Origin of the sequence: Hydrogenophaga sp. RWCD_12 (assembly GCF_046604225.1) — a bacterium.
Lineage (GTDB): Bacteria > Pseudomonadota > Gammaproteobacteria > Burkholderiales > Burkholderiaceae_C > Hydrogenophaga.
Map to the genome: position 1 here is coordinate 772,569 of NZ_JBKIXC010000002.1, position 111,057 is coordinate 883,625.

The window sequence follows — 111,057 nt, forward strand, 5'->3', positions numbered from 1 at the left end:
CGTTGGTGCGCGAGATCTCCACGCTCGGCGGCGACGTGTCGCAGATGGTCAGCCCGGTGGTGGCAGAACGCCTGAAGCCGCGGCCGCTGCAGGCATGAGGGTGACAACATGGCACTGACGATCACTGCCGAGTGCATCAACTGCGACGTCTGCGAGCCCGAGTGCCCGAATCAGGCGATCTCGATGGGCGAGGACTACTACCAGATCGACCCGAACCGGTGCACCGAATGCGTAGGGCACTTCGACGAGCCGCAGTGCGTGCAGGTGTGCCCGGTCGAGTGCATCCCGGTCGATCCTGCCCACGTCGAGAACCACGAGACGCTCTGGCAGAAGTACCAGCGCCTGCAGGCGGCCGGTCAGTCGCTGGCTTCGCCAGGCCCGTCGGTGGTCCTGCCGCCTTCGGCAGGCTGAGCGGGCGAGTCCGGTTTCGCAGGCCGGGGAGGCTTCGGACGTGGTGGCTTGCTGGTATGGATCAGGGCGGTCGCCTTGTCCATCTCGCCGGCAATCAGGTGCGGCAGCGCCTTGAGTGAACGGTCCAGAGCCTGAGCGATCGCGATGCGGTCGTCGGGGGAGGGCTTTTTGAGCACCCAGTTCGCCACTTCGTTTTTGTTGCCCGGATGGCCGATGCCGATGCGCAGCCGCCAGTATTCGGGGTTGCCCAGCTGAGCGTGGATGTCGCGCAGTCCGTTGTGGCCCGCGTGGCCGCCACCCTTCTTGAGCTTGGCTTCACCGGGTGGCAGGTCGAGCTCGTCGTGCACCACCAGCACTTCTTCGGGCGCGATCTTGAAGAAGCGCGCCAGCGAGGCGACCGATTTGCCCGAGAGGTTCATGTAGGTCTGCGGTTCGACCAGCCAGACACTTTGGCCACCCACATTGGCCCGTGCCACCAGCCCGAAGTGGCCGCGCTCCATCTGCAGCGGAGTCTTGAGCAGACGCGCAGCCTCGTCCACAAACCAGAAGCCGGCGTTGTGGCGGGTCTGTTCGTATTCAGGGCCGGGATTGCCCAGGCCGGCGATGAGTTTGATCATGGCGACGGATTATCGGGGGGCAGAAAACACAAAGGCCCGCACGGGGCGGGCCTTTGGGAGAAGAGCCAAGAATTACTTCTTGCCCTTGCCCTTCTTCTTGTCGTCCACAGCGGCGGCGACGGGAGCGGCCACCACTTCTTCCACCGGTTCGACGATGGTGGCGATGGTGATGTCCTTGCGACCATGGGTCACGATCTTCACGCCGGCGGGCAGCTGGATGTCGCCGGTGTGGAGGGTGGCGCCCTTTTCGACAGCGCTGAGGTTCACTTCAATGAACTCCGGCAGCTGCATGGCCAGGCACTCGATCTCGATCTCGGTCACGATGTGATTGACCAGGCACTTGTCGTTCTTGACGGCCGGCGAGTTTTCTTCGCCCACGAAGTGCAGAGGCACCTTCTTGTGCAGGCGGGTCTTTTCGTCGACGCGCTGGAAGTCCACGTGCAGGACTTGCGGCTTGTAGGGGTGGTACTGCACATCGCGCAGCAGGACCTTCTGGACCTTGCCAGCGAGTTCCATGTCGAGGATGGAAGCGTGGAAGGCTTCCTTCTTCAGGGCGTGCCACAGCGCGTTGTGATCGACTTCGATCGTCTCGGGCGTGGTGTCACCACCGAAAACAATACCGGGCGCGCGACCGGTGATGCGCAGACGGCGGCTCGCACCCGTACCCTGCTTGGCGCGCTCAAAAGCGACAAATTGCATGACTGACTCCAGTTGAGGGGTTCCGCGACCAGAACGCCTCGGGTTGAAAAAGGCCGCACCACATGGCGCAGCCCACTTTTTGCTGCCTCAGAACAGGTTGTCCTGATCGGCAAACAAACTCATGACCGACTCGCCCGAAGCAATGCGCGCGATGGTTTCAGCCATCAGCGGAGCCACGGAGAGCTGGCGGATCTTGGCGCAGGCCTGGGCGGCTTGCGACAGGGGAATGGTGTTGGTCACGACGACTTCGTCCAGGGCCGAGCCCTTGGCGATGCGGTCGATGGCCGGACCGGAGAAGATGGCGTGCGTGCAGTAGGCGTAGACGTGCTTGGCACCGCGCTCCTTGAGCACCTCGGCGGCCTTCACCAGCGTACCTGCGGTGTCGATCATGTCGTCCATGATCACGCAGTTGCGGCCGTCGATGTCGCCGATCACGTGCATCACTTCCGACACGTTGGCCTTCGGACGGCGCTTGTCGATGATGGCCATGTCGCAGTTGAGCTGCTTGGCCAGCGCACGGGCGCGCACCACGCCGCCCACGTCGGGCGACACGACCAGCAGGTCGGGGTAGTTCTTGGTGCGCAGGTCGCCCAGCAGCACCGGAGACGCGTAGATGTTGTCGACGGGAATGTCGAAGAAGCCCTGGATCTGGTCGGCGTGCAGGTCCATGGTCAGCACGCGGTTCACGCCCACGGTCTGCAGCATGTTGGCCACCACCTTGGCCGAGATCGGCACGCGGCTGGAACGCGGACGGCGGTCTTGGCGTGCATAACCGAAATAGGGGATCACGGCCGAAATGCGCGCGGCGGATGCCCGCTTGAGCGCGTCGACCATGATGATGAGTTCCATCAGGTTCTCATTGGTCGGTGCGCAGGTGGACTGGACCACGAAGACGTCGCGTGCACGCACGTTCTGGGTGATCTCGACCGTCACCTCGCCATCGGAGAAGCGGCCGACATTGGCAGCCCCGAGCTGGGTGTTGAGGTGTTGAGCGATCTCGGCGGCGAGAACCGGATTGGCGTTGCCGGTGAAGATCATGAAATCAGGGGGCTGAACTTGCATGGTGTTCCCAGCGGCTTCAACGGCCAGTGCACTGGCCGACAGCGACGGAGCCGCTGTGTGAGGTGGTTCAATAAAACGGGTGGCAGGGGAGGAAGGACTCGAACCCTCGCATGCTGGAATCAAAATCCAGTGCCTTTACCAACTTGGCGACTCCCCTACTCAGGACACCTGTGCAGTTTGCCTTTCGGCCCACCACTCAGACAACCCAAAAATGTCGCAGGTCACACATCCGCTGCCCGGACTGTGGGTCACCGATTCTAATCGGAACACCAGCCCAGCAATGGATGTGCATCCATGTTGCTGCATTCACGAACCGTCCAGCACAGAGGAGCGCCGAGAAGGTCCGTTGCCTGCTGCAGTTGCGCAAACACTGCGGTCCCCGAACCGGTCATCCGTCCACGCAGGCCGCGGGAGGAAAGCCATTCCAGGCATCGCACCACGTCGGGACACAGCACCTGTGCCACCGGTTGCAGATCGTTGTGACCGAAATCCAGGATTTCCTGGAGATCGCAGGCAATGCGAACACTGCCTTTGCATTGATCTGCTGTGGTGTTTGCAGCAAAGCCTTGGAGTATAGCAGTTTTTGTGGCGCGTTGCAGTTGTGGCGCGCTGAAAATGGCCTGTGTGGAGGCGCCCGTGTCGGGTTTCACGACCACGAATCGCGCCGGAGCGAGCGAAATTGGCGTCAGCCGTTCGCCGACGCCTTCGACCCAGGCGTTGTGGCCGCCGATGAAGAAAGGTACGTCGGCCCCCAACTTCAGTCCGATGGCTGCGAGTTCGTGGCGCTTGAGGCCCAGGTTCCACAGTCGGTTGAGCGCTAGCAGGCAGCTCGCCGCGTCGGAAGAGCCGCCGCCCATGCCGGCCTCAGCGGGAATGCTCTTTTTCAGCCGGATATGGGCGCCGAGGGTGCAGCCGGTGGCTTGCTGAAGTGCACGGGCGGCGCGCACGCACAGGTCGACTTCGGGCAGTGTCAGTCCGGCTGTCGCGTCTTCCCGGCTGATATGGCCACCGTCGCGCCGCTCGAAATCCAGGGTGTCGCACCAGTCGATCAGCATGAAGACCGACTGCAGCAGGTGGTAGCCGTCGTCGCGCCGACCTACGATGTGCAGAAACAGATTGAGCTTGGCGGGCGCCGGGACGTTGAGCAGCACCTTGGAGGAAATGTCGGGAGGGTTCATGGCTCGAAGACCAGGCGCAACTCGGCAGTAGGCAGGGGCTGCAGCCGTCGGGCGATGATGCGTCCTTCGGCTTGGCGGCTCAGGTCGGCTTCCCAGCCACTGGCGGGCGCCTGCCGGCCCTGCAGCCAGTCGAACAGGGCTGCCACAGGCACCGCACCACCGGCCAGTTCGGCCGACAGGGCGTCGAGCGTGGGGCGCTGCGTGACGCGGTCACCCTGCTGCAACTCGGCGCCCCGGGCGGACCAATGCAGATTGGCCAGCCGCTGCCCCAGTGGCGAGTGGATCTGGAGCTCTCCCTCGCTGGCCGAGCCCTGCAGTTCGAACCCGGCCGACCAGCTTTCTACCGGTTCGCTATGGATGGTGAGGGCGAAGCGGCCGGTCCACGAAGGTTTGGAGCCACCTGAAATCGACCGGGTAGGCGCAGCACAGGCCGTCAGGATCGCGGCGACGCAGGTAAGCCCGGCGGCGCGCAAGCAGACGCGCCGCGTCCGCGGCAGGCTCATGGTTTGACGCGCAGGCGCTGCAGCGTGCCTTGCAAGGTCTCGTTGTCGGCGGCCAGCAGCAGGCCTTCGCGCCAGATTTTCAGCGCTTGCTCACGCTCGCCGCTGGCCCAGAGCACCTCGCCGAGGTGGGCCGCAATTTCGGCATCAGGTCGCTTCTCGAATGCGTCCTTGAGTACTTCGCGGGCTTTCTGCATCTCGCCCTGCTTGAACAGCACCCAGCCCAGGCTGTCGCGGATATAGGCATCGTCCGGCGCCATGGCCACGGCCTTCTCGATCAGCTTGCGGGCTTCGGGCAGCCGCAGGCCACGGTCGGCCAGTGAATAGCCCAGCGCGTTGTAGGCGTGGTGGTGGTCGGGCTTGATCTCGATCACCTGGCGGAACAGCCGTTCCATGTCGTCGACGCGGTTGATCTTCTCGGCCATCATCGCCTGGTCGTAAATCAGGTCGCTGTCCTTGGGGAAACGCGCGACCGCTTCGCCATAGACGTCATAGGCTTTCTGCCATTCCTTGAATTCGCGAAGCAGCTGGGCTTCGGCGACGAATTTCAGCCGGGCATCTTCGGGACGGCGCTCCGGGTGGTTGCGCAGCAGGGCCCTGGCCTTGGCCATCTGTCCCTGGTGGGCCAGCAACGACGCGCGGCGCATCTGCGCGGCCATGATGTCTTCGGCGTTCTCGATGCGGTCGAGCCAGGCGTTGGCGGCGGCGTAGTCCTTCTGCTGCTCGGCGATCTGCGCCATCAGCAAATAGCCCTGGGTCAGGCCGCGCGCGGAGCGTTCGTCGCCCGCCTGGCGGGCCAGCGACATGTAGGTCTGGACCGATTGCGTGGCGGCGGGCAGCCGCTTGTCCTGCACCTGCAGCGTGGCCAGCAACAACCAGGGCTCAGGTGTATCCGGCTGAATGCGGGTCAGGTTCTCCAGAAGCGACCGGGACTCGGCCTGGCGTTGCAGGTCGAACAACAGGCGGGCATAGGCCAGGGCCACCGGATTGGTGCTGCCAGGTGCCGGTGGGCTCGCCTTGAGCTGGCTCTTGACGATCGATTCGGCAGCGGTCTGTCCTTCTTCCACCAGCTCGATCGCCAGCAGGGCGGGAAACGGCGAAGCAGGCTCGGCCGCGTGACCGTTGCGCGCCGAGGTCAGGGCCTGGACATTCTGATCGGCGGCCATTTCCATCAGACCGATCGTGGTCCATGCGGCGGCGGCATGCTGGGCTTGCTTGAGGGTGGGAGCGAGCGCCTCTCGCACCACCTGAAGGGCCGCAGCCTTGTCGGGTGCGCGGGCGTAGATCTGCGGAATGGCGTTGATGGCCTCGTTGCGAGCGGGCAAGGGCGCCTGCTCGACCAGGCGGCGCAACACGGGCGCGGTTTCACTGATGCGGTTGAGCGCCAGCAGGATCTGCAGTTCATAGCGGTCGGCGTCTGGCGAAACGGCAATCGCCTGCGACCAGGCCCTTGCAGCCGTCAGGGCTGCGTCGCCCGAACGTGCCTGAAGGGCAATTTCGACCGCGCGGCGGAACAGCGCGGGGTCGTTCTGCTTGCGGGCGGCGTCAAGGATCAGGGAATAGCCGGTGCCTGGTTCGCCGCTGGAAACGTTCAGCTCGCCGAGCAGCAACTGGTAGAACAAAGGCGCACTCAGGTTCGAGTTCTCGACCGGCGGCTCGGTCGCCGGCTTTTCCTGGGCCCGGCCGGGCGCCAGGGACATCAGGAGCCCCAGCCCCAGCAGGCCGGACAGCAGCTTGCGCACGGGCAGACGCAGTGCTTGATGGGGGCCATGGGCGTGCATTGTGTTCATCGGGTCATGATAATGGAACGGTCTGTGCCAACGAGGTTGGGAGTCGTTCTTCCGCCCGGGCGTTCCCGAGAAAGTCAGGAAAATCCATCGATGCCCGAATTGCCCGAGGTTGAAGTCACCCGCCGCAGCTTTGCTGACCGCATTGCCGGTGCGCGGATCGAGGCGGCCACCCTGGGCAAGCCACTGCGCTGGCCGCTGGGGTGCGCACCAGAAGAACTGGTCGGCCGTGAGGTCTTGTCGGTAGATCGGCGTGGCAAGTACCTGTTGTTGAATCTGGACCAGGGCTTGTTGCTCCTGCACTTGGGCATGTCTGGCAGTCTGCAGTTCGCGCCGGCGCTGCCGTCGCCCGGCGTACACGACCATTTCGACTTGCGCACCAGCCGGGGTGTGCTTCGTTTGCACGATCCACGCCGCTTTGGCGCGGTGGTCCATGCTCATTCGCTTGAAGACTCGCGTGCCCACAAGCTGCTGTCGAGGCTTGGTGTCGAGCCGCTGGAGGCCGGCTTTGATCCAGTGGCTTTTCACCGAGGGCTGCGGCAGCGGCGCGCCAGCATCAAGCAGGTCCTGCTGTCCGGCGATCTGGTGGTGGGGGTGGGCAACATCTATGCTTCAGAGGCGCTGTTCCTGGCCGGTATCCGGCCAACCGTTCGCGCTGACCGGCTGAGCGCGGCGCGGGCTGCGCGGTTGCATGGTGCGGTGATCACCGTGCTTCAGAGGGCGCTGGCGATGGGCGGCAGCACGCTGCGCGACTTCTCGGCGGCCGATGGGCAGAGCGGGTATTTCCAGATGGATGCCATGGTGTACGGGCGGGAAGGGCAGCCCTGCCGGAGCTGCGGTGCCCCGATCCGCCTGTTGCGCCAGGGACAACGATCGACCTATTTCTGCGCCCACTGCCAGAAGGCCTGAGCCCGCGGGGTGGGCGATGCTATATTGACCGGATTCACTCATTTGCGGACCATGAGCTTCAACCAGGAACTCGACGACCACGGCGCCTGGCGCAGACAGTTTGCGCTGCGGCTCAAGCTGATGTCCGAATGGCTGCGTGACCATGAGCTGCTCGAAGCCGGAGTGCGCGAGCGGCTGGACCAGTTGCAGTCACAGGTCCGCAACGACAAGATCATGGTGGCCTTCGTGGCCGAGTTCTCGCGCGGCAAGTCCGAGCTGATCAACGCCATGTTCTTCGCCGGTTACGGCCGCCGGATCATGCCGGCCAGCGCTGGCCGCACGACGATGTGTCCGACCGAGCTGGCCTACGAAGCCGACATCCCGCCCTGCCTTCGCCTGCTGCCGATCGAGACGCGCCTGCAGTCGAAGTCGCTGCTGGACTGGCGCAATGCGCCGGACAAGTGGGAACGTGTCGATCTCGATGTGAACGATCCCCAGCAACTGGCCCGTGCCATCCAGAAGGTGGCAGAGGTGCGGCGCGTGAGCCGTTCCGAGGCGGCCTCGCTGGGTTTCTGGAACGAGGAGTTGCCAGACGACAACCCGTTGGTGGGTCCGGACGGCCTGATCGAAGTGCCGAAGTGGCGCCACGCGCTGATCAACATGGCGCACCCGCTGCTCAAGCAGGGGCTGGTGATCCTGGACACGCCTGGTCTCAATGCGATCGGCGCCGAGCCGGAACTGACCGTGAGCCTGCTGCCGCAGGCGCATGCTGTCGTATTCATCCTCGCGGCCGATACCGGCGTGACCAAGTCGGACCTGGCGATCTGGCGCCAGCACATTGCCGGGCTGCCCGAAGGTCAGGCCAGCCGCCTGGTGGTGCTCAACAAGATCGACACCATGTGGGATGCGCTGAGCACGCCCGAGCAGGTGCAGCTGCAGATCGCCTCGCAGCGCACCGACTCGGCCGATGTGCTGGGCCTGTCGCCGCTGCAGGTGATCCCGGTGTCGGCACAGAAGGGGCTGCTGGCCAAGGTCGGCCGGGACGAAAAGCTGCTGGCGGCCAGCAACCTGATGGAGCTGGAAGTGGCGCTGGGCGTCGACCTGCTTGGCCAGCGCCGCAGGATCCTGGCAGGTGCCGTCGCTGGCGCCGTGCAGGCGCTGCGCCAGGAAACCGGCCAGCTGGTGCACACCCGTGCGCGTGATCTGGTGGAGCAGATCCAGGAACTCGAAGGTCTGCGCGGCAAGAACACCAGCGTGATCAAGCAGATGCGCCTGCGCATCGAACAGGAACAGGCGGAGTTCGACGCCAGCGGCGCCAAGATCCAGGCCGTGCGGTCGGTGCATCTGCGCTTGCTCAAGGACTTGTTCACCCTGTTGGGGCATTCGCAGCTCAAGACCCGCGTCACCGAACTGGCGCGCACCCTCAAGCAGCCTGGCATCAAGCTTGGTGTTCGGCGGGCCTACGGCACAACCTTTGACCAACTGCGGGCCGACCTGCTGCGCGCGGACCAACTGGCTGGCGAGATCCAGTCGATGCTCGAAGGCAGCTTCAAGAGCCTGAACGCCGAGTACAGCTTCTCGCTGCAACCTCCCACGCCACCCCAGTTGCAGCAGTACCTCAAGGATCTCGACCTGATCGAGAAAAGCCATCTGCAGTATCTGAGCCTGGGCAATGCACTGCGGCTGGCCCAGCCCGAGTTTGGTGAACGCCTGGCTCGCGCGCTGATGAGCCGGCTGCGTGTGGTCAACGACACGGCGGTGAATGCCATTGAGCTGTGGAACAAGTCGGCGGCGGCACAGCTGGACGCGCAGCTGCGCGAGCGCCGTCGCAACTTCAGCCGCCGTATCGAGGCCGTGTCGCGCATCCAGCAGGCCGCCAGCGGCCTGGACGAGCGCATCCGCGAGCTGCAATCGCAGCAGACCGAACTGCACCTGATGGAAGCCAAGCTCGCCGAGCTGACCGAGCAGCTGCTGGCGCCGGTCGAAGAGGACGCCGCCGAAGCCGTTGCGGCATGAATCCGGCGGCGCGGGATTTGCGGCGCTTCGCGCCGGCCCTGATCCGCTGGCAGCTTGAAAGCGGTCGCCACGGCCTGCCCTGGCAAGGAACCCGCGATCCTTACCGTGTCTGGCTGTCCGAGATCATGTTGCAGCAGACCCAGGTCGCGGCGGTGATCGGCTACTACGACCGCTTCCTGCAGCGATTTCCCGATGTGCGTTCCCTGGCCGCCGCGTCTGCTGACGAAGTGATGGCGTTGTGGAGTGGCCTGGGCTACTACAGCCGGGCGCGCAACCTGTACCGCTGTGCGCAGCAAGTGGGGGATGCGCACGGCGGGGAATTTCCCGCCCGGGCCGCCGAACTGGAACAGTTGCCAGGGATCGGCGCTTCGACCGCGGCGGCGATCGCCGCGTTTTGCCACGGGGAGCGGATCTCGATCGCCGACGGCAATGTGCGCCGGGTCCTCAGCCGTTTGCTGGCTTTTGACGGCGACCTGTCGGCGTCCGGTCCGCAGCGCGAGATGTGGGACCTCGCGCAATCGCTGTTGCCCACATCGCCTTCGCCCGAAGACATGGTGGCGTACACGCAGGGACTGATGGACCTGGGGTCGGGTGTCTGCACGCGGACCCGACCGGCCTGCGAGAAGTGCCCGGTGAGCGACCTGTGCGCCGCGAAGCTGCAGGGCACGACAGAGCGGTACCCGGTCAAGACCCGCAAGGTCGCGCGCCGCCACGAAAGCTGGTGGCTCCTGGTGCTGCGTCGCCGCCTTGCCGGTGGTTCCGGACAGGTCTGGCTGGAGCGTCGGCCGGCCAAGGGCATCTGGGCCGGGTTGTTCTGTGTGCCGGTGCTGGCCGATGAGGCTGCTGCCTTCGTTGCGGCCGGGGTGCAGCCGGCGGCTGCGCAGGCACTGCCGGCCGTCGCGCATGCGCTGACGCACCGTGAACTGCGGTTACATCCTTTGCTGGTGGATGTGCCCCCCGGCAAGGCCTGGCAGGCCTCTGCGGAGGGGCAGTGGGTCGCGTTCGACCGTCTGGCTGACTTTGGCCTGCCGACGCCGGTTCGCGCGCTGCTGGAACACCTGCCCGACTGAGGCAGGGGCCCGTCAGTGGGCGGGTGGGGTCGGTGCTGCGCGCGCCGCGACCGGCCAACTGTCGAGTTCGCGGTGCCGCAGTCGAGTGGCCCACTCAACCGAAAACGCCTTGGCCAGCTGTTCGACCAGATAGACCGAACGGTGTTGCCCGCCGGTGCAGCCGATGGCGACCGTCACATAGCTGCGGTGGTCCTGCAGCATCTGGGGTAGCCAGTGCCGCAGAAAACTGGCGATCTGCTGCTCCATCTGCGCCACTTCCGGCTGGATGGCCAGGAAATCGGCGACCGGAGCGTCTCGTCCGGTGAGCGGCCGCAGCAGCGGCTCGTAGTGGGGGTTGGGCAGCATGCGCACGTCGAACACAAAGTCGGCGTCCATCGGAATCCCGCGCTTGAACGCGAACGACTCGAAGACCAGGGTCAGCGGCGCCTGCTGCACGCCGAGCACGTCCTTGATCTGGCTGCGCAACTGCGCGGCCCGGATCAGGCTGGTGTCGAGCACCAGGGCCTGGTCCCGCAGTTCGGACAACAGGTCGCGTTCGTACTCGATGGCGTCGGTCAGGGCGCGGTGTTCGTCGTCGGACGACTTGAGCGACAGCGGGTGCCGGCGCCGGGTTTCGGAGAAGCGCCGGACCAGGGTGTCGGTAGTGGCGTCCAGAAACACTGTGGTCAGGTGGATGGTCATGCCCGGCTGGTGCCGGATTGCATCCAGCCGCGCGGGCAAGCCGGGCAGCGAGGCAGCGCTGCGCACATCCATGGCGATGGCGACCTTGCTGGCACGGTGGCTCTGCTCCAGTGCGATGAACGAAGCCAGCAGCTCGGGTGGCAGGTTGTCGACGCAGTAGTAGCCCAGGTCTTCGAGGGCGGTGAGAGCGATCGACTTGCCCGAGCCGGACATGCCGGTGATCAGCACCAGCTCAAGGGTGTCCTGCGTGTGAGATGTGCCTGTGGTGGTATTCATGCGGCGAGCAATTCGCGGGCGTGTGCGAGCGAGACTTCGGAGCGGTCGTTGCCGCCGAGCATGCGGGCCAGTTCGGCGACACGCGTTTCGTCGGTGATGGGCGTCACGGTGCTGTGGGTGGTCGCGCCGGTCAGGCGTTTGCTGACCAGCAGGTGATGGTCGCCGCAGGCCGCGACCTGGGGCAGGTGGGTCACGGCCAGCACCTGGCGGTCGCGGCCGAGTTGGCGCAGCAACTGGCCCACGGTGTGTGCCACGGCGCCGCCGATGCCCGAGTCGACCTCGTCGAAGATCAGGGTCGGTGCCTGGCCCAGCTGGCTGGTGACGACCGAGATCGCCAGCGCGATGCGCGAGAGTTCACCGCCCGAAGCCACCTTGCCAACCGGCCGTGCGGCGACACCGGCATGTCCGGCAACGAGGAATTCGACCTGCTCCCAGCCGTGGGCCTGCGGTTCGTCCAGTTTCTGTAGCGCAACCTCGAAGCGGCCACCTTGCATACCCAGCGTCTGCATCGCGGCGGTGACGGCTTTCGAGAGCTTGGGAGCAGCCTGTTGTCGCTGCTTGCCCAGACGGGCCAGTTCGGCGTCGAAGGTCTTCCAGGCACTGCGTTCGGCGGCCTTGAGCGCAGCGAGGTCCATGGCCTGGCCGACGCCTTCGAGTTCTTTCTTCCAGCCCTCCAGCAGCTCGGCCAGTTGTTCCGGCGGACGGCGGTAGCGGCGGGCGAGCGAAAGCCATTGCGAAAGTCGCTGGTCCAGCGCGTCCAGTCCGCTGGGGTCGAGATCGGTGTCGCGTTCGTAGTGGTGCAGGCTGCGCACCGAGTCCTCGACCTGAGCGAGCGCCGCCTGGAGGGCCTCGATGGGGCCGTTGAACATGGGCTCAAGGTGCGCCTGGTTCTGCAGCAGGCCCAGCGCGCGGTGGATCAGGGCGGCCGCGCTGCCTTCGTCGTCGTCCAGCGCAGCCGCTGCACTGCGAGCGGCGTCCTGCAGAGCCTGGGCATTGGCCAGGCGGCTGTGCTGGGCGTTGAGTTCTTCCCATTCACCATCGCGCGGCTGCAGCTTGTCCAGCTCGCCGATCTGCCACGACAGCCGGTCGCTTTCCTGTTGCAGGGTGTTCTGGCGTTCGGTCGCGTTCTCCAGCGCCTTGCGGGCCTGGCGCCACGCGGCCCACAGCGTCGCAGCGGTCGAGGTGTTGACGCCGGCGTAGGCGTCGAGCAGGCCGCGCACCGCGTCGGCCCGGGTCAGACTCTGCCAGGCGTGCTGCCCGTGGATGTCGACCAGATGATCTGCGAGAGTCTTGAGCTGGGCCATGGTGGCAGCACTGCCGTTGATCCAGCCGCGGCTGCGCCCCTCGGTGTCGACGGTGCGGCGCAGCAGCAGGGCATCGTCGGCCTGGAAGCCCTGCTCGTCGAGCCAGGACTTGAGTGTGGCCGGCATGTCGAACTCGGCGGCCACTTCGCAGCGCGAAGCGCCTTCGCGCACCACGCCGCTGTCGCTGCGGGCGCCCAGCGCCAGCTGCAGCGCGTCGATGAGGATGGATTTGCCGGCGCCGGTTTCGCCTGTGAGCACGTTGAAGCCCTGGTCCAGTTCGAGGTCCAGTGCAGGCACGATGACGAAATCACGCAGGACGATGCGTCGCAGGCTCATGGGCGAGTCGGAACAAACGGAGTTGAGTGCCCCGTATTCTGACTGCTCTTACGCGCCTTCGTTCCAGTGCAGCTTCTTGCGCAGGGTGTCGAAGTAGCTCCAGCCCAACGGATGGAGCAGGCGCAGCGTGTGTTCCGAGCGCCGGACCACGATGCGGTCGCCGTGCAGCAGACTGGTGAGCGACTGCATGTCGAAGTTGGCGCTGGCGTCCTTGCCCGAGACGATCTCGACCGCGACCTCGCAATGCGCAGGCAGCACGATGGGCCGGTTGGACAGGGTGTGCGGCGCGATCGGCACCATGATCCAGCCGCCGACCGCCGGGTGCAGCAGCGGGCCGCCGGCGGAGAGCGAATAGGCGGTGGAGCCGGTGGACGAGGCGATGATCAGGCCGTCTGCTCGCTGGTTGGCCACGAAATGGCCGTCGACCTCGACCCGCAGCTCGATCATGCTGGCCACGCCGCCGCGATTGACCACCACATCGTTGAGGGCCGTGGCTTCGAACACGCAGCGCCCGTCGCGCCAGACGCTGGCGGCCATGAGGGCTCGCGGGTCTTCCTCATATTCACCACGCAGGATGGCGCGCAGGTTCTCGCGGTAGGTTTCGAGCGGAATGTCGGTGATGAAGCCCAGGCGTCCCTGGTTGATGCCGACCAGTGGCACGCCGTAGCGCGCCAGCTGCCGGCCGATGCCCAGCATGGTGCCGTCGCCGCCGAGCACCAGCGCCAGATCGATGGTCTTGCCCATCGCGGGCACGTCCAGCGCCGGGTACTGCAGCAGGCCGGTGTTGAGTGCTGTTTCCTGCTCAAGAGAGACCTCGCAGCCCTCGTCGTGCAGGAACTCGGCCAGTTCCTCCACCACCTTGCGCGAACCCGGAGCCTGGTACTTGCCGACCACGGCGACATGCGCGAATCGCTGGCGTTTTCCCGGAGCGGGAGCGGCTAGGCGGCTGGAATCTGGCTGGGTCATGCACAAATTACAACATAGGGTGCAATGAGGTCCGGCCCCTCACAAACCCTTGCTCTGTGCGGGACCGCGCGAGGGTGTGTGGTCCGTAAAATGAAGCCATGCTGGACGATCGCTCCAAACTCCTTCTCAAGACCCTGGTCGAACGCTACATCGCCGACGGCCAGCCGGTGGGTTCGCGCACGCTGGCCAAGGCCGCCGGCATGGAACTGTCGCCCGCGACCATCCGCAACGTCATGAGCGACCTGGAGGAACTGGGTCTGATCGCCAGTCCCCACACGTCCGCCGGCCGTATTCCCACGGCCCGTGGCTACCGGCTGTTTGTCGACACCATGCTCACCGTGCGGCGAGACGGGCTCGCTGGTGCCGGGAGCATGGGGTCTACCGGCATCGAGGCCGGTGACCAGCCCCAGCGCGTGATCAGCCATGCCGCGCAGATGTTGTCGAGCCTGTCGCAGTACGTGGGCGTGGTGATGGCGCCACGGCGGGCTTCGGTGTTTCGCCACATCGAGTTCCTGAGCCTGTCGGACCGGCGCGTGCTGGTCATCCTGGTCTCGCCCGATGGCGATGTCCAGAACCGGATCATCCATACCCAGGTCAGCTTCAGCCAGTCACAGCTGCTGGAAGCCTCGAATTTCCTCAATGCCCACTATGCCGGCCTGACGATGGAAGAAGTTCGCGGCCGGTTGCGCAATGAGGTCGAGGCCTTGCGCGGCGAAATCGCCTCGCTGATGCAGGCGGCCGTCGACATCGGCGCAGAAGCGGAAACACAGCAGGAAGAGGTCGTGGTGTCGGGCGAGCGCAACCTGCTGTCGGTCAGCGAGTTCTCCAGTGACATGGGGCACCTGCGCCAGCTGTTCGACCTGTTCGAGCAGAAGACGCAGCTGATCCGCCTGATGGACGTTTCTTCGCAGGCCGATGGTGTGCGCATCTACATCGGCGGGGAGAGTCATGTGGTGCCGTTCCAGGACCTTTCGGTGGTCACCGCGCCGTACGAGGTGGATGGTCAGGTGGTGGGCACGCTGGGTGTCATCGGACCGCAGCGCATGCCCTACGACCGCATGATCCAGATCGTCGATGTAACGGCCAAGCTGGTGAGCAACGCGCTGAGCCACAAGTAGGACGGTGCCAACGCTGCGCGGTGATGCCGCCGCCTACAATCTGGGCCTAGTCGGGCCGTTAGCTCAGTTGGTCAGAGCAGAGGACTCATAATCCTTTGGTCGTTGGTTCAAGCCCAACACGGCCTACCAAAAAAACCGTGCTACAATGCGTGGCTTACGCGGCTGTAGCTCAGCTGGATAGAGTACTTGGCTACGAACCAAGGGGTCGTGGGTTCGATTCCTGCCAGCCGCACCAAATGAAAAGCCCGCAGCCACAAGCTGCGGGCTTTTTTCTTTTCCGCTCCGAAACGTTCTCGTCGAGCCGTTCTTCCATGAGCAAAGCATTCACCCGCGAAACCGACTCCGACGCAGACGACGACCTGCCCGAACCGGCGGTATTGCCGACCGGAGTGAACTACATCACCCGGTCAGGTTACGACCGGCTGCGCGCCGAGCTGATGGGGCTGATCGACGAAGAGCGGCCACGCATCGTCGAGATCGTGCACTGGGCCGCGAGCAACGGTGACCGCTCAGAAAACGGCGACTATCTCTATGGCAAGAAACGTCTGCGCGAGATTGACCGTCGCATCCGGTTCCTCACACGCCGGCTGGAAATCGCCGAAGTGGTGGACAGTTCGTTGCACCACGGCGGCGACCAGGTGTTCTTCGGTGCGACCGTGACTTATACGGACGACGAGGGCAAGGAAACCACGGTGACCATTCTCGGTATCGACGAGGTCGAAAGCGCGCGCAACGAGATCAGCTGGGTGTCTCCGGTGGCGCGGGCCCTGCTGAAGGCTCGGGTCGGCGATCTGGTGCGCCTCATGGTGCCTGGCGGCAGCCAGGAGCTGGAAGTCTTGTCGGTGAACTACCCGGCGCCGGTGGCCTGAACCGCGCGGCGTCAGGCGGCCCGGAACCGCTGCGCCTTGATCACCGATGGCGTGCGCATGAGGCTGCGCAGCACTTCGGCCAGATGCCCCCGGTCGCGCACCGCGATCGAGAAGCGGATGTCGGTCGCGGTCTGTGCCCGCTCGTCGCCCATGTCGACGTGGGTGATGTCGGCTTCGGCCGCCGCAATGGCCGAGGCCACACGTGCCAGAACACCCTTGCCATCGGCCACGGTCACGACCACGGTGGTTTCGAACGGGCGCACCGGTTCGTCGGCCCACTCGACCTGCAGGAACCGCTCGCCATCGCGCGCAAGCAGGCGCCTGCCGGTCGGGCAGTCGTCGGAGTGAACGATCAGGCCTTCGCCACGGCCGAGGTAGCCGACGATGCGGTCGCCAGGAATCGGTTGGCAGCAGCGCGCGTATTGCACCGACAGGCCTTCGCTACCGTCCAGGCTGACCACGCCCTGCGACACCGACTCGTCCTGCCCGGCGGCATAGCGTTCGGTGCTGATGAGCACCGCGTCGGGTTTGAGCCCGGTTTCGGACAGCAGCACGGCGAGCTTCTTGCCGACCATGCTGGCAATGCGTTTGCCCATGCCGATGTCCGACAGCAGTTCTTCGCGCGACCTGTTGCCGGTGAATCGCAGCAGCTTGTCCCAGGTCGCCTTGTGCTCGCCGTCCGCGGTCGGCAGGCTGGCAATGCCTTCGGAGCGCAGTGCCTGCTCCAGCATGCGCTCGCCAAGCTGGTGTGACTTCTCCTGCGCGAGGGTTTTCAGGTGGTGGCGGATCTTGGAGCGTGCGCGGCCGGTCTTGACGAAGGACAGCCAGGCCGGATTTGGTTCGGCGGTTTCGTTGGTGATGATCTCGACCACGTCGCCGTTGGACAGCTCGGTGCGCAGTGGCCGCTGCTCGCCATTGATGCGGGCAGCCACGGCGCGGTTGCCGACGCCGCTGTGGATGGCGTAGGCGAAGTCCATCACCGTGGCGCCGCGCGGCAGCGCCAGGATCTTGCTCTGCGGCGTGAACACGTAGACCGCGTCCGGGAACAGGTCGATCTTGATGTGGTCCCAGAACTCGCTGGCGTCGTGGGTTTCCTGCTGGATGTCCAGCAGCGACTGCAGCCACTGCGTGCCCAGGCGCTGCGTCATGTCGCTGCCAGGTTCGTTGGCCTTGTAAAGCCAGTGCGCGGCCACGCCGGACTCTGCCACCACGTCCATCGCATGCGTGCGCAGCTGGAACTCGATGTTGGTGCCGAACGGGCCGATCAGGGTCGTGTGCAGCGACTGATATCCATTGACCTTGGGAATGGCCACGTAGTCGCGGAACTTGCCCGGCACCGGCTTGTAGAGCTGGTGCAGCAGGCCCATGCCGGTGTAGCAGTCGGTCAGGTCGGGAACAACGATACGGAAACCGTAGATATCGGTCACCTGTGAGAACGACAGGTGCTTGCTGTCCATCTTTCGGTAGACGGAATACAGCGTCTTCTCGCGGCCCACGATGCGCACCGGCATGCCGTGTCGGGAGAAGGACGTTTCGACTTCGCGCTGCACGCGGGAGATCAGGTCCTTGCGGCGGGTACGGGACTTGTTCAGCGCCTTGGACAGGATTTCGTAGCGCCACGGGTGCAGGAAGCGGAACGACAGGTCCTGCAGCTCGCGGTATGTGAAGTTCAGGCCCAGGCGGTGGGCGATCGGCGCGTAGATCTCCAGCGTCTCGCTGCTGATTCGCTCCCACTTGTTGCGGGGCATGTCGCCCATGGTCCGCATGTTGTGGGTGCGGTCGGCCAGCTTGATCAGGATGACGCGCACATCCTTGGCCATCGCCAGCAGCATCTTGCGGAACGACTCGGCCTGGTTCTGCTCGCGGGTGTCGAAGGCCAGCTTCTCCAGCTTGGTCAGCCCGTCGACCAGGTCCGCGACGGGCGCGCCGAAGCGCTCGACCAGCTCGGTCTTGCTGACGCCGCAGTCTTCCATGGCATCGTGCATCAGCGCTGCCATCAAGGCCTGCGCGTCCAGCTTCCACTCGGCGCACTGCGCGGCGACCGCGATCGGGTGGGTGATGTACGGGTCGCCGTTCTTGCGCAGTTGGCCCAGATGGGCCTCGTCGGCGAAGCGGTAGGCGCGCCGGATGTTCTCGATGTCGGCGGCGCCGAGGTACTCCAGCCGGCCCAGCAGGGCAGCAAAGCTCGCCGCTGCCGCGCCGTGGGCGGCGGGGTGTGCCTGCGGTGCAGGGGGCGAGAGACTGCCGGGCGCGGCGTTGGTGATCATCCCGCTACTGTAGCGTGAGGCGCATTACCTCGCAGGGGGAACGAGGATCGTCGGTCGCGCTTCGGGCAGCTTTTCGGGGTAGTCCAGGCTGTAGTGCAGGCCACGGCTTTCGCGCCGCAGCATGGCCGACATCACGATCAGGTCGGCGACCTGGACCAGGTTGCGCAGTTCCAGCAGGTCGCGGGTGACGTGGAACTGGGCATAGAACTCCTGGATTTCGCCTTGCAGCAGGGCAATGCGGTGTGCCGCGCGCTCCAGGCGCTTGTTGGTGCGCACGATGCCCACGTAGTCCCACATGAAGCGGCGCAGTTCGTCCCAGTTGTGCGAGATCACGACCTGCTCGTCGGCATCCTTGACGCGGCTGGCGTCCCAGAGGGGAATCTCGGGGCGGGCGGCCGACGGTGCGCTGTGGATCGCCTTCACGGCGGCCTGCGCAAACACCATGCACTCGACCAGAGAATTGCTGGCCAGGCGGTTGGCGCCGTGCAGCCCGGTGCAGGTGGTTTCGCCGACGGCGTAGAGACCGTCGATGTCGGTGCGACCGGCCAGATCGGTCACCACGCCACCGCAGGTGTAGTGCGCGGCGGGCACCACCGGGATCGGCTCTTTGGTGATGTCGATGCCCAGCTCGGCGCAGCGCGCCAGGATGTTGGGGAAGTGTTCCTGCAGGAATTCGGGACTCTTGTACGAGATGTCCAGGTGCACGCAGTCCAGCCCATGCTTTTTCATCTCGTAATCGATGGCGCGCGCCACGATGTCGCGCGGTGCCAGTTCGGCGCGCGGGTCGTGATCGGGCATGAAGCGGTGGCCACCCAGGTGCGGAGGCAACTTGAGCTGGCCACCTTCGCCACGCACTGCCTCGGTGATCAGGAAATTCTTGACGTGCGGGTGGTAGAGGCAGGTCGGGTGGAACTGGATGAATTCCATGTTGCCGACCCGGCAGCCTGCGCGCCAGCCAGCGGCAATGCCGTCGCCGGTGGCGGTGTCGGGGTTGGTCGTGTAGAGATACACCTTGCCGGCGCCGCCGGTGGCCAGGATGGTGTGCGGCGCACTGAAGGTTTCGACCTCATCGCGGTCGACATCGAGCACGTAGGCGCCGTGGCAGCGTTGGGCGCCGTCGCCGGCCTTGTGGCCAGGCAGCTTGGCGTCGGTGATCAGGTCCACCAGCATGTGGTTCTCGAAGAACGTGATGCCGGGGGTTTTGCGGGCTAGGTTGCTCAATGTGGTCTGCACGGCGGCGCCGGTAGCGTCGGTGGCGTGCACGATGCGGCGGTGGGTGTGGCCGCCTTCGCGGGTCAAGTGAAGCTCGCCGTTTTCGGTCGAGAAGGGCACGCCCAGTTCCTGCAGCCATGCGATGGCGGCGGGGGCGTTTTCGACCGTGAACTGCGTTGCTTCCAGGTCGCACAGGCCGGCGCCGGCGACCAGGGTGTCGTCCACGTGGGAGGCGTAGCTGTCGCCTTCGGCCAGCACGGCGGCAATGCCGCCCTGCGCCCAGTTGCTGGAACCGTCAGAAATGCCTCGCTTGGTCACCACGGCCACGCGGTGCGTGGGCGCGAGCTTGAGCGCGGCGGTCAGGCCGGCCAGGCCGCTGCCGATGATGAGGACGTCAAAAGAATGGGTGGTCATGATGCGGGGGTGTAGGCCAGGCGCACATAAATGGGTGCGAAGGCTTCGGCCTGGGTCAGTTCGATCAGGGTTTCCTTGGCCAGCTCCAGCATGGCGATGAAGGTGACCACCATCACCTGTGCACCGCGTGAGGGGTCGAACAGGTCGCCGAATTCGACGAACTTGCGGCCCTGCAGCTGGCGCAGCACGATGCTCATGTGCTCGCGCACCGAGAGTTCTTCGCGGCTGATCTTGTGGTGCTGGACCAGCTTCGCGCGCTTCATGATGTCGCGCCAGGCAGACTGCAGGTCCACCGCGCTCACCTCGGGAAAGCGGGGCTGCAGCGCCTGCTCGACGTAAATCTGGGCGCGCAGGAAATCCCGGCCGTATTGCGGCGCATCGGCCAGGCGCTGGGCCGCCAGCTTCATCTGCTCGTATTCGAGCAGGCGACGGACCAGCTCGGCGCGTGGATCTTCGGCTTCTTCGCCTTCGGCCGCCTTCTTCGGCGGCAGCAGCATGCGCGACTTGATCTCGATCAGCATCGCGGCCATGAGCAGGTACTCGGCCGCCAGTTCCAGGTTGCTGGCGCGGATTTCGTCCACGTAGCTCAGGTATTGGCGCGTCACCGCCGCCATCGGGATGTCGAGGATGTTGAAGTTCTGCTTGCGGATCAGGTAGAGCAGCAGGTCCAGCGGGCCTTCAAAGGCTTCGAGGAAAACCTGCAGCGCGTCGGGCGGGATGTAGAGGTCCCGCGGCATGGAGAACAGCGGTTCGCCGTACAGGCGCGCCAGGGCCACCTGGTCGATTACCCCGGGCAAGACGGCATCCAGCCCCTCCGGGGCCGCATCGAGCGTGCCGACCTCGTTGCTCATCGCGGGTTCGGGCGACGCCGGCTCAGTGCGGGTCCGGGTTGGTCTGGTAGACGTAGGGCTGCTGGGGCACGCGGGCAGCTTGTGCCTGGGTTTGCTGGTCGCGATCGACCTTCTGGTCCCACAGCAGGGCGCGGCCTTCGCGCTGACCCTGTTCCAGCTCGGGGCGGCTGGCCTTGAGCTGGTCGATGAATTGCGTCGCGTCGGAGGTGTAGTGGGGGCGGCCGAAGATGTTCATGACGGGATTGCGCGGGGGCGCTGACAGCAGAATCAGTCGATTTTACCGGTCCGGGTGCTCAGGCGTGCTCCGCGCTGGCGTTCTCGCCCCGCAGGCGGGCGCCGAAGCCGGAGCGCTCGATGAGCGAGGCTGGCTGGGGGTTGAGGTGGTTGAGCACCAGCTGGCCACCGCGCTTGGCGACCAGTTTGTGCAACTGCTCCAGGGAATCCAGTCCCGAGGTGTCCAGCGAAATGAGCTGGCTGGCGTCCAGTTCGACCCGGACTCCGGCGTGGGACTTCTCCACGGCAGCCACGATCGGATCGATCTTGGACACAGCGCCGAAAAACAGCGACCCGTAAAGCCGGAACTGCACCACATCCGGGTCCAGCTGCGGCAGCGGGTCGGCGCGGAAGATGTCGCTCTGGCGGCGCACGAACAGCAGGCAGGCCAGCACCAGTCCCAGCTCCACCGCCACCGTCAGGTCGAACACGATGGTGACCAGAAAGGTCGAGAGCATCATCAGCCGGTAGTGGTTGCTGAAGTGCTTCAGCCGACCGAATTCGCGCCATTCCCCCATGTTCCAGGCCACGAACAGCAGCACGCCGGCCAGCACCGCGAGCGGGATGTGCTGGGCCAGCGGCGCCGCAATCAGCACCACGGCGGCCAGCGTCGCCGCGTGCACGATGCCGGCGATGGGCGAGACCGCACCGGAGCGGATGTTGGTCACGGTGCGGGCAATGGTGCCGGTGGCCGGCATGCCTCCAAAGAACGGCACCACGAAGTTCGCCACACCCTGGGCCATCAGTTCCTGATTGGGATCGTGTTTGGGTGTTTCGCTGAGCTGGTCCGCCACGCGGGCACAGAGCAGCGATTCGATGGCGCCCAGCAGCGCGATGGTCAGCGTGGGGGTGACCAGCTGCTTGACGGTCTGCCAGGAAAACTCGGGCAGGGCCAGCGCCGGGAGGCCCTGCGGGATGCCGCCAAATCGCGTGCCGATGGTTTCGACCGGCAGCTTCATGGCCCAGGCCAGCAACGACAGCGTGACCAGAGCGACCACCGGCGCGGGCAGTCGCGACGTGGCCTTGAGCGCACTCATGGTGTCGACATGCTCCAGCTGACGGCGGAATTGCGAGTCCACCGCCCAAAGCCGCGGCCAGACAAACAGGCCGATCACACACAGCGTGCCCAGCCCGAAGGCGTAGGGGTTCAAGCTGCCGATGTGGTGCGCAATGGTGCTGATCTGGCTGAAGAAGTCGCCCGGCATCTTCGCGATGTCCAGTCCCAGCCAGTCACGCACCTGCGACAGCGCAATGAGTACCGCGATGCCGTTGGTGAAACCAATCACCACGCTGACCGGCACATACCGCACGAGGGTACCGAGCCGGAACAGACCCAGCAGGAACAGCAATACACCCGCGCTGGCGGTGGCGATCAGCAGGTTGGCGACGCCGTAGCGCTCGACGATGCCGTAGACGATGACGATGAAGGCGCCGGCCGGGCCGCCAATCTGCACCGAGGTGCCGCCCAGGGCCGAGATCAGGAAGCCGGCAATGATCGCGGTCCACAACCCGGCTTCTGGTTTGAGTCCGCTGGCGATGGCGAAGGCCATCGCCAATGGCAGCGCCACGATGCCCACCGTGGCGCCTGCGCCCACGTCGCGTCCCAGCTTCTCAACGTTGTAGCCACGAAGGTCTTGCAGCAGTCGCGGTCGGAACGGCGCCAGCGGGGGCAGGTTGTTGAGCATCGGCAAATGTTACTGCGTGATACCGACCCGAATGCCGAACAGATCAAGGGTCGATGCGGTTTACACTGGATTTTTCACTGTCCGGTGTTCACCATGCACTCAACGACACTGACGATGCGGGAGTGGTTTCGCAGGAGCCTTTGCCTGGTATTCGCCGCGCTGGCTCTGTCCGCCTGTGACCAGCGCGCCATCAGCGAGCTCGAGGAAGGCGTCTCGACGGAGGCCGATGTGAAGGAAAAATTCGGTCCTCCCGAAGCGGTGTGGGACGGGCCGGACGGCGCACAGATCTACGAGTACAACCGCCAACCGGCGGGCTACCAGAACTACCAGATCACCATCGGCGCGGACGGCAAGATGGCGGCGCTCAAACAGGTGCTCAACCCCCGTACCTTCGCGCAGATCCTGCCGGGCATGCCCATGGAAGATGTGCGCAAGCTGCTGGGCAAGCCGATGAAGATCACCACCTATGACCTGAAAAAGGAAACGCACTACGACTGGCGCTGGCGCGACGGTCCGAACGAGAGCGATTCCAAGGTGTTCACCGTGGTGTTCAACCCGGACCTGCGCGTGCTGTCGACGATGAGCGTGCCCGACCCGGATCTCGACCGGGCACGCTGAGCCTCAGTGGATGCGCATGCCGGGCTTGGCGCCTGGCCAGGGCTGCAGCACGTGGATGCCCGGCTGGGCCGTCTCGTCGGCATGGCTGGCGGCCAGCACCATGCCTTCGCTGACGCCGAACTTCATCTTGCGCGGCGCCAGGTTGGCCACCATCACGGTCAGCTTGCCTTCCAGGTCTTCTGGCTTGTACATGCTCGCGATGCCACTGAACACGTTGCGCGTCTTGCCTTCGCCCACGTCCAGCGTCAGGCGCAGCAGCTTGGTGGAACCTTCCACCGCTTCGCACTTGACGATCTGCGCGATGCGCAGGTCGACCTTGGCGAAGTCGTCGATGGAGATGGTCGGTGCAATGTCTTCACCGCCGGGCACCATCTTCGGCTCTTCAGGCGCTGGCGGGGGCTCGAACAGGGCGTCGAGCTGCTTGATGTCCACGCGCTGCATCAGGTGCTGGTAGGCACCGATGGTGTGGCCGGCGCCCAGCAGGCGGCCAGCGTCGGCAAAGGTCAGGGGTGCGACCCGCAGGAAGGATTCCACGCTCGCGGCCAGTGCGGGTAGCACCGGTTTGAGGTAGAGCGAAATCAGCCGGAAGGCTTCGATGCAGGTGGTGCACACGTCCTGCAGGCGGCCGCCCATGCCGTCCTGCTTGGCCAGTTCCCAGGGCTTGTTCTGGTCCACATAGGCGTTCACGCGGTCGGCCAGCAGCATGATCTCGCGCAAGGCCTTGCCGTATTCGCGTTCTGCGTAGAGCTCGGTCACGGTGGGGGCCAGGCTTTGCAGGTGGTCCAGCAGCGCGTCGCCGTCGGCCGACACAGCCCCCAGCTTGCCGTCAAAGCGCTTGGCGATGAAACCGGCCGCGCGCGAAGCGATGTTGATGTACTTGCCCACCAGATCGCTGTTGACGCGCAGCATGAAGTCGTCGCGGTTGAAGTCCACGTCTTCGTTCTTGCCGGACAGCTTGGCCGCGAGGTAGTAGCGCAGCCATTCGGGGTTCATGCCCAGGTCAAGGTACTTCAGCGGGTTCAGCCCGGTGCCCCGGCTCTTGCTCATCTTCTCGCCGTTGTTGATGGTCAGGAATCCGTGCACGAAGATCTTGTTGGGTACCTTGCGACCGCTGAACTTGAGCATCGCAGGCCAGAACAGGGTGTGGAAGGTGATGATGTCCTTGCCGATGAAGTGGTACTGCTCCGTCGTCGGGTCGGCCATGAAGGCGTCGTAGTCGCGGCCGGTCTTGCCGAAGTAGTTCTTGAGCGAGGCCAGGTAGCCGATGGGGGCGTCCAGCCAGACGTAGAAGTACTTGCCCGGTGCGTCGGGAATCTCGATGCCGAAGTAGGGCGCGTCGCGGCTGATGTCCCAGTCGCCCATCTTGGGCTTGCCGTCTTCGCCGGGCTCGATCCATTCGCTGATCTTGTTGAGCACCTCGGGCTGCACCGCGCCGCTCTGCGTCCACTGGTCCAGGAAGGCCAGGCAGCGCGGGTCGGACAGCTTGAAGAAGAAGTGCTCGGAGTTCTTCAGCACCGGCGTGGCGCCGGACAGGGCGGAGTAGGGGTTCTTCAGTTCGGTGGGCGCGTAGACGGCGCCGCAGACTTCGCAGTTGTCGCCGTACTGGTCCTTGGCGCCGCACTTGGGGCACTCGCCCTTGATGAAGCGGTCGGGCAGGAACATGTTCTTCTCGGGGTCGAAGAACTGCTCGATGGTGCGGGTCTCGATCAGGTTGTTGGCGCGCAGGTCGCGGTAGATCGCCTGGGCCAGTTCGTGGTTTTCCGGGCCGTCGGTGCTGTGCCAGTTGTCAAAACCGATGTGGAAGCCGTCGAGGTAGGGCTTGCGGCCGGCGGCGATGTCGGCCACGAACTGCTGGGGCGTCTTGCCGGCCTTTTCGGCCGCGATCATGATCGGTGCTCCATGGGCATCGTCGGCGCAGACGAAATGCACCTCGTGGCCCTGCATCCGCTGGAACCGCACCCAGATGTCGGCCTGGATGTACTCCATGATGTGGCCGATGTGGAAGTGGCCGTTGGCATACGGCAGGGCGGTGGTGACGAACAGGCGGCGCTGGCTCATGACGGAAGGCTTTCTTTCGGGGGAACCCGCAATTTTAGGCGGGGCATGCCCGCACCGTTAGACTTCGGTCCGATTCTTCATATCCCTCACCCCCGTTCCCCGGAGAGCCCGTTCCATGGCCGTCGATACCCAAGCGCTGCTTGCCGCCCTGCAGGCAGTCACCGATCCCAACACCGGCAAGGACTTCGTGTCCACCAAGGCACTGAAAAACCTGCAGGCCGATGGCGGCGACGTGTCCTTCGACGTGGAGCTGGGCTACCCTGCCAAGAGCCAGATCCCGGCCCTGCGGCGTGCCCTGATCGAGGCCGCCAAGTCGGTCCCCGGTGTGGAGAACGTGTCGGTCAACCTCACGGTCAGGATCATTGCGCACGCAGTGCAGCGTGGCGTGCAGCTGCTGCCCAGCGTGAAGAACATCATTGCCGTGGCCTCGGGCAAGGGCGGTGTGGGCAAGAGCACCACCACCGTCAACCTCGCGCTGGCCCTGGCGGCCGAGGGCGCCAAGGTTGGCATCCTGGACGCCGACATCTACGGTCCCAGCCAGCCCATGATGATGGGCATCGAGGGTCGGCCCGAGAGCACCGACGGCAAGACCATGGAGCCGCTGGAGAACCACGGCGTCCAGGTCATCTCGATCGGCTTCCTGGTCGACAAGGACGAGGCCATGATCTGGCGCGGCCCGATGGCCACCCAGGCGCTGGAGCAGTTGCTGCGCCAGACCAACTGGAAGGACCTCGACTACCTGCTGGTCGACATGCCGCCAGGCACCGGGGACATCCAGCTCACGCTGAGCCAGCGCGTGCCCATCACCGGCGCTGTGATCGTGACCACGCCGCAGGACATCGCCCTGCTGGACGCGCGCAAGGGCATCAAGATGTTCGAGAAGGTGGGCGTGCCCATCCTGGGCATTGTCGAGAACATGGCGGTGTACTGCTGCCCGAACTGCGGTCACACCGAGCACATCTTCGGTTCCGAAGGCGGCAAGAAGATGGCGGCCGAGTTCGGCATGGATTTCCTGGGTGAACTGCCGCTGAACATGAGCATCCGCGTGCAGGCCGACAGCGGCCGTCCGACGGTGGTGGCCGATCCCGACGGGGAGATTGCCGGCATCTACAAGACGGTGGCCCGTCAGGTGGCGATCAAGATCGCCCGGCAGGCCAAGGACTTCTCGAGCAAGTTCCCGACGATCAAGATCTCCAAGGACACCTGATCAGTAGCGCAGCCGTCCCTCGGCGTCGATGATCGCCAGCTCCACGTAGTCGGAGCCGTTGTGAGATTGTGGTGAGTACTTCGCGGTGAAGCGGCCGAAGGCGATTTCGCCGGCGCCTTCCATGGTCCGCACGAAGCTGACCGTGCTCAGGTCACGGCCGGTGCGGCGCAGGCCTTCGACCAGCAACCGCGCATGCACGAAGCCTTCGAACTGCGAAGCCGAGGGCTGGGCGGTGGCCGACTTCGCCGCCAGCAGCTTCTGGTACTCGGCCACCACCGGGATGGTGGTGTTGCGCAGCGACGGCATGATTTGCGCGAGGATGATGCCGCGCGCCTTGTCCTTGAGCTCGCGGTTGACCACGTCCAGGCTGGAGACCGAGTAGCCGTAGAACACCGGCCGAGCCGACGTGGCCAGCACCGCCTTCACATAGTTCGGAAAGGTCAGGCCGGCGGTGCCAACGATGACTGCCTGCGGATTGGCTTGCGCGGTGGCGGCGGCCGCCGCCGCGAAATCGGGCGCTGCGGGATCGACCTTGATCTCCGCCACCAGCGGCATGTTTGCGGCCGCCGATGCCTTCTTGATTTCGCCGAGCAGCGTCTTGCCCAGGCCGTCGTCCTGGTAGAAGAACGCCACCCGCTGGACGCCGAGCTGCTTGAGCTGGGTGACGATCTTCTCGGTCTCGTTGGCGTAGCCTGCCCGCACATGGAACAGGTAGGGGTTGGCGCCTTCGCGCAGCGACGACGCACCTGTCACCGGTCCGAACAGGATGGTCTTGGATTCCTTGAGCAGCGGCATCACGGCGGCCGTCTGGGCGGTGCCGGTGCTGTTGAACAGCATGAAGACCTTCTGTTCCTCGATCAGCTTGCGCGTGTTTTCCACCGCGCGCTTGGGGTCGAAGGCATCGTCGATGGTCGTGAAACTGATCTTGCGACCGTGGATGCCGCCGGCCGCGTTGACGGCGTCGAACAGCAACCGCGCTCCCTCGCCGTACTGGACCGTCTGCGGGCCCAGCGGACCGGTCAGCACCTGCGAGGCGCCGAGCCGGATTTCCGTCGCAGTCACGCCGTCGTCTCCCGCGAACGCGGTCGTGGCCAACAGCCAGACGCACGCGCCGATCCACCGCTTCACCATGCCGTCTCCTTCGTGTTTTGTGTGATGAAGGGAGTTTGGTTATGTTGAAAAACCAAAGCAAGCGGCCCGGCACCGGGTTTTCCCGGGACCGGGCCGCGATGGCCGATGGGCGGTGGTGAAGCGGGAATCAGCGGTTGACGAACAGCCGCTGGTTTTCCAGGTCGCGCAGCTTGAAGCGCTGGATCTTGCCGGTCGCGGTCTTGGGCAGTTCGGCGACGAACTCGATGAAGCGCGGGTACTTGTAGGGCGCGAGCTTCTCTTTCACGAACGCCTGCAGCTCGGCCTCGGTGGCTTGCTGGCCCGCCTTGAGCACGACGAAGGCTTTGGTCTTGGTCAGGCCCTCGCCGTCGTTTTTGCCGATCACCGCCACTTCCAGCACGGCCGGGTGCTGCACCAGCGTGGCCTCGACCTCGAAGGGGCTGACGTAGATGCCGCTGACCTTGAGCATGTCGTCGTTGCGGCCGGCGTAGGTGTAGTAGCCGTCGGGATCGCGCAGGTATTTGTCGCCGCTCTTGGTCCAGTTGCCCTGGAAGGTGTCGCGCGACTTGCCGCGGTTGTTCCAGTACATCAGCGCGGCGCTCGGGCCCTGGATGTAGAGGTCGCCGATCTGGTTGTGGGTGGTGATGACGCTCCCGTCTTCGTCGCGCAGCTGCACTTCGTAGCCGGGCACGGCCTTGCCGGTGGTGCCGTAGCGCACGTCACCGGGCTTGTTGGACAGGAAGATGTGCAGCATCTCGGTCGAGCCGATGCCGTCGATGATTTCGCAGCCGAAGTGCGCGGTCCAGCGCTCGCCGATGTCGCGCGGCAGCGCTTCGCCGGCCGAGGAACACAGGCGCAGCGACACCGCACTCTTCGCTGGCAGGTCGGGCGCCGCCAGCATGCCGCCGTAGCCGGTGGGCGCACCGTAGAACACCGTTGGCTGGTGCTGGGTCATGCGCTGGAAGCAGGCCTGCGGCGTGGGCCGTTCGGCCATCAGCACCACGCTGGCGCCCACCGACAACGGGAACGACAAGGCGTTGCCCAGGCCGTAGGCGAAGAAGAGCTTCGCGGCCGAGAACACGACATCGCTTTCCTGGAGCCGGAGCACATCCTTGCCGTACAGCTCGGCGGTCCAGTAGAGGTTGGCCTGTGTGTGCACCGTGCCCTTGGGGGCGCCGGTGGAACCGGACGAATACAGCCAGAACGCTGGCTCGTCACCGTGCGTGTTGGCGCCGGCGCCCGGTGCGGTGGACGCCACCAGCGTCGCCCAGTCGTGAGCGCCCTCGGGCAGCGGGTCCTTGCTGCGCGAGACGATCAGCTGCTTCACTTCGTGCGCGCCGTCGGCCATTGCGGTCTGCAGTGTGGGCAGCAGCAGGCCCGACACCATTGCCGCCTGCGCACGGCTGTCGGCCAGCATGTAGGCGTAGTCCTTGGCGGTCAGCAAGGTGTTCACGCAGACCGGCACCACGCCCGCGTGCAGCGCACCCAGGAAGCTCACGATCCAGTCGCTGCTGTCGTGCATCAGCAGCAGTACGCGGTCCTCGCGCCGCAGGCCCAGCGCGGTCAGCGCGGCCGAGCAGCGCTGCACCTGGTCGGCCAGCTGGCCGTAGGTGAGCGAGCCGGCGTCGTCGATCAGCGCGGTCTTGCCGGCGCGGCCGGCGTTGACCCCGATCAGGTGGCGCGCGAAGTTGAAGCGCTCGGGCGGGGCGGCGGTTTCCTGGTGGCTCATGGCTTGTCTCCTGTCGTGGGGTCTCTGGCGGACTTCAGTATTTGAGGACGGTGGCGGTCGCGGCCAGTGCGTCGAGCGCCGCGCTGCTGGCCTGTACCGCGGTGCGACGGTGGTAGAAGCCCAGCGCGCGCAGACCGCCCAGCTCTTCCCCGCCGCCCGCGCGGCCGGGGCCGCCGTGCAGGCTCATGGGCATCACATTGCCGTGGCCAGTCTGGCTGGCGGCGACGTCGGGGCTGATGGCGTGCACGCGGCCGTGGCTATCGGCCAGCTCGGCGGCGGCGCGGGCGATGAATGCGGGGTCTTCGCTGTAGACCGAGGCCACCAGGGAGCCTTCGCCGCGGCGGATCAGGTCCCAGGCTTCGTCTTCGTCCTCGAAGGCCATCAGCGTGGCGACCGGGCCGAACACCTCGACCTCGTGCAGCACTTTGGCCTGCCCGGGATCCCGGTGCCCGAGCAGGGTCGGAGCGACGCAGGCAGACACCGCCGGGTCAGCGTCCACCAGGGCGGTCTCACTGCCGTCGTAGAGCACCAGGGCCTCATGGCACAGCGCCTCGATGCCATGCAGCACGGCGCGCTTCTGTTCCTGGCTCACCAGCGCGCCCATCCGCACGCCTTCGTTGTGCGGGTTGCCCACGGTGATCTTGGCCAGCTTGGCGGAAATCGCTTCGGCGGCGGCATCGAACAGCTCCAGCGGCACGAAGATGCGGCGGATCGCGGTGCACTTCTGGCCGCTCTTGACCGTCATCTCGCGCACCACTTCGCTGACCATCAGGTTGAAGGCTTCGCTGCCTTCGGTGGCGGACGGATCGAGCAGGGCGCTGTTGAGGCTGTCGGCCTCGATGTTGCAGCGCACCGAGCCCTGGGCTACGGCCGGGTGGCTGCGGATGATGCGGGCCGTCTCGGCCGAGCCGGTGAAGCTCACCACGTCGAACGGCTTGAGCTGATCCATCAGGTGGGCGGAAGAGCCGCAGATCACCGACAGCGCGCCGGCCGGCAGCACGCCGGCATCCACCACGTCCTGCACCATGCGCTGCGTCAGCCAGGCGGTCGCGGTGGCGGGCTTGATGATCACCGGCACGCCCGAGAGCAGGGCGGGCGCGGCCTTTTCCCACAGGCCCCAGCTCGGGAAGTTGAAGGCGTTGATGAACAGCGCCACACCGCGCGTGGGGTTGAGCACGTGCTGGGTCTGGAACACCGGGTCCTTGCCCATGCGGATGCGTTCGCCGTCCAGCAGGCATTTCGCGTCGCCAAGGGCCTCGCCCTGCTTGGCGTAGTAGCCCAGTGTGAAGATGCCGCCGTCGATGTCGACCGCCGAGTCCTTGGTGACGGTGCCCGAGTTGCGGGTGGCGATCTCGTAGTACGCGTCGCGGTGCGTCTGCAGCACCTTGACGACCGCGCCCAGCATCGCTGCGCGCTGGCCGTAGCTCATGGCGCGCAGCGCAGCGCCACCCTGTTCTCGGGCAAAGGCAAAGCCTTCGGCGAGGTTCAGGCCGGTGTTGTCGACCCGCACCAGCGCCTCGCCGTTCACCGGGTCGCGCAGGGTGGTGCCGTGGCCGGTGCCGGTCTGCCAGCGGCCGGCCAGGTAGTTCGGGAGCAGGGGGGTGTCGTGGGAGGTCATGGCAGGTCCTGGGATGCAGCGGTTTGCGTAAACGCCGTGGTCGGGGCGGCGGAATGACGGTATAAATGCACTATCTTGCGTCCTTGCCAGTATGCAGTAAAGTGCATGTTTTCGGGGGCGCCCAAGCCTAGGGTTTTCCCCCGGCCGCACCCCGAGCAGACGAAAGGCGCGCACCCATGGTCGCCAGCGACACCCTCACCGCCAACCCTCCGGCGCCCACCGACGACGCGGAAGAACGCCACCCCTTCCTGGTGGCGCTGGGCGAGCGCGTGCGCAACCTGCGCTCCCGCAAGGGCATGACGCGCAAGGCGGTCGCCATCGCGGCCGACGTGTCCGAACGGCACCTGGCCAACCTCGAATACGGTACCGGCAATGCCTCCATCCTGGTGCTGCTGCAGGTGGCGCAGGCGCTGCATTGTTCGCTGGCCGAACTGATCGGCGACGTGAGCACCTCCTCACCGGAATGGCTGCTGATCCGCGAGCTGCTGCAGGGCCGCAACGAGGCCGACCTGCGCCGTGCACGGTTGCAGCTGGCCGACCTGCTGGGGGCCAGCGGCGGCGTCGACACGCAGGGCCGACTGGCGCGCGTGGCGCTGATCGGGCTGCGCGGCGCCGGCAAGTCCACGCTGGGCCAGCGCCTGGCCGACGACCTCGGTTATCCCTTCATCGAGCTCTCGCGCGAAATCGAACAGTTCGCTGGCTGCAGCATCAGCGAGATCCACAACCTCTACGGCGCCAACGCCTACCGCCGGTACGAGCGACGGGCGCTTGAAGAGGCGATCCAGATCTATCCCGAGGTGGTGATCGCCACGCCCGGCGGCCTGGTCGCTGATTCGGCCAACTTCAACCTGCTGCTGCAGCACTGCACCACAGTCTGGCTGCAGGCCGACGCCAGCGACCACATGGGCCGGGTGGCGGCGCAGGGCGACATGCGCCCGATGGCCGCCAGCCGCGAGGCCATGGAAGACCTCAAGCGCATCCTGGAAGGACGCGCGGCCTTCTATTCCAAGGCCGATCTGAGCTTCAACACCAGTGCCCAGCCGCTGGAAGAAAGCTTCATCCGTCTGCGGCGCGAGGTGCGGCAGCTGCTCAAGTTGCCGGCCTGAGCACCGGGAACGGTGCATTCGGGGGTAAACCCCTAGAGCATGCATTAAATTGCATTTGACTTCGCCCGAATGCATGCACTATTATTCACATCACGCGATTTCCAGTGCATTCCGCCCCACCGGCCACCGACCGAACCCGAGGAGACATCCATGACTGCCACCGCCACCGCCCCCCGCGTCGACTACCAAACCGATCCTTCGCGCTACCAGCACGTCAAGCTCAGCTTCGACGGCGCCGTCGCCACCCTGTCGCTGGCCATCAACGAAGACGCCGGCATCCGCCCCGGCTACAAGCTCAAGCTCAACAGCTACGACCTGGGCGTGGACATTGAGCTGCACGACGCGCTGCAGCGCATCCGCTTCGAGCACCCCGAGGTCAAGTCGGTGGTGGTCACCAGCCTGCGTGAGCGCGTGTTCTGCTCGGGCGCCAACATCTTCATGCTGGGCCTCTCGACCCACGGCTGGAAGGTCAACTTCTGCAAGTTCACCAACGAGACCCGCAACGGCATCGAAGACTCCTCCCAATACAGCGGCCTGAAGTTCGTCGCCGCGCTCAACGGCGCCTGCGCCGGCGGCGGCTACGAGCTGGCCCTGGCCTGTGACGAAATCGTTCTGGTGGACGACCGCAGCAGCGCCGTGAGCCTGCCGGAAGTGCCGCTGCTGGGTGTGCTGCCCGGCACCGGTGGCCTGACCCGCGTGACCGACAAGCGCCATGTGCGCCACGACCTGGCCGACATCTTCTGCACCAGCGTCGAAGGCGTGCGCGGCCAGAAGGCCGTGGACTGGCGCCTGGTCGATGCGATCGCCAAGCCCGCCGTGTTCCAGCAGGCGGTACGCGAGCGCGCCGACAAGCTGGCCGCCGGCAGCCACCGCGGCGCCGCCAACGCCAAGGCCGTTGCGCTGACGCCGATCAACCGCACGATCGATGCCGATCGCCTGACCTACACCAACGTCACGGTCGAGATCGACCGCACCAAGCGCGTCGCCACCTTCACCGTCAAGGCTCCGCAAGGCGCCCAGCCGACCGACATCGCCAGCATCGAGGCCGCGGCCGCCAACTGGTATCCGCTGCAGATGGTGCGGGAGCTCGACGACGCCATCCTGCACATGCGCACCAACGAGCTGGAGATCGGCTCCTGGCTGCTCAAGACCGAAGGCGACGCCGCCGCCGTGCTGGCCAACGACGCGCTGATGCTGGCCCACAAGGACCACTGGTTCGTCAACGAAACCCTCGGCCACCTGCGCCGCACGCTGGCCCGCCTGGACGTGTCCTCGCGCTCGCTGTTCGCCTTGATCGAGCCAGGTTCTTGCTTCGCTGGCACGCTGGCCGAGCTGGCTTTCTGCGCCGACCGCAGCTACCAGCTGGTGCTGCCCGACGAGCCGGCCCGCCAGCCCACGCTGACGCTGAGCGAGATGAACTTCGGCTTCTTCCCGATGGTCAACAGCCAGACCCGCCTGCAGCGCCGCTTCTACGAAGAAGTGCCCGCAATGGAAGCCGCGCGCGGGGCCATCGGCCAGGCGCTGGATGGCGACGCCGCCGTGAAGCTGGGCCTGGTCACCGTTGCACCCGACGACATCGACTGGGCCGACGAGATCCGCCTGGTGCTGGAAGAGCGCGCCGCCATGTCGCCGGATGCGCTGACCGGCCTGGAAGCCAACCTGCGTTTCGCGCAGAAGGAAAACATGTTCACCCGCATCTTCGGTCGCCTGACCGCCTGGCAGAACTGGATCTTCCAGCGCCCCAACGCCGTCGGCGAAAAGGGTGCGCTCAAGGTTTACGGCAAAGGCGACAAGGCCCAGTTCGATTTCAACCGCGTCTAAGCCCACCGATCCAACCCACCCGCAGGAGACCCGTCATGTCGAGCATTGATTACAGCGAGAAGATCCCCAACAACGTCAACCTCAGCGAAGACCGCACGCTGCAGCGTGCGCTCGAACACTGGCAGCCCAACTACCTGCAATGGTGGCAGGACATGGGTCCGGACGGCTCGCAGAACTTCGACGTCTACCTGCGCACGGCGGTCAGCGTCGACCCGCAGGGCTGGGCCCAGTTCGGCCACGTCAAGATGCCCGACTACCGCTGGGGCATCTTCCTGAACCCGGCCGAGCAGGAACGCAAGATCCACTTCGGTGACCACATGGGCGAAGCCGCCTGGCAGGACGTGCCTGGCGAACACCGCGCCAACCTGCGCCGCATCATCGTCACGCAGGGCGACACCGAGCCGGCGTCCGTCGAGCAGCAGCGCCACCTCGGCCTGACCTGCCCGAGCCAGTACGACCTGCGCAACCTGTTCCAGGTCAACGTGGAAGAAGGCCGCCACCTGTGGGCCATGGTGTACCTGCTGCACAAGTACTTCGGCAAGGACGGCCGTGAAGAAGCCGAAGCCCTGCTGGAGCGCAACAGCGGCAACGCCGACAACCCGCGCATCCTGCAGGCCTTCAACGAGAAGACGCCCGACTGGCTGAGCTTCTTCATGTTCACCTACTTCACCGACCGCGACGGCAAGTTCCAGCTCTGCGCCCTGGCCGAGTCCAGCTTCGACCCGCTGGCCCGCACCACCAAGTTCATGCTGACCGAAGAAGCACACCACATGTTCGTGGGCGAATCCGGCGTGGGCCGCGTGATCCAGCGCACCGTCAACGCGATGAACGAGCTCAAGACCGACGACGTGGGCAAGCTGCGCGCCGCTGGCGTGATCGACCTGCCGACGATCCAGCGCTACATCAACTTCCACTTCTCGGTGACCATCGACCTGTTCGGTGCCGACCAGTCGTCCAACGCCGCCACCTTCTACAGCTCCGGCCTCAAGGGCCGCTACGAAGAAGGCAAGCGCAGCGACGACCACGTGCTCAAGGGCAATACCTACAAGATCCTGTCGGTGGAAGACGGCAAGCTGCTGGAAAAAGAAGTGCCGATGCTCAACGCGCTCAACGAAGTGCTGCGCGACGACTACATCAAGGACTCGGTCGGCGGCGTCGAACGCTGGAACCGCATCATCGAAAAGGCCGGTGTCGACTTCCGCCTGAAGGTGCCGCACAAGGCCTTCCACCGCAACATCGGCAGCCTGGCCGGCGTCAAGGTCAGTCCGGACGGCCGCGTGGTCAGCGACCACGAATGGAACCAGAAGGTCGAGGAATGGCTGCCGTCGGACACCGACCGCGCCTACGTCGGCTCGCTGATGGGCCGCGTCACCGAAGCCGGCAAGTTCGCCAACTGGATCGCGCCGCCGGTCATGGGCATCAACCGCCAGCCGGTCGATTTCGAGTACGTGAGATTCAACTGACCAGCTGCCAGGCCACCTCGGCTTTCACGCTCGCGAGCCCGCGAGCGTGAGCCCGGGTGGCTGGCGCAGTGAGGTCAAGGAGGAGCCGGCCGCAGGCCGGCGGGGGACACGAACGGAGCCAGTCACCCGGGTTCACGCGGTGCAACGCATTCACCACAAGCCACACAATAGAGCGCCACGAGAGAACAGCAACGGAGACCGAAGATGAACGCCCCCGCCGAAGCCATCATCAAGCAGCACGTGATCGACCCCGAGATCTGCATCCGCTGCAACACCTGCGAATCGATCTGCCCGGTGCAGGCCATCACCCACGACTCGCGCAACTACGTCGTCGACGTCAGCAAGTGCAATTGGTGCAACGACTGCATCTCGCCGTGTCCGACCGGTTCGATCGACAACTACCGCCGCGTGCCCAAGGCCCGCACCTACTCGATCGAAGAACAGCTGGGCTGGGACGAACTGCCGGCCGAACTTTCGGGTGCCGAACTCGCCGCACTGGCTGGCGACGCCAGTGATGCGCCGGCCGCACAAACGCAGGCGGTCGAGGCCGCCGCTCCCGCCGCCGACCCCAGCGGCCAGACCGCCTTCAACTCCGCCCAGTACGGCGCCAGCATCCCGCCCTGGAGCGCGGCCCACGCCTACACCAACCTCTACGGTCCCAAGGCCGCCGCGAAGACAGTCACCGCAACCGTGACCGGCAACCTGCGCGTCACGGCGGTCGGCAAGGACTACGACACGCACCACATCGTGCTGGACTTCGGCAACATGCCGTTCCCGGTGCTCGAAGGCCAGAGCATTGGCGTCGTTCCGCCGGGCCTCGACGCCAGCGGCAAGCCGCACCACGCGCGCCAGTACAGCATCGCCAGCCCGCGCAACGGCGAGCGCCCTGGCCACAACAACCTGTCGCTGACCATCAAGCGCGTGCTCGAAGACCACTCGGGCAAGCCGGTGCGCGGCGTCGCCAGCAACTACATGTGCGACCTGCAGGTCGGCGACACGGTGCAGGTGATCGGCCCCTTCGGCGCCAGCTTCCTGATGCCCAACCACCCGAAGTCCAGCATCGTCATGATCTGCACCGGCACCGGCTCGGCGCCCATGCGCGCCATGACCGAGTGGCGCCGCCGCCTGCGCGCCAGCGGCAAGTTCGAGGGCGGCAAGCTGATGCTGTTCTTCGGCGCGCGCACGCAGGAAGAGCTGCCGTACTTCGGCCCGCTGCAGAGCCTGCCCAAGGATTTCATCGACACCAACTTCGCCTTCAGCCGCACCGCCGGACAGCCCAAGAAGTACGTGCAGGACGCGATGCGCGAACGCGCCGCCGACCTGGCTGCGCTGCTGCAGGACCCGAACGCGTGCTTTTACGTCTGCGGTCTCAAGGCGATGGAAGAGGGCGTGGTGCTGGCGCTGAAGGACATCGCCACGGGTGCCGGTCTGAACTGGGACGACGTCGGCGCCGCGCTCAAGCGCGAAGGCCGACTGCACCTCGAAACCTACTGAGTCGCGCCGGCTGTCGCGGCCTCGGCCGCGGCCGTGACCTTGCGCAGCGCCTGCTCCACCACCGGCCGGGCGTCCACGGCGCGCAGCCAGCGCTTGGCCATCAGCTTTTCGCAACTGCGGCGCGTCATCGTGTGGGCGCGACCGCCGTGGCTGGTGAACATGAACAGGCTGGCCTTCTGGCTGCTCCACACCAGCTGGGCGCGCAGCCATTCGCCGCCCGAGTACAGGTCGACCCAGCTGCCCTTGGTCAGGCGGAACAGCATGCTGGATGCTTCGAGGGCGTCTGCCGCGGCTTCGCCGGCTTGCGTGGCGTCCAGCGGCGCGGGGGCCGAATCCGCCGCCTCCGTGGCCATCAACGGCATTGCCTCGCTGAAGCCGGCACTGGCGAGTTCGCGTGCGCCGATCCAGGGCTGGTCGGCCGGCGTCGGTTTCTGCTGCTCGGGCGAGGCGGGGGCCAGCAGGGTTTCCAGTGCCTGCTGGTCTTCCGCTGTCTGCTCCGGTTCGGGTACCGCAGGATGGCCGTCGACCCGGGCCCGTGCGCGCCGCAGCCGCAGCACCGGCTCGTGCAGCTTGAGCAGCGCGTCGAAGAATGCCCGGGTTTCCTCGGGTGACTTGCCCAGGCTCTCCAGCCCCTGCCGCAGGGCCATCAGCATGCCCGGCACGATCTGGAACAGCTGGTTGGGCTGGCGCAGCGTGACCTGGCTGCGGGTGCTCCAGAGCAGCTGGCCGATCACTTTGCGGTAGCCCAGCGGGTCGGGGCCGCCGTCCGGGTGCTGCAGGTCGGCCGCCGCGATCACCAGCGACCACGACCCGTACAGGAAGTCGAGCACGATGCCCGGCGCATTGAAGACGTCGGGGCGCAGGCTGATTTCCCAGGCGATCTGGTCGGCCAGTTCCTGCCGCCGCTCGGCGTGGTTCAGCGCCTGCAGCTGTCGCTGCTGGCGGTCTTCCTCTTCCTCGTCGTCACGGATCCACAGTGCCTTCAGTGTGCCCAGAGCCTCGGCGAACGGACCCGCCTCGGCCGAGCCGCTGGCGTTGAGCGCGCGGACCTGGCTGCGCACCGGGTCGAAAAACGCTTCAAACCCAGGCGAAAACTCGTCGTTGAAGCGGAAGCTGCGCTGTGCGACCGCTTCGATCCAGAGCCGGGCCGGGTGGTCGCTGCGCGCGAAATAGCGCGGTTCCGCCATCGCCAGGCGCAGCAGCGCGGGCTCCAGCGCCACGACCGCCTCGCGCACCGGTGCCAGCAGCAGCGGGTCGCCCGAAACCTGCGCGACCAGCTTGCGCACCACGTCCAGACCGACCGCCTGTGACACCTTGTCGGCCTGGTGCTTGAGCTCCAGAAGGACGCGTGAGCGCTCGTGCGGCGCGGCGTATTCGCCCCATTGTCCGGCGTCCAGCGGCGTCGCGACATCGATCGGGCGCGCAGGCCGGTCCACCGCAGGCAGGTTGCGGTATTGCAGGCGTTGCGCCTCCAGTTCCTGCGCGCCAGGCTGCGGCAGCTTGGCCAGCACGTCGACGTGGTTCAGCTCCTGGCGGACCTGTTCGTAGTACGCGTTGTCCAGCCGGTGGTCGAACACCCCCTGCTGGCCGGCCATGAAGGCCTGCAGCACGTCGTGCTGCAATGGCGTCTGGGGCTTCGCCAGGTCTTTCATGCGCAGCGACATCGGCTGCGGCGGGGCATCGCCGGCGGGCGCGATCGACATGGCAGCGGCGTCGCCACCACTGCCGTCCTCCAGCCAGTCGCGGGTGGACTGGTGGGTGCCGGGTGCGCTGTCCGCTACCAGGCGGATGCGGTAGCCCGCTTCCTGCACCCGCGCCTGCTGCAGCATGCGGGCGATGTCGGCATAGAGCTGGCTGAGTCCGATCGCCAGCGGCGCGGCGATCTTCTGCATCCACAGGCTGCGCAGCTGCGGGTCAGGCTCGCGCTCGTTCATCAGGTCTCGCAGCGCCCGCACGAACACCGAGGGCCGCAGAGGGTTCTTTTCGGCGTGCACCGTATCCAGCCCGATGAGCGAACTCATGCGGGCGTCGACCATCGACAGCGCCTGCTCGACCACCGGCATCAGGGCCTGCAGCAAGCGGGCCGATTCGAGCGATTCATTGACCGAGCTGTCGTCGACCAGTGCCAGCAGCGAGGAGTCGGACATGCGCGCCAGCGCCGAGGTCGGCCCTTCGTGGGCGGCGTGCTGGAAGGCCTGCTGCAGGCGCTGCGGAAACTGCGCCACCAGGTGGCTGCGCTGGCGCTCCAGGTTCCACCAGGCGCGCGCCAGCAGTGCGCGCTGCACCACCTCACGGCCCTGGGTCTCCGCGTCCTGCAGGATGATCACCGCCGCGTCCAGGCTGCGCCCCAGCAGAGCGGGTGCTTCCCGGAGCACCCGCTCGAAGCACTGGTCGAGCAACGACGGGTCGGCAGACATGGATGGGTGGGTGGGAGATCCGGGTGGCGCGCAATTAATCAGGATGAGGGTACACCGACGGCTCGACATTCTGGTGTTCCAGCCGGGTCACTCGATCCGCTGATGCCACCGTCCGTCGCCTTGGCGTACAGTGCGTTCTCCTTATGCAAACCGATGCAAACGTTTCTCCTACAGGCGCCGTCCGTCCGTCCCTGCCGGTGGACGTGGTGATGCGCAGAGAGCCGGTCACCGGCCCGATGGCGCGCTGGCAGTCCTGGCGCTGGGTGCTGGCCGATGTGCTGCCGGCGGGGGAGCCGCTGGAGGCCGACGTTCATCCGCCGCCGCCGGCCGCACCGCAGGAAGTCCAGCCGCTGCCGGGCGCGGTCGCCGTCGAAGGTGCGCGTTACTGGCTTTACGCAGGGCTTCTGGTGACGCTGTATCGCGACGATGCAGAAGGCTACTTCCTCAACCTCAACAGCCCGCAACCCTGCTTCTGGGTGTTCTGGCGGGCCGACGGCGAACAGATGCTCGACGGTGAAGCAGTGGCCGTGCCGCAGATCGTCACACTCAGCTACCACGACGCGGGCCGCTGGCTCGACGCGCAGGAAAAAGTGGACCAGGTGCCTGCTCCGCCCGAGGTGGTCGGCTGGCTGCGCGCCTTTGTCGATGGTCACTACCAGCCCGAAGCCAAGCGCCGTCGGCGGCCCGAAAGTTTCAAACCGCTGACCGACCGCTTCGGCCAGCCGGTGCGCATTTCGACCGAAAAAGTCCAGCGCGGTCCGGGTCCGCAAGGTGGTGGTCATGGCGGCTGACGAGGGCGACAGCTTCTTCTCACGCTGGTCGCGCCGCAAGGTGCAGGTGCGCAGCGGCGCGCCGGTGCCCGAATCTCCGCCTGCGGTGGCAGTGCCTGCCGCCGTCCCTGCGCAGCCTGCCGCCCTCACACCGCCGGTGGACGACGCGCCCGCACCGCCGCCGCCCACGCTGGAGGACACGCAGAGCCTCACGCCGGCGTCCGACTTCAGCCGCTTCGTTGCCCGCGACGTTTCGCCCGAGGTCCGCAATGCCGCGGTCAAGAAGCTGTTCGCCGATCCGCACTTCAACGTGATGGACGGGCTGGACATCTACATCGACGACTACTCCAAGCCCAGCCCGCTGTCGGCCGCCGACATGGCGAAGATGGTCAGCGCCCAGTTCCTGAAGCTGGTGGACGACCCCGAAGAACAGAAAAAATCCGAGGCTACCGCCGCTGCAGCGTTGGACCACGGCAGCGAAGCCGCCACCACAGAATCCGACACCCGCGCACCAGACGCGGCAGAACCCGAAGAGACCCACGATGACCACGCTGATCTGCAACTGCAACCAGACCATGCCCCTGGACGCCAAGGCCCTGGGCCAGGCGCTGGATGAAGACCTGACGCTGCACACCACGCTGTGTCGGCGTGAGGCGCCTGCCTTTCAGAAGGCCAGCCGCAGCCGCGACGAACTGGTTGTGGCCTGCACACAGGAACGCCGCCTCTTCAGCGAACTCGCCGACCAGACCGAAGGCGCCGTGTCCCTGCAGGAGCGCCCGATCCGCTTCGTCAACATCCGCGAGACCGGTGGCTGGGGCCGCGAGGCCGCGCAGGCCACGCCCAAGATGGCGGCCCTGCTCGCGGCGGCCCGCCTGCCCGAGGCCGAGCCGGTGCCGACCGTGACCTACACCAGCGAAGGCCGCCTGCTGATCATCGGCCCGCTGGAGCAGGCCGAAGCCATGGCCGCCCTGGTGAACGACGCGCTGGACGTGACCCTGCTCGCCACCGGCGGCAGCGGCATGCAGGCGCGCCAGTACCCGGTGCTCGCCGGCCAGGTCCAGAGTCTGCGCGGCTGGCTCGGCGCATTCGATGTGGTGGTGAGCAGCAGCAACCCGATCGACCTCGACCTGTGCACCCGCTGCAACGCCTGCGTGGCCGCCTGCCCCGAGGGTGCCATCGGGCTCGACTATCAGGTGGACCTGTCGCTGTGCAAATCCCATCGCGCCTGCGTCAAGGCCTGCGAGGCCGTGGGCGCGATCAACTTCCAGCGCGGTGCGCAGGAGCGCGAAGAGAAGTTCGACCTTGTGCTTGACCTGCGGGCCGCACCCGCTTTCACGCAGCAGGCATTGCCGCAGGGTTATGTGCATCTGCCGCCTTCGGCCGATGCGCTGGCCCGTGTGCGTGCGGTCACTCAGATGCGCGACCTGGTCGGCGAGTTCGAAAAGCCGAAGTTCTTCACCTACAAGCAGAGTCTCTGCGCCCACGGCCGCAACCAGAGCGTGGGTTGCAACGCCTGTGTGGATGTGTGCTCGGCCTCGGCCATCGGCAGCGATCTCAAGAGAAACCAGATCGTCGTCAACCCCAACCTCTGCGTCGGCTGCGGCACCTGCACCACCGTCTGCCCGACCGGCGCGCTCAGCTACGCCTACCCGCGCGCCAGCGAGCAGGGCGTGAAGCTGCGCACCCTGCTGGCCACCTTCAGCAAAGCCGGCGGCAGGGACGCCGCCCTGCTGCTGCACAGCCAGGAGGCGGGCGCAGCGCTGGTCAACGACCTCGGCCGCCTGGCGCAGCTCGACAGGAGCGTGCGCGGCGTGCCGGCCCGCGTGATTCCGCTGCCCCTGTGGCACACCGCCTCCACCGGCATCGACCTCTGGCTCACCGCCTTCGCCTATGGCGCCTCTCAGGTCTGGGTGCTGATGACCGGCGAAGAAGCGCCGCAGTACCACGAGGCCTTGAGCGCGCAGATGGCGGTGGCCGAGGCCGTGCTGCAGGGGCTGGGCTACGCCGGCCGGCACTTCAAGCTGATCGAGGTGCGCGACGCGCGCGATCTCGCCGTTCTCGATACCGAGCTGGCCGAGGCGCCTGCGCAGGGCGTGGTCAGACGGGCCAGCTTCGCTCTGCTGGGTGACAAGCGTGGCACGCTCGACCTCGCGCTGGGTCATCTGCTCGACGACAGTGCTGGTCGCGCCGCGCGCACGAAAGACGCCGCCATCGCGTTGCCCGCCGCTTCGCCCTTTGGCAGCCTGAACGTCAACCGCGACGCCTGCACGCTCTGCCTGAGCTGTGTCAGCGCCTGCCCGGCCGGCGCGCTGCAGGACAACACCGAACGCCCGCAGCTGCGGTTCATCGAAAAGAACTGCGTGCAGTGCGGACTGTGCGCCACCACCTGCCCCGAAAACGCCATCTCCCTTCAGCCGCGCCTGCTGCTCAGCGAAGAACGCCGCCAGCCACGCGTGCTCCACGAAGCGCAGCCGTACCAGTGCGTGCGCTGCAGCAAACCGTTCGGCACGCTCAAGGGCATTGAAGTGATGCTCGCCAAACTCAGCGGCCACGCCATGTTCCAGGGCGAGGCGCTGGAGCGCCTGAAAATGTGCGGCGACTGCCGCGTGGTGGACATCTACACCAACCCGGGCGAATCGAAGATCACCGACCTTTGATGCCTCCAGCGACCAATTGCCCGAACCCGCCATGAACGACCAGATTCCCGTCTCTTCCGCCCTCGACGAAGAAACCGCCCGCGCCGAGGTGTATGGCCTGCTGGCTGCGCTGTTTTACGCAGCACCCGGCGGCGAACTGCTGGCCCAGCTGCGCGTGGCCGTGACCGAGGCGCCTGCGGCCGGCGGCTTCCTCGAAGAGCCGTGGCGCCGGTTCGTGGGTACCGCGCGAGAGATGAGCGACGAACAGGTGGCCAACGAATACGACGCGCTGTTCGGCGGCGTCGGCAAGCCCGAGGTCTATCTGTTCGGTTCCTGGTATCTCAGCGGTTTCCTGAACGAAAAGCCTCTGGCTGCTCTGCGCGGCGATCTGGCTGCGCTAAGCCTGTCGCGCGACGAGACCATGCCCGAAACCGAGGACCACTTCGCCTGCGTCTGCGAAGTCATGCGCTACCTCATCGCGGGCGACGACGTGGAAGTCGCCAACCTCACCCAGCAGCAGAAGTTCTTCAGTACCCACGTGCAGCCCTGGGCGACGCAAATGTGTGACGCCATCGCTGCCCATCCCAAGGCAAAGTTCTACGCTGCGCTGGCGACGTTCACGGCGGCGTTCGTCAGTGTGGAGACGCAGGGGTTTGATCTGATGGCGTGAAAGATGCGGTGCGCACCGGGCACCGGCGCGTTCTTGAAGTCTGTCCGTTCAGCACCATGTGGCTCCGGGGGGTCTGCTTCATCGGATCCGGAAAGGCGCTCTTGGACATCACCTTGCTTTGGATCTTGTGTGCCGCCCTGATCGTGGCGGGCCTGGCGGGCACCGTGCTGCCCGTGGTGCCGGGCACGGTGCTCGTGTGGGGGGGTATCGTGCTGGGCGCCTGGATCGACGACTTCCAGCGCGTGGGCACAGCCACCCTGGTGGTGGTCACGGTAGTGGCCGTGCTGGCCTGGGTGCTGGACTACGTGGCGGGACTGCTCGGCGCGCGCAGGGCTGGTGCCAGCCGGCTGGCCCTGGTGGGTGCGGCGATCGGCACTGTGGCTGGGTTGTTCATGGGGCTGGTTGGCGTGCTGTTCATGCCTTTGGTCGGTGCCGCGCTGGGAGAGTACCTGGCCCGCAAGGACGAGACCCGTGCCGTCAAGGTGGGGTTGGCCACCTGGCTCGGCATCATGCTGGGGCTACTGGCCAAGGTGGTGCTGGCGTTTGTCATGGTGGGGCTGTTTGTCGCGGCGCTGCTGATCTGAAAGGCGCCCGCAGTCAGGCGCCGGAGGGGGAGCGATCCGGTTGCAAGGTGGTCGAGAGCGTGCGCACGAAGCCGTGTTCCTGCGCCAGAAAGTCCCAGCGTTCAACGCGACAGCAGCGCTCGCGGGCAGGCTCCCAACGCACGATGTTCACCGAATTCGGCACGCCGGGACGCTGGCGCGAAGACACGGCGGTGCCCGCCTGCACCGCCCACACGCGGCGATCCAGACCAGGCAGGGCCAGCGTGTAAGGCAGATGGATATGCCCCCCCAGCAGCAGATCGGCACCTGCGGCTGCCCAGGCCCGAACAGCCCCACGGTGTCCCTGCAGCAGGTGCGGACGGTCGCCGGGCTCGGTCACAGCCAGCGGCTGGTGCACCACCACCACCCGCAGCTGCTGCCCACCCGCCTGACGCAGCAGCCTTGTCACGCGTTCAATCTGCGCGTCGGACACGTCGCCGTTGCGATGGCGCCAGGCGCGCGTGGTGTTCACGCCGATGACCAGCCATTCGGGTGACTCCTGCACCGGTTCGAGATCACTGCCGAAGGCGGCGGCGTAGCGGGCATAGGGGCGGCTCAGCCGGGTCACCAGATTCAGCAGCGGGATGTCGTGGTTGCCCGGGATCGCCAGGACCCGCACTCCCAGCCGGTCGGAAAAAGCCCTGGCCTGCTGGAACTGCGCTGGCCGAGCGCGCTGGGTGATGTCCCCCGACAGCACCACGAGGTCGGGTCGCTGTTGGGCGGCCAGGTCCAGCAGGGCTTCGACAACCTGTGGCCGTTCGGTGCCGAAGTGGGTGTCCGAGATGTGCAGCAGCACGCTCACGGGACGATCCTCCATACTGCGCTCATGAAAGGGCCTGCAACAGGTAGAGCGGCCGGTCCAGCACGCGGAAGTCGATCGGGGCACGCATGCGCGACACCTCGCCGTCGAAGGCCACCATCACCTCCCTGCGGCCCGGCAGCAACCGTGGCCGAACCACCAGGTGCTGGAACTCGAAGCTCTCCACACCGGCGGCTTCACCCAGGCGGCCCATGGCCCCATGCAGCAGCAGACCGATCATCGACCGCGTGCCGATGGGTCGCAGCATCAGCGCGGCCATGCTGCCGTGTCCGGGCGTGCCGGCGACCGTGTCCCGCGGGTCGGCGCCGAGCTGCTCCAGCTGCAGCCGGTTGTTGCCCACGAAAAGGGTCAGGGTCTGCACATCGCGGACCCGTTCGCCCAGTTCGATGTGCAGTCGCAGACGGCGTTGCGCGCGCAGCAGGGTGGCACAGGCCGCCACAAAGGCGACCCAGCGGCTGCGGCCGAAGCGCGCCTTGTAGGCCTCGCGGTCCTGCAGCAGTTCCGGGTAGATCCCCAGACTGGCGTTGACCAGGAATACGCGGTCGTTGATGGCACCCACCTGCACCGGCTGCGGCTTAGCGTTCATCAGAAGCTGGGCTGCCGCGGCCGGGTCGGTGGGAATGCCATGGGTCCTGGCGAAGTAGTTGAAGGTGCCGTACGGAACCACACCCATGGCGCAGCCGGCCGTGTGCGCGGCCTGCGCCACTGCATTGAGGCTGCCGTCACCCCCCACGGCGACCACCGCCGACCGCCAGGCCATGGCCGCGTCGGCGGCCCGGGCCGCCACACGCGGCAACTCGGCGGGATGGCACACCAGCAGTTCGCCCAGTCGCCCGTGCGCGGCCAGTGCCGACTCGATTACGGCCCGCTTGGCGTTGACATCGTGTGCTCCCGCCGCTGCGTTGATGACGAAGAGCAGCGGTGATGCGGGATCGTAGGGCGGAACAGGCATGAAGGTAGGGACGCGGGTGGGCCGAGTGTGAGTCGGCGTGGCTCCTTGGTGTTCAGTTTTTTTCGATCTGCGCGTTCGGCCCAGGCTCCTTGCACGGTGTGCCGCCTGGAGGCACAGTGCGGGTGTTTTTTGCCCCAGCGAGACCGTCCCGGCATGCCAGTCCAGCCCCATCCACCCCCGACCAGATCCGAGCTCCGCAAGGACCGGCGACGCACCGCCGTGGCGCGGATCGCGGACAACCAGCTGTCGTCGATGCGCGGCACCCTGGCCGATACGATTGGTCATGACAGCCGGCAGCGGCTGGTCTGGCTGGCTCTGCTGGCGATGCCCCTGCTGTTCCCGGTGGCGCTGCCGGGCATGGGCTCGGCCGTGGGAGTCTTCTGTCTGGTGATCGCTTCCGGGCTTTGCGCTGGCCGGTCGGTGCCCCTGCCGGCCTGGCTCGGCGAGCGGACACTCAACGACCGTGTCCGGGAGCTGCTGACCCGCATGCTGGCCCGCGTCATTCACCTCATTGCGCGCCTGGGTCGGCCCCGGTGGCTGGGGCTGAGCCAGCACTCCGCCCGGTGGTTCAACGGCCTGATGCTGTCGGTGGCGGGCGTGTCCATGCTGGTGCCCGTGCCCGTCATCAGCTTCGACAACGTACTGCCCGCCCTCGCCATGGTGCTGACGGCTTGGGGGCTGCGCCTGCGCGACGGCCTGATGCTGATGGCCGGTCACGTCGCGACGCTGGTGGCTGCGGCGTCGGTGGTGCTGCTGTGGTGGGGTGGATCCCGGCTCGTGGCCGACCTGCTCACCCGCGTTGGTGTTCCCGTCCTCCAGTGACCTCGCCAGGCACGCGCGTTCGGTTCAACCCCCGGGCCGCCCATCTCGCGTGTTCACCGCCTCGGGCGCCTGCGGCTCGGTCAGCAGCCGCACGCTGAACACTGCGCCGCTGTGGCCATCCCCTCGGTTGCCTGCCGTGATGCCGCCGCCATAACGCTCCACCAGCCCCAGGCTGATCCACAGGCCCAGGCCATTGCCATCGTTCTTGGTGGTGAAGAAGGGACGGAACAGGCGTTCCTCCACCCCGGGCGCGAGGCCGGGCCCGGAGTCCACCACTTGCAGCAGCGCGCCGCGGGCGCCGTGTTCGCCGGTCAAGTCCGTTGTGACCAGCCGCAGCGTGCCGCCTTGCGGCATCGCCTGGATGGCGTTGATGAGCAGGTTGATGATCACCTGCTGCAGCTCCTGCCGGTTGAAGCCGACGCGCTGCGTGGCCTGCAGATCGCGCACCACCTCAATGCGGGTCTGCGCCAGCAGGTGGGCCACCAGCACCAGGCAGTCGTGCACGGTCTGGTTGAGGTCCAGCGTTTCCACATAGCCCGCGTATTCGGTGGGCCTTGCGTACTGCAGCAACTGGGTGACGATCAGGCGCATGCGCTCGACCTGTTCGTCCAGCAGCTTGAGTTCGGCCGTGACAGGCCGGGCGTGCTGGCCCAGGGTGTCGCGGATCAGGTCGAGGTTGCCCTGCATCACCGCGATGGGGTTGTTGATCTCGTGCGCGATGCTGGCGGTGAGCTGGCCGATGGCGGCGAGCTTTTCGCTCTTGACCAGCTGCTGCTGCGCCAGCTGCAGCGAGGCGTTGCTGGCCTCCAGTTCGCGGGTGCGTTCGGCCACCTTGTGGTCCAGCTCCTCACCCCAGCGGCGCAGCGCGGTGGTCTTGTCGTCGATCACGTCCAGCAGCTGGTCGAGATGGCCGGCCAGCGCCCCGAGTTCGTCACGCGCCGGCAGCTGGCCCACGCGGGCGGCAGCCTCGCCGTCTTCCACGCGCTGCATGGTGCGGTTCATCTGCTCGACCGGGCGGAAGATGCTGCGCGCCCAGCGCACCGAGAACCACGCCGAGACCGCCATCACCGCGAGAAAGATCAGCCCCATGAGCGCCAGCATGGCGTGGCGCACCCAGCGGAAGGGCGACTCGAGAAAACCGACGTAAAGCATGCCCACGCGCTGCCCCGCAGCGTCCTGCAGTGGCTCGTAGGCCGAGACGTACCAGTCGTTGACGACGAAGGCGCGGTCGAGCCAGGTCTGGCCCTGGGTCAGCACGTGGTCGCGCACGGTCTGCGAGACGCGCGTGCCGATCGCGCGCTGGTTCTGGAACAGCCGTACGTTGGTGGTGATGCGCACGTCGTCCAGGAACAGCGTCGCCGTGCCTTCGCTGCCGAAGGGCAGGGCGCCTTCGGGATAGACGATGCGGTTGATGTGGTCGATCAGATCCAGGTTCTGGTTGAGCAGCAGGCCGCCCACCAGCAGGCCCTGCGCCTGGCCGCCAGCGTCCAGCACCGGCTGCAGCGCCAGAACCACGAGGGCGCGATCTTCGGTGCCGCGCGCGTCGGGGGCGGCGTTGCGCGTGGCCACCAGGGGAATGTGCAGGCGCGGTAGCAGTTGCGGCGCGAGGGTGGCGAGTTCGTCGCGCGAGAGGCGCACCAGCTGCGCCGACCGGGTCTGCGCGAGCGTATTGGCAGGCGGGAGCAGGTTTGCGACGCTGGCCGGCAGCGTGTCGTTCGACCCGTTGGCGCGGTACAGCAGCAGGAAGTCCAGCCCCAGCTCCAGCCGATCGGCACTGAGCCGGTCCGCCAGGTCTGCGCTGTCCAGTGCCTGCAGCAGGCGCTGTGAACGGGCGACGCCCCGCGTGCCGCTGCCCACTTCGGTGAGCACCTGGTCGAAGTAGCCGCGCGCGACCGCGAGGTCGCTGCGCACCTTGGTGATCAGTAGGCGGTCGTAGGTGACGCTGCTCCACACCGTGATCGCCAGCACCAGCAAGGGGAACACCACCAGCAGCGGCAGCAGGGCCATGGCCAGCAGCTTGTTGCGCACCGAGGTGGCGAGCCAGCGGGGCGTGGGCAGCTTCATCAGCGGCCGAAGTCGTTCAGGGGCGCGGGACCCGCCAGGTTCCACTCGGCCACGCGCCGCTCCAGCGTGCGGCGCGAGACGCCTAGCAGCTCGGCCGCCCGGGTCTTGTCGCCCTGCACCGAGTCGAGCACCGAGAGGATGTGCAGCTTCTCCATGGTCGCCAGGTCCATGGTGCCGGCGTTGGCCGGCAGCGGCGGGCGTGGCGCTTCACCCGGGTAGAGCGCCGAGACATTGAGCGTGCCGAGGATGAGCGATCGCTCGATCAGGTTGCGCAATTCGCGCACGTTGCCAGGCCAGCCGTATTGCGCCAGGAAGTCCATCTCCTGGGCCGTGATCTGCAGTGGCGGCACCCCCAGGGCCGGCGCGAGCTGCTCCATGAAGTGCTGCACCAGGGACGGTATGTCGGCCTTGTGTTCGCGCAGTGGCGGCAGGGTGAGCTCCACCACCTGCAGGCGGAAGTAGAGATCCTTGCGGAAGCGGCCGGCCGCCACTTCGTCGGCCAGTCGGCGGTTGCTCGCCGCCATGATGCGCAGGTTCAGGGGGACCAGTTGCTCGCTGCCCACCGGCCGGATCTTCAGGTCTTCGATCGCGCGCAGCAGCGTGGCCTGGATCGGCAGTGGCAGCTCGGCTACTTCATCGAGGAACAGGGTGCCGCCCTGGGCGTAGTGAAACAGGCCCTCGCGGGCGCGGGTCGCACCGGTGAACGCGCCGCGTGCGTGGCCGAAGAGTTCGCTCTCGATCAGTTCAGGCGAGACGGCGGCGCAGTTGACCGGGACGAACGGACCGTCGCTGCGGGCGCTGAGCGAATGCAGTTCGCGCGCGACCAGCTCCTTGCCGGTGCCCGACTCGCCCTGCAGCAGCACCGTGCTGTCGACGGCAGCGATCCGCTCGACCGAGGCCCGCAGCGCGGCCATGGCCTGCGAGTCGCCCACCAGGGCACCGCGCTGTCGGCGGGTGCCCGCGACGGCACGGCGCAACACGTAGTTCTCGCGGCGCAGGCGGGCGCGCTCGTGGCACTGCTTGACGGCGTTGAGGATCTGCGGGACGCGAAAGGGTTTGAGGATGAAGTCCGACGCGCCGGCGCGCAGCGCCTCGATGGCGGTGTCCAGATCGGCAAAGGCCGTGATAAGGATGACCTCGCCGGTGTAGCCCTGTTCGCGCAGGTCCTTGAGCCAGGCCACGCCGTTCTGTCCGGGAAGCGAGATGTCGAGGATGACCAGGTCGACATGGTGGCCACGCAACCACTCTGCGCCTTCTTCGGCACTGCCCGCACTCATCACGAAGTGACAACGCGGGACCAGGGTCTTGACCAGGAAGTTGAGCATGCCCTGCTCGTCGTCCACGATCAGGATCGACCAGTCGGGCCATCCTTCAAGGCTTTTTTCGGGGGTAGCGATGAAATTCGGGGGTTCCACCCGGCGCGATTCTACGGATGAAGCCGAGTGATTCGCTTGGTTAATCGCGCGAAAGTGGTCCATGCAAACCCTGCACTCCGGGCCCGGGGTCGCGACAATTTGTCGCAGCGTTGGGCGACAAGCTGACGCATTGCGGCATGGGTGTGCGTGCGCCACCGGTCTGTCGGCCCGCAGCCGCCGCAAAAGCCCGGGTCGACGGAATTGATTGAGTTGGTGGCACGCTTCTGGCTACCGCGCATGCCCTGGCCGGCGCCGTGGTGAGCGATCTGGCCGCCTGCCGATGGCGAACAGCTGGCGCCGAGCGAGCGGGCAGGCAAACACGCTTGTCAGCCCTCCGGTGCACGGATAGATTCGGACTGATTCGACATATGCAAACAGTCCGCAAGTGATCCGATTCCGGGCCACTGCTGGCTGTGTTCAACCAGGAGACAGCCCATGAGCAAGCCACCCCGCCAGGATCAACCTGCCCTGCGCCGCCGCAGCCTGTTTGCGGGCGTTGGCGTTGCGGGTGCCGCGGCCGCGGCCACGGCGCTGATGCCTTCGGTGCAGCCCGACGCCGTGGCGGCAGCGGAGCCGAAACCTGCTCCTGCACGCGGTGGCGGCTACAGCCTGACCGATCACGTCCAGCACTACTACAAGACCACCCGGATCTGACCCCGAGGAGCCCCACGATGTTGCTCACCAAGAAATCCACGGGCGCAGCGCCCTCCGGTCGCGGGCATTCGGCCTTCGTTCAGAGCCTGCAGCGCGGCCTCTCGACCGCATTGCCCACATTGGACCGCCGTTCGTTCCTGCGCCGCTCCGGCCTGGGAGTTGGCGTCGGCATTGCCGCTTCGCAGTTGTCGCTGGTGAAGAAGGCCAAGGCCGCGTCGGGTGGCTCCACCGACGGCACCGGCAAGATCGAAGTCAAGCGCACGGTCTGCACCCACTGCTCGGTGGGCTGTGCGACCGATGCCATCGTCGAGAACGGTGTCTGGGTGCGGCAGGAAGCAGTGTTCGATTCGCCGATCAACCTCGGCTCACACTGCGCCAAGGGCGCGGCCTTGCGCGAACACGGCCATGGCGAATACCGCCTGCGTTACCCGATGAAGCTGGTCAACGGCAAGTACCAGAAGATCAGCTGGGACCAGGCGCTGGACGAGATCACCGCCAAGATGAAAGCGCTGAAAGAGGCCAGTGGCCCCGATTCGGTCTACTTTGTCGGTTCGTCCAAGCACAACAACGAACAGGCCTACCTGCTGCGCAAGTTCGTGAGTTTCTGGGGCACCAACAACTGCGACCACCAGGCGCGGATCTGCCACTCCACCACGGTGGCTGGTGTCGCGAACACCTGGGGTTACGGTGCGATGACCAATTCGTACAATGACATGCAGAACAGCAAGTGCGCGTTGTACATCGGCTCCAACGCCGCCGAAGCGCACCCGGTCTCGATGCTGCACATGCTGCACGCCAAGGAAAACGGCTGCAAGATGATCGTGGTCGACCCGCGCTTCACCCGCACCGCTGCCAAGGCCGACGAGTTCGTGCGCATCCGCTCGGGCACCGACATCCCCTTCCTGTTCGGCCTGCTGCACCACATCTTCAAGAACGGCTGGGAAGACAAGCAGTACATCAACGACCGCGTCTTCGGCATGGACAAGGTGCGCGACGAGGTGCTGGCCAAGTGGACGCCCGCGGCGGTGGAAGAAGCCTGCGGCGTCAAGGAAGAGCAGATGGCCAAAGTGGCCAAGATGCTGGCCGAGGCCAAGCCCGCCACCATCGTCTGGTGCATGGGCCAGACGCAGCACACGATCGGCAACGCGATGGTGCGTGCTTCGTGCATCCTGCAGCTGGCGCTGGGCAACATCGGCAAGAGCGGCGGCGGCACCAACATCTTCCGCGGCCACGACAACGTGCAGGGCGCGACGGACGTCGGCCCCAATCCCGACTCGCTGCCGGGTTACTACGGCCTGGCGGCCGGTTCCTGGAAACACTTCGCCGCTGCCTGGGGCGTGGACTACGAGTGGATCAAGAAACAGTACGCCGAAGGCACGATGGAAAAGCCCGGCATCACGGTGTCGCGCTGGATCGACGGTGTGCTGGAGAAGAACGAACTGATCGACCAGGGGCCGAACCTGCGCGGTGTCTTCTTCTGGGGCCACGCGCCCAACTCGCAGACCCGCGGTCTGGAGATGAAGCGCGCGATGGACAAGCTGGACCTGCTGGTGGTGGTGGACCCATACCCCTCGGCCACGGCGGCGATGGCGGCCATGCCCGGCAAGGCGGAAGACCTCAATCCCAACCGTGCGGTGTACCTGCTGCCGGCAGCCACGCAGTTCGAGACCAGTGGTTCGTGCACCGCGTCCAACCGCTCGCTCCAGTGGCGCGAAAAGGTCATCGAACCTCTGTGGGAGAGCCGCACCGACCACATGATCATGTACCAGTTCGCGCAGAAGCTCGGCTTTGACAAAGAGCTGGTCAAGAACTACAAGATGCAGAAGGTCAAGGGCTTGGACGAGCCCGTCCCCGAGGACATCCTGCGAGAGATCAACCGCAGCGTCTGGACCATCGGCTACACCGGCCACAGCCCAGAGCGCCTGCAGGCCCACATGCGCAACATGGGCGCGTTCGACGTGAAGACGCTCAAGTGCAAGGGCAAGGTGGTCGACAAGATCAACGGCTACGACATGTCGGGCGACTACTTCGGCCTGCCCTGGCCCTGCTACGGCACCCCCGAGATCAAGCACCCCGGATCGCCCAACCTCTACGACACCTCCAAACACGTGATGGAGGGCGGCGGCAACTTCCGTGCGAATTTCGGGGTCGAGAAGGACGGCTTGAGCCTGCTGGCCGAAGACGGCTCGCACTCGGTGGGTGCCGAGATCACCACCGGCTACCCCGAGTTCGACCACCTGCTGCTCAAGAAGCTGGGCTGGTGGGACGACCTGAGCGACGCCGAGAAGGCCAAGGCCGAGGGCAAGAACTGGAAGACCGATCCGACCGGTGCCATCATCCGCGTGGCAATGGCACACGGCTGCCACCCGTTCGGCAACGCCAAGGCGCGCGCCATTGTCTGGAACTTCCCCGACGCGATTCCGCAGCACCGCGAGCCGATCTACGGCATCCGCCCGGACATGGTGGCCAAGTACCCCAGCCACGACGACCAGAAGAACCGCTGGCGCCTGCCCATCCTCTACAAGTCGCTGCAGCAGAAGAACATCGACGACAAGGTCCACGAGAAATTCCCGCTGATCATGACCTCCGGCCGTCTGGTGGAATACGAGGGCGGAGGCGAGGAAACACGTTCCAACCCCTGGCTGGCCGAGCTGCAGCAGGAGATGTTCGTCGAGATCAACCCGAAGCTGGCTGCCGCGCGTGGCATCCAGAACGGCGGACGGGTCTGGGTCAGCACCCCGACCGGTGCGCGGCTGAACGTGCAGGCACTGGTGACCGAGCGCGTGGACGACCACACGGTTTTCATGCCGTTCCACTTCTCCGGCCGCTGGCAGGGACAGGACATGAAGGACTACTACCCCGAAGGAGCCATGCCGATCGTGCGTGGCGAAGCGATCAACACCGCGACCACCTACGGCTACGACATCGTGACCATGATGCAGGAAACCAAGACGACGGTCTGCAATGTCGAGAAGGCTTAAGGAGACACCATGGCACGAATGAAATTCATCTGTGACGCCGAGCGCTGCATCGAGTGCAACGGTTGTGTCACCGCCTGCAAGAACGAGCACGAGGTGCCCTGGGGCGTGAACCGCCGCCGCGTTGTCACGCTCAACGACGGGGTGCCGGGCGAGAAGTCGATCTCGGTCGCCTGCATGCATTGCAGCGATGCGCCCTGCATGGCGGTCTGCCCGGTCAACTGCTTCTACCGCACCGAAGAGGGCGTGGTGCTGCACGACAAGGACGTCTGCATCGGCTGCGGCTACTGCAGCTATGCCTGTCCCTTTGGCGCGCCGCAGTTCCCGTCGCAAGGCACCTTTGGCGTGCGCGGCAAGATGGACAAGTGCACCTTCTGCGCTGGAGGCCCGGAAGAGCACGGCAGCGAGGCCGAGTTCGAGAAGTATGGCCGCAACCGTCTGGCCGAAGGCAAGCTGCCGGCCTGCGCCGAGATGTGCTCGACCAAGGCGCTGCTGGCCGGCGACGGCGACGTGGTGGCCGACATCTTCCGCACCCGAGTGGTCAACCGCGGCAAGGGTGCCGAAGTCTGGGGCTGGGGCACCGCCTACGGCACCGCCAAGGGAGGCTCCAAGTCATGAAGCTTTTGACCACCACCTTGGGAGTGCTGGCGATGGCCGCCGCACTGACCGCCTGCGGCGAGAAGCCACAGGAAATGGGCGGCGCCTCTCGCCACGACGAAGCACCCTACGCCGGCGTCGGCAAGAGCCAGTACCAGCAGCCGGGATGGAAGACGGGTGACAAGGCCAGCTGGGAGCAGCAGCTCAAGGCCCGCAGCCAGTACGGCATGAACGAGTATTCCCGCGCCACCCAATGAGGAGCCGCGCATGACCTACACACCTTTGGCGGCCTGGCGGCGATGGGCGCTGGCGCTGGCGTTGACCGGAGGCCTGGGCGTCGCGCAGGCCCAGGCGACCAAGACCGAGCCCGTGGCAGCACCACCGGCGGCCGCGGCGCCGACCGCGTCTGCGGCGCCCGGTGTCAAGAGCGCCAACATCTTCGAGATCGCGCCGGATGCGTCCAGCGACGCGAACTACACCAAGCAGTCCAACGCCGAGCGCCACGATGTGCAGCCGGGCAACAACGCGCCAATGTGGCGCGATGTGGGCAAGGGCGTGACCGGCTACAGCAGCCTGCCGGTGACGGAGGCGCCCGAGGCGGGCAACCTGATCCAACCTTTCGTGCAATACCCGGGTTCGCGCCTGACCAATGCCGGCGAGGCATGGCGCCAGGTGCGCAACCAGTGGCTGATTCCCTACGGCGGCTCGCTGTTGTTCATCGTGCTGCTGGCCCTGGCCATCTTCTACAAGACCAAGGGTCCGCTGGGTGGTCACCTGCCCGACACCGGTCGCAAGGTGGAGCGCTTCACGCCGTTCGAGCGAGCGGCGCACTGGTCCAACGCGGGCGCCTTCACCATCCTGGCGGTGTCGGGACTGGTCATGGCCTTCGGCAAGTTCTTCCTGCTGCCAGTGATCGGCAGCACGCTGTTCGGCTGGCTGACCTTCCTGCTGAAGAACCTGCACAACTTCGTGGGGCCGCTGTTTGCGGTGTCCCTGCTGGTCGTCATCGTCACCTTCATCAAGGACAACATCGCCAGCGCCGCCGACTTCGTCTGGCTGTCCCGGCTGGGCGGCATGCTGGGTGACAAGGAAGTGCCTTCCCACCGGTTCAACGCGGGCGAGAAGGGCATGTTCTGGTGGGGCGTGACGATCCCGGGCTTGTTCGTGGTCGGCTCCGGCCTGTTCCTGGACAAGCTGGTGCCCGGTATGCTCTACCTGCGCGGCGATATGCAGATTGCCCACATGATCCACATCACCGGTGCGGTGTTCATGATGGCGTTGATCGCAGGCCACATCTACATGGGCACGGTGGGCGTCAAGGGCGCCTACGACGGCATGAAGACCGGCTATGTGGACGAAGCCTGGGCGCAGGAACACCATGAACTCTGGCACGACGACATCAAGGCCGGCAAGATTCCCGCGCAACGCAGCAAGACCGAACCGCCCGCCCCGTTGCAGGCGACCGCCGAAGCCTGACCGGACCCAAGGACAATGCCATGAAGAAACTGTTTCTGTTGATGGGCCTGGCCAGCGTGTCGGTCGCCGCCATGGCCAACCTGGCCGCACCCGTGCTGGACGACGCCGCCAAGGCCAAGGCCGACGAAGCGAAGGCCAAAACCGCCTACACCGCCAAGGTCGATGCCTACAAGCTCTGCCTGTCGATGGACAAGGTCGCCGCGCACTACCAGAAGACCGCTGCGGCGACCGGCAAGCCCGCGAAACCAGCAACGGCCACACCACCGTGCGCCGACCCCGGACCGTTCGTGTGGCCTTTGCCAGCTGCTCCGGCCGCAGCCGCATCGACGGCTCCCGCAGCTCCGGCCCCCGCTGCGCCGGCACCGGCGGCGGCTCCGCCCAAGAAATCCTGACCAGACTTCTCCCTGACGCATGAACCTGGCCGAGCTGCCCACGATCATGGCCTCAATGCTGGAGGCCAGCACCCTGCCGTCGCCGCCCCGCCTGACCCAGGCGCGCGCGGATCTGACGCGCGAGGTCTCGGTGGTGGACGAGTCGGGACAGGTGAGCCGCATCCGCATTCCCGCCGAGCGCGATCTCACGGTCTATGTCGACAAGCGCGAGCTGGTCACGCTGATGACCCTGGGCGCCCATCCCGAGTGGCTGGTGCTGGGTTACCTGCTCAACCAGCGGCTGGTGGGATCGGTACAGGAAATCGAATCGATCTCGGTCGACTGGGAGGTCGGCGCAGCCGCCGTCGTCACCCGCCAGGGCATCGATCGCATCGAGGAGCGCACGGCGCGGCGCGTCGTCACCACCGGTTGTGGGCAGGGCAGCGTGTTCGGTGGCCTGATGGACGACGTCGACCGCATCCAGTTGCCGCCGCAGGCGCGCCTGCGCCAGTCGCAGCTGTACGAGATCGTCAACACGATCCGTCTGCACGACAGCACCTACAAGACCGCCGGTTCGGTGCACGCCTGTGCGCTGTTCGCCGGCGAGCATCTGCAGCTGTTCGTGGAAGACGTGGGGCGCCACAACGCGGTCGACACCATCGCCGGCTGGATGGCGCTGCAGCCGGCGCTTCCCGCCGGCGAGCGGGTGTTCTACACCACGGGTCGGCTGACCAGCGAAATGGTCATCAAGTCGGCCCAGATGGGCGTGCCGGTGGTGATCTCGCGCAGCGGCACCACCGAGATGGGACTGAATGTGGCCGAGCGCGTCGGCCTGTGCGCCATTGGTCGCGCCAAGCACCGCCACTTCCTCTGCTACACGCATCCGGAGCGGATCGTGTTCGACGCGCCGCCGCCCACTGCCGCATAAACTCGTGGCACCGCCAGCCGCCGGGCTGGCATCCTATCCATTCGAGTTCCGTTCATGAGCCGCGACGTCCACATCATCGATCACCCCCTGGTCCAGCACAAACTCACGCTGATGCGCCGCAAGGACACCAGCACCAAGAGCTTTCGCGAGCTGGTGCACGAGCTGTCGGCCCTGCTGGCCTACGAGATCACGCGCGACATGCCGATGCACGAGATCGAGATCGAAACGCCGCTGGAGACCATGAAGTCCCGCGTGATCGACGGCAAGAAGATCGTGCTGGCCTCGATTCTGCGCGCTGGCAACGGTTTCCTGGACGGCATGCTGCAGGTGATTCCCGGCGCGCGCGTGGGCCACATCGGCCTGTACCGCGACCCGGACACGCTGCAGGCGGTCGAGTACTACTTCAAGATGCCCAGCGGCATGGAAGAGCGAGACGTGATCGTGCTGGACCCGATGCTGGCGACCGGCAATTCGGCCGTGGCCGCGGTCGAGCGGCTGAAGGCAACCAAGCCGCGCTCGATCCGCTTCGTCTGCCTGGTCACCTGCCCGCAGGGCATCAAGACCTTCCACGATGCGCACCCCGACGTGCCGATCTACACGCCGGCGGTCGATCGCGAGCTGAACGACCACGGTTACATCGTGCCGGGTCTGGGCGATGCGGGTGACCGGATCTTCGGCACGAAATAGGGCTCACCCCCATCGCCGGTTCACTGCGTGTAACCGGCTCCGCCCCTCAAGGGGGCAACGCGTGCGGACCGGCGGAGCCGGACCCGCCGCGTTCTCGCTGCAGACACTTTCGCCGGAGACGTTCTTGCTTCTCGCAATCCATACCGTTCTGCGCGGGTGATGGGCATGGGGTAAGGTCTGCCCATGCAAACGGTTCCTGTTTCTTTCTGGTCTCTTGGCTGGCGGTCGCTGTGGCGCGACTGGCGGGCGGGTGAGCTGCGGCTGTTGCTGCTGGCGGTGACGCTGGCGGTGGCGGCGCTGACAGCGGTGGCGTTTTTTGCCGACCGGCTGCAGGGCGGCTTGCAGCGCGATGCGCGGGCTCTGATCGGTGGCGACGCGGTGATCCAGAGCGACCAGCCGGCGCCGCCGGCGTTTGCCGAGCGGGCGAAAGCGCTGGGCCTGCAGTCGGTGCAGACGCTGAGTTTTCCGACCATGGGCCGGGCGCGCGACGAGGACGGCGGCGCGGCGCGGCTGGTGGCGCTCAAGGTGGTGGCGCCGGGCTATCCATTGCGCGGTGGCTTGCGGGTGGCCGACGGGCCGGACACGCCCGAGGCAGCAACGCGCGACATTCCCGCGCCAGGCACGGTGTGGGTCGATGCAGCCCTGCTGTCGGCACTGGACCTGAAGATCGGCCAGCCGCTGCTGCTGGGGGATGCGAGCCTGACGCTGGCCAAGGTGATCGTGGTCGAGAGTGACCGGGGTGCGGGCTTCATGAGCTTTGCGCCGCGGGTCATGATCAACGCCGCCGATCTGCCCGCGACCGCGCTGGTGCAGCCGGCCAGCCGCATCGGCTACCGGCTGGCGCTGGCGGGCACGGAGCCGGCGGTGAAGCAGTACGTGGCCTGGGCCGAGGCAGAGATCAAGAAGCCGGGCGTGCGCGGCCTGCGGCTGGAGTCGCTCGAAGGCGGCCGACCTGAGATGCAGCAGACACTGGCGCGCGCCGAAAAATTCCTCAACCTCGTGGCCCTTCTGGCGGCGCTGCTGTCGGCGGTCGCGGTTGCGATCGCCGCGCGCGGTTTTGCGCAACGCCACCTGGACGACTGCGCGATGCTGCGCGTGCTGGGCCTGTCGCAGGGAGCGATGGCGCGCGCCTATGCCTTCGAGTTCATTGTCGTGGGACTGGCGGCGAGCGTGCTGGGGGTGATGGCCGGCTTTGCGCTGCACTACGTGTTCGTGCTGCTGCTGGCCGGGCTGGTGGAGTCGGCGCTGCCGGCCGCGTCCGTCTGGCCCGTGCTGCTGGGCCTGGGCATGGGGCTGACGCTGATGGTGGCGTTCGGCCTGCCGCCGGTGCTGCAACTGGCGCAGGTGCCGCCGCTGCGTGTGATCCGCCGGGACGTCGGGCAGCTCAAGCCGGCGACGCTGGTGGTGCTGGGGCTGGGCGTGGCGGGATTCGCGGTGCTGCTGCTGGCGGCGAGTCGCGATCTCAAGCTCGGTGGCATCGCGGTGGGTGGCTTCGCGGCGGCCGTGGCGGTGTTCGCCCTGGTCAGCTGGGGCGCGGTGTGGGTGCTGCGGCGCAGCGTCAACGAAGCGACCGCGCCGCGCGCGCTGGTGCTGGCCACGCGCCAGCTCTCGGCCCGGCCGGCCTACGCGGTGGTGCAGATCAGCTCGCTGGCCGTCGGTCTGCTGGCCCTGGTGTTGCTGGTGTTGCTGCGCACCGACCTGATTTCCAGCTGGCGCAATGCGACGCCGCCCGATGCGCCCAACCGCTTCGTGATCAACATCCAGCCCGAGCAGGGCGATCCCTTCCGGCAGGCGCTGACGGCTGGCGGCATCGCGAAGTTCGACTGGTTCCCGATGATCCGCGGCAGGCTGGTGAGCGTGAACGACAAATCCGTGCGTCCCGAGGACTACGCCAGCGACCGCGCGCAGCGCCTGGTCGAGCGCGAGTTCAACCTGTCGAACACGGCTGAGAAGCCGCCGCACAACGAGGTGGTGCAGGGCCGCTGGACGCCCGAAGAAGCGGGCGGCCTGAGTGTCGAGGAAGGGCTGGCCAAGGAGCTGGGCCTGAAGCTGGGGGACCGGCTGGGCTTCGACATGGCGGGCATGCCGGTCGAAGGCAAGATCACCAGCCTGCGAAAGGTCGACTGGGGTTCGATGCGGGTCAATTTCTTCGTGATCTTTCCGGTCGCGCACCTGCCCGATGTGCCCACCACCTTCATCAGCGCCTTCCGCGTCCCCGAGACCGACAAGCGCTTCGACAACGGGCTGGTGAGGCAATTCCCGAATATCACCAATGTCGACATGAGCCAGACCATCGCGCAGGTGCAACGCGTGCTGGGCCAGGTGATCCGTGCGGTCGAGTTCCTGTTTGCCTTCGCACTGGCGGCCGGGCTGGTCGTGCTGCTGGCCACCATCACCGCCACGCGCGGCGAGCGTGAGCGCGAGTTCGCGGTGCTGCGCGCGGTCGGCGCGAGTTCGAAGCTGCTGCGCGACGTGCAGAGAATCGAGCTGCTGGGGGTCGGTGTGCTTGCGGGCGTGCTGGCTTCGGTGGTTGCCATCGGAGTGGGCTGGGCGCTGGCGAAATACGCCTTCGAGTTCACCTGGGCACCGTCGCCCTGGGTGCCGCTGGCGGGAGGACTGACCGGTGGCGTATTGGCGCTGGCGGCAGGCTGGTGGGGGCTGCGCAGCGTGCTGCGCACGCCCGTGGTCGAAACCCTGCGGCGCGCCGCAATCTGAAATCCGCAAACCATGGACGAACAAGCAACCCCGGTATCTCCTGCCACGCCGTTTGAATGGATCGGAGGGGAAACGCGCGTGCGTGCGCTGGTGGACCGCTTCTACGACCTGATGGACATCGAGCCTGGCTACCACGAGCTGCGGCTGGCCCACGGCACCACGCTGGACGACGCGCGGCAGAAGCTGTTCTGGTACCTCTGCGGCTGGCTGGGCGGTCCCTCGTACTACGAAGACCGGTTCGGCCACCCGCGCCTGAAGATGCGCCACATGCCGTTCAAGATCGGCATCCTGGAGCGCGACCAGTGGCTGGCCTGCATGGACCAGGCCATGGGCGAAATCGCCGTGCCCGAAGACCTGCGCGCGCGGCTGCGCGACGCTTTCTTCAAGACCGCCGACTGGATGCGCAACACGCCGCGTTAGCCGCCTGGCCCTGAAAAGGCTTACCGCACCGGGGTACAGGTCGACAAGGCACGCTTGAACAGCACCTTGCCGTCGTACAGCGCAAAGACGTCGTCGTTCTCGCAGCGCATGCCCATGACGGGGCTCCCGTTGGCGAGGATGCGGGTGTTCATCAGGTACTTGGCCGTCGCCTGGCTGCCGTCCGTGTTGACCTGGATTTGCAGCTGCGTCACGGTGCTCTGTGAACCCAGGCCGGCCGAGCGCATCGCATTCGCCGACTCGCGCTGCAGCTTGCAGAGCTCGTCGCGCCCGCCGGTGCTCTTGGTTTCCGGTGCCCTGCTGCGGTCGATGAGCGTGAAGCTCAGGTCGGGCGCTGCGAGGGCGCAGTCGCTGGCGTAATCGCCACGGTCACTGTTTTCCCGGCTGCGCTGGATCACGCCTTCCACCACCGCCGTGGTCAGCCTGTCCACGCGGGCCACGGGCGCCGCAGGGGCTGCCGGCGCAACGGCTTCCTTCTTTGGCTCGGGCGGGCGGATCGTCACCTTCGGCAGGTCGGTCCGGCAGTCGGTGTCGGAATAGACGATCTGACCACTGGCGTTCTTGCACTTGTACATGGTTGCAGCGAAGGCGCTGGATGACGAGAGGACAACGGTCCCGAGACCGGTCAGCAATGTCGTGGCAAGACGAAGGCGCATGGCAAAGGGCTCCCTGATGTTGGCGCCCGCACTATAGCCGGCCGTGCCGGCGCTGCCAGTGCTGTCAGCGTCCGACCGGCTTGAGCAGGACCACCAGCGCGCCGGCTCCCCCCTCGGCCGGCCGCGCCTGCACGAAGGCGAGCACTTCCTTCTTCTGCACCAGCCAGCGCAGCACGCGGCCCTTGAGCACCGGCGTGCGCCCGGGCGAACCCAGCCCCTTGCCGTGGACCACGCGCACGCAGCGCAGGCCCAGGTGGTGGGCTTCGCGGACGAACTTGCCCAGCGCCTCGCGTGCCTCGTCGGTGCGCAGCCCGTGCAGGTCGATGTGCTTCTGGATGCTCCAGTGGCCCTCGCGCAGCTTGCGGGTCACGTCCGGCCCCAGGCCGGGGCGGCGGTAGCTCAGTTGCTCGTCGGTGTGCAACAGGGTCTCGACGTCGAACTCGTCCGACAGCGCTTCGCGCATCACCGCGTTTTCGTCGAGCTGGCGCTGCCGGGGCTCGGGCGGCACCGGCGTCAGCGGGTGCACCACGCGCCGGTGGGTGGCCAGCGGCTTCACCGGCCCGACAGCCAGCTCGAACAGGCGCTTCTCGCGGTCCAGCCGGACGGCCCGCAGTCGTTCGGCTTCGCGCGCCGCCGTCTCGGCGGCCACCCGCTGGGCGATCACCTTTTGCACGGACTTGAGTTCTGCGAGCGAGCGGACCTTCATGGCCCGGATTCTCGCGCAGGCGCAAAGGCCTTCAGACCAGACCGAGCTCTGCCATCGATGCCGCGTTGTCGCGGGTCACGATGAAGTGGTCGAGCACGCGCACGTCCACCAGCGACAGCGCCGCCTTGAGCGACTGTGTCAGCGCTTCGTCGGCGCGCGAGGGCCGGGCTTCGCCACTGGGATGGTTGTGCGCGAGCACGACCGAGGCCGCGTGGTGATGCAGGGCGCGCAACACGACTTCCCGCGGATAGACCGAGGTCTGGCTGAGGGTCCCGCGGAACAGTTCTTCGAGCGCCAGCAGGCGGTTCTGGCTGTCCAGGAACAGCACGCAGAACACCTCGTGCGCGCGGGCGCCCAGTTGCAGCTGCAGGTAGTCGCGCACTGCGCGCGGGCTGTCGAACAGCGGGCGCTGCTGCAGCTCTTGCGCCAGCGCGCGCCGGGCGAGCTCCAGCACGGCGACCACCTCGGCCCGTTTGGCCGGTCCGAGACCCTTGACGACCTTGAGCGCATCGGCGCCGGTGTGCAACAGGCCGCCGACGCCGCCGAAACGGTCGAGAAGTTCCTGGGCGAGCTGGATCACGTGCTTGCCGCTGATGCCGGTGCGCAGCAGCAGGGCCAGCAGCTCGGCGTCGCCCAGTGCGCCGGGGCCGCGCGCGAGCAGCTTTTCACGGGGCCGCGCGTCGGCGGGCAGGCTCTTGAGTCCGGTGGCGGCAAGGCCATTCATGTGGTGTGCTCCCTGGGTCTGGGCGGTTTTTACAATACGGGTTGTTGTCGGGCGGTCACGGATCGGGCGTTTTCCGTGCGTAGGTGCCTTCCGAGCCCGTGTTTCATCCCCCTTTTGTCCATGCCGCACATCCAAGAAGGTTCGTTCCTGACCCTGCACTACCGCATGTCGGGTCCCAACGGCCAGGTCATCATCAACACCTTCGAGGGCCAGCCCGCCACGCTCAGCCTGGGCGCCGGCGAACTCTCGCCCGCCATCGAACAGCACCTGATCGGGCTGGAAGAGGGCGTGCACACGACCATCGAACTGGCACCCGGCGAAGCCTTTGGCGAGCGCCAGCCCGAAATGGTCCAGTGGGTCGCCCGCAAGCTGCTGAACCAGCTGGGCGACCCGCATGAGAAATACGCGGTGGGCGACGTGGTGCAGTTCCCGACGCCAGATGGTCTGGGCAGCTACGCCGGGTCTGCTGTCGAGGTGGCCGACGACGGCGCGGTGCGGTTCGACTTCAACCACCCGCTGGCCGGCCAGCCGGTGAGTTTTGAAGTCCAGGTCATCGGAGTTCTGTGATGGCACCGCTGCAGGACATCCTTCTGGCCGAGCCGCGCGGCTTCTGTGCCGGCGTCGACCGCGCGATCGAGATCGTCGAGCGCGCCCTGGCCAAGTTCGGACGGCCGATCTATGTGCGCCACGAGATCGTGCACAACACGTACGTTGTCAACGACCTGAAGGAAAAGGGCGCGATCTTCATCGAAGACCTGGATGAGGTGCCACCCGGCGCGACGCTGGTGTTCTCGGCCCACGGCGTGAGCCAGGCGGTGCAGAAGGAAGCCGAACAGCGCGGCTTCCGCATCTTCGACGCGACCTGCCCGCTGGTGACCAAGGTGCACGTCGAAGTCGCCAAGCTGTTCAAGGAAGGCTACGAGTTCCTCATGATCGGCCACAAGGGCCACCCTGAGGTCGAGGGCACCATGGGGCAGCTCAGCGAGGGCATTCACCTGGTCGAGGACATCGACGATGTGGCCAAGGTGACTCCGCGGCAGACCGAACTGCTGGCGGTCGTGACCCAGACCACGCTGAGCGTGGACGACACGGCCGGCATCCTGGCCGCCGTCAAGGCGCGCTTCCCCAAGGTGCGCGAACCCAAGCAGCAGGACATCTGCTACGCCACGCAGAACCGGCAGGACGCCGTCAAGCTGCTGAGCCCGCAGGTGGATATCGTGATCGTGGTCGGCAGCCCGACCAGCAGCAACAGCAACCGGCTGCGCGAGGTGGCGCACCGCCTGGGTACGACGGCCTACATGGTCGACAACGCGGGCGAGTTGAAGGCCGAGTGGTTCGAGGGCAAGCAGCGCGTGGGCCTGACGGCCGGCGCCTCGGCGCCCGACATCCTGGTGCAGCAGGTGATCGAGCGCCTGCGCGAACTCGGCGCGATCTCGGTGCGCAAGCTCGACGGCATCACCGAAACCGTGAAGTTCCCGCTGCCCAAGGGCCTGAAGATCGATGGCGACGGCGCCATCGACCATATTCACTGAACCCGCTACCTACAATCGTCGAATGCTAGACATCCTCCAACTCCGCAAAGACCTGGACGCCGTGGTGGCGCGCCTGGAAACCCGCAAGAACCCGCAGCCCTACCTCGACGTGTCTGCCTACCAGGCGCTGGAACACGAACGCAAGGCGCTGCAGACCCGCACCGAAGCCCTGCAGGCGCAGCGCAACAGCCTGTCCAAGCAGATCGGCATGCTCAAAGGCAAGGGACAGCACGCCGAGGCTGATGCCGCGATGGCACAGGTGGGCGAGATGAAGGCAGAACTCGAAGCCTCGGCCACGCGGCTGGAGGTGATCCAGGGCGAGCTGCAGGGCCTGCTTCTGGCTGTGCCCAACCTGCCGCATGAAAGCGTGCCGGTGGGCGGCGACGAACACGGCAATGTGGTGGTGCGCAGCTGGGGCACGCCCCGCACGTTCGACTTCGAGGTCCGCGACCACGTGGACATCGGCGAGAAGCTGGGTCTGGACTTCGACACCGGCGCCAAGCTGGCCGGCTCGCGCTTCACCTTCATGCGCGGCCCGATCGCCCGCCTGCACCGCGCGCTCGCCCAGTTCATGCTGGACACGCAGACGCAGGAACACGGCTACACCGAGTGCTACACGCCTTACATCGTCAACGGCGAGACGCTGCGCGGCACCGGCCAGCTGCCCAAGTTCGAAGGCGACCTGTTTGCCGTGAAAAAGGGCGGGCAGGAGGGCGAAGAAATGCCCGACACCCAGGCGCTGTACCTGATCCCCACCAGCGAAGTGACGCTGACCAACGTGGTGCGCGACACCGTGCTGGCCGAGTCCGACCTGCCGATCAAGATGACGGCGCACACGCCGTGTTTCCGCTCCGAAGCCGGCAGCGCCGGGCGCGACACCCGCGGCATGATCCGCCAGCACCAGTTCGACAAGGTCGAGATGGTGCAGATCGTTCACCCCGAGAAGAGCTACGAAGCGCTGGAGGAAATGACCGGCCACGCCGAAGCCATCCTGCAGAAGCTGGGTTTGCCGTACCGGGTGATGAGCCTGTGCACCGGCGACATGGGCTTCGGTGCCAGCAAGACCTACGACCTCGAAGTCTGGGTGCCGGCGCAGGGCACCTACCGCGAGATCAGCTCGGTCTCCAACTGCGAAGCCTTCCAGGCCCGCCGCCTGCAGGCCCGCTTCAAGAACGCCCAGGGCAAGAACGAACTGGTGCACACCCTCAACGGCTCCGGCCTGGCCGTGGGCCGCGCGCTGGTGGCGGTGCTGGAGAACAACCAGAACGCCGACGGCAGCGTGACCGTGCCCGACGTGCTGCGCCCCTACATGGGCGGCGCAGAGCGCATCGGCGCAGGCATTTGATCCAGAGATGCCGCGGAACCGGCTCCGCCGGGCCGCAGGCATCGCCCCCTTGAGGGGGTGACGCCGAAGGCGGCGCGGGGGTGGGTCACCTCAGCCGAAAGCCCTTCGCCTGCATGCAGTGCTTGAGCAGTTCCTCGGCCTGGTCGCCCTTGATCTTGGCCAGGCCCGTCTGGAACTTGCATTCCGAGATGAAGTTGGCGGTGTCGAAATCGCTGACGCCTTCCTTGGCCCAGCGCTGCTCGGTGGAGGCACAGGCCGTCAGCGCGGCCACGGCGGATAGGCAAAGCAGCGGACGGAACAACGGCAACTCCGGGCAGGAAAGAATGATCGGGGACTGACCAATCGATTTTGCCGTGGCGACCGCGCCCATCGCTCCACGGACCGGGTCGAAATCGGGCTCAGGCGTGAATAAACAACGCCGGATCGACCGAAACGCGATTCAAAACCACACCCCAATGCAGATGCGGGCCGGTGACGCGGCCGGTGGCGCCCACGGCCGCCAGCGACTGCCCCTGGGCGAGTCGGTCGCCGACGCGCACATCGATGCGGCTGAGGTGGCACATCATTGAGAAAACGCCGCCGCCGTGGTCGATCCATACCGTCTGGCCGTTGAAGAAGTAGTCGCCGGTGTCGACCACCTCGCCCGCCAGAGGCGAGCGCACCACCGTGCCGGTGCCGGCTGCGATGTCCATGCCGCTGTGTGGCTGCCGTGCTTCACCATTGAAAACACGACGCAGCCCGAACGAACTCGAGCGGGTGCCGCTCACCGGGGCTTGCATGCGCAGGTCGGTCGGCAAGGGGTCGGAAAAACGCGCCATCAGTGCCTGCTGGTGCGCGCGCTCGCGTTCATGCCTGGCCAGATCATCCGGTGAGAGTTCGACGGTGCGTGGCGCCACTTTCAGGCGCTGCTGCGCGTAGGTCTTGGGCGCAATCTGGTGGCTCACCACCCGCCGGACGCCATCGGCACCTTCCACCGCGATCCGCGCCGGGCCCGGGACGGCCGACAGCGGAATGCCGACCAGCGCGGTCCAGCCGGCGGGCGAACCCACGACCAGCAGCCTTGCATCGTCGGACCAGGCCATGGGGCGGTTGGCGGCGGGGCCCAGCGGGAGCAGTGCCACGCCGCCGGGGACGGCCGAAGCATCGGGCCACCGAGCGTCCCCCTCAGCGGCTGCACGGCCTGGGGTGTGCCAGAGCGTGCCTGCCCAGAGCGCGGCCATGCTCGCCAGGACGTTGCGGCGATCTGGTGTGGCTGCTTTCATGCGTCGGTCCACGCGCCACCCGCCTGCGCCGAACGGATCACCGCGTCGACAAAACGCATGCCCATCCAGCCGTCGTGCGCGTTGGGGAAGTGGAGGGCCAGCGGATCGGGCGTCTGCCCCGTGCGGCGCGCGGCAATCGCTTCGGCCGCGTCCGAGTAGAGGTTGGCAAAGGCCTCGGGAAATCCTTCGGGGTGACCGGCTGCGACACGGGTGCTGCGTTGTGCCAGCGGCAGCGTACCGGGGCCGCGCGGGGTTAGGCGCTGGGCGGGTGCGTCCAGTGGCTTGAAGTCCAGCACCTGCGGGTGTTCCTGCTGCCATTCGAGCGTGCCGCGCGAGCCGCTGACGCGGATGCGAAGACCGTTCTCGACACCAGCGGCGGCCTGTGTGACCCAGAAGTTGCCGCGTGCGGCGTCCTGCAGGCGCAGCAATACGCCGGCGAAGTCGTGCGCCGTGCGGTCGGGCACGACGCAGCCCAGTTCGGCCGCGAGCTGTTCGACCTCCAGCCCGGTGACGAAGCGCAGCAGGTGGTGGGCGTGGGTGCCGATGTCGCCCATCACCAGCGACGGACCGCCGCGCGCCGGGTCGGTCTTCCAGGCGGTGCGGCCCGGTCCGGGTTTGGCGCGGCCGCCCTGCACGTACTCGACCTGCACCAGCCGGACGTCGCCAAGCTGGCCGTCGGCCACCATCGCGCGCGCCTGCCGCGCCATCGGGTAGCCGCTGTAGTTGTGTGTCAGGCAGAACACGCGGCCGCTGGCCTGCGCCTTCTCGCGCAGCTGTGCGGCTTCGGCCAGGGTGTTGGTCATCGGCTTGTCGCAGATCACGTCGAAGCCGTGGTTCAGGGCGGCCATGGCATAGGGAAAGTGGCTGTCGTTGGGGGTCATGATCGCCACAACCTCGGCGCCGTCGGCACGTGCGGCCTCGGCGGCCATCAGGGTCAGGGCATCGGGATGGCAACGGTCGGGTGCCAGACCGAGCGCAACGCCTGCAGCGACCGAGCGCTGCGGGTCGGACGACAACGCACCGGCCACGATCTCATAGCGGTCGTCCAGGCGTGCGGCCTGGCGGTGCATCGGTCCGATGAACGAGCCGGCGCCGCCGCCGATCACGGCAAGGCGCAGGCGCCGGCCGAGCAGGGCCACCACAGGGTTGAGGCTGGGGGCTGGAGTGGCCGGGGCCGAAATAGAAGCAGAGGACATGGTGGGGCGTGTTCTACCATCGATCGCATGACAGTTCATTTCGAGACGCTTCACCCCGACCACCTGTACCCCGACGTGTTTGGCGTGCCCGCGCCGGACACACCCTTGGGGCGCGAGCTCTGGCCGCGCCAGCCGGGCGCGCTGATCCGTCGGGCACACGATGAGGCCGAGGCGGCCGGGCCGATGCTGGAGCGCGTGACCGGTCAGTTCGGCCTGGTGCCGCGCTGGGTGAAGTCGGCGTCGGATGCGAAGCTGCGCTCGCCCAAGCTGGTGAACGCGCGCAGTGAGACATTGACGACGTCCAACAACTTTCGCGAGGCCTGGCTGGCCGGGCAGCGCTGCATCGTGCCGATGCAGGCATTCTTCGAGGACGACTGGCGCAGTGGCAAGGCGGTGCCCACGCGCATCGCCCGGGTCGATGGCCGGCCCATGGGCGTGGCCGGTGTGTGGGAACGCTGGGTCGGCGGCGACGGGGCGGAGATTGTGAGCTTCACGCTGCTCAGCGTGAATGCCAACAGCCACGCCTTGATGCACCGCTACCAGCAGCCCGGCGCCGAGAAGCGCATGCCGGCGATCCTCAACGAAGGCGGCTACAGCGCCTGGCTCAACGCAGGCCACCCCGAGAAGGCGCGCGAGTTCCTGCGCGCTTACCCGGCCAACTGGATGACCGCCAATCCGGTGCAGAAAAAATGAAAACGCCGCCACCCCTCACCGGGGCGGCGGCGCGGGGGAAAGGCTGCGTCAGGCCGCGGGTTTGGTGAGCTTGCCGGCCACCTGTTCGGACAGCCAGCCGAACAGTGCGCCCACGACGATCGACAGGATGGTCGGCACGATGGCGGCGGTCGGGCTCATGTCCTTGCCCAGCAGGATCAGGCCGGCCACGGTGGCAAAGCCATAGACGCTCGACGGAATGGTGGACAGCACCGGAATGTGCGCGGCCAGCACGATGACCGCGGCGCCGATGCCCACGGCGACCGGTGCGGCCAGGCCACCCAGCGCACCGAGCTGACCGATCAGCATCACCGAAGCCATGCCCACGACGGCGCCAAAGGACATGCAGACCACGGTCTTGACCAGCCCATCACCCTTGCCGCCGTTGTGGAAGAAGCTCGCCCAGGCCACGAAGGCCTGCCAGACCTGCATGTGGAAGGCCGCGAGCGGACCCAGGAACAGCCAGGTGGCGACGACGGCGAGCAGGCCGATGGAGAGGGCCAATGCAAACAACAAACTCATGAATGTCTCCTCGTTGGTGGTTGGAAGTCACCCGCTTTTGTGGGAAGCAGGTGTCACCAACGAGTCAATTCCCGTGCCATGCCATGCGGGCATGGATCAATTTGAGAACGCTGCTGATTTGATTGGGGAAAGAGCGGAAAACCGCCGCGGTACATGACGCGCTGCACCATGTACCGCGGCCCGCTTTCTGCCACACCGTGTGTGCGCGAACGGAACAGGGCGTGACGAAAAAAGACCACAGCCGGCAGCGCTGTGGTCGGCACAAGGGACTACTTCACCGTGATGGTGATGCGCTCGCTCATGACCACCGGGTGGTGCGGGATGTGGTTCTGGTCGCCCAGCACGAGCTGCAGGGTGTGCTGTCCTGGTTTGAGGTCCAGCGATACCTCGGTCTGGCCGGCACCGAAGTGGCGGAAGTTTTCGTTGGCCGGCAGCGGCGCGTTGGCGTCCCACTCGTTGACGTTGACCAGCAGGTGGTGGTGACCGGTGCCGGCCTTCTCGATGCCCGCGGGTGCCACGCCCATGCCACTGAGGCCGAAGACCACCTTCACCGGGCTGCTCACCACCGATCCGTTGGACAGGTTCACGAAGTACAGCTTGGCTGCCGCCGGTGATTCAACTTTCTTGTAGCCGCTGGCCAGCACCGGCGTGCTCGCGGTGACCTTGGCGGGTGCGGTGGCCGCGGCATTGGGGTCCATGGCGCCGTGCATCGTGCCGTGCATGGCGGCGTGGTCGTGCTGCATGCCGTGGCTGCAGCCGGCGAGAGCGATGACGGCAACGGTGCTGGCGAGGGTGAGGCGGAAGGGTGACAAGGTTCTCTCCTGATGGGCTGTTGGAAGCGCCAGCATACGGAGGGTGACCGCGCTGCAAAGCAGGCTTTACCCATGGATACATCCGGACGGGGTCTTTGGGGGATATGGCCCAGACCCGTTGCCAGCACGCACCCGGTGGGTCGCCATGGCGACGCGCTACCGGGTTCTGGTCTCAGGGAAAACGCGGAGAGCTCTGGCACTTGTCACACGACCGGCGTACAACGGCGTGCGGAACTTCACACCAAAGACCTCCCCGCTCGGGTGGTCACCATCAGGAGACTTCAGATGACGCCTTTTCACGCCCGCCGTCTCACGGCGGTCCTGTCGTTCGCGCTGATCCCGGTGGCCGTCTGGGCCGACGGCGTGTCGGTGCGCAGCGACGACAGCGCCCGCCCGTTCCCGAGCAACCGCTACACGGTGCCCGACTTCGGCAACGCGACCTTCCGCCGCGTCAACCTGCCCAAGCCCGACTGCACAGTGCGCGTGAGTGACTGCCAGGACATCGACGTGATCAACACGCTCGACGGCTTCTCGACCCAGCCGCGCATCACCGTGCCCTTCACCGGCGACATCGACCTGTCGACGGTGAACAGCGACACCGTGTTCCTCGTCAACCTTGGCGACACGCAGACCCTGCGCGGTTTCGGTGAAAAGGTGGGCATCAACCAGGTCCTCTGGGATGCAGCGACCAAGACCCTGGTGTTCGAGCCGGACGCGCTGCTGGCCGAGCGCTCGCGCTATGTGCTGGTGGTGACCAACGGCGTGCGCGATGCCAGTGGCAAGCGGATCAAGAGCGGCGACGGCATGGAGATGCGCGGCCTGCATGGCTTCGACAAGCGCGGTGGCGACCACGACCGCGAGTCGCGGGATGCCGCCAACGGCGTGCGTCTGGGGCGCGGGTTGTCGGTGGCGGCGGCTTCGCTGTTCACCACGCAAAGTGCGACCGGCGACCTGGTGAAGATCATGCGGCAGATCAAGGCCAGCACGCCCGCGCCGGCCAGCTTCCTGATCGGTTCGAACAGCGGCGGCACGGTGCGCGCCGTGTTCCCGGTGTCGGGCATCTCAAGTGTGCTGTTCAACCGGCAGACCGGTGCGGGTGCCGGAGAGTTTTCGCTGCAGCCGGTGCCACTGCCTGCGCTGCAGGCCATTCCCGGCGCGGTAGGCCAGCTGGCCTACGGCCAGTACAGCTCGCCCAACTACCAGACCGCGGGCCAGTACATGCCTGCCACGCCGACGCTGCACGGGCGCCCGGTGCCGCAGGGCACGCAGAACCTGGTGTTCCAGCTGTTCCTGCCGGCCGGCGACAAGCCCGCGGGCGGCTGGCCGGTGGCGATCTTCGGCCACGGTTTCACCGACAGCATGTACGGTGCGCCGTGGACCGTGGCCTCGGTGTTCGCCTCGCGCGGCATTGCGACGCTGTCGATCAACGTGGTGGGACACGCCGGTGGCGCAGCGGGCGCCCTGGCGATCACCCAGGGCACCGGAGCGCCGGTGAGCGTGCCGGCAGGAGGCCGCGGCTTTGACCAGGACGGCAATGGCCTGATCGACAGCACCGAAGGCGTGAACGCCGCCGCGCCGCGCAGCATCATCAGCAGCCGCGACGGCCTGCGCCAGACCGTGGTCGACCTGATGCAGCTGGTGCGCCAGGTCGAGGTCGGCATGGACGTCGACGGTGACGGCAGCGCCGATCTCAACCCGCAACGCATCTACTACGCCGGCCAGTCCTTCGGCGGCATCTACGGCACCATGTTGCTGGGTGTCGAACCTAACATCAAGGCGGGTGTGCCGAACGTGCCGGGCGGCTCGATCACCGAGGTCGCTCGCCTGGGTGTGTTCCGTGGCCTGACCGGTCTGGCGCTCGCCACGCGCACGCCGCAGTTGTTGAACCTGCCGCCGTCGGCTGCGCTGCCGGTGCCGTTCAACTTCTTCGAGAACATGCCGCTGCGCGACCTGCCGCCGGTGGCCAACAACGTGCCGGGGGCGATGGAGATCGCCAAGGTGCTCGACCGCTTCGAGTGGGTGCAGCAGGCGGGCAACCCGGTGTCGTATGCGTCGCTGATCCGCCAGCAGCCGCTGCCGGGCAGCGTGGCCAAGCCGGTGATCCTGCAGATGGCCAAGGGCGACCAGACCGTGCCCAATCCGACCAGCAGCGCCATCGTGCGCGCCGGTGGCCTGCAAGCGCAGACGACCTACTACCGCAACGATCTGGCCTACGCGGCCAACCCGGCGGTCGGCAAGAATCCGCACACCTTTCTGACCGGGCTGGCGAATCCCGCCGGGCCGACGATTGCGGTGATGGCGCAGTCGCAGATCGCGGTGTTCTTCCAGAGCCACGGCACGGTGGTGATCGACCCGGATGGGGCTGCAGGGCCACTGTTTGAGGTGCCGGTGACGCTGCCGTTGCCTGAAGCGCTGAACTACATTCCCTGACCGCATGGCGCCCGAAACCCAGGCAGGGGCGGGCGCTCAGAGCGTGTTGCGGTAACGCTCGAGCATCTGCTCCTGCGTTTCCGCGACCACCTCGTCGCCGCGGAATTCGCGGATCTGGTCGCGCATCATCTCGCCCATGCTGGGCAGCGCGGAACGCTCTATCTGGCGGGAAGCGTCCCAGAGCTTCGAGCGCATCAGGGCCTTGGCGCAGTGCAGGTAGCACGAGCGCACGCCCACGTGGATCGCGAGCTTGGGCACGCGGCCCGCTTCGGCGCAGATTTCGCGGTCGGCCGCATCGTCGCTGAGCCAGGCCTGGCCGTTGATCCGCAGGGTTTCGTCCACGCCCGGAATCAGGAACAGCAGCCCGACCGGCGCGCCGGTCTCACCGCCCCGCACGATGTTCTCCAGCGTGTCCAGCCGGTTGTTGCCGGGCGCGTCGGGGATCAGCAGCGTGTGCGCATCGGCCACATGCACGAAGCCCGGTGCGCCACCGCGCGGCGAGGCATCCAGCCCGTGCGCGGCATCACCGCTGGCAATCACCAGCATCGGCGAGAGGCCGATGAAGCGGCGCGCATGGGCGTCCAGTTGCGGAATTTCTTTCTTGGCCGAGCGCTCGCGCACCGGGTCGTACAGGGCGCGCAAGGCGGCGAGGGAGGTGATGCTCATGCCGGGCAGCATACATTTGACGGATGTCGTTTCCCACTCCAGAGCAACAGCCCCAGCCCGACCGGGGTCACGCCGTCTCGCGCCTGCGCACCACGCGCATCGCCGCATCCAGCAAACCCTTCGTGGCGCGCGGCGCCAATCCGCTGCGCTGCACCGGCTGCCGGTTGCCGCCGCCACACTGCATCTGCGACTGGCGCCCGAGCCAGCCCTCGCGCGCGGGCTTCTGCCTGCTGATGGGCGACATCGAGGCGCTCAAGCCCAGCAACACCGGCTGGCTGATTGCCGACGTCGTGGCCGATACCTGGGCGTTTCAGTGGTCACGGACGGAGGTTGACCCGGCATTGCTGGCGCTGCTGCAGGATCCGCAGTGGCAGCCCTTCGTCGTGTTCCCGCCGGAGTACACCTCGGCGGGACGCGTGGTGTCCGGCCCTCCACCGCAAGAAGAGGCCGCTGGCCGCCGGCCGCTGTACATATTGCTCGACGGCACGTGGTCGGAGGCGCGCAAGATGTTCCGCAAGAGCCCGTACCTCGACGGGCTGCCGGTGCTGGGCCTGCACCCGGAGCAGGCCTCGCGCTACCGCCTGCGCCGCTCGGCGCAGGACCACCACTTCTGCACCGCCGAGATCGCCGCGCTGTGCCTGGACCTCGCGGGAGATGAACGGGCCGCGGAGGCGCTGGACGCCTGGTTCGGCCTGTTCAGCGAGCACTACCTGAGCGCCCGCGGTCAGGGGCCGCTGCCGGTCGACAGCCCGTCGCGGCAGAGGCTTCTGGCACTGGCTCAGCCCGGGATGTCTGGCTCGACCAGCTGAGCCAGTTGCTGCAGGGTTTCCTGCCAGCCGAGGTAACACATCTCGACAGGGATCATGGCCGGGATGCCTTCCTGCACAGCGGTGATTTCGGTGCCGCAGGACACAGCCTTGAGACTGACGGTGGTGATCATCTGGCCGGGCAGGTTGGGGTCGTCGAAAATGTCTGTGTTGACGATCTTCTCGTTGGGCACCAGCTCCAGGTATTTGCCGCCAAAGGCGTGCGTCTGGCCGTTGCCGAAGTTGGTGAACTGCATGCGGTAGATGCCGCCCACGCGGGCGTCCATTTCCAGCACGCGACCGGTGAAGCCATAGGGCGGCAGGAACTTGGCCATGGCGTCGGGGTCGAGGTAGGCGCGGTAGATGCGTTCGGGCGGTGCGCGCAGGACGCGGTGCAGGCGGACAGTGCCGGTGCTCATGGGTGGTTCCTTTCGGGTTGGATCTCGCAGTGTCGTCGAACAGGCAGGCCAATGCGCCTACCCCACCACGACGAAGCAGCCGTTGCGCTTTCGACAGCGCTGGCTCAGGTGCCGCAGAAAGTCCGGTAACCGCGGGTCTGCTCGGGCGTGCCGGGCAGGGCGGCCAATGCGTCGGCACTGCGTTCGGTGTACGGATCGCTCACGATGGACAGCAGGCGTTCGAAGGGCTTCAGGTCACCTGCGTCGGTGGCGGAGTCCAGCGCATTTTCGACCAGGTGGTTGCGCGGAATGTAGACCGGGTTGGTGGCGTCCATGCGGTCGGCGAGCTCGGTCGCGGCTTCGCCGGAGGCCGGGACGCGTGCCTGCCAGCGGCCGAGCCAGGCGCCCAGCGCGGCGGTGTCGTCTCCCCAGAGGGTGCGCAGGTCGTCCGGCTGCCCCCGCAGCACCGCCGACAGGCGCCGGAAACCGAGCGTGAAGTCGATCCGGTGCTCGTGCATCAGTTGCAGCAGGTCGTTGGCCAGCGTGCGGTCCGCTTCGTCATCGGCGCCGTCCGCCCGCAGGCCGAGTTTGGCGCGGTGCAGATTCAGCCAGTGCTGCGAGAAGCGGTCAGGGAACCGCTCGATCACCTGGGTGGCCTTGATCACCGCAAGGTCGCTGTCGTCGTCGATCAGGGGCAGCAGGGCTTCAGCCAGCCGCGTGAGATTCCACTGTGCAATGCCGGGCTGGTTGCCGAAGGCGTAGCGGCCGTGGCTGTCGATCGAGCTGAACACGGTCTCAGGGTCGTAGGCCTCCAGGAAGGCGCAGGGGCCGTAGTCGATGGTTTCGCCCGAGACCGTCATGTTGTCGGTGTTCATCACGCCGTGGATGAAGCCGACCGACATCCACAACGCGATCAGCTTCGCCTGCCGCGCCGCCACCGCGTCCAGGAAGGCGAGGTAGCGCTCGCCGGGTTCTGCCATCTTCAGAAGGTCGGGATCGTGGCGGCCGATCGCGTGGTCCGCCAGCACGCGCAGGCGTTCGGTGTCGCGTCGTGCGGCAAAGAACTGGAAGGTGCCAACGCGGATGTGGCTCGCGGCCACGCGGGTGAGGATCGCGCCAGGCAGTGCACGTTCGCGGGAGATCGTCTCGCCTGTGGCAATCGCCGCCAGGGTGCGCGTGGTCGGGATGCCCAGCGCGTGCATGGCCTCGCTGATCAGGTATTCGCGCAGCACCGGACCGACGGCCGCCTTGCCGTCGCCGCCGCGCGAGAAGGGTGTGCGGCCTGAGCCTTTGAAAGCGATGTCGCGGCGCTGTCCCTGCGGGTCAATGATTTCGCCGAGCAGCAGCGCGCGGCCGTCGCCCAGCTGCGGCGAGAAGCCACCGAACTGGTGGCCGGCGTAGGCCTGTGCGACGGGCTGCGCGCCGTCGGGCACCTGGTTGCCCGCCAGCACCACCAGGCCTTCGTCAGAGTCCAGCGCACTGGTGTTCAGCCCCAGGTCCTCGGCCAGCGCATGGTTGAACCTGAGCCAACGTGGCGCCGGTACCTTGGCCGGCTGCCACGGCACGGACAGGCCATCCAGCTGGGCGTAACGGTTGTCGAAGGGGAAGAGGGGATTGGGCACGGCGCAGGCTCGCAACAAGGGAGCCTGATTGTGGGTGGGCGTCAAAAACCTTGGGGGACGCGTGCCTGCGTCCAAAGCACCCGTGGAACCGGCTTCGCCGGGCCACAGGGTGCGTCCCCCCTCCCAGCGCCGCAGGCGCGCCAGAGAGGGGGGAAGCCGCGCAGCGGCGCAGGGGGGAGTCGCTTACAGAGCTTTCACGACCGCATCGCCCATCTGCGACGTGCCGACCTTGGTCGTGCCTTCGCTCCAGATGTCGCCGGTGCGCAGGCCCTGGGCCAGCACCTTCTGCACGGCGGCTTCGATGCGCTGGGCGGCTTCTTCCTGGTTGAGCGAGAAGCGCAGCATCATCGCGGCCGACAGGATGGTCGCCAGGGGATTGGCGACGCCCTTGCCTGCGATGTCGGGCGCGCTGCCATGGCTGGGCTCGTACAGGCCCTGGTTCTTGCTGTTGAGCGAGGCCGAGGGCAGCATGCCGATCGAGCCGGTCAGCATCGAGGCTTCGTCCGACAGGATGTCGCCGAACATGTTACCGGTGACGACCACGTCGAAGGCCTTGGGGTTCTTGACCAGCTGCATGGCCGCGTTGTCGACATACATGTGGTCCAGCGCAACGTCGGGGTACTGGGCATGCACCTCGATCACGGTGTCCTTCCAGAACTGGAAGGTCTCCAGCACGTTGGCCTTGTCGACCGAGGTCACCTTCTTGTTGCGCTTGCGCGCGGCCTGGAACGCGACGTGGGCGATGCGCTCGATTTCCGGTTTGGCGTAGCGCATGGTGTCGAAAGCTTCGGGCGCGCCCTTGAACTCGCCATCCGGGGCCTCGCGGCGGCCGCGCGGCTGGCCGAAGTAGATGTCGCCGGTCAGCTCGCGAATGATCAGGATGTCCAGGCCGGCCACGAGCTCGGGCTTGAGGCTGGAGGCACCGACCAGCTGCTCGTAGCAGATCGCGGGGCGGAAGTTGGCGAACAGGCCCAGGTTCTTGCGCAGGCCCAGGATGGCCTGCTCAGGGCGCAGCGGGCGGTCCAGTTTGTCGTACTTCCAGTCGCCGACGGCGCCGAACAGGATGGCGTCGGCTTCCTTGGCCAGCTTGAGCGTGGACTCGGGCAGCGGGTGGCCATGTGCATCGTAGGCGGCGCCACCGACCAGGGCCGATTCCATCTCGAACTTCAGGTCGAGCGCCTTGAGGACCTTGACCGCTTCGGCGACGATTTCGGTGCCGATGCCGTCACCGGGGAGAACTGCGATTTTCATTTGTGTTGTCGTTGGGAGTTTGGTTACATGGTGTGGGCCAACCAGGGCTTGGTCGCCAGCCGCTCTTTCTCGAACGCCTCGATCTTGTCCTTGTGGCGCAGCGTCAGGCCGATGTCGTCCAGCCCGTTGATCAGGCAGTACTTGCGGAAGGCGTTGACCTCGAAGGGGATCTCTTCGCCCTGCGCCTTGACGATCACCTGTCGTTCCAGATCGATGGTCAGGCTGTAGCCGGGGAAGGCGTGGACTTCGTTGAACAGCTGGTCCACCTGCGCCTCGCTCAGCACGATAGGCAGCAGGCCGTTCTTGAAGCAGTTGTTGAAGAAGATGTCGGCGTAGCTGGGCGCGATGATGGCGCGGAAACCGTACTGGTCGATGGCCCAGGGAGCGTGCTCGCGGCTGGAGCCGCAGCCGAAGTTGCGGCGCGTGATCAGGATCGAGGCGCCCTTGTAGCGCGGCTGGTTCAGCACGAAGTCGGGGTTGGGCTTGCGGTTGCTCTCGGGCACGCCGGGCTGGCCGACGTCGAGATACCGCCACTCGTCGAACAGGTTGGGGCCGAAGCCGGTCTTGCGGATCGACTTGAGGAACTGCTTGGGAATGATCGCGTCGGTGTCGACGTTCTCGCGGTCCATGGGGGCCACGAGGCCCTGGTGAATGGTGAATTTCTGCATGGTGTGGGTGTTCAGTTGGTGGCGCCCTTGACGGCTTCGCCGGCCTTCTCCAGTCCGGAGCCGACCGCCTGGCCAGCGGCCTTGCCGCCTTCGACGGCCTTGTCCTTGACCTCCAGCGACTTGTCGACGACCACGTCTTTGACTTCGATGGCCTTGTCGACCACCTTGTCCTTGACTTCGATGGCCTTCTCCTTGACCAGGTGCGCGTCCTGCTTGACGCCTTGCACGGTGTTGGTGCCGCAGGCGGCCAGCGCCGTCAGGGCGGTGGCTGCGACCAGGAGGTTCAGGGGCTTGAGAGAGGACATGGAGGACTCCTTGAAAAGGGCTCGGAACAGGGTCAGGCGATGGTGCGGATGTCGATGAAATGGCCGTGGATCGCGGCGGCGGCGGCCATCGCGGGCGAGACCAGGTGGGTGCGGCCACCGGCGCCCTGGCGACCTTCGAAGTTGCGGTTGCTGGTGGAGGCGCAACGCTCGCCCGGCTCCAGCCGGTCGGCGTTCATCGCCAGGCACATCGAGCAGCCGGGCTCGCGCCACTCGAAACCGGCGGCCTTGAAGATCTCGTGCAGGCCTTCGCGCTCGGCCTGTTCCTTCACCAGACCGGAGCCGGGCACGACCATCGCCAGCTTGATGTTCTTGGCGACCTTCTGGCCCAGCTTCTTCACGACAGCTGCAGCTTCACGCATGTCTTCGATGCGGCTGTTGGTGCAGGAGCCGATGAAGACCTTGTCGACAAAGATGTCGGCCAACGGCTTGCCGGGTTCCAGCGCCATGTACGTCAGCGCGCGTTCCATCGCGCCACGCTTGCTGGCGTCTTTTTCCTTTTCGGGGTCCGGCACGCGGGCGTCGACGCCCAGCACCATCTCGGGCGAGGTGCCCCAGGTGACCTGCGGCAGGATCTGTGTCGCGTCGAGCTCGACCACTGCGTCGAACACCGCATCGGCGTCGGAGTGCAGCGTCTTCCAGTAGGCGACCGCCTGGTCCCACTCCACGCCGGTGGGCGAGAGCGGGCGTCCCTTGACGTACTCGATGGTCTTGTCGTCCACGGCGACCAGGCCGGCGCGCGCGCCGCCTTCGATGGCCATGTTGCAGACCGTCATGCGGCCTTCCATCGACAGGGCGCGGATCGCGCTGCCGCCGAACTCGATGGTGAAGCCGGTACCGCCGGCGGTGCCGATGCGGCCGATGATCGCCAGCACGATGTCCTTGGCGGTCACGCCCTTGGCGACCTGGCCTTCGACCTTGACCAGCATGTTCTTGGCCTTCTTGGCCAGCAGGGTCTGCGAGGCCATCACGTGCTCGACTTCGCTGGTGCCGATGCCGTGTGCCAGCGCACCGAAGGCGCCGTGGGTCGAGGTGTGTGAGTCGCCGCAGACCACGGTCATGCCGGGCAGCGTGGCGCCGTTTTCCGGGCCGATGACGTGCACGATGCCCTGGCGCTTGGACATGAAGGGGAAGAAGGCGGCGGCGCCAAATTCCTGGATGTTGCTGTCCAGCGTGGTGATCTGTTCCTTGCTGATCGGGTCGGTGATGCCGTCGTAACCCTGTTCCCAGCCGGTGGTGGGCGTGTTGTGGTCGGCGGTGGCGACGATCGAGCTGACGCGCCAGACCTTGCGGCCGGCCTGGCGCAGGCCTTCGAAGGCCTGCGGGCTGGTGACTTCGTGCACCAGGTGGCGGTCGATGTAGAGCACGGCGGTGCCGTCTTCTTCGGTGTGGACGACGTGTTCGTCCCAGATCTTGTCGTAGAGGGTGCGGGCCATGGGTCGGGGTTCTCCTGTGGGTCTGAAATTCTAGGATGGTGTGGCGGTGCGGGCGGCCTGCGCGGACAGGTGGTCCACCAGCAGGCGGGCGCTGACGGGCAGGCTGGAAAAGTCGCGCGCGACCAGGTCGATGTGGCGAGTGGCCCATTCATCGGTGAGCGGGATGCAGGCCAGGCCACCGACGTCGTGCATCAGCTCGAAGGCGCGGCGCGGCATCAGGCCGACGCCCAGTCCGTTGTGGATCATGCGGCACATGGCGTCGAGCCCGCTGACACGGATGCGCAGCCGGATGCTGCGGCCTTCGCGCACGGCAGCGTCGTGCATCGCGCGGTAGATCGAGCTGTTGGCGTGCAGGCCGACGTGGTCCCAGTCGAGGCTGGCGGCGAACGGCAGCTCGGCGTGGGCGGCCAGCGGATGCCGTGCGGGCGCGATCAGAACCAGGGTGTCCTGTTGATAGGGCAAGGTCTGCAGTCCGTCCCCCTGCGGCGCCGCGCCGACGTGGCAGATGCCCAGGTCGGCCGCGCCTTCCTGCACCGCGCGCACCACCTCGGTCGAGAGGCGTTCTTCGAGGTCGATCTTGATCGCGTCGTGGTCGCGGATGAAGCTGCCGAGGTCTTCGGGCAGGAACTGCACGATGGCCGAGATGTTGGCGTGCACCCGCACATGGCCGCGCACGCCGTCGGCGTACTCCGAGAGCTCGCCCTGCATCTTGTCGAGGCTGAACAGCACCGAGCGCGCATGGTGCAGCAGGCTCTGGCCGGCAGGAGTGGGGGTGACGCCGCGCGCGTGGCGCATGAGAAGGGACGTGCCGACGGTGGATTCGAGGTCCGACAGGCGCTTGCTGACGGCCGAGGGAGCCATGAACTCCTGCTCGGCCGCCTTTCCGATGCTGCCGCGTTCACACACCGCCACGAACAGCTGCAGCGTGGTCAGGTCAAGTCGACGGGTGAAGGCGCGGTCTGGGGCGTTCATGGATAAGTCATCGTGCTTCAAGATGACTTTGGCGATTTTCCCTCTTTTGAATGGGTGGAGGTGTCGTGATCGGCGATGTCAGACCCCGCAAAAACAAAACCCGCTACACCTCAGGTGAGCGGGCTTGTTCAAGGCCTGCGTGGAACCGGCTTTGCCGGGCCACTGCAGGCGCCCCCTTGAGGGGGTGACGCCGCAGGCGGCGAAGGGGTGTGCTTGTTATCGTTTAAACCCGGTCGGCACGTCGCGGCGCGGCGAGCCCGTGAACAGCTGGCGCGGACGGCCGATCTTGTACTCGGGGTCGGCCAGCATTTCGTTGAGCTGGGCGATCCAGCCGACGGTGCGGGCCAGGGCGAAGATGCCGGTGAACAGGCTGACCGGGATGCCGATCGCGCGCTGCACGATGCCGGAGTAGAAGTCGACGTTCGGGTACAGCTTGCGGCTGACGAAGTACTCGTCTTCCAGGGCGATCTTTTCCAGTTCCTTGGCGAGCTTGAACAGCGGATCGTTTTCCAGGCCCAGCTCGGCCAGCACTTCGTTGCAGGTTTCCTGCATCAGCTTGGCGCGGGGGTCGTAGTTCTTGTAGACGCGGTGACCGAAGCCCATCAGCTTGACGCCGGAGTTCTTGTCCTTGACCTTCTCCATGAACTCGCCGACCTTGGAGACGCCGCCCTGGCGCTGGATGTCTTCCAGCATGTTCAGGCAGGCTTCGTTGGCGCCGCCGTGGGCGGGGCCCCACAGGCAGGCCACGCCGGCCGCGATGGCGGCGAACGGGTTGGTGCCCGACGAGCCGCACAGGCGGACCGTGGAGGTGGAGGCGTTCTGCTCGTGGTCGGCGTGCAGGATGAAGATGCGGTCCAGGGCCTTTTCCAGCACCGGGTTGACCTTGTACTCTTCGCAAGGCGTGCCGAACATCATGCGCAGGAAGTTGCCCGAGTAGCTCAGGTCGTTCTTCGGGTACATGAAGGGCTGGCCGACGCCGTACTTGTAGGCCATGGCGACCAGCGTGGGCATCTTGGCGATCAGGCGGATCGCGGCGATGCGGCGGTGCTCGGGATTGTTGATGTCGGTGCTGTCGTGATAGAAGGCCGACAGGGCGCCCACCAGGCCGGTCAGCACGGCCATCGGGTGTGCGTCACGGCGGAAGCCGCGCAGGAAGAACTGCATCTGCTCGTTGACCATGGTGTGGTTGATCACGAGCTTGTGGAAGTCGCCGCGTTCCTTCTCGTTGGGCAGTTCGCCGTTGAGCAGCAGGAAGCAGGTGTCGAGGTAGTCGGCCTGTGTGGCCAGCTGCTCGATCGGGTAGCCGCGGTACAGCAGCTCGCCCTTGTCGCCGTCGATGTAGGTGATGGCGGACTGGCAGGAGGCGGTAGACAGGAAGCCCGGGTCGTAGGTGAACATGCCGGTCTGCGCATACAGCTTGCGGATGTCGATCACGTCCGGCCCGATGCTGCCGGCATACACCGGCATCTCGACGCTGGGGCTGCCGTTGGAGAACGACAGGGTGGCTTTGTTGTCTACGAGTTTCATGCGGTTTCCTTGATGGGATGGGTCTTAAACGGTAGAGCGGGCATTGCGGAGCATCTCCAGCACCTGCAGAACTTCCGGTTCGGCCTGAGGCCCCTCGGGTGTCTTGCGGCCGAGCAACTGATCGAGCAGATCGTTGTCGGACAGATCCATTAGAACCCCCAGAGCTTCAGCCTGCCTGACGGTCAAGCCAGATTCGTGCCTGGCGAAGAACCGCTCGATGAACAGGTCGTTCTCCAGCAGGCCACGGCGGCAGCGCCACTTGAGCTTGCTCATTCCCCGCAGGTCCAGCAGGGCGTCGGCAGCGGCGTTGTCGGTCGTGGCCATGGGCGTCATCAGACGGCGCGACGCACCATCAGTTCCTTGATCTTGCCAATCGCCTTGGTCGGATTCAGGCTCTTGGGGCAGACGTCCACACAGTTCATGATGGTGTGGCAGCGGAACAGGCGGTACGGATCTTCCAGGTTGTCCAGGCGCTCGGCGGTGGCCTGGTCGCGGCTGTCGGCGATGAAGCGGTAGGCCTGCAGCAGACCGGCGGGGCCGACGAACTTGTCGGGGTTCCACCAGAAGCTGGGGCAGCTGGTCGAGCAGCTGGCGCACAGAATGCATTCGTACAGGCCGTTGAGCTCTTCGCGCTCTTCGGGACTCTGCAGGCGCTCGCGCTGGGGTGCCGGCGTCTCGTTGATCAGGTAGGGCTTGATCGAGTGGTACTGCTTGAAGAACAGCGTCATGTCCACGATCAGGTCGCGCACCACCGGCAGGCCGGGCAGCGGCTTGAGGACGATGTCGCCCTTGAGCGTGTTCAGGTTGGTCAGGCAGGCAAGGCCGTTCTTGCCGTTGATGTTCATGGCGTCCGAGCCGCACACGCCTTCACGGCAGGAGCGGCGGAACGACAGCGTGGGATCCACGGCCTTGAGCTTGACCAGCGCGTCCAGCAGCATGCGCTCGGTACCGTCCAGTTCGACCTGGATGGTCTGCATGTACGGCTTGGCGTCCTTGTCCGGGTCGTAGCGGTAGATCTTGAAAGTGCGTTGTGCCATTTTTCAGCTTCCTTGTGTTCGCTCGGTCCGGTCAGAAGGTACGGGGCTTCGGAGGCACCGTCTCGGCAGTCAGGGGCTTCATGCGCACCGGCTTGTAGTCCAGGCTGTTGCCTTCCTTGAACCACAGGGTGTGTTTCATCCACTCGGCGTCGTTGCGGCCCAGCGGGCAGGTCGCGTGGTTGACGTCGTGTTCGTAGTCGCGCACCAGGTGGGCGCCGCGGCATTCCTTGCGGGCGGCGGCGCTGGTCATGGTGGCCTGGGCGGCTTCCATCAGGTTTTCGACTTCCAGCGCTTCGATGCGCGCGGTGTTGAACACCTTGGAGTTGTCCTTCAGGCCAATGGCGGCGACGCGGTCGCGCAGGGCGTTGATCTTCTGCACACCAGCGTCCATCTTGTCTTGCGCGCGGAAGACACCAGCGTGCTCCTGCATGATGGCGCGCATGTCGTTGGCGACGTCCTGGGCGTATTCGCCGTCCTTGGCGTTGTCCAGGCGGGCCAGGCGGGCCAGGGTCTTGTCGGCAGCGTCCCTGGGCAGGTCCTTGTGTTCCTGCTTGGGATTGACGTTGGCGATGATGTGGTTGCCGGCGGCCTTGCCGAACACCAGCAGGTCCAGCAGCGAGTTGGTGCCCAGGCGGTTGGCGCCGTGCACCGACACGCAGGAGCATTCGCCCACGGCGTAGAGGCCGTTGACCGGCTTGTCTTCGCCATTGAAGCGCTCGACCACCTGCCCGTGGATATTGGTCGGGATGCCGCCCATCTGGTAGTGGATGGTGGGCACGACCGGGATCGGCTCGCGCGTCACGTCGACGTTGGCGAAGTTCACGCCGATCTCGTACACCGAAGGCAGGCGCTTGTGGATGGTGTCGGCACCCAGGTGGTCCAGCTTCATGTGGATGTAATCCTTGTTGGGACCACAGCCACGGCCTTCCAGGATTTCCTGGCCCATGCAGCGGGACACGAAGTCGCGCGGCGCCAGATCCTTCAGCGTGGGCGCATAGCGCTCCATGAAGCGCTCGCCGTTGCTGTTGAGCAGGATGGCGCCTTCACCGCGGCAGCCTTCGGTCAGCAGCACACCGGCGCCGGCCACGCCGGTGGGGTGAAACTGCCAGAACTCCATGTCCTGCAGCGCGATGCCCGAACGGGCGGCCATGCCCAGGCCGTCGCCGGTGTTGATGAAGGCGTTGGTCGAGGACTGGAAGATGCGGCCGGCGCCGCCGGTGGCCAGCAGCACGGTCTTGGCTTCGAGCACATAGGTGTCGCCGGTTTCCATTTCGAGGGCGGTCACGCCCACGCAGTCGCCGGAGGCGTCGCGGATCAGGTCCAGCGCCATCCACTCCACGAAGAACGTGGTGCGGGCGGACACGTTGGCCTGGTACAGCGTGTGCAGCATGGCGTGTCCGGTGCGGTCGGCCGCGGCGCAGGCGCGCTGCACCGGCTTTTCGCCGTAGTTGGCGGTGTGGCCGCCGAACGGACGCTGGTAGATGGTGCCGTCGGGGTTGCGGTCGAACGGCATGCCGAAGTGTTCGAGCTCGTACACGACCTTCGGTGCTTCGCGGCACATGAATTCGATCGCGTCCTGGTCACCGAGCCAGTCGGAGCCCTTGACGGTGTCGTAGAAGTGGTATTCCCAGCTGTCTTCGCTCATGTTGCCCAGCGAGGCGGACACGCCACCCTGTGCGGCCACGGTGTGCGAGCGGGTCGGGAAGACCTTGGAGAGCACGGCAACCTTGAGGCCGGCGCGGGCCAGCTGCAGCGAGGCACGCATGCCGGAGCCGCCGGCCCCGACGATGACCACGTCGAACTTGCGCTTGGGGAGAGATGCGGTGGTGGTCATGGATCAGAGTCTCCAGAGAACTTGAACAGCCCAGCCCAGGCAGGCGACGAGCCAGACGATGGTGAAAACGTGCAGAACGAGGCGGACGCCGACCGGTTTGACGTAGTCCATCCAGATGTCGCGCATGCCGATCCAGATGTGGTACGTGATGGCGACGAAGATGGCAAAGGTCAGGGCCTTCATCCATTGCGGGGCGAAGATGCCCGCCCAGCTTTCGTAGCCGATGGGGCCGCTGGTGAACAGCACCTTGGCCAGCACGATGAGGGTGAACAGCGCGAACAGGGCGCCGGTGACGCGTTGCGCGAGCCAGTCGCGCAGGCCATAGTGAGCACCGGAGACGACGCGCTTGGAACCGTAATTGACGGACATGTTGGGGATTCCTTCTTTCGCTGGATCAGTACAGGCCAAACAGCTTGGCGCCCAGGATCAGGGTCAGGCCGATCGACAGCGCCAGCGTGAAGATGGCGGAGGACTTGCCGAATTCCTTGGTCACGGCGTGACGGGCGTCCATGTACAGGTGGCGCAGGCCGGCGATCAGGTGGTGCAGGTAGGCCCAGATGATGGCCAGCACGACCAGCTTGAACAGCCAGCCTGGCACGAACCCAAAACCACCGGCAAAGACGGCCTGGAAGCGTTCAAACGAAATCTCGGAGGTCACTGAGTTGTCGAACAGCCAGACGATCAGGGGCAGCAGGAGGAACATCAGGCCGCCGCTGGCACGGTGCAGGATCGACACCCAGGCGGCGGGCGCCATGCGGTAGGTGGTCAGGTCCTTGAAGGCGTTGATGTTGCGGAACTCGGGCCGCGGCTTGGTCAACTCGGTCATGGTGGGGGCTTTCTTCCGGGGTGGAGACAGGGTTGGAAGGGTTCTTGTAACGCGTTGGTAACTCGGATCACAAACCTTCAAATTCTATTGCAACGCAGCATACCGGAGGCTGACATCTGACCATCACTGCATGGTCTGTGACCGGTCGGCGACTCAGCTCAGTTCGTTGTGGTAATGCCTGGTTTCCGTGCGGTAGAGGCCGCGGCGCAACTCCATCGGCACGTCGTTGTACGTGTATGCCAGCCGCTCCACGCTCAGCAGCGGGTGGCCGACTTCAACGCCGAGCAACACCGCTGCATCGGCATCGGCGGCCACGGCCTTGAGTTTTTCCACTGCGCGCACCATGCGCACACCGAACTGCGCCTCAAACAGGGCATACATCGGTCCCTTGTCGCTCGACAGGGTCTCCAGGCTCAGGCCCTTGAACGGCGTGCCGGGCAGCCAGATGTCTTCCAGAATGGCCGGCGTGCCGGAGAACGACAGCACACGCCGCACCTGCACCAGCGAGTCGCCGCCGCGCAGGTCCAGCTGCCGTGCCACTTCGGCAGGACCGCGCGAGCGGCGGCATTCGATGATGCGGCGTTCTGCGGGTCCCTGTGCCTCGGGCGCGGTGGCATCGGGTTGCACACGCAGGAATCGGTACTGGATGTGCTGTTCGGCGTGGGTGGCGACGAAGGTGCCCTTGCCCTGGCGCCGTACCAGCAGGTTGTCGGTCGCGAGTTCGTCGATGGCCTTGCGCACCGTGCCCTGGCTGACCCGGAAGCGGGCGGCCAGTTCGAACTCGCTGGGAATCATGTCGCCCGGCTTCCATTCGCCGGCCTGCAGGCTGCGCAGGATCAGCGACTTGATCTGCTGGTACAGCGGGCTGAAGGCGGGGGTGGGCGGCGTGAATGCCGGCTCGGCAGCGCCGCTGGTGTCGGCGGGCACACGGGTGTCCGGTGCGGACAGGTCGGGCTGCGAGGGGTGTGCGGAGGCCATGGGATGTTGGTTCAGCGGGAGCGCAATCATATCTTATATAAGACATAAGACAAATTGACGCCTACGGGTTTACGCGGGTACACTCGATGGCTGTCCAACGGGCCCTTTGCCCCGCCGATTTCTTTACTTTTCCAACGCCCTTTCTGGAGTTTTCACCATGAGCAAGAAGCCCGTTCGTGTTGCCGTCACCGGTGCCGCAGGTCAGATCGGTTACGCCCTGATGTTCCGCATCGCCTCCGGCGAAATGCTGGGCAAGGACCAGCCCGTGATCCTGCAACTGCTGGAAATTCCCGACGAGAAGGCCCAGAAGGCGCTCAAAGGCGTGATGATGGAACTCGACGATTGCGCCTTCCCGCTGCTGGCCGGCATGGAAGCCCACGCCGACCCGATGACCGCCTTCAAGGATGCCGACTACGCCCTGCTGGTGGGCTCGCGTCCCCGCGGCCCTGGCATGGAGCGCGCCGAGCTGCTGTCCATCAACGGCGCCATCTTCACCGCACAGGGCAAGGCCCTGAATGCCGTCGCTTCGCGCAACGTCAAGGTCCTGGTCGTCGGCAACCCCGCCAACACCAACGCCTACATCGCGATGAAGGCCGCCCCGGATCTGCCGGCCAAGAACTTCACCGCCATGCTCCGCCTGGACCACAACCGCGCTGCCAGCCAGCTGGCCGCCAAGACCGGCAAGGCCGTGTCCTCGATCAAGAAGCTCGCCGTGTGGGGCAACCACTCGCCGACGATGTATGCCGACTACCGTTTCGCCACCATCGACGGCGCCTCGGTCAAGGACATGATCAACGACCAGGAATGGAACGCCAACGTGTTCCTGCCCACCGTGGGCAAGCGCGGCGCCGCCATCATTGAAGCGCGTGGCCTGTCTTCCGCTGCCTCGGCTGCCAACGCCGCCATCGACCACATGCGCGACTGGGCCCTGGGCACCAACGGCGAGTGGGTCACGATGGGCGTGCCCAGCAATGGCGAATACGGCATCCCCAAGGATGTGATGTTCGGCTTCCCGGTCACCTGCGCCAACGGCGAATACAAGATTGTCGAAGGCCTGGCCATCGACGCCTTCTCGCAAGAGTGCATCAACAAGACCCTGGCCGAGCTGCAGGGCGAGCAGGACGGCGTCAAGCACCTGCTGTGATCCGGTAACCGCCTGGTAACCGATCAGTGAAACCGCACCCGCGCGACATCCTGGCAGGGGCACAGGCCGGCGCATTTGCGCTGCCGGTCTGTGACCACTACAGCGGTGTCGAGGCGCGGATGCGCAAGAGCCTGCAGCTGCAGGCCGAGCTGACGGCCGAGTTTGGCGCCTGCGTCTTTGACGTCACGCTGGACTGCGAAGACGGGGCGCCGGTCGGTGGCGAGGCCGAACATGCGGCCCTGGTCACCGAGCTGGCGCTAGGTGCATCCTCCGGTGCCCGCGTGGCCGCCCGGGTCCACCCGGTCGACCATCCCCATTTCGATGCCGACGTTGCCACGATCGCGGGCCGGGCCGGTGCGCGCCTGTGCCACCTGATGGTGCCCAAGGTCGAGTCGGTGTCCGACGTCGATCGCGCTGTCGCGGCGATGGACGCTGCCGGTGCCAGGGCGCTGCCGCTGCACGTGCTGATCGAGTCTCCCGCCGCAGTGCACCGCGCCTTCGACATCGCCGCGCACCCGCGCGTCGCGTCGCTGAGCTTCGGTCTGATGGACTTCGTCTCGGCGCATGGTGGGGCCATTCCGGCGTCTGCCATGACGCTGGCTGGCCAGTTCAGCCACCCGCATGTGTTGCGCGCCAAGATCGAGATGGCGGCCGCCTGTCATGCACACGGCAAGGTGCCTTCACACAACGTGGTAACAGAGTTCAAGGACTTGCCCGCGCTGCAGAACGCGGTGCGCAAGGCGGCGACCGAGCTGGGGTACACGCGCATGTGGAGCATCCACCCGGACCAGATCCGGCCCATCGTCACGGCCTTTTCACCGACCGAGGCGGAAATCGAGACGGCGTTGGCCATCATCGACCGCGCCGCTGCCGCCGACTGGGCGCCAGTGCAGCACGAAGGACGTCTGCACGACCGCGCCAGCTACCGCTACTACTGGCAAGTGATCGAACGCGCGCACCAGACTGGGCACCCGCTGCCCGAACCGGTGCGTGGCTGGTTTCTTGCATGACTTCGTTCCAACCCCCATTACCCACCCCACCGGAGAAAGCCATGTCGACCTTCCTGACCGACTACCGCGCCCACGCCGCCGAACGCGCGGCCCTGGGCATTCCCGCTCTGCCGCTCGATGCCAAGCAGGTCGCCGCCCTGATCGAACTGATCAAGAATCCGCCCGCCGGTGAAGATGCGTTCCTGATGGACCTGCTCACGCACCGCGTGCCCCCGGGCGTGGACGATGCGGCCAAGGTCAAGGCCAGCTTCCTGGCCGCCGTTGCCCATGGCGACGAAAAGGTGGCGCTGATCTCCAAGGCCAAGGCCACCGAGCTGCTGGGCACCATGGTGGGTGGCTACAACGTGCACCCCCTGATCGAACTGCTGGACGACGCCGAAGTCGCGGCCGTGGCCGGCGCGGCGCTCAAGAAGACGCTGCTGATGTTCGACTACTTCAACGACGTGGCCGAGAAGGCCAAGGCCGGCAACGCCGTGGCCAAGGAAGTGATGCAGTCGTGGGCCGATGCCGAGTGGTTCACCAGCCGCCCCGAAGTCGAGAAGAAGATCACCGTCACCGTGTTCAAGGTGCCCGGTGAAACCAACACCGACGACCTGTCGCCCGCCCCGGACGCTACCACGCGCCCGGACATCCCGATGCACTACCTCGCGATGCTGAAGAACACCCGCCCCGACGCGGCTTTCAAGCCCGAGGAAGACGGCAAGCGCGGCCCGATGCAGTTCATCGAAGACCTGAAGAAGAAGGGCAACCTGGTCGCCTACGTGGGCGACGTGGTCGGTACCGGTTCTTCGCGCAAGTCGGCCACCAACAGCGTGATCTGGGCAACCGGCCAGGACATCCCCTTCGTGCCGAACAAGCGTTTCGGCGGCGTGACCCTGGGCGGCAAGATCGCCCCCATCTTCTTCAACACGCAGGAAGACTCCGGCTCGCTGCCGATCGAAGTCGACGTGAGCAAGCTGGAAATGGGCGACGTGATCGACGTGCTGCCCTACGACGGCAAGCTGGTGAAGAACGGCGAGACGGTCGCCGAGTTCCAGCTCAAGAGCGACGTGCTCTTCGACGAAGTGCGCGCCGGCGGCCGCATCAACCTGATCATTGGTCGCTCGCTGACCGCCAAGGCCCGCGAGTTCCTGGGCCTGCCCGCTTCGACGCTGTTCCGTCTGCCTTCCGTGCCCGCCGCCACCAAGGCCGGCTTCACGCTGGCGCAGAAGATGGTCGGCCGTGCCGTTGGCCTGCCGGAAGGCCAGGGCGTGCGCCCCGGCACCTACTGCGAGCCGAAGATGACCACCGTGGGTTCGCAGGACACGACGGGCCCGATGACCCGCGACGAGCTGAAGGACCTGGCCTGCCTGGGCTTCTCGGCCGACCTGGTGATGCAGTCCTTCTGCCACACCGCGGCCTATCCGAAGCCGGTCGACGTCAAGACGCACCGCGAGCTGCCTGCTTTCATCAGCAACCGCGGTGGCGTGGCCCTGCGTCCGGGCGACGGCGTGATTCACAGCTGGCTCAACCGTCTGCTGCTGCCCGACACCGTCGGCACCGGCGGTGACTCGCACACCCGTTTCCCGATCGGCATCTCCTTCCCGGCAGGCTCCGGCCTGGTGGCCTTCGGCGCCGCCACCGGCGTGATGCCGCTGGACATGCCCGAGTCGGTGCTGGTGCGCTTCAAGGGCCAGATGCAGCCAGGCGTCACCCTGCGTGATCTGGTGCATGCCATTCCGCTGTACGCCATCAAGGCCGGTCTTCTGACCGTGGCCAAGGCTGGCAAGAAGAACGTGTTCTCCGGCCGCATCCTGGAAATCGAAGGCCTGCCGGACCTGAAGGTCGAGCAAGCGTTCGAACTGTCCGACGCCTCGGCCGAGCGCTCCGCCGCCGGTTGCACGATCAAGCTCAACAAGGAGCCGGTCGCCGAGTACTTGAAGTCGAACATCGTTCTGATGAAGAACATGATCGCCGACGGCTACAAGGACGCTAAGACGCTGGCACGCCGCATCGAGAAGGTCGAAGCCTGGCTGGCCAAGCCCGAACTGCTCGAAGCCGACAAGGACGCCGAGTACGCTGCGGTCATCGAAATCGATCTGGCCGATATCAAGGAACCGATCGTCTGCTGCCCGAACGATCCGGACGACGCCAAGGCCCTTTCTGACGTGGCTGGTACCAAGATCGACGAAGCCTTCATCGGTTCGTGCATGACCAACATCGGCCACTTCCGCGCCGCCGCCAAGCTGCTGGGCAACCAGCGCGACATCCCGGTCAAGCTGTGGGTCGCTCCGCCGACCAAGATGGACGAGAGCGAGCTGATCAAGGAAGGCCACTACGCTTCGTTTGCCTCCGCCGGTGCCCGCACCGAAATGCCCGGCTGCTCGCTGTGCATGGGCAACCAGGCGCAGGTGCGCGAAGGCGCGACCGTGGTCTCCACCTCGACCCGCAACTTCCCCAACCGCCTGGGCAAGAACACCAACGTGTATCTCGCCTCGGCCGAGCTGGCAGCCATCGCGTCCAAGCTGGGCAAGCTGCCGACGGTGGCCGAGTACCACGAAGCCATGGGCATCGTGAACAAGGACGGCGCCGCGATCTACAAGTACCTCAACTTCAACCAGATCGAGGAATACGTGGAGAACGCCAAGACGGTCGCCTGAGCGGTTGTTCTTGACTGAATGAAAACGGCCCTTCGGGGCCGTTTTCTATTGACGGCGTTCAGCGGCCGGCCAGCGTCTGCCAGCCGGGCCAGCCATCGCTGGCGATCGCGAACTTGCGGCTGGCGCCGCTCCACGATTCTCCTGCTGCCATGGCGGCGGCAAACGCCGCGCCGTCGACCACCTGCGTGCCGCCCAGCAGGGTGACGCCGCGCTCGAACAAGGCATCGGGCCAGAGACCGGCCGACGGGCCGATGACGGCGAAGCGCGTCGCTGCCGGTGCGGCCGACAGCATGTCGTCCAGCGTGTCGTTGAGCAGCATGGTCGAGGTTCCGACCACGGTGTTGCAGTGGGCGAGTTGTGTGCGGTCGAGGGTGATGTGGATCTTGGGGAAGCGTTCCTGCTGGCGCGCCACCATGTCGGCGTTCATCTCGATCACCGTCAGGCGCCCGCCGGCCTCGTCGACACGACGCACCAGCGGCGGGAAGAAACCGATCATGCCCAGGTGGTCCTGCGGTCCGAGCACCACATCGCCCAGAGAGTTGCCGGCCGGGGGTGGCTGGTAACCGACACGCCGCCAGACCGAGTCGGTCAATGCGTTGATCGCGGCCAGCGCGACGGCGCGTTCGACCTCGTCGCCGTCCGCCAGCCGCTGCGCCAGCACCATGGGGTCGGCGCCGGCCAGGGCGTTGCCGCGGCCGCTGCCGTGCGCGGCCAGCAGGAGGTCCAGCGTGTGGCCCAGCAGGATGTACGAGAGACCGAACGCACCATCGTCGAGTTCGATGGCGCAGAACTCGGCGTCGTGTTCGCCGGGTTCGCCCGAGCGTTGCGGGATGTGCAGCCGGAGGACCTTCGGGCTCGGCCAGCGACCGGAGATGGAGACAAGCTGCGCCATCAAGGCGGCTGCGATGGGCGTTTGGTTCGGGCTCATGGGCCGTGTTCGTGTGGCGACCGCCGTGCCACCTGCCTCAGTTGCCTGGCCTGCCGTAGTGGTATTGCCGATGCTTGTCGGACGCCTTTTCGGTGTCCTTGGCGTCCAGCACAAACGTGGCCGGATCGGCGCCGGGGATGGCCTCGGCGCCGTAGTACACCTGCTTGGCATCCCTGGCGTAGCCGAAGCCTTTGGACGAGGGGCCGATCACTTCAAACGTCCTTGCGTCGGCGCCCGCCAGGATGAGAGGGGCGTTGCTGCTCTCAAGGCGGAAATAGGCGTGCTTGCGGTCTTTCGCGTACGAGAAGTCGAGCAACTGAATCGTGGCGGCGTCCCAGCCTTCGACCGGCTCACCACGCCGATAGACACGGCGGGCATCCTTGGTGAACTCTCCGGATGTGTCACCCAGTCCCTGAAAAGTGGCAGCATCCGCGCCACTCAGGACAGAGTTGCCGTAGTAGACCTGCTTCGCGTCTTTCGCGTACACGGACTGGACCACCTGAAAGCCTTTGCTGTCGGCGATCGGATTGGCCTGTTTCTCCACGTAATAGTCGAACTTGTCCCGCGCCCAGATGCAGTGCTTCTTGTCGCGCGAACAGGCCGCGGCATCCTGCAAGATCTTGAAGCTCGCCATGTCGCGCACATGCAGGGGCTCGCCATCGTAGAAATAGTCGTTCTTGTCGCGCCCCACATACCCCAGGGTGGTGCGCTGGAACGACTCAGGGTCCGCGCCCTTGATCACGGTCCCCCAGTCGTACACATGCTTGGCGTCCCTGGCCATGCCGGCGTCGTCCATGAGCTTGAAGGTCTTGGCGTCGGCCCCTTCGAGCGTGTTGGGACCGTAAAACACGCTCTGCGTGTTCTTCGCGTATCCGTTCATGTTGCCGGTCTTCTGCTGCAGGATTTCAAAGCCGTTGGCGTCCTCGGTCACCACCCCTTCGGACCACGTGCCGTTCAGCCCATCCCCGCGCCAAGTGTTCCACATCACCTTGCCGGACCGGACCTCGTAGCCCTCCTGCTTGTTGCCGCAGCCGCCGAAGAGAAATGGCAGCAGGGTGCAGGTGAGGAAGGCGCGGACAGTTGGTTTCATGGCAGGGCGAGCAGGGTTCTGGTGGGCAGAGCCTCATTATTGACGAGGAGACCCTGTCGTTCGGCCCGGGCTCATGGAGCCATGCTGGCGGCGAGCGCGCGCAGCGCCTGCGCGGTGGGTTCGTCGCCGGGGAAGAAGGTTTCCAGTGCCAGTTCCTGCAGCGTGATGTCGGTGGGCGAACCGAAGACGGTCGTGGTGCTGATCAGGTGCAGCACGCCAGTCGGCGTATGGACCAGAAAGGGCATCAGCACGCCGGGGTGTTCGCCGGCCATCCGGGTGTCCGTGTCGGGCGCTTGACCGGGGTAGGCCTGCAGTTCGGCCAGCAGCCTGGCCAGCCCGTCGTCGCCGGTGGCACGGATCTGCCACTGCAGCCGCTCGAACAGGTGCTCGCGCCACTGGTTGAGGTTGATGATGCGCGGCGCCAGTCCGCCCGGGTGCAGGCTCACGCGCAGCAGGTTGACCGGTGCCCGCAGCAGCTCGGGGTCGACGCCCTGCAGCAGTGGCGCGACCATGCGGTTGGACAGCACCATGTCCCAATGCCGGTCGAAGGCGACTGCGGGCCAGGGCTCGTGGCGGTCGAGGATGTGTTGTACCGCGCGCCGCGCAGCGTCCATGGCCGGATCGTCCAGGTTCTGCTCGCGGTACATCGGCGCATAACCGGCGGCGACCAGCCAGGCGTTGCGCTCGCGCAGTGGCACCGACAGCCGCTCGCACAGCCGTAGCACCAGCTCGCGGCTGGGACTGGCTTTTCCGGTCTCGACGCAGCTCAGATGCCGGGTCGAGAGCTCGGCGTCGAGCGCGAGGTCCTGCTGGCTCAGGCGCCGCAGCTGGCGCCAGTGGCGCAGGTGGTCGCCGACGGACAGGCGGCGGCTGGCGTGGAGGTGGGCTGGACTGGACATGGGCGCATGGTAGGTCGAAGCGGACGGCGGTGCATGACCTGCGGGGTCATGGACCCCATGCCCTGGCGCGCCGAGCATCGGGCTCCCTTTGTTGCCATTTCAAGGAGTTCACCATGTTCCAAGTCTCTGCTTCCACCCTGCGCCGCGTACTCTGGCTCGACGCTGCCAGCGGCATCGCCATGGGCCTTTCGCATGTTGCATTGGCCGGTCCTCTGTCGGTCTGGACCGGCATTCCTTCGGTCTGGCTGGAGATCGCTGCGGTGATCGTGTTCGGCGCGGCGGCGCTGGCGGCCTGGCTCGCCACCCGTGCTTCGCCGCCGTCCGCCGGTGTGCGCCTGCTGGCCGCGGGCAACTTCGCCTGGGTCGCAGCCAGCGGCTGGCTGGCGTTCGGGGCAGGCCTGCCGCTGACGACGCTGGGCCTGGGCTGGGTGCTGGTGCAGGCGGTGACGGTGCTGCTGCTGGCCGAGCTGGAGTGGGCCGGGTCACGCCTGGACCAGCGGGTCGCGCTGGCCTGATCGCGGCGCCGGGGCGGGGCGGCGGGCGGGCAGAATGCCGGCTGAGGAAAACAGAACACCCGCTGTCACATGGAACCCACCGCAACCCCCGCCGAGTCCCCCGCCGACAACACGCCGCCACCCGCCTACCGCACGCTCGCCATTCGCTTCACCGGGGCGGGCAGCGAGTATTTCCGGATCTGGATCGTCAACCTGCTGCTGCTGATCGTGACCTTCGGCATCTACTGGCCCTGGGCCAAGGTGCGGCGCCTGCGTTACTTCATGCACAACACCCTGGTCGACGGCGATCCGCTGGACTTCCATGGCGACCCGAAGCAGATGCTCAAGGGCTGGGCGTTGGTGGGCGTGCTGTTCGCGATGTACAACGTGGCCAGCAGCGCCTCGGCGCTGGCCAATCTGGTGGCCTTTGCAGCGCTGGGAGCGCTCTGGCCGGCGCTGTGGCGCTCGTCGCTGCGCTTTCGACTGGGCAACACGAGCTGGCGCGGCCTGCGCTTCCGTTTTTCCGGATCGGTGGCGGACGCCTATCGGGGTCTCTTGCCCAGCTATCTCGCGGTGCTGCCGCTGGTGGTGCTGGGGCTGTGGGTGCCCGAGGAGGCGGACGCGGTGGCGCCCGACTGGGTGGGCGGTGCTTTCGCTGGGGCCATGCTGCTCGTTCTTGTGCTGGCGCCGTGGCTGTTCTGGCGCATGAAGGCCTACCAGCACCGCAACTACGCGCTGGCGCATCTCCAGACCGATTTCCGGGCGCCGGTGCGCGCGTTCTACGGCCTGGCGGCCAAGCAGTTCGGGCTCATGCTGTTGCTGCCAGTGGTGTTGGTGGGGCTGGCCTGGGGACTTTCGACAGCGCAGGGTGAGATGGCAGAGATGTGGGAAGACCTGTCGGTGACGCAATGGATCATCGGACTGGTGGCGCTGTTCTCTTTCATGGCCCTGTTCGTGGGCCTGGGACCCTGGTGGACGACCCGGCTGCAGAACCTGGTCTGGACCAAGACCGGCAATGAACAGGTGCGTTTCATCAGTCGGCTGCGGTTTCGCGACATGCTCTGGCTCAGCATCAAGAACGGCCTGCTGATGGTTCTGACGCTGGGGCTGTACTGGCCGTTCGCCGCGGTGGCGGTGGCAAGGCTTCGGCTGGAGGCGGTGCAGATCCGTTGTGTGGTCGATCCGGAAACGCTGACGGCGCAAGCGCACGACAACCCGGCCGAGGCCGCGGGCGATGCCGCCGGCGATTTTTTCGGCATCGACGTCGGCCTCTGAAGGAGGCACACGATGGACGATTCGTCAGCCTCCGGCACCGTGGTGCGGGTGAGTGCCCGCTATTTCGATGGCCGCTCGACCCGCCCGCACACGGTGCAGGTAAGGCTCGCGCAGGGCCAGCTGCAGATCGACGGCGAGACCGTGCGCACGCAGGTGCCTGCGGCGCAGGTGCAGTGGCCCGAGCGCACCCGGCACGGCCCGCGCGTCGCGCGCCTGCCCGACGGGGCGAGCCTGCAGTCGCTGGACGCGGATGCCTGGGACGCATGGCGCCGCGACACCGTTCATGCCGATGGCTGGGTGGTGGCGCTGCAGCAGAGCTGGCGGGCGGTGGCCGCCAGTGTGCTGGCGCTGGTGCTGCTGCTGGCCGCCGGCTACGTCTGGGGATTGCCCTGGCTGGCGCGCGAGGTGGCGCAGCGGGTGCCCGACGGGCTGGAAGACCAGGTCGGCGAGGTGGTGCTGGCGCAACTGGACGACATGGTCAAGCCCAGCCGCCTGCCGGCCGATCAGCAGCGGGCGATCGAGGCGGCGTGGGACGATGTGCTGCAGCGGCACCAGAAAGCCCAGGCGGTGCATGGGCGTGCGGTGCGGCCCACGCAGTTGCTGATCCGCGAGAGCGAGATTGGCCCCAACGCGCTGGCCTTGCCGGGTGGCACGATCCTGCTGACCGACGACATGGTCCGGCTGGTGCAGAACGACACCCGTGTGCTGTCGGGGGTGCTGGCCCATGAACTCGGTCATGTGCAGCACCGCCACGGCATGCAGACCCTGGTGCAGATCGGTGTGCTGGGTGCGGCGACCTCGCTGGTCTGGGGCGATTTCAGTGGCCTGCTGGCCACGGTGCCGCTCTGGCTGGGGCAGGCCCACTATTCCCGGCAGGCCGAGCGCGAAGCCGACGCGCACAGCGTTGGCGTGCTCCGCGACGCGGGCATCTCGCCCGCGGTGATGGTGACGCTGTTCGAGCGCTTCGAGCTGTTCCGGCGCTGCGGCGACGACCTGCTCAAGCCCGCAGCGCCCGATGCGAAGGGGCCAGCGGAAGGCACCCAGGCATGCCACAAGGCGGAGAAGCAGAAGACGGGCCAGGACGACCGGCAAGAGGCTGCGTGGGGCCTGGGCTTCGCCTCGCACCCGGCCGACGCCGAGCGCATCGCTTTCTTCAGGGCGGCCGCCCGCTGAAGCGGGCGGCCTGAGCGCAGGGCTTAGCTGCCCTGCTGCTCGATCACGCGGTTGATGCGCAAGGCGCCCAGGGTGCAGATCACGCCCGAGAGCAGGTAGAGCGACACCGCGCCCAGACCAAACCGGGATGAGAGGCCCAGCGCGACCAGCGGGGCGAACGCCGCACCGAACAGCCACGCCAGGTCGGTCGACAGCGCGGCGCCGGTGTAGCGGTACTGCGGCGAGAAGTTGGAGGTGACGGTGCCCGAGGCCTGGCCGTAGGACAGGCCCAGCAGCACGAAGCCGGACAGCAGGAACAGGTTGTTGCCACCCGTGCCGCCGCCCAGCATCCAGGGCGTGAGCAGGCTGAACACGCCGATCAGCACCGCCATCGTGCCCAGCAGGTTGCGCCGGCCGACCCGGTCGGCCAGCCAGCCCGAGAGCATCACCGCGCCGGCGGCCAGGAAGGCGCCGATCACCTGCACGCCCAGCACCTCGGTCACCGGCTGGCTGCCCTGCAGCGAGATCCAGGACAGGGGGAACACCGTGACCAGGTGGAACAGGGCGAAGCTGGCCAGGGCAGCGAAGGCGCCCAGCAACACATTGCCGCCTTCGTCGCGCATCACGCGGTGGACCGACACCGGCTGCAGTTCGCGGTCGCTCAGCAGCCGCGAGTACGACTGCCCCACCACCAGGCGCAGGCGGGCGAACAGCGCGACCACGTTGATGGCGAAGGCCACGAAGAAGGCGTAGCGCCAGCCCCAGGCCAGGAATTCCTGGTCGTCCAGACTGCCGCGCAGGTAGGCGAACAGGCCGGCGGCGAGCACGAAGCCCAGCGGCGCACCCAGCTGGCCGATCATGGCGTACCAGCCGCGGCGCTCCGGCGGGGCCGACATCGCCAACAGGGAAGGCAATCCGTCCCAGGTGCCGCCCAGTGCCAGCCCCTGGCCGACGCGCAGCACCAGCATCAGTCCGATGGCGGCGACGCCCTGGCTCTGGTAGCTGGGGATGTAGGCCATGCCCACGGTGCAGATGCCCAGCAGGAATAGTGCAATGGTCAGCTTGGTGCCGCGGCCCCAGTGGCGCTGCACCGCCATGGACAAGGCGGTGCCCAGCGGCCGGGCGACGAAGGCCACCGCCAGCAGGCCGAAGGCCGCCAGGGTGCCGTCCAGGGGCGACAGGAAGGGAAACAGGAAGGCCGGGAACACCAGCACGCAGGCGATCCCGAAGACAAAGAAATCGAAATACTCGGACGAGCGGCCGATGATGACGCCGACCGCGATTTCGCCGGAGGTGACGTCTTCGTGGGTGTCGGCCCTGGACAGGGCGGAGGGGCTCTCTTCAAAACCGGCCTGGGGGTGGGCGGCGAGGGCGGGGCTGCTCATGAAAAAGTCTCCTGTAGGTCGTGTGGCGTGTCGCCAACATCCTTCTACACCCCGGGGGACAGGCGGGCAATCTGGGGTTTTCCCAGCGTGCGTTACCGCAATACAGGGCAAGTCCGCCTTGACATTGGACAAAATGTCCAATCGACAAACGCGGTGGGGTCGGTAAATTCGTGGACGAATTGATTTTTGTCATCCGCTTTTACCCACCAAGAAAGCTTCTCGCCCCATGCCCCGTCTGTTTTCTTCGTTCCCGCTCCGGGGAGGCCTCTGGCTGGCGGTCGCCGCCGCGGTGGCCCTCCTGACGGGCTGCAGCAAAGCCGTCGTCCTGAACCCCGCCGGTGACATTGCCGCCCGGCAGGGCCAACTGGTGGTCCAGGCCACGCTGCTGATGCTGGTGATCATCGTGCCGGTGATCACCCTCACGCTCTGGTTCGCCTGGAAGTACCGCGCGTCGAACACCGCCAACACCGAGGCGGACTACGCCCCCGACTGGCACCACTCGACCGTGCTGGAGCTGGTGATCTGGAGCGGGCCGCTGCTGATCATCATCGCGCTGGGCGCGATCACCTGGATCGGCACCCACAAGCTGGACCCGTACCGTCCGCTGGACCGCATCTCGGCATCCAAGGCGCTGGCCAAGGACGTGAAGCCGCTGGAAGTTCAGGTGGTGGCGCTGGACTGGAAGTGGCTGTTTTTCTACCCGGAACAGGGCATCGCGACGGTCAACGAGGTGGCCGCGCCGGTGGACCGCCCGATCGTGTTCAAGCTGACGTCCAGCACGACCATGAACGCGTTCTACGTGCCGGACCTGGCCGGAATGATCTACACCATGCCCGGCATGCAGACCGAACTCAACGCCGTCATCAACAAGGCTGGCGTTTACCAGGGCAAGTCCGCGCACTACAGCGGCGCCGGTTTCTCCGGCATGACCTTCAAGTTCCTGGGCCTGAGCGACGGCGATTTCGCCCAGTGGGTCGACAAGGCCAAGGGCGAAGCGAAGACGCTGGACCGCAGCGCCTACGTCAAGCTGGTGAACCCCAGCGAACGCGACCCGGTGCAGCGCTTTGCCTCGGTCGAGGCGGGCCTGTACGACAAGGTGCTCAACCGCTGCGTCGAAGACGGAAAGATGTGCCTGCACCACATGATGGCCGTCGATGCCCAGGGCGGTGAGTCCTACCTGAAAGCACAGGGCCTGAACCTGCCGCAGGACATCTGCACCGCCGAAGAGTCGATCAAGGTGGTGGCCGAGCTGAACACCCGCGCCGCCCGCTACGCCACGTCCCGCCAATGAAACCCTGATCGGGCGCTGCCGTTGCGGCGGCGTCCGGTCCTTGCCTGACTGAACACCATGTCTACTGTTTCTCCCTCCGAGGCCCACTGGGCCCTGGGCCGGCTCACCTGGGACTCCATTCCCATGGTGCACGAGCCCATCGTGCTGTGGACCTTTGTCGCCGTCGTTCTGGGTGGCCTGGGCACGCTGGCGCTGATCACCAAGTTCAAGCTCTGGGGCACGCTCTGGCGCGACTGGTTCAGCAGCATCGACCACAAGAAGATCGGGATCATGTACATGATCCTGGGTCTGGTGATGCTGCTGCGCGGCTTCGCCGACGCGGTCATGATGCGCCTGCAGCAGGCCATGGCCTTCGGTGACAGCACCGGCTACCTGCCGCCGCACCACTACGACCAGGTCTTCACCGCCCACGGCGTGATCATGATCTTCTTCGTGGCGATGCCGCTGGTCACCGGGCTGATGAACTACCTGGTGCCGCTGCAGATCGGCGCGCGCGACGTGGCCTTCCCGTTCCTGAACAACTTCAGCTTCTGGATGACCACCGCCGGCGCCGTGCTGGTGATGATGTCGCTCTTCCTGGGCGAGTTCTCCACCTCGGGCTGGCTGGCGCTGTCCAACCTGGGGGCGCAGAACCCGGGGGTGGGTCTGGACTACTACATCTGGTCGCTGCAGATCGCGGGCGTGGGCACCACGCTCTCGGGCATCAACCTGATCGTGACCATCATCAAGATGCGCGCGCCCGGCATGAGCCTGATGAAGATGCCCGTCTTCACCTGGACCTCGCTGTGCACCAACGCGCTGATCGTGGCCTCGTTCCCGGTGCTGACCGCCGCCCTGGTGCTGATGAGCCTGGACCGCTACGCCGGCACCAACTTCTTCACCAACGACCTCGGCGGCAACGCCATGCTGTACGTGAACCTGATCTGGATCTGGGGCCATCCCGAGGTCTACATCCTGATCCTGCCCTGCTTCGGCATTTTCTCTGAGGTCGTCGCCACCTACTGCGGCAAGCGCCTGTTCGGCTACACCTCGATGGTCTATGCCACGGTGGTGATCACCATCCTGTCGTACATCGTCTGGCTGCACCACTTCTTCACCATGGGCTCGGGCGCGAGCGTGAACGCCTTCTTCGGCATCACGACCATGATCATCTCGATCCCCACCGGCGCGAAGATCTTCAACTGGCTGTTCACCATGTACAAGGGCCGCATCCGGTTCGAGCTGCCCATGATGTGGACCGTGGCCTTCATGGTGACCTTCGCCATCGGCGGCATGACCGGTGTGCTGCTGGCCGTGCCCCCGGCCGACTTCGTGTTGCACAACAGCCTGTTCCTGATCGCGCACTTCCACAACGTGATCATCGGCGGCGTGCTGTTCGGCCTGTTCGCCGGCATGAACTACTGGTTCCCCAAGGCCTTCGGCTTCAAGCTCGACCGCACCTGGGGCGTGCGCTCCTTCTGGCTGTGGGTGGTGGGCTTCTACGTCGCGTTCATGCCGCTGTACGTGCTGGGCCTGATGGGCGTGACCCGGCGCGCCAACCACTTCGAAGACACCTCGCTGCAGATCTGGTTCCAGGTCGCTGCCTTTGGCGCCTTCCTGATCGCGCTGGGCATCGGCTGCTTCCTGATCCAGATCGGCGTGAGCTACCTCAAGCGCGACCAGCTGCGCGACGTGACCGGCGATCCGTGGGATGGCCGCACGCTGGAGTGGGCCACCTCGTCGCCTCCTCCCGACTACAACTTCGCCTTCACCCCGGTGGTGCATGAGATTGACGCCTGGTGGGACATGAAGAAGCACGGCTACCAGCGCCCGCTGACCGGCTTCCAGCCGATCCACATGCCCGCCAATACCGGCGCTGGCGTGGTGATCTCGGCCTTCTCGCTGGTGATGGGCTTTGCGCTGATCTGGCACATGTGGCTGCTGGCCGGCGTGTCGTTCGCTGCCGTGGTGATCGCCGCCATCGTCCACACCTTCAACTACAAGCGCGACTTCCACATCCCGGCCGGTCAAGTGACGGCCACCGAAAACGCCCGCACCCAACTGCTTGCAAGCCATGTCTGACCACCGCATCCAAGCCGGCGCCGCGGGCGCCGCACTGACCGTGCGCGAGTACCACCTCGCGCACGAACCGCACCCGGAAAACGGCACCTCGCTGGGTTTCTGGCTCTACCTGATGAGCGACTGCCTCATCTTCGCGGCGCTGTTCGCGACATACGGCGTGCTCGGCCGCAACTACGCCGCCGGCCCCAATGGTGCGGAGCTGTTTGACCTGAAGCTGGTGGCGATCAACACCGCCTTCCTGCTGCTCTCGTCGATCACCTTCGGTTTCGCCATGCTGCGCAAGCAGATGGACGACGTCAAGGGCACGCTGCTGTGGCTGGCGGTCACCGGCCTGTTCGGCCTGTGTTTCCTGGGCCTGGAGCTCTACGAGTTCAACCACCTGATCCACGAAGGCGCCGGCCCGCAGCGCAGCGCCTTCCTGTCGGCCTTCTTCACCCTGGTCGGCACACACGGCCTGCACGTGACCTTCGGCCTGATCTGGATGGTGGTGCTGATGGTGCAGATCGGCCAGCACGGCCTGATCCACGAGAACAAGCGCCGCCTGATGTGCCTGTCGATGTTCTGGCACTTTCTGGACGTCGTCTGGATCGGCGTCTTCACCTTTGTGTACCTGATGGGGGTGCTGTGATGGCCTCGCACGACATGACTCACGACTCGCACCACGACGACGGTCACGGCCACCACGGCGACGTCGGTCCGCACAGCAGCTTCTCCGGCTACATGTGGGGCTTCGTGCTCTCCATCGTGTTGACCGCGATCCCGTTCTGGCTGGTGATGACGAAGGTGATCACCGACCGCAACACGGCGGTGCTGGTGCTCGGCGCCTTTGCGGTGGTGCAGATCCTGGTCCACATGGTGTTCTTCCTGCACATGAACGGCAAGGTCGAGGGCGGCTGGACGCTGCTGTCGACGATCTTCACCGTGGTCTTCGTGGCGATCGCCATCACCGGCACGCTGTGGGTGATGTACCAGATGAACGCCCACATGATGCCGGAGCATCCCAAGCTCACGCCGGCCGCGGTGACCGGCCCGGGTTCCTGATCGAGCGATGACCACCGCGCCCGTGGCCGCCCGCCGGACGGCGCTGCACCGCTGGGTGCTGGCCGTACTCGGGCTGCTGCTGTTCTGCGGTTTCCTGGCGCTGGGCACCTGGCAGGTCCAGCGCCGCGCCTGGAAGCTGGCCCTGATCGAGCGGGTCGAGCAGCGCGTGCACGCTGCCCCGGTGGCCCTGCCGCCGCCCGGCGAATGGGGTCGGGTGACGGCGGCCAGCCACGAGTACCTGCCGGTGTTTCTGGAAGGGCGCTGGCTCGGCCAGGCGACCGTGCTGTCGAAGGCCGTGACCGAACTGGGCAATGGCTTCTGGGTGATGACCCCGCTGCAGCGCGGCGACAGCTCCCTGGTCTGGGTCAACCGCGGCTTTGTGCCCGAGGCGCAGCGCCAGCGCTGGGTCAGTGGTGGTGCGGGCGCGAATGCCGATGCTGCCGCGCCGCAGCGCATCGAGGGCCTGCTGCGCCTGAACGAACCCGGCGGCGGGTTCCTGCGTACCAACGATCCCGCGCAACAGCGCTGGTACTCCCGCGACGTGGTCGCCATGGGCCAGGCGCGAGGACTTTCACAGGCGGCACCGTTCTTCGTCGACGCCGGCTTGCCCGGGGGCACAGATGCAACGAATGCGGTGCCGGCAGACCGTCCGCAACCTGGCCTGACGGTGATCCGGTTCGCCAACAGCCACCTCGTGTACGCGGTCACCTGGTACACCCTGGCCCTGATGGTGGTGGGGGCGGCCTGGACTGTGGCACGCTTGGAGCGTCGCCGGGGTGCCTGAGCGGCTCCTTCCCGCCGCCTGCCCATGACACCTCCCCGCGCCGAACCACTCCGCTTGCCCGCTGCCGACGCCGCGCTGTCGGCCGACGCCGCGGCCGGACTGAAGAACCTGCAGCAGCTGGTGCAGCTGCGCTGGATCGCGGTGATCGGGCAGATCGCCACGCTGGAGGCGGCGCACTACGCCCTCGGTCTCTCGCTGCCCTACGACGAGCTGCTGATCTCGGTCGCCTGCCTGGTGCTGTTCAACGTGGTGAGCCTGCTGCGGCTGCGGCTGCCGCCCGAGGTGCGCCATCCCGAGGTGTTCGTGGCCCTGCTGGTGGACGTGGGGGTCCTGACCGTGCAGCTGTATCTGAGCGGCGGCATCACCAACCCCTTCGTGTTTCTCTACCTGCTGCAGGTGACGCTGGGCGCGGTGCTGCTGCGCGGCGCCTACATCTGGTCGATGGTGATCATCACCGCCCTGTGTTTCGGCCTGCTGGCGCGGCACCACCTGCCGCTGCCGCTGGTGCACGAGCCGCAGGGCGGTTTCTCCAGCCTCTACGCCTTCGGCCTGCTGGTGTGTTTCCTGCTGAACGCCGCGCTGGTGAGCGTCTTCATCACGCGCATCCAGCGCAACCTGCGCGAGCGCGACGCCCGTCTCGCCGCGGCGCGCCGCCGCCGGGCGGAAGAGGAACACATCGTGCGCATGGGCCTGCTGGCCTCGGGCGCCGCGCACGAGCTGGGCACGCCGCTGTCGACGCTGGCGGTGATCCTGGGCGACTGGATCCACGACCAGCGCCTCTCCGCTGACCCGCTGCTGATGGAAGACATCCAGGAGATGCAGAACCAGGTACGGCGCTGCAAGAGCATCGTCAGCGGGATCCTGCTGTCGGCCGGCGAGGCGCGCAGCGAGGAGTCGGCCCAGACCACGGTGCGGGCCTTTGTCGATGCGCTGGCGCAGGACTGGCGCGCCACGCGTTCGATCGAGACCTTCATTTGCGACAACGACTTCGGCGCCGACGTGCCCATGGTGTCGGACACCACACTGCAGCAGATGGTGTTCAATGTGCTGGACAATGCACGCGAAGCGTCGCCGGACTGGGTCCGGATGGTGGTCACCCATGAGGGCGACGACCTGTGCCTGGTGGTTACCGACCGCGGCCCGGGTTTTGCACCCGACTTCCTGCGCCGCCTGGGCACTCCGTACCACTCCACCAAGAACCGCCCCGGCGCCGGGCTCGGGCTGTTCCTGGTGTTCAACGTGGCGCGAACCCTGGGTGGCAGCGTGGTGGCCGGCAACCGGCCCGAAGGCGGCGCCGAGGTGACCATCCGCTTGCCGCTGGCGACCATCGCCCTGCAGGGGGCCATGGCGAAAGAACATGGAAACTGAAGAACGACTGTTGCTGCTGGTGGAAGACGACGAGGCGTTCGCCAGGACGCTCAGCCGTTCGTTCGAGCGCCGCGGTTACCGCGTGTTGCTCGCCGCCAGCCTGCCCGAGGTGGAGGCGCTGCTGGCGTCGAACACGCCGGACTACGCGGTGGTCGACCTCAAGATCAAGGGCGAGGCTTCAGGCCTGGCCTGCGTGCAGTCGCTGCACGCGGCGAGCGGGGCGATGCGCATCGTCGTGCTGACCGGTTTCGCCAGCATTTCCACCGCGGTCGAGGCGGTGAAGCTGGGCGCCTGCCACTACCTGGCCAAGCCGTCGAACACCGACGACATCGAGGCCGCCTTCGGCCAGACCGAAGGCAACACCGACGTGCAGATCACCAACCGCACCAGCTCGATCAAGACGCTGGAGTGGGAACGCATCCACGAGGTGCTGGCCGAGACCGGCTTCAACATCTCGGAGGCCGCGCGGCGCCTGGGCATGCACCGCCGCACGCTGGCCCGCAAGATGGACAAGCGGCAGGTGAACTGACCCGGCGCCGGTTCAGCGTCGGCTCAGATCAGGCGCGCGATCAGCGCACCCTCGCTGGGTGCGGCCAGCGGTACCCAGACCTTGGTGGGGCTGCCCTGCGCCACGGTGATCGTCTCGCCATCCTGGTTGCGCATCGCGTCCAGCTCAATCACGCGGTTGCCGCTGGGGTGGATCACCTCCAGCCGGTCGCCGACCGAGAAGCGGTTCTTGGTCTCGACCTCGGCCCAGCCGTCTTCCCGCACCTGCAGCACCTCGCCCACGAACTGGCTGCGGTGGCTTTCGCTGTGGCCGGTGATGTAGTTCTGGTAGTCCTGCGCCGGGCGGCGTTCCATCAGTCCGCCTGTGTAACCGCGGTTGGACAGGCCTTCGAGTTCGAGCAGCAGCTCGGGGTTGAAGGGCTTGCCGGCGACGGCATCGTCGATGGCGCGGCGGTAGACCTGCGCGGTGCGCGCAACGTAGTAGTGGCTCTTGGTGCGGCCTTCGATCTTGAGCGAGTCGATGCCCATGGCGGCCAGCTTGCCCACGTGCTCGACGGCGCGCAGGTCCTTGCTATTCATGATGTAGGTGCCGTGCTCGTCTTCCATGATCGGCATCAGCTCGCCCGGGCGGCCGGCTTCTTCGATCAGCCAGACCTTGTTGGCCTCGGGGTGGCGCTGGCCGCTGCCGGTGGTCGAGAAAGCGCTGGCCGCTTCTTCGTCTTCCTGCGCGAAGTTGAAGCCGTCGAGAGTGGCGACCGGGGCGGCGTCGCCGGTGTCGGTGTCGGTGGTCGCGGCCTGGGTCTTGTATTCCCAGCGGCAGGCGTTGGTGCAGGTACCCTGGTTGGGGTCGCGGCGGTTGAAGTAGCCCGACAGCAGGCAGCGGCCCGAATAGGCGATGCACAGCGCGCCGTGCACGAACACTTCCAGCTCGATGTCCGGGCAGTCGTTGCGGATCGCCTGCACCTCGTCCAGGCTCAGCTCGCGGCTGAGGATGATGCGGGTCACGCCCTGTTTCTGCCAGAACTTCACCGCCGCGCTGTTGGTGGTGTTGGCCTGCACCGAGAGGTGGATCGGCACCTCGGGCCAGAGGCCTTTTTCCATCTGCTCGCGCACCAGCATGATCAGGCCGGCGTCGGCCATGATGATCGCGTCGGGCCTGAGTTCGACCACCGGCTGCAGGTCGCGGATGTAGGTGCGCAGCTTGTCGTTGTGGGCGATCAGGTTGCTGGTGACGAAGAACTTCTTGCCGCGCTGGTGCGCCTCGCCGATGCCTTCGGCGATCTGTTCGAGGCGGAATTCGTTGTTGCGCGCGCGCAGGCTGTAGCGCGGCTGGCCGGCGTAGACAGCGTCGGCGCCAAAGTTGTAGGCGGCGCGCATGCGGTGCAGCGAGCCGGCGGGCAGGAGCAATTCGGGAGCTTTCATCAGGGGGTGGATTGTCCCGCAAGGGGCGCCGCCGTTGTCGGCGCTTCGTCGGATGACCTTCAAGTTCGGGCGCGGGCGGCCGACATGGAGGCATCTGGAGGTGCCTCATGCGTCGATTTCTGCGATTTCTGGCGGTTGGCCTGGGCCTGGGCCTTGGGGCGGCCAGCCTGCCGGCCATGGCGGGCACGCACTGGATGTGCGGGCTGTCGCAGGAGGGCGTGCGCCTGGTCTGTGTGGCCGACCCCGACGACATGGCCGAGGCCGAACCGGCCAAACCCGCCCCGGGTCGGGGCGCGGTGGTGCGCGGCACCCGATTTCCGCTGGACGCCAGCGATGTCTACACGGTCGAGCTCTGGAGTGTGCCCGACGACGCGCAGTGGCTGGAGCAGCTGGCGCGCGCCACGATCTGCTACCGCAGCCCGGGCTGCACCGTGTCGGTGGCCCCGGTGCAGGGGCTGGACCGGTCGCGGCGGCCGGTGCTCGCTGCGCGCTGGTGAAGGGTCGGGCGCTGACCTTTCGTAACCACGAGCGCAGCGCGGTCATGGCTTGAACGCTCAGAATGGGCTTCGCTGGCCTTCGCCAGGGGAGCCCTTCATGGTCCGAGCCGACGCCTTCACCCATCCCTTCGCCGACACGGTCAAGACCTTCCGCACCGCTTCGGGCCGCTCCGGCCGCTTTTACTCGCTGCCCGCACTGGCGCGGCGCTATCCCTCGATCCACCGCCTGCCGGTCTCGCTGCGCATCGTGCTCGAAAGCGTGCTGCGCCACTGTGACGGCGAACGCGTGCTGCCCGAACACGTGGCACAGCTGGCGAACTGGCAACCCGGCGCCCCGCGCACCGACGAGATCCCGTTCATGGTGGCGCGCGTGGTGCTGCAGGACTTCACCGGTGTGCCGCTGCTGGCCGATCTGGCTGCAATGCGCAGCGCCGCCCAGCGGCTGGGTCACGACCCGAAGAAGATCGAGCCGCTGGTGCCTGTCGATCTGGTGGTCGACCACTCGGTGATGGTCGACCACTACGGCAGCAAGAACGCGCTGGACCTCAACATGAAGCTGGAGTTCCAGCGCAACAAGGAGCGCTACCAGTTCCTCAGGTGGGGCATGCAGGCCTTCGAGACCTTCGGCGTGGTGCCGCCGGGCTTTGGCATCGTGCACCAGGTCAACCTCGAATACCTCGCGCGCGGCGTGCACCTCAAGGGTGGTCTCTACTACCCCGACACCCTGGTTGGCACCGACAGCCACACCACCATGATCAACGGCATCGGCGTGGTCGGCTGGGGCGTCGGCGGCATCGAGGCCGAGGCCGCGATGCTGGGCCAGCCGGTCTCGTTCCTCACACCCGATGTGGTCGGCTTCGAACTGACCGGCCGGCTGCGCGAGGGCTGCACCGCGACCGACCTCGTGCTGACGGTGACCGAGATCCTGCGCAAACACAAGGTGGTGGGCAAGTTCGTCGAGTTCTTTGGCGAAGGCACGGCCTCGCTGCCGCTGCCCGACCGCGCGACCATCGCCAACATGGCGCCCGAATACGGTGCGACCATGGGTTTCTTCCCGGTGGATGAAAAGACCATCGACTACTTCCGCGGGACCGGCCGCAGCACGCTGGAGATCGAGGCCTTCGAGGCCTACTTCCGTGCGCAAGGTCTGTTCGGCGTGCCCGGCGCACCGGGCGCTTCGCAGGCGTCGGGCGACATCCAGTATTCCCAGGTTGTTGCGCTCGATCTGGGCACAGTGGCACCCAGTCTGGCCGGCCCCAAGCGGCCGCAGGACCGGATCGAGATCGGCAACGTGGCGACCCAGTTCGACACCCTGTTCTCGCTACCGCAGGCCGACAACGGCTTCCACCAGCCGGCGCAGCGCCTCGGGGGGTCGTTCAAGACCAGCCGCGGCACCGAGCTGCGCGACGGCGACGTGCTGATCGCGGCCATCACCAGTTGCACCAACACCAGCAACCCCGGCGTGCTGCTGGCGGCCGGGCTGCTGGCGAAGAAGGCGGTCGAGGCCGGGCTGACGGTCAAGCAGCACGTGAAGACTTCGCTCGCGCCCGGCTCGCGCATCGTGACCGAGTACCTCACGCGAACCGGCCTGTTGCCCTACCTCGAAAAGCTGGGTTTCTCGCTGGCCGGCTACGGCTGCACCACCTGCATCGGCAATTCGGGCGACCTGCGGCCCGACATCAACGAGGCCATCACGCAGAACCAGCTCGTCTGTGCGGCCGTGCTGTCGGGCAACCGCAACTTCGAGGCGCGCATCCACCCCAACCTGAAGGCCAACTTCCTGGCCAGCCCGCCGCTGGTGGTGGCCTACGCGATCGCGGGCACGGTGCGGCGCGACCTGATGAGCGAGCCGGTCGGCGTGGGTCATGGCGGCAAGGCGGTCTGGCTGGGCGACATCTGGCCCACCAGCGACGAGATCCATGCGCTGATGAAGTACGCGATGCACGGCAAGGCCTACCGCGAGAACTACGAACGCATCCAGAGCGAGCCGGGCGCGCTGTGGGAACGGATCAAGGGCGGCACGGGGCTGACGTACGCCTGGCCCACCAGCAGCTACATTGCCGAACCGCCTTTCTTCGAGGGGTTTGCCCTGCAGGCGCCGGCCGAGCAGGTACCCGGTGTGCACGCCGCGCGCATCATGGCCCTGTTCGGCGATTCGATCACCACCGACCACATCTCGCCCGCCGGCTCGATCGCCGAGTCGTCGCCGGCTGGCCAGTGGCTGATCGGGCGCGGCGTGCTCAAGGCCGACTTCAACAGCTACGGTGCCCGCCGCGGACACCACGAAGTCATGATGCGCGGCACCTTTGCCAACGTGCGCATCCGCAACCTGATGCTGGAGGCGGCGCCCGATGGTGGTCGCGAGGAGGGTGGCTGGACGCTCTACCAGCACGCCGGCACCGGCCAGGGCCAGAAGATGAGCATCTACGACGCTGCCATGCGCTACCGCGCCGCCGGCGTGCCCACCGTGGTCTTTGCGGGCGAGGAATACGGCACCGGGTCCAGCCGCGACTGGGCCGCGAAGGGCACGCAGCTGCTGGGCATCAAGGCGGTGGTCGCGCGCAGCTTCGAGCGCATCCACCGCAGCAACCTGGTCGGCATGGGCGTGTTGCCACTGCAGTTCGCACCGGGCGACTCCTGGGAATCCCTGGGCCTGCGGGGCGACGAGACGGTGGATGTGGTTCCTGACCCGGGCCTGCTGCCGCAGAGCCCGGCGCGCCTGATCGTCACCCGCGCCGATGGCACGCGGCTGGAGCGCAGCCTGACCCTGCGCATCGACACGCCGGTCGAGGTGCACCAGTTCCGTGCAGGGGGAATCCTGCCCTATGTGCTGAGGCAATTGCTGGGCGCTTGAGCCCGCGCCCGCAAACCGGCATCATGTGTGCAACGCGCCCGCACCGGGCGCCAGAGGAGTCGCGATGCGCCGTCCCGTCCTCTACAGCCGATCCCCGCGCGGTGGCCCTGCGGCCGGGGAAACGGCCGTGTCCGGCGAGACGGCAGCGGCCGAGGTGCAGGCGCTTGCTTCCGGGACCCGCTGGCGCCAGCGGCTGGCGCGCGCGGCGACCGATCCTCGTCTGACCTGGGGCTGCATGGCAGTTTTGCTGAGCATGCTGT

The 111,057-nt window shown here is 66.6% G+C and carries 102 protein-coding genes and 3 tRNA genes (2 of these 105 running past the window's edge); 53 read left to right on the forward strand and 52 right to left on the reverse strand.

The window, feature by feature from the left end; all coding sequences use genetic code 11:
- Positions 1–98, forward strand: the end of a protein-coding gene (gene coaD, locus ACLIJ1_RS10830) for a pantetheine-phosphate adenylyltransferase (RefSeq protein ID WP_411365520.1). The gene continues 406 nt to the left of window position 1, outside the view; the window shows 98 of its 504 coding nt (coding positions 407–504); its start codon lies off the left edge, out of view; its stop codon occupies positions 96–98.
- 10 nt (positions 99–108) lie between these two features.
- A complete protein-coding gene (locus ACLIJ1_RS10835; RefSeq protein WP_411365521.1) occupies positions 109–411 on the forward strand; it encodes a YfhL family 4Fe-4S dicluster ferredoxin in 303 nt (100 codons plus the stop codon).
- Here the strand turns inward: ACLIJ1_RS10835 and pth are convergent.
- The 7 genes from pth to ACLIJ1_RS10870 form a co-directional block, all read right to left on the reverse strand.
- Positions 357–1,028, reverse strand: coding sequence for an aminoacyl-tRNA hydrolase (gene pth, locus ACLIJ1_RS10840; protein ID WP_411365522.1), 672 nt, complete (start codon positions 1,026–1,028; stop codon positions 357–359). The two genes, ACLIJ1_RS10835 and pth, sit on opposite strands and share 55 nt — an antisense overlap.
- A gap of 72 nt (positions 1,029–1,100) precedes the next feature.
- The gene (locus ACLIJ1_RS10845; protein ID WP_411365523.1) at positions 1,101–1,727 is read right to left on the reverse strand and encodes a 50S ribosomal protein L25/general stress protein Ctc; all 627 of its coding nucleotides are present in this window, start codon (positions 1,725–1,727) and stop codon (positions 1,101–1,103) included.
- An 87-nt stretch (positions 1,728–1,814) separates the two neighbouring features.
- A complete protein-coding gene (locus tag ACLIJ1_RS10850) occupies positions 1,815–2,789 on the reverse strand; it encodes a ribose-phosphate pyrophosphokinase (protein WP_411365524.1) in 975 nt (324 codons plus the stop codon).
- An 80-nt stretch (positions 2,790–2,869) separates the two neighbouring features.
- Positions 2,870–2,946, reverse strand: a tRNA-Gln gene (locus ACLIJ1_RS10855).
- Between the two features lie 100 nt (positions 2,947–3,046).
- A complete protein-coding gene (gene ispE / locus ACLIJ1_RS10860; protein ID WP_411365525.1) occupies positions 3,047–3,967 on the reverse strand; it encodes a 4-(cytidine 5'-diphospho)-2-C-methyl-D-erythritol kinase in 921 nt (306 codons plus the stop codon).
- The gene (locus tag ACLIJ1_RS10865) at positions 3,964–4,470 is read right to left on the reverse strand and encodes a lipoprotein insertase outer membrane protein LolB (protein ID WP_411365526.1); all 507 of its coding nucleotides are present in this window, start codon (positions 4,468–4,470) and stop codon (positions 3,964–3,966) included. The genes ispE and ACLIJ1_RS10865 overlap by 4 nt, the downstream gene beginning before the upstream one ends.
- Positions 4,467–6,257: a tetratricopeptide repeat protein gene (locus ACLIJ1_RS10870; RefSeq protein WP_411365527.1), complete on the reverse strand. Its 1,791-nt coding sequence runs from the start codon at positions 6,255–6,257 to the stop codon at positions 4,467–4,469. The genes ACLIJ1_RS10865 and ACLIJ1_RS10870 overlap by 4 nt, the downstream gene beginning before the upstream one ends.
- Before the next feature lie 90 nt (positions 6,258–6,347).
- Here ACLIJ1_RS10870 and mutM point away from each other — a divergent pair, with 90 nt between their 5' ends.
- The 3 genes from mutM to mutY are packed head-to-tail and all read left to right on the forward strand — an operon-like array spanning position 6,348 to position 10,228.
- On the forward strand, positions 6,348–7,163 hold the full coding sequence (gene mutM, locus ACLIJ1_RS10875) for a bifunctional DNA-formamidopyrimidine glycosylase/DNA-(apurinic or apyrimidinic site) lyase (RefSeq protein ID WP_411365750.1): 816 nt from the start codon (positions 6,348–6,350) through the stop codon (positions 7,161–7,163).
- 51 nt (positions 7,164–7,214) lie between these two features.
- Positions 7,215–9,158: a dynamin family protein gene (locus ACLIJ1_RS10880; protein WP_411365528.1), complete on the forward strand. Its 1,944-nt coding sequence runs from the start codon at positions 7,215–7,217 to the stop codon at positions 9,156–9,158.
- Complete coding sequence (gene mutY, locus ACLIJ1_RS10885; RefSeq protein WP_411365529.1) at positions 9,155–10,228, forward strand: A/G-specific adenine glycosylase; 1,074 nt, start codon at positions 9,155–9,157, stop codon at positions 10,226–10,228. The genes ACLIJ1_RS10880 and mutY overlap by 4 nt, the downstream gene beginning before the upstream one ends.
- A 12-nt stretch (positions 10,229–10,240) precedes the next feature.
- On the opposite strand, the gene rapZ is transcribed toward mutY, so the two are convergent.
- From rapZ to ACLIJ1_RS10900, 3 genes are read right to left on the reverse strand one after another with little or no spacing between them, the layout of a single operon-like run.
- Entirely contained in the window at positions 10,241–11,185 is a 945-nt protein-coding gene (gene rapZ, locus ACLIJ1_RS10890) for an RNase adapter RapZ (RefSeq protein ID WP_411365530.1), read from the reverse strand.
- Entirely contained in the window at positions 11,182–12,825 is a 1,644-nt protein-coding gene (gene recN / locus ACLIJ1_RS10895; protein ID WP_411365531.1) for a DNA repair protein RecN, read from the reverse strand. The genes rapZ and recN overlap by 4 nt, the downstream gene beginning before the upstream one ends.
- Before the next feature lie 48 nt (positions 12,826–12,873).
- Positions 12,874–13,791: an NAD kinase gene (locus tag ACLIJ1_RS10900; RefSeq protein ID WP_411365532.1), complete on the reverse strand. Its 918-nt coding sequence runs from the start codon at positions 13,789–13,791 to the stop codon at positions 12,874–12,876.
- 98 nt (positions 13,792–13,889) lie between these two features.
- Between ACLIJ1_RS10900 and hrcA the strand changes: the two genes are divergently transcribed.
- The 4 genes from hrcA (at position 13,890) to greB (ending at position 15,778) form a co-directional block, all read left to right on the forward strand.
- Complete coding sequence (hrcA, locus tag ACLIJ1_RS10905; RefSeq protein ID WP_411365533.1) at positions 13,890–14,909, forward strand: heat-inducible transcriptional repressor HrcA; 1,020 nt, start codon at positions 13,890–13,892, stop codon at positions 14,907–14,909.
- 52 nt (positions 14,910–14,961) lie between these two features.
- Positions 14,962–15,038 (forward strand) — tRNA-Ile (locus ACLIJ1_RS10910).
- Positions 15,039–15,067: 29 nt separating this feature from the next.
- Positions 15,068–15,144 (forward strand) — tRNA-Arg (locus ACLIJ1_RS10915).
- A 76-nt stretch (positions 15,145–15,220) separates the two neighbouring features.
- Positions 15,221–15,778 (forward strand): transcription elongation factor GreB, encoded by a 558-nt coding sequence (gene greB / locus ACLIJ1_RS10920; protein ID WP_411365534.1) that lies wholly within the window; start codon positions 15,221–15,223, stop codon positions 15,776–15,778.
- 11 nt (positions 15,779–15,789) lie between these two features.
- Here greB and ACLIJ1_RS10925 read toward each other — a convergent pair whose 3' ends face one another.
- The 5 genes from ACLIJ1_RS10925 to ACLIJ1_RS10945 are packed head-to-tail and all read right to left on the reverse strand — an operon-like array spanning position 15,790 to position 22,480.
- Positions 15,790–18,045, reverse strand: coding sequence for a RelA/SpoT family protein (locus ACLIJ1_RS10925; RefSeq protein WP_411365535.1), 2,256 nt, complete (start codon positions 18,043–18,045; stop codon positions 15,790–15,792).
- Between the two features lie 24 nt (positions 18,046–18,069).
- The gene (nadB, locus tag ACLIJ1_RS10930) at positions 18,070–19,671 is read right to left on the reverse strand and encodes an L-aspartate oxidase (RefSeq protein ID WP_411365536.1); all 1,602 of its coding nucleotides are present in this window, start codon (positions 19,669–19,671) and stop codon (positions 18,070–18,072) included.
- Positions 19,668–20,522 (reverse strand): segregation and condensation protein A, encoded by an 855-nt coding sequence (locus tag ACLIJ1_RS10935; protein WP_411365537.1) that lies wholly within the window; start codon positions 20,520–20,522, stop codon positions 19,668–19,670. Before ACLIJ1_RS10935 ends, nadB begins: the two co-directional genes overlap by 4 nt.
- A gap of 22 nt (positions 20,523–20,544) precedes the next feature.
- Positions 20,545–20,757, reverse strand: coding sequence for a DUF3460 family protein (locus ACLIJ1_RS10940; protein ID WP_411365538.1), 213 nt, complete (start codon positions 20,755–20,757; stop codon positions 20,545–20,547).
- A gap of 58 nt (positions 20,758–20,815) precedes the next feature.
- Positions 20,816–22,480 carry a SulP family inorganic anion transporter gene (locus ACLIJ1_RS10945; protein ID WP_411365539.1) on the reverse strand — a complete coding sequence of 555 codons (1,665 nt, stop codon included), beginning with the start codon at positions 22,478–22,480 and terminating at the stop codon, positions 20,816–20,818.
- Positions 22,481–22,573: 93 nt separating this feature from the next.
- On the opposite strand from ACLIJ1_RS10945, the gene bamE reads away from it, so the two are divergent.
- Positions 22,574–23,098: an outer membrane protein assembly factor BamE gene (gene bamE / locus ACLIJ1_RS10950; RefSeq protein WP_411365540.1), complete on the forward strand. Its 525-nt coding sequence runs from the start codon at positions 22,574–22,576 to the stop codon at positions 23,096–23,098.
- Between the two features lie 3 nt (positions 23,099–23,101).
- Here the strand turns inward: bamE and metG are convergent, their stop codons facing one another.
- Positions 23,102–25,156: a methionine--tRNA ligase gene (gene metG, locus ACLIJ1_RS10955; RefSeq protein WP_411365541.1), complete on the reverse strand. Its 2,055-nt coding sequence runs from the start codon at positions 25,154–25,156 to the stop codon at positions 23,102–23,104.
- A 115-nt stretch (positions 25,157–25,271) separates the two neighbouring features.
- Between metG and apbC the strand changes: the two genes are divergently transcribed.
- The gene (gene apbC / locus ACLIJ1_RS10960) at positions 25,272–26,363 is read left to right on the forward strand and encodes an iron-sulfur cluster carrier protein ApbC (RefSeq protein WP_411365542.1); all 1,092 of its coding nucleotides are present in this window, start codon (positions 25,272–25,274) and stop codon (positions 26,361–26,363) included.
- Here the strand turns inward: apbC and ACLIJ1_RS10965 are convergent, their stop codons facing one another.
- The 3 genes from ACLIJ1_RS10965 to ACLIJ1_RS10975 all read right to left on the reverse strand — a co-directional run bounded on the left by ACLIJ1_RS10965 (position 26,364) and on the right by ACLIJ1_RS10975 (position 30,820).
- Complete coding sequence (locus ACLIJ1_RS10965; RefSeq protein ID WP_411365543.1) at positions 26,364–27,494, reverse strand: ABC transporter substrate-binding protein; 1,131 nt, start codon at positions 27,492–27,494, stop codon at positions 26,364–26,366. It abuts the gene before it with no gap.
- Positions 27,495–27,621: 127 nt separating this feature from the next.
- Positions 27,622–29,202 carry a benzoate-CoA ligase family protein gene (locus ACLIJ1_RS10970; RefSeq protein ID WP_411365544.1) on the reverse strand — a complete coding sequence of 527 codons (1,581 nt, stop codon included), beginning with the start codon at positions 29,200–29,202 and terminating at the stop codon, positions 27,622–27,624.
- 34 nt (positions 29,203–29,236) lie between these two features.
- Complete coding sequence (locus ACLIJ1_RS10975) at positions 29,237–30,820, reverse strand: 3,4-dehydroadipyl-CoA semialdehyde dehydrogenase (protein ID WP_411365545.1); 1,584 nt, start codon at positions 30,818–30,820, stop codon at positions 29,237–29,239.
- 176 nt (positions 30,821–30,996) lie between these two features.
- Here ACLIJ1_RS10975 and ACLIJ1_RS10980 point away from each other — a divergent pair, with 176 nt between their 5' ends.
- The 4 genes from ACLIJ1_RS10980 (at position 30,997) to boxA (ending at position 36,704) form a co-directional block, all read left to right on the forward strand.
- Positions 30,997–31,926 carry a helix-turn-helix transcriptional regulator gene (locus ACLIJ1_RS10980; protein WP_411365546.1) on the forward strand — a complete coding sequence of 310 codons (930 nt, stop codon included), beginning with the start codon at positions 30,997–30,999 and terminating at the stop codon, positions 31,924–31,926.
- A gap of 150 nt (positions 31,927–32,076) precedes the next feature.
- Complete coding sequence (gene boxC / locus ACLIJ1_RS10985; protein WP_411365547.1) at positions 32,077–33,747, forward strand: 2,3-epoxybenzoyl-CoA dihydrolase; 1,671 nt, start codon at positions 32,077–32,079, stop codon at positions 33,745–33,747.
- A 35-nt stretch (positions 33,748–33,782) separates the two neighbouring features.
- Positions 33,783–35,210, forward strand: a complete 1,428-nt coding sequence (gene boxB, locus ACLIJ1_RS10990) for a benzoyl-CoA 2,3-epoxidase subunit BoxB (protein WP_411365548.1) — start codon at positions 33,783–33,785, stop codon at positions 35,208–35,210.
- A gap of 204 nt (positions 35,211–35,414) precedes the next feature.
- On the forward strand, positions 35,415–36,704 hold the full coding sequence (boxA, locus tag ACLIJ1_RS10995) for a benzoyl-CoA 2,3-epoxidase subunit BoxA (RefSeq protein ID WP_411365549.1): 1,290 nt from the start codon (positions 35,415–35,417) through the stop codon (positions 36,702–36,704).
- On the opposite strand, the gene ACLIJ1_RS11000 is transcribed toward boxA, so the two are convergent.
- Complete coding sequence (locus ACLIJ1_RS11000) at positions 36,698–39,121, reverse strand: DUF1631 family protein (RefSeq protein ID WP_411365550.1); 2,424 nt, start codon at positions 39,119–39,121, stop codon at positions 36,698–36,700. The two genes, boxA and ACLIJ1_RS11000, sit on opposite strands and share 7 nt — an antisense overlap.
- A gap of 143 nt (positions 39,122–39,264) precedes the next feature.
- Between ACLIJ1_RS11000 and ACLIJ1_RS11005 the strand changes: the two genes are divergently transcribed.
- The 5 genes from ACLIJ1_RS11005 to ACLIJ1_RS11025 all read left to right on the forward strand — a co-directional run bounded on the left by ACLIJ1_RS11005 (position 39,265) and on the right by ACLIJ1_RS11025 (position 43,781).
- Positions 39,265–39,912, forward strand: a complete 648-nt coding sequence (locus tag ACLIJ1_RS11005) for a DUF3305 domain-containing protein (protein ID WP_411365551.1) — start codon at positions 39,265–39,267, stop codon at positions 39,910–39,912.
- Positions 39,902–40,507, forward strand: coding sequence for a DUF3306 domain-containing protein (locus ACLIJ1_RS11010; protein ID WP_411365552.1), 606 nt, complete (start codon positions 39,902–39,904; stop codon positions 40,505–40,507). Before ACLIJ1_RS11005 ends, ACLIJ1_RS11010 begins: the two co-directional genes overlap by 11 nt.
- Positions 40,467–42,548: a 4Fe-4S binding protein gene (locus ACLIJ1_RS11015; RefSeq protein WP_411365751.1), complete on the forward strand. Its 2,082-nt coding sequence runs from the start codon at positions 40,467–40,469 to the stop codon at positions 42,546–42,548. Before ACLIJ1_RS11010 ends, ACLIJ1_RS11015 begins: the two co-directional genes overlap by 41 nt.
- Positions 42,549–42,579: 31 nt before the next feature.
- Complete coding sequence (locus tag ACLIJ1_RS11020) at positions 42,580–43,197, forward strand: molecular chaperone (RefSeq protein ID WP_411365553.1); 618 nt, start codon at positions 42,580–42,582, stop codon at positions 43,195–43,197.
- 101 nt (positions 43,198–43,298) lie between these two features.
- Entirely contained in the window at positions 43,299–43,781 is a 483-nt protein-coding gene (locus tag ACLIJ1_RS11025) for a DUF456 domain-containing protein (protein WP_411365554.1), read from the forward strand.
- 13 nt (positions 43,782–43,794) lie between these two features.
- Here ACLIJ1_RS11025 and ACLIJ1_RS11030 read toward each other — a convergent pair whose 3' ends face one another.
- The gene (locus ACLIJ1_RS11030; RefSeq protein WP_411365752.1) at positions 43,795–44,601 is read right to left on the reverse strand and encodes a metallophosphoesterase family protein; all 807 of its coding nucleotides are present in this window, start codon (positions 44,599–44,601) and stop codon (positions 43,795–43,797) included.
- 22 nt (positions 44,602–44,623) lie between these two features.
- Positions 44,624–45,571, reverse strand: a complete 948-nt coding sequence (locus ACLIJ1_RS11035) for a diacylglycerol/lipid kinase family protein (RefSeq protein ID WP_411365555.1) — start codon at positions 45,569–45,571, stop codon at positions 44,624–44,626.
- A gap of 219 nt (positions 45,572–45,790) precedes the next feature.
- On the opposite strand from ACLIJ1_RS11035, the gene ACLIJ1_RS11040 reads away from it, so the two are divergent.
- Positions 45,791–46,393: an exopolysaccharide biosynthesis protein gene (locus ACLIJ1_RS11040; protein ID WP_411365556.1), complete on the forward strand. Its 603-nt coding sequence runs from the start codon at positions 45,791–45,793 to the stop codon at positions 46,391–46,393.
- Positions 46,394–46,417: 24 nt separating this feature from the next.
- Here the strand turns inward: ACLIJ1_RS11040 and ACLIJ1_RS11045 are convergent, their stop codons facing one another.
- Complete coding sequence (locus ACLIJ1_RS11045) at positions 46,418–48,457, reverse strand: cache domain-containing protein (protein ID WP_411365557.1); 2,040 nt, start codon at positions 48,455–48,457, stop codon at positions 46,418–46,420.
- Positions 48,457–49,872, reverse strand: a complete 1,416-nt coding sequence (locus ACLIJ1_RS11050) for a sigma-54-dependent transcriptional regulator (RefSeq protein WP_411365558.1) — start codon at positions 49,870–49,872, stop codon at positions 48,457–48,459. The genes ACLIJ1_RS11045 and ACLIJ1_RS11050 overlap by 1 nt, the downstream gene beginning before the upstream one ends.
- A 435-nt stretch (positions 49,873–50,307) precedes the next feature.
- On the opposite strand from ACLIJ1_RS11050, the gene ACLIJ1_RS11055 reads away from it, so the two are divergent.
- From ACLIJ1_RS11055 to ACLIJ1_RS11100, 10 genes are all read left to right on the forward strand, one after another.
- Positions 50,308–50,526, forward strand: coding sequence for a formate dehydrogenase (locus ACLIJ1_RS11055; RefSeq protein ID WP_411365559.1), 219 nt, complete (start codon positions 50,308–50,310; stop codon positions 50,524–50,526).
- A 17-nt stretch (positions 50,527–50,543) separates the two neighbouring features.
- On the forward strand, positions 50,544–53,507 hold the full coding sequence (locus tag ACLIJ1_RS11060; RefSeq protein ID WP_411365560.1) for a formate dehydrogenase subunit alpha: 2,964 nt from the start codon (positions 50,544–50,546) through the stop codon (positions 53,505–53,507).
- 9 nt (positions 53,508–53,516) lie between these two features.
- The gene (fdh3B, locus tag ACLIJ1_RS11065) at positions 53,517–54,122 is read left to right on the forward strand and encodes a formate dehydrogenase FDH3 subunit beta (RefSeq protein WP_411365561.1); all 606 of its coding nucleotides are present in this window, start codon (positions 53,517–53,519) and stop codon (positions 54,120–54,122) included.
- Complete coding sequence (locus tag ACLIJ1_RS11070) at positions 54,119–54,358, forward strand: hypothetical protein (RefSeq protein ID WP_411365562.1); 240 nt, start codon at positions 54,119–54,121, stop codon at positions 54,356–54,358. Before fdh3B ends, ACLIJ1_RS11070 begins: the two co-directional genes overlap by 4 nt.
- A gap of 10 nt (positions 54,359–54,368) precedes the next feature.
- A complete protein-coding gene (locus tag ACLIJ1_RS11075; RefSeq protein ID WP_411365563.1) occupies positions 54,369–55,577 on the forward strand; it encodes a formate dehydrogenase subunit gamma in 1,209 nt (402 codons plus the stop codon).
- 20 nt (positions 55,578–55,597) lie between these two features.
- Entirely contained in the window at positions 55,598–55,969 is a 372-nt protein-coding gene (locus tag ACLIJ1_RS11080; protein ID WP_411365564.1) for a hypothetical protein, read from the forward strand.
- 55 nt (positions 55,970–56,024) lie between these two features.
- Entirely contained in the window at positions 56,025–56,876 is an 852-nt protein-coding gene (locus ACLIJ1_RS11085; protein ID WP_411365753.1) for a formate dehydrogenase accessory sulfurtransferase FdhD, read from the forward strand.
- 54 nt (positions 56,877–56,930) lie between these two features.
- Positions 56,931–57,563, forward strand: coding sequence for a uracil phosphoribosyltransferase (gene upp, locus ACLIJ1_RS11090; protein WP_411365565.1), 633 nt, complete (start codon positions 56,931–56,933; stop codon positions 57,561–57,563).
- A 183-nt stretch (positions 57,564–57,746) separates the two neighbouring features.
- Positions 57,747–60,278, forward strand: coding sequence for an ABC transporter permease (locus ACLIJ1_RS11095; protein ID WP_411365566.1), 2,532 nt, complete (start codon positions 57,747–57,749; stop codon positions 60,276–60,278).
- Positions 60,279–60,290: 12 nt separating this feature from the next.
- Positions 60,291–60,698, forward strand: coding sequence for a group II truncated hemoglobin (locus tag ACLIJ1_RS11100; protein ID WP_411365567.1), 408 nt, complete (start codon positions 60,291–60,293; stop codon positions 60,696–60,698).
- A 20-nt stretch (positions 60,699–60,718) separates the two neighbouring features.
- Here ACLIJ1_RS11100 and ACLIJ1_RS11105 read toward each other — a convergent pair whose 3' ends face one another.
- The 3 genes from ACLIJ1_RS11105 to radC form a co-directional block, all read right to left on the reverse strand.
- Positions 60,719–61,372: a DUF4124 domain-containing protein gene (locus ACLIJ1_RS11105; protein ID WP_411365568.1), complete on the reverse strand. Its 654-nt coding sequence runs from the start codon at positions 61,370–61,372 to the stop codon at positions 60,719–60,721.
- A gap of 64 nt (positions 61,373–61,436) precedes the next feature.
- Positions 61,437–62,078 carry a Smr/MutS family protein gene (locus ACLIJ1_RS11110; protein WP_411365569.1) on the reverse strand — a complete coding sequence of 214 codons (642 nt, stop codon included), beginning with the start codon at positions 62,076–62,078 and terminating at the stop codon, positions 61,437–61,439.
- A gap of 31 nt (positions 62,079–62,109) precedes the next feature.
- Positions 62,110–62,802, reverse strand: a complete 693-nt coding sequence (gene radC / locus ACLIJ1_RS11115) for a RadC family protein (protein ID WP_411365570.1) — start codon at positions 62,800–62,802, stop codon at positions 62,110–62,112.
- A gap of 120 nt (positions 62,803–62,922) precedes the next feature.
- On the opposite strand from radC, the gene ACLIJ1_RS11120 reads away from it, so the two are divergent.
- From ACLIJ1_RS11120 to serS, 3 genes are read left to right on the forward strand one after another with little or no spacing between them, the layout of a single operon-like run.
- Positions 62,923–63,369 (forward strand): FKBP-type peptidyl-prolyl cis-trans isomerase, encoded by a 447-nt coding sequence (locus ACLIJ1_RS11120; RefSeq protein ID WP_411365571.1) that lies wholly within the window; start codon positions 62,923–62,925, stop codon positions 63,367–63,369.
- Complete coding sequence (gene ispH / locus ACLIJ1_RS11125; protein WP_411365572.1) at positions 63,369–64,334, forward strand: 4-hydroxy-3-methylbut-2-enyl diphosphate reductase; 966 nt, start codon at positions 63,369–63,371, stop codon at positions 64,332–64,334. The genes ACLIJ1_RS11120 and ispH overlap by 1 nt, the downstream gene beginning before the upstream one ends.
- Positions 64,335–64,356: 22 nt before the next feature.
- Positions 64,357–65,679, forward strand: coding sequence for a serine--tRNA ligase (serS, locus tag ACLIJ1_RS11130; protein ID WP_411365573.1), 1,323 nt, complete (start codon positions 64,357–64,359; stop codon positions 65,677–65,679).
- A gap of 85 nt (positions 65,680–65,764) precedes the next feature.
- Here the strand turns inward: serS and ACLIJ1_RS11135 are convergent, their stop codons facing one another.
- From ACLIJ1_RS11135 to ACLIJ1_RS11145, 3 genes are read right to left on the reverse strand one after another with little or no spacing between them, the layout of a single operon-like run.
- On the reverse strand, positions 65,765–66,049 hold the full coding sequence (locus ACLIJ1_RS11135) for a hypothetical protein (protein WP_411365574.1): 285 nt from the start codon (positions 66,047–66,049) through the stop codon (positions 65,765–65,767).
- Between the two features lie 28 nt (positions 66,050–66,077).
- Positions 66,078–66,941, reverse strand: a complete 864-nt coding sequence (locus ACLIJ1_RS11140) for a peptidoglycan DD-metalloendopeptidase family protein (RefSeq protein ID WP_411365575.1) — start codon at positions 66,939–66,941, stop codon at positions 66,078–66,080.
- Positions 66,938–68,137, reverse strand: coding sequence for a Gfo/Idh/MocA family protein (locus ACLIJ1_RS11145; protein ID WP_411365576.1), 1,200 nt, complete (start codon positions 68,135–68,137; stop codon positions 66,938–66,940). Before ACLIJ1_RS11145 ends, ACLIJ1_RS11140 begins: the two co-directional genes overlap by 4 nt.
- A gap of 27 nt (positions 68,138–68,164) precedes the next feature.
- On the opposite strand from ACLIJ1_RS11145, the gene ACLIJ1_RS11150 reads away from it, so the two are divergent.
- Entirely contained in the window at positions 68,165–68,830 is a 666-nt protein-coding gene (locus tag ACLIJ1_RS11150) for an SOS response-associated peptidase (protein ID WP_411365577.1), read from the forward strand.
- 48 nt (positions 68,831–68,878) lie between these two features.
- On the opposite strand, the gene ACLIJ1_RS11155 is transcribed toward ACLIJ1_RS11150, so the two are convergent.
- A complete protein-coding gene (locus ACLIJ1_RS11155) occupies positions 68,879–69,370 on the reverse strand; it encodes a DUF1097 domain-containing protein (protein WP_411365578.1) in 492 nt (163 codons plus the stop codon).
- Positions 69,371–69,639: 269 nt separating this feature from the next.
- Positions 69,640–70,182 (reverse strand): DUF4399 domain-containing protein, encoded by a 543-nt coding sequence (locus ACLIJ1_RS11160; protein WP_411365579.1) that lies wholly within the window; start codon positions 70,180–70,182, stop codon positions 69,640–69,642.
- 285 nt (positions 70,183–70,467) lie between these two features.
- On the opposite strand from ACLIJ1_RS11160, the gene ACLIJ1_RS11165 reads away from it, so the two are divergent.
- Positions 70,468–72,612, forward strand: coding sequence for an Ig-like domain-containing protein (locus ACLIJ1_RS11165; RefSeq protein WP_411365580.1), 2,145 nt, complete (start codon positions 70,468–70,470; stop codon positions 72,610–72,612).
- A 36-nt stretch (positions 72,613–72,648) separates the two neighbouring features.
- Here the strand turns inward: ACLIJ1_RS11165 and ACLIJ1_RS11170 are convergent, their stop codons facing one another.
- Entirely contained in the window at positions 72,649–73,278 is a 630-nt protein-coding gene (locus ACLIJ1_RS11170; RefSeq protein WP_411365581.1) for an MSMEG_1061 family FMN-dependent PPOX-type flavoprotein, read from the reverse strand.
- Positions 73,279–73,301: 23 nt separating this feature from the next.
- Between ACLIJ1_RS11170 and ACLIJ1_RS11175 the strand changes: the two genes are divergently transcribed.
- Complete coding sequence (locus ACLIJ1_RS11175; RefSeq protein WP_411365582.1) at positions 73,302–74,087, forward strand: tRNA-uridine aminocarboxypropyltransferase; 786 nt, start codon at positions 73,302–73,304, stop codon at positions 74,085–74,087.
- Here ACLIJ1_RS11175 and ACLIJ1_RS11180 read toward each other — a convergent pair.
- The 14 genes from ACLIJ1_RS11180 to ACLIJ1_RS11245 form a co-directional block, all read right to left on the reverse strand.
- Positions 74,057–74,503 (reverse strand): SRPBCC family protein, encoded by a 447-nt coding sequence (locus ACLIJ1_RS11180; protein ID WP_411365583.1) that lies wholly within the window; start codon positions 74,501–74,503, stop codon positions 74,057–74,059. The genes ACLIJ1_RS11175 and ACLIJ1_RS11180 overlap by 31 nt on opposite strands.
- Before the next feature lie 104 nt (positions 74,504–74,607).
- On the reverse strand, positions 74,608–76,104 hold the full coding sequence (locus ACLIJ1_RS11185) for a protein adenylyltransferase SelO (RefSeq protein ID WP_411365584.1): 1,497 nt from the start codon (positions 76,102–76,104) through the stop codon (positions 74,608–74,610).
- A gap of 183 nt (positions 76,105–76,287) precedes the next feature.
- Complete coding sequence (gene leuB / locus ACLIJ1_RS11190) at positions 76,288–77,355, reverse strand: 3-isopropylmalate dehydrogenase (RefSeq protein WP_411365585.1); 1,068 nt, start codon at positions 77,353–77,355, stop codon at positions 76,288–76,290.
- Positions 77,356–77,378: 23 nt separating this feature from the next.
- Positions 77,379–78,023 carry a 3-isopropylmalate dehydratase small subunit gene (gene leuD / locus ACLIJ1_RS11195; RefSeq protein WP_411365586.1) on the reverse strand — a complete coding sequence of 215 codons (645 nt, stop codon included), beginning with the start codon at positions 78,021–78,023 and terminating at the stop codon, positions 77,379–77,381.
- Positions 78,024–78,034: 11 nt separating this feature from the next.
- Complete coding sequence (locus tag ACLIJ1_RS11200) at positions 78,035–78,328, reverse strand: hypothetical protein (RefSeq protein WP_411365587.1); 294 nt, start codon at positions 78,326–78,328, stop codon at positions 78,035–78,037.
- Between the two features lie 32 nt (positions 78,329–78,360).
- Positions 78,361–79,782 carry a 3-isopropylmalate dehydratase large subunit gene (gene leuC, locus ACLIJ1_RS11205; protein ID WP_411365588.1) on the reverse strand — a complete coding sequence of 474 codons (1,422 nt, stop codon included), beginning with the start codon at positions 79,780–79,782 and terminating at the stop codon, positions 78,361–78,363.
- 30 nt (positions 79,783–79,812) lie between these two features.
- Positions 79,813–80,754, reverse strand: coding sequence for a LysR family transcriptional regulator (locus tag ACLIJ1_RS11210; RefSeq protein WP_411365589.1), 942 nt, complete (start codon positions 80,752–80,754; stop codon positions 79,813–79,815).
- Between the two features lie 216 nt (positions 80,755–80,970).
- A complete protein-coding gene (locus ACLIJ1_RS11215) occupies positions 80,971–82,281 on the reverse strand; it encodes a citrate synthase (protein ID WP_411365590.1) in 1,311 nt (436 codons plus the stop codon).
- Positions 82,282–82,305: 24 nt separating this feature from the next.
- A complete protein-coding gene (locus tag ACLIJ1_RS11220) occupies positions 82,306–82,614 on the reverse strand; it encodes a succinate dehydrogenase assembly factor 2 (RefSeq protein WP_411365591.1) in 309 nt (102 codons plus the stop codon).
- Positions 82,614–83,318 (reverse strand): succinate dehydrogenase iron-sulfur subunit, encoded by a 705-nt coding sequence (locus tag ACLIJ1_RS11225; protein ID WP_411365592.1) that lies wholly within the window; start codon positions 83,316–83,318, stop codon positions 82,614–82,616. Before ACLIJ1_RS11225 ends, ACLIJ1_RS11220 begins: the two co-directional genes overlap by 1 nt.
- A gap of 31 nt (positions 83,319–83,349) precedes the next feature.
- Positions 83,350–85,152: a succinate dehydrogenase flavoprotein subunit gene (gene sdhA, locus ACLIJ1_RS11230; protein WP_411365593.1), complete on the reverse strand. Its 1,803-nt coding sequence runs from the start codon at positions 85,150–85,152 to the stop codon at positions 83,350–83,352.
- Between the two features lie 3 nt (positions 85,153–85,155).
- Positions 85,156–85,521: a succinate dehydrogenase, hydrophobic membrane anchor protein gene (gene sdhD, locus ACLIJ1_RS11235; protein WP_411365594.1), complete on the reverse strand. Its 366-nt coding sequence runs from the start codon at positions 85,519–85,521 to the stop codon at positions 85,156–85,158.
- A 25-nt stretch (positions 85,522–85,546) separates the two neighbouring features.
- A complete protein-coding gene (gene sdhC / locus ACLIJ1_RS11240) occupies positions 85,547–85,978 on the reverse strand; it encodes a succinate dehydrogenase, cytochrome b556 subunit (protein WP_411365595.1) in 432 nt (143 codons plus the stop codon).
- Positions 85,979–86,131: 153 nt separating this feature from the next.
- Positions 86,132–86,956 (reverse strand): GntR family transcriptional regulator, encoded by an 825-nt coding sequence (locus ACLIJ1_RS11245; RefSeq protein WP_411365596.1) that lies wholly within the window; start codon positions 86,954–86,956, stop codon positions 86,132–86,134.
- A gap of 157 nt (positions 86,957–87,113) precedes the next feature.
- Here ACLIJ1_RS11245 and ACLIJ1_RS11250 point away from each other — a divergent pair, with 157 nt between their 5' ends.
- The 3 genes from ACLIJ1_RS11250 to acnB are packed head-to-tail and all read left to right on the forward strand — an operon-like array spanning position 87,114 to position 91,749.
- Positions 87,114–88,100: a malate dehydrogenase gene (locus ACLIJ1_RS11250; protein ID WP_411365597.1), complete on the forward strand. Its 987-nt coding sequence runs from the start codon at positions 87,114–87,116 to the stop codon at positions 88,098–88,100.
- 26 nt (positions 88,101–88,126) lie between these two features.
- Positions 88,127–89,110 carry an HpcH/HpaI aldolase/citrate lyase family protein gene (locus ACLIJ1_RS11255; RefSeq protein WP_411365598.1) on the forward strand — a complete coding sequence of 328 codons (984 nt, stop codon included), beginning with the start codon at positions 88,127–88,129 and terminating at the stop codon, positions 89,108–89,110.
- Positions 89,111–89,151: 41 nt separating this feature from the next.
- Positions 89,152–91,749 carry a bifunctional aconitate hydratase 2/2-methylisocitrate dehydratase gene (acnB, locus tag ACLIJ1_RS11260; protein ID WP_411365599.1) on the forward strand — a complete coding sequence of 866 codons (2,598 nt, stop codon included), beginning with the start codon at positions 89,152–89,154 and terminating at the stop codon, positions 91,747–91,749.
- A gap of 58 nt (positions 91,750–91,807) precedes the next feature.
- Here acnB and ACLIJ1_RS11265 read toward each other — a convergent pair whose 3' ends face one another.
- The 3 genes from ACLIJ1_RS11265 to ACLIJ1_RS11275 form a co-directional block, all read right to left on the reverse strand.
- The gene (locus ACLIJ1_RS11265; protein WP_411365600.1) at positions 91,808–92,677 is read right to left on the reverse strand and encodes a Rossmann-like domain-containing protein; all 870 of its coding nucleotides are present in this window, start codon (positions 92,675–92,677) and stop codon (positions 91,808–91,810) included.
- Between the two features lie 37 nt (positions 92,678–92,714).
- Entirely contained in the window at positions 92,715–93,767 is a 1,053-nt protein-coding gene (locus tag ACLIJ1_RS11270) for a DKNYY domain-containing protein (RefSeq protein ID WP_411365601.1), read from the reverse strand.
- Between the two features lie 71 nt (positions 93,768–93,838).
- Positions 93,839–94,666, reverse strand: a complete 828-nt coding sequence (locus ACLIJ1_RS11275) for a helix-turn-helix domain-containing protein (RefSeq protein WP_411365602.1) — start codon at positions 94,664–94,666, stop codon at positions 93,839–93,841.
- Positions 94,667–94,779: 113 nt separating this feature from the next.
- On the opposite strand from ACLIJ1_RS11275, the gene ACLIJ1_RS11280 reads away from it, so the two are divergent.
- The 3 genes from ACLIJ1_RS11280 (at position 94,780) to ACLIJ1_RS11290 (ending at position 97,608) form a co-directional block, all read left to right on the forward strand.
- Complete coding sequence (locus tag ACLIJ1_RS11280; protein ID WP_411365603.1) at positions 94,780–95,181, forward strand: hypothetical protein; 402 nt, start codon at positions 94,780–94,782, stop codon at positions 95,179–95,181.
- 69 nt (positions 95,182–95,250) lie between these two features.
- Positions 95,251–96,435 (forward strand): YjgN family protein, encoded by a 1,185-nt coding sequence (locus ACLIJ1_RS11285; protein WP_411365604.1) that lies wholly within the window; start codon positions 95,251–95,253, stop codon positions 96,433–96,435.
- 12 nt (positions 96,436–96,447) lie between these two features.
- Positions 96,448–97,608 carry a M48 family metallopeptidase gene (locus ACLIJ1_RS11290; protein WP_411365605.1) on the forward strand — a complete coding sequence of 387 codons (1,161 nt, stop codon included), beginning with the start codon at positions 96,448–96,450 and terminating at the stop codon, positions 97,606–97,608.
- Between the two features lie 23 nt (positions 97,609–97,631).
- On the opposite strand, the gene ACLIJ1_RS11295 is transcribed toward ACLIJ1_RS11290, so the two are convergent.
- Positions 97,632–98,972: an MFS transporter gene (locus tag ACLIJ1_RS11295; RefSeq protein ID WP_411365606.1), complete on the reverse strand. Its 1,341-nt coding sequence runs from the start codon at positions 98,970–98,972 to the stop codon at positions 97,632–97,634.
- 226 nt (positions 98,973–99,198) lie between these two features.
- On the opposite strand from ACLIJ1_RS11295, the gene cyoA reads away from it, so the two are divergent.
- From cyoA to ACLIJ1_RS11330, 7 genes are read left to right on the forward strand one after another with little or no spacing between them, the layout of a single operon-like run.
- The gene (gene cyoA / locus ACLIJ1_RS11300; RefSeq protein ID WP_411365607.1) at positions 99,199–100,263 is read left to right on the forward strand and encodes a ubiquinol oxidase subunit II; all 1,065 of its coding nucleotides are present in this window, start codon (positions 99,199–99,201) and stop codon (positions 100,261–100,263) included.
- A 57-nt stretch (positions 100,264–100,320) separates the two neighbouring features.
- On the forward strand, positions 100,321–102,324 hold the full coding sequence (gene cyoB / locus ACLIJ1_RS11305; RefSeq protein ID WP_411365608.1) for a cytochrome o ubiquinol oxidase subunit I: 2,004 nt from the start codon (positions 100,321–100,323) through the stop codon (positions 102,322–102,324).
- Positions 102,317–102,952, forward strand: coding sequence for a cytochrome o ubiquinol oxidase subunit III (gene cyoC, locus ACLIJ1_RS11310; protein ID WP_411365609.1), 636 nt, complete (start codon positions 102,317–102,319; stop codon positions 102,950–102,952). The genes cyoB and cyoC overlap by 8 nt, the downstream gene beginning before the upstream one ends.
- Complete coding sequence (cyoD, locus tag ACLIJ1_RS11315; protein ID WP_411365610.1) at positions 102,952–103,365, forward strand: cytochrome o ubiquinol oxidase subunit IV; 414 nt, start codon at positions 102,952–102,954, stop codon at positions 103,363–103,365. The genes cyoC and cyoD overlap by 1 nt, the downstream gene beginning before the upstream one ends.
- Before the next feature lie 7 nt (positions 103,366–103,372).
- Positions 103,373–104,149: an SURF1 family protein gene (locus ACLIJ1_RS11320; RefSeq protein ID WP_411365611.1), complete on the forward strand. Its 777-nt coding sequence runs from the start codon at positions 103,373–103,375 to the stop codon at positions 104,147–104,149.
- Positions 104,150–104,173: 24 nt separating this feature from the next.
- Complete coding sequence (locus ACLIJ1_RS11325) at positions 104,174–105,517, forward strand: ATP-binding protein (RefSeq protein ID WP_411365612.1); 1,344 nt, start codon at positions 104,174–104,176, stop codon at positions 105,515–105,517.
- Positions 105,507–106,046 (forward strand): response regulator transcription factor, encoded by a 540-nt coding sequence (locus tag ACLIJ1_RS11330; protein ID WP_411365613.1) that lies wholly within the window; start codon positions 105,507–105,509, stop codon positions 106,044–106,046. Before ACLIJ1_RS11325 ends, ACLIJ1_RS11330 begins: the two co-directional genes overlap by 11 nt.
- 23 nt (positions 106,047–106,069) lie before the next feature.
- On the opposite strand, the gene yegQ is transcribed toward ACLIJ1_RS11330, so the two are convergent.
- Positions 106,070–107,446 (reverse strand): tRNA 5-hydroxyuridine modification protein YegQ, encoded by a 1,377-nt coding sequence (yegQ, locus tag ACLIJ1_RS11335; protein WP_411365614.1) that lies wholly within the window; start codon positions 107,444–107,446, stop codon positions 106,070–106,072.
- A gap of 107 nt (positions 107,447–107,553) precedes the next feature.
- Between yegQ and ACLIJ1_RS11340 the strand changes: the two genes are divergently transcribed.
- From ACLIJ1_RS11340 to ACLIJ1_RS11350, 3 genes are all read left to right on the forward strand, one after another.
- Entirely contained in the window at positions 107,554–107,943 is a 390-nt protein-coding gene (locus ACLIJ1_RS11340; RefSeq protein ID WP_411365615.1) for a hypothetical protein, read from the forward strand.
- A 97-nt stretch (positions 107,944–108,040) separates the two neighbouring features.
- Positions 108,041–110,797: an aconitate hydratase AcnA gene (gene acnA / locus ACLIJ1_RS11345; RefSeq protein ID WP_411365616.1), complete on the forward strand. Its 2,757-nt coding sequence runs from the start codon at positions 108,041–108,043 to the stop codon at positions 110,795–110,797.
- Between the two features lie 64 nt (positions 110,798–110,861).
- A protein-coding gene (locus ACLIJ1_RS11350) for a S1C family serine protease (RefSeq protein WP_411365617.1) crosses the window boundary here: on the forward strand, positions 110,862–111,057 show its start. 725 nt of this gene lie beyond the right edge of the window; the window shows 196 of its 921 coding nt (coding positions 1–196); it begins with the start codon at positions 110,862–110,864; the stop codon falls past the right edge of the window.

What these genes read in the sequence shown, in the direction of transcription:
- acnA (WP_411365616.1), top strand. Translation starts at nt 108,041, where the DNA reads ATGGTCCGAGCCGACGCCTTCACCCATCCCTTCGCCGACACGGTCAAG.
- ACLIJ1_RS11000 (WP_411365550.1), bottom strand. Translation starts at nt 39,121, where the DNA reads ATGTCTGCCGACCCGTCGTTGCTCGACCAGTGCTTCGAGCGGGTGCTC.
- cyoC (WP_411365609.1), top strand. Translation starts at nt 102,317, where the DNA reads ATGTCTGACCACCGCATCCAAGCCGGCGCCGCGGGCGCCGCACTGACC.
- mutM (WP_411365750.1), top strand. Translation starts at nt 6,348, where the DNA reads ATGCCCGAATTGCCCGAGGTTGAAGTCACCCGCCGCAGCTTTGCTGAC.
- ACLIJ1_RS10925 (WP_411365535.1), bottom strand. Translation starts at nt 18,045, where the DNA reads ATGATCACCAACGCCGCGCCCGGCAGTCTCTCGCCCCCTGCACCGCAG.
- ACLIJ1_RS11015 (WP_411365751.1), top strand. Translation starts at nt 40,467, where the DNA reads ATGCCCCTGGACGCCAAGGCCCTGGGCCAGGCGCTGGATGAAGACCTG.
- ACLIJ1_RS10980 (WP_411365546.1), top strand. Translation starts at nt 30,997, where the DNA reads ATGGTCGCCAGCGACACCCTCACCGCCAACCCTCCGGCGCCCACCGAC.
- metG (WP_411365541.1), bottom strand. Translation starts at nt 25,156, where the DNA reads ATGAGCCAGCGCCGCCTGTTCGTCACCACCGCCCTGCCGTATGCCAAC.
- ACLIJ1_RS11045 (WP_411365557.1), bottom strand. Translation starts at nt 48,457, where the DNA reads ATGAAGCTGCCCACGCCCCGCTGGCTCGCCACCTCGGTGCGCAACAAG.
- ACLIJ1_RS11075 (WP_411365563.1), top strand. Translation starts at nt 54,369, where the DNA reads ATGACCTACACACCTTTGGCGGCCTGGCGGCGATGGGCGCTGGCGCTG.
- cyoB (WP_411365608.1), top strand. Translation starts at nt 100,321, where the DNA reads ATGTCTACTGTTTCTCCCTCCGAGGCCCACTGGGCCCTGGGCCGGCTC.
- leuB (WP_411365585.1), bottom strand. Translation starts at nt 77,355, where the DNA reads ATGAAAATCGCAGTTCTCCCCGGTGACGGCATCGGCACCGAAATCGTC.
- ACLIJ1_RS11270 (WP_411365601.1), bottom strand. Translation starts at nt 93,767, where the DNA reads ATGAAACCAACTGTCCGCGCCTTCCTCACCTGCACCCTGCTGCCATTT.
- boxB (WP_411365548.1), top strand. Translation starts at nt 33,783, where the DNA reads ATGTCGAGCATTGATTACAGCGAGAAGATCCCCAACAACGTCAACCTC.
- ACLIJ1_RS11110 (WP_411365569.1), bottom strand. Translation starts at nt 62,078, where the DNA reads ATGAAGGTCCGCTCGCTCGCAGAACTCAAGTCCGTGCAAAAGGTGATC.
- ACLIJ1_RS11340 (WP_411365615.1), top strand. Translation starts at nt 107,554, where the DNA reads ATGCGTCGATTTCTGCGATTTCTGGCGGTTGGCCTGGGCCTGGGCCTT.
- ACLIJ1_RS11225 (WP_411365592.1), bottom strand. Translation starts at nt 83,318, where the DNA reads ATGGCACAACGCACTTTCAAGATCTACCGCTACGACCCGGACAAGGAC.
- ACLIJ1_RS11140 (WP_411365575.1), bottom strand. Translation starts at nt 66,941, where the DNA reads ATGAAAGCAGCCACACCAGATCGCCGCAACGTCCTGGCGAGCATGGCC.
- ACLIJ1_RS11330 (WP_411365613.1), top strand. Translation starts at nt 105,507, where the DNA reads ATGGAAACTGAAGAACGACTGTTGCTGCTGGTGGAAGACGACGAGGCG.
- rapZ (WP_411365530.1), bottom strand. Translation starts at nt 11,185, where the DNA reads ATGAATACCACCACAGGCACATCTCACACGCAGGACACCCTTGAGCTG.
- ACLIJ1_RS11020 (WP_411365553.1), top strand. Translation starts at nt 42,580, where the DNA reads ATGAACGACCAGATTCCCGTCTCTTCCGCCCTCGACGAAGAAACCGCC.
- ACLIJ1_RS10940 (WP_411365538.1), bottom strand. Translation starts at nt 20,757, where the DNA reads ATGAACATCTTCGGCCGCCCCCACTACACCTCCGACGCGACGCAATTC.
- hrcA (WP_411365533.1), top strand. Translation starts at nt 13,890, where the DNA reads ATGCTGGACGATCGCTCCAAACTCCTTCTCAAGACCCTGGTCGAACGC.
- ACLIJ1_RS11200 (WP_411365587.1), bottom strand. Translation starts at nt 78,328, where the DNA reads ATGTCCTCTCTCAAGCCCCTGAACCTCCTGGTCGCAGCCACCGCCCTG.
- ACLIJ1_RS11265 (WP_411365600.1), bottom strand. Translation starts at nt 92,677, where the DNA reads ATGAGCCCGAACCAAACGCCCATCGCAGCCGCCTTGATGGCGCAGCTT.
- ACLIJ1_RS11180 (WP_411365583.1), bottom strand. Translation starts at nt 74,503, where the DNA reads ATGAGCACCGGCACTGTCCGCCTGCACCGCGTCCTGCGCGCACCGCCC.
- ACLIJ1_RS11320 (WP_411365611.1), top strand. Translation starts at nt 103,373, where the DNA reads ATGACCACCGCGCCCGTGGCCGCCCGCCGGACGGCGCTGCACCGCTGG.
- ACLIJ1_RS11245 (WP_411365596.1), bottom strand. Translation starts at nt 86,956, where the DNA reads ATGGCCTCCGCACACCCCTCGCAGCCCGACCTGTCCGCACCGGACACC.
- serS (WP_411365573.1), top strand. Translation starts at nt 64,357, where the DNA reads ATGCTAGACATCCTCCAACTCCGCAAAGACCTGGACGCCGTGGTGGCG.
- ACLIJ1_RS11250 (WP_411365597.1), top strand. Translation starts at nt 87,114, where the DNA reads ATGAGCAAGAAGCCCGTTCGTGTTGCCGTCACCGGTGCCGCAGGTCAG.
- bamE (WP_411365540.1), top strand. Translation starts at nt 22,574, where the DNA reads ATGCACTCAACGACACTGACGATGCGGGAGTGGTTTCGCAGGAGCCTT.
- fdh3B (WP_411365561.1), top strand. Translation starts at nt 53,517, where the DNA reads ATGGCACGAATGAAATTCATCTGTGACGCCGAGCGCTGCATCGAGTGC.
- ACLIJ1_RS10975 (WP_411365545.1), bottom strand. Translation starts at nt 30,820, where the DNA reads ATGACCTCCCACGACACCCCCCTGCTCCCGAACTACCTGGCCGGCCGC.
- ACLIJ1_RS11055 (WP_411365559.1), top strand. Translation starts at nt 50,308, where the DNA reads ATGAGCAAGCCACCCCGCCAGGATCAACCTGCCCTGCGCCGCCGCAGC.
- recN (WP_411365531.1), bottom strand. Translation starts at nt 12,825, where the DNA reads ATGAGCCTGCGACGCATCGTCCTGCGTGATTTCGTCATCGTGCCTGCA.
- boxA (WP_411365549.1), top strand. Translation starts at nt 35,415, where the DNA reads ATGAACGCCCCCGCCGAAGCCATCATCAAGCAGCACGTGATCGACCCC.
- ACLIJ1_RS10880 (WP_411365528.1), top strand. Translation starts at nt 7,215, where the DNA reads ATGAGCTTCAACCAGGAACTCGACGACCACGGCGCCTGGCGCAGACAG.
- ACLIJ1_RS11165 (WP_411365580.1), top strand. Translation starts at nt 70,468, where the DNA reads ATGACGCCTTTTCACGCCCGCCGTCTCACGGCGGTCCTGTCGTTCGCG.
- nadB (WP_411365536.1), bottom strand. Translation starts at nt 19,671, where the DNA reads ATGACCACCCATTCTTTTGACGTCCTCATCATCGGCAGCGGCCTGGCC.
- ACLIJ1_RS11280 (WP_411365603.1), top strand. Translation starts at nt 94,780, where the DNA reads ATGTTCCAAGTCTCTGCTTCCACCCTGCGCCGCGTACTCTGGCTCGAC.
- ACLIJ1_RS11060 (WP_411365560.1), top strand. Translation starts at nt 50,544, where the DNA reads ATGTTGCTCACCAAGAAATCCACGGGCGCAGCGCCCTCCGGTCGCGGG.
- ACLIJ1_RS10965 (WP_411365543.1), bottom strand. Translation starts at nt 27,494, where the DNA reads ATGGTGAAGCGGTGGATCGGCGCGTGCGTCTGGCTGTTGGCCACGACC.
- leuC (WP_411365588.1), bottom strand. Translation starts at nt 79,782, where the DNA reads ATGGCCCGCACCCTCTACGACAAGATCTGGGACGAACACGTCGTCCAC.
- ACLIJ1_RS11035 (WP_411365555.1), bottom strand. Translation starts at nt 45,571, where the DNA reads ATGCCTGTTCCGCCCTACGATCCCGCATCACCGCTGCTCTTCGTCATC.
- ACLIJ1_RS11070 (WP_411365562.1), top strand. Translation starts at nt 54,119, where the DNA reads ATGAAGCTTTTGACCACCACCTTGGGAGTGCTGGCGATGGCCGCCGCA.
- ACLIJ1_RS11150 (WP_411365577.1), top strand. Translation starts at nt 68,165, where the DNA reads ATGACAGTTCATTTCGAGACGCTTCACCCCGACCACCTGTACCCCGAC.
- ACLIJ1_RS11275 (WP_411365602.1), bottom strand. Translation starts at nt 94,666, where the DNA reads ATGTCCAGTCCAGCCCACCTCCACGCCAGCCGCCGCCTGTCCGTCGGC.
- ACLIJ1_RS11295 (WP_411365606.1), bottom strand. Translation starts at nt 98,972, where the DNA reads ATGAGCAGCCCCGCCCTCGCCGCCCACCCCCAGGCCGGTTTTGAAGAG.
- ACLIJ1_RS11170 (WP_411365581.1), bottom strand. Translation starts at nt 73,278, where the DNA reads ATGAGCATCACCTCCCTCGCCGCCTTGCGCGCCCTGTACGACCCGGTG.
- leuD (WP_411365586.1), bottom strand. Translation starts at nt 78,023, where the DNA reads ATGCAGAAATTCACCATTCACCAGGGCCTCGTGGCCCCCATGGACCGC.
- ACLIJ1_RS10835 (WP_411365521.1), top strand. Translation starts at nt 109, where the DNA reads ATGGCACTGACGATCACTGCCGAGTGCATCAACTGCGACGTCTGCGAG.
- ispH (WP_411365572.1), top strand. Translation starts at nt 63,369, where the DNA reads ATGGCACCGCTGCAGGACATCCTTCTGGCCGAGCCGCGCGGCTTCTGT.
- ACLIJ1_RS10945 (WP_411365539.1), bottom strand. Translation starts at nt 22,480, where the DNA reads ATGCTCAACAACCTGCCCCCGCTGGCGCCGTTCCGACCGCGACTGCTG.
- ACLIJ1_RS11135 (WP_411365574.1), bottom strand. Translation starts at nt 66,049, where the DNA reads ATGGGCGCGGTCGCCACGGCAAAATCGATTGGTCAGTCCCCGATCATT.
- ACLIJ1_RS11085 (WP_411365753.1), top strand. Translation starts at nt 56,025, where the DNA reads ATGCTGGAGGCCAGCACCCTGCCGTCGCCGCCCCGCCTGACCCAGGCG.
- greB (WP_411365534.1), top strand. Translation starts at nt 15,221, where the DNA reads ATGAGCAAAGCATTCACCCGCGAAACCGACTCCGACGCAGACGACGAC.
- ACLIJ1_RS10900 (WP_411365532.1), bottom strand. Translation starts at nt 13,791, where the DNA reads ATGACCCAGCCAGATTCCAGCCGCCTAGCCGCTCCCGCTCCGGGAAAA.
- ACLIJ1_RS10850 (WP_411365524.1), bottom strand. Translation starts at nt 2,789, where the DNA reads ATGCAAGTTCAGCCCCCTGATTTCATGATCTTCACCGGCAACGCCAAT.
- ACLIJ1_RS11120 (WP_411365571.1), top strand. Translation starts at nt 62,923, where the DNA reads ATGCCGCACATCCAAGAAGGTTCGTTCCTGACCCTGCACTACCGCATG.
- ACLIJ1_RS11175 (WP_411365582.1), top strand. Translation starts at nt 73,302, where the DNA reads ATGTCGTTTCCCACTCCAGAGCAACAGCCCCAGCCCGACCGGGGTCAC.
- sdhC (WP_411365595.1), bottom strand. Translation starts at nt 85,978, where the DNA reads ATGACCGAGTTGACCAAGCCGCGGCCCGAGTTCCGCAACATCAACGCC.
- ACLIJ1_RS11220 (WP_411365591.1), bottom strand. Translation starts at nt 82,614, where the DNA reads ATGACGCCCATGGCCACGACCGACAACGCCGCTGCCGACGCCCTGCTG.
- acnB (WP_411365599.1), top strand. Translation starts at nt 89,152, where the DNA reads ATGTCGACCTTCCTGACCGACTACCGCGCCCACGCCGCCGAACGCGCG.
- ACLIJ1_RS11095 (WP_411365566.1), top strand. Translation starts at nt 57,747, where the DNA reads ATGCAAACGGTTCCTGTTTCTTTCTGGTCTCTTGGCTGGCGGTCGCTG.
- ACLIJ1_RS11005 (WP_411365551.1), top strand. Translation starts at nt 39,265, where the DNA reads ATGCAAACCGATGCAAACGTTTCTCCTACAGGCGCCGTCCGTCCGTCC.
- cyoD (WP_411365610.1), top strand. Translation starts at nt 102,952, where the DNA reads ATGGCCTCGCACGACATGACTCACGACTCGCACCACGACGACGGTCAC.
- ACLIJ1_RS11210 (WP_411365589.1), bottom strand. Translation starts at nt 80,754, where the DNA reads ATGAACGCCCCAGACCGCGCCTTCACCCGTCGACTTGACCTGACCACG.
- ispE (WP_411365525.1), bottom strand. Translation starts at nt 3,967, where the DNA reads ATGAACCCTCCCGACATTTCCTCCAAGGTGCTGCTCAACGTCCCGGCG.
- ACLIJ1_RS10935 (WP_411365537.1), bottom strand. Translation starts at nt 20,522, where the DNA reads ATGAGCAACGAGGTCGGCACGCTCGATGCGGCCCCGGAGGGGCTGGAT.
- ACLIJ1_RS11325 (WP_411365612.1), top strand. Translation starts at nt 104,174, where the DNA reads ATGACACCTCCCCGCGCCGAACCACTCCGCTTGCCCGCTGCCGACGCC.
- ACLIJ1_RS11145 (WP_411365576.1), bottom strand. Translation starts at nt 68,137, where the DNA reads ATGTCCTCTGCTTCTATTTCGGCCCCGGCCACTCCAGCCCCCAGCCTC.
- ACLIJ1_RS11155 (WP_411365578.1), bottom strand. Translation starts at nt 69,370, where the DNA reads ATGAGTTTGTTGTTTGCATTGGCCCTCTCCATCGGCCTGCTCGCCGTC.
- ACLIJ1_RS11290 (WP_411365605.1), top strand. Translation starts at nt 96,448, where the DNA reads ATGGACGATTCGTCAGCCTCCGGCACCGTGGTGCGGGTGAGTGCCCGC.
- ACLIJ1_RS10865 (WP_411365526.1), bottom strand. Translation starts at nt 4,470, where the DNA reads ATGAGCCTGCCGCGGACGCGGCGCGTCTGCTTGCGCGCCGCCGGGCTT.
- ACLIJ1_RS11215 (WP_411365590.1), bottom strand. Translation starts at nt 82,281, where the DNA reads ATGAAACTCGTAGACAACAAAGCCACCCTGTCGTTCTCCAACGGCAGC.
- upp (WP_411365565.1), top strand. Translation starts at nt 56,931, where the DNA reads ATGAGCCGCGACGTCCACATCATCGATCACCCCCTGGTCCAGCACAAA.
- boxC (WP_411365547.1), top strand. Translation starts at nt 32,077, where the DNA reads ATGACTGCCACCGCCACCGCCCCCCGCGTCGACTACCAAACCGATCCT.
- ACLIJ1_RS10845 (WP_411365523.1), bottom strand. Translation starts at nt 1,727, where the DNA reads ATGCAATTTGTCGCTTTTGAGCGCGCCAAGCAGGGTACGGGTGCGAGC.
- pth (WP_411365522.1), bottom strand. Translation starts at nt 1,028, where the DNA reads ATGATCAAACTCATCGCCGGCCTGGGCAATCCCGGCCCTGAATACGAA.
- yegQ (WP_411365614.1), bottom strand. Translation starts at nt 107,446, where the DNA reads ATGAAAGCTCCCGAATTGCTCCTGCCCGCCGGCTCGCTGCACCGCATG.
- cyoA (WP_411365607.1), top strand. Translation starts at nt 99,199, where the DNA reads ATGCCCCGTCTGTTTTCTTCGTTCCCGCTCCGGGGAGGCCTCTGGCTG.
- sdhA (WP_411365593.1), bottom strand. Translation starts at nt 85,152, where the DNA reads ATGACCACCACCGCATCTCTCCCCAAGCGCAAGTTCGACGTGGTCATC.
- radC (WP_411365570.1), bottom strand. Translation starts at nt 62,802, where the DNA reads ATGAATGGCCTTGCCGCCACCGGACTCAAGAGCCTGCCCGCCGACGCG.
- ACLIJ1_RS10870 (WP_411365527.1), bottom strand. Translation starts at nt 6,257, where the DNA reads ATGAACACAATGCACGCCCATGGCCCCCATCAAGCACTGCGTCTGCCC.
- ACLIJ1_RS11080 (WP_411365564.1), top strand. Translation starts at nt 55,598, where the DNA reads ATGAAGAAACTGTTTCTGTTGATGGGCCTGGCCAGCGTGTCGGTCGCC.
- apbC (WP_411365542.1), top strand. Translation starts at nt 25,272, where the DNA reads ATGGCCGTCGATACCCAAGCGCTGCTTGCCGCCCTGCAGGCAGTCACC.
- ACLIJ1_RS11105 (WP_411365568.1), bottom strand. Translation starts at nt 61,372, where the DNA reads ATGCGCCTTCGTCTTGCCACGACATTGCTGACCGGTCTCGGGACCGTT.
- ACLIJ1_RS11100 (WP_411365567.1), top strand. Translation starts at nt 60,291, where the DNA reads ATGGACGAACAAGCAACCCCGGTATCTCCTGCCACGCCGTTTGAATGG.
- mutY (WP_411365529.1), top strand. Translation starts at nt 9,155, where the DNA reads ATGAATCCGGCGGCGCGGGATTTGCGGCGCTTCGCGCCGGCCCTGATC.
- ACLIJ1_RS10970 (WP_411365544.1), bottom strand. Translation starts at nt 29,202, where the DNA reads ATGAGCCACCAGGAAACCGCCGCCCCGCCCGAGCGCTTCAACTTCGCG.
- sdhD (WP_411365594.1), bottom strand. Translation starts at nt 85,521, where the DNA reads ATGTCCGTCAATTACGGTTCCAAGCGCGTCGTCTCCGGTGCTCACTAT.
- ACLIJ1_RS11285 (WP_411365604.1), top strand. Translation starts at nt 95,251, where the DNA reads ATGGAACCCACCGCAACCCCCGCCGAGTCCCCCGCCGACAACACGCCG.
- ACLIJ1_RS11010 (WP_411365552.1), top strand. Translation starts at nt 39,902, where the DNA reads ATGGCGGCTGACGAGGGCGACAGCTTCTTCTCACGCTGGTCGCGCCGC.